Annotated in this window: 90 protein-coding genes and 4 tRNA genes (1 of these 94 running past the window's edge); 47 read left to right on the top strand and 47 right to left on the bottom strand. The window is 40.1% G+C overall.

Annotated elements, in window-relative coordinates; translation table 11 throughout:
• The 9 genes from NK987_RS19485 to NK987_RS19445 form a co-directional block, all read right to left on the bottom strand.
• A protein-coding gene (locus NK987_RS19485; protein WP_259265213.1) for a hypothetical protein crosses the window boundary here: on the bottom strand, window positions 1-1,063 show its 5' portion. 131 nt of this gene lie to the left of the window's left edge; only the first 1,063 of its 1,194 coding nucleotides appear in the window; its start codon is at window positions 1,061-1,063; its stop codon lies off the left edge, out of view.
• Window positions 1,064-1,197: 134 nt separating this feature from the next.
• Window positions 1,198-4,299 carry an efflux RND transporter permease subunit gene (locus tag NK987_RS19480; protein WP_259265212.1) on the bottom strand — a complete coding sequence of 1,034 codons (3,102 nt, stop codon included), beginning with the start codon at window positions 4,297-4,299 and terminating at the stop codon, window positions 1,198-1,200.
• Window positions 4,300-4,548: 249 nt separating this feature from the next.
• Window positions 4,549-7,575: an efflux RND transporter permease subunit gene (locus NK987_RS19475; RefSeq protein WP_259265211.1), complete on the bottom strand. Its 3,027-nt coding sequence runs from the start codon at window positions 7,573-7,575 to the stop codon at window positions 4,549-4,551.
• Between the two features lie 5 nt (window positions 7,576-7,580).
• Window positions 7,581-8,648 (bottom strand): efflux RND transporter periplasmic adaptor subunit, encoded by a 1,068-nt coding sequence (locus tag NK987_RS19470; protein ID WP_259265210.1) that lies wholly within the window; start codon window positions 8,646-8,648, stop codon window positions 7,581-7,583.
• A gap of 132 nt (window positions 8,649-8,780) precedes the next feature.
• Window positions 8,781-9,149, bottom strand: a complete 369-nt coding sequence (locus NK987_RS19465; RefSeq protein ID WP_258424360.1) for a hypothetical protein — start codon at window positions 9,147-9,149, stop codon at window positions 8,781-8,783.
• 335 nt (window positions 9,150-9,484) lie between these two features.
• A complete protein-coding gene (locus NK987_RS19460; protein ID WP_258424361.1) occupies window positions 9,485-10,723 on the bottom strand; it encodes a hypothetical protein in 1,239 nt (412 codons plus the stop codon).
• 564 nt (window positions 10,724-11,287) lie between these two features.
• A complete protein-coding gene (locus tag NK987_RS19455; protein WP_259265209.1) occupies window positions 11,288-12,469 on the bottom strand; it encodes a 6-bladed beta-propeller in 1,182 nt (393 codons plus the stop codon).
• 74 nt (window positions 12,470-12,543) lie between these two features.
• Window positions 12,544-13,590 carry an NHL repeat-containing protein gene (locus NK987_RS19450; RefSeq protein ID WP_259265208.1) on the bottom strand — a complete coding sequence of 349 codons (1,047 nt, stop codon included), beginning with the start codon at window positions 13,588-13,590 and terminating at the stop codon, window positions 12,544-12,546.
• Window positions 13,591-14,252: 662 nt separating this feature from the next.
• Entirely contained in the window at window positions 14,253-15,383 is a 1,131-nt protein-coding gene (locus NK987_RS19445; protein ID WP_259265207.1) for a 6-bladed beta-propeller, read from the bottom strand.
• Window positions 15,384-16,097: 714 nt separating this feature from the next.
• On the opposite strand from NK987_RS19445, the gene NK987_RS19440 reads away from it, so the two are divergent.
• A complete protein-coding gene (locus tag NK987_RS19440) occupies window positions 16,098-17,783 on the top strand; it encodes a BF3164 family lipoprotein (RefSeq protein WP_420841190.1) in 1,686 nt (561 codons plus the stop codon).
• A gap of 162 nt (window positions 17,784-17,945) precedes the next feature.
• Here NK987_RS19440 and NK987_RS19435 read toward each other — a convergent pair whose 3' ends face one another.
• A complete protein-coding gene (locus tag NK987_RS19435; RefSeq protein WP_259265205.1) occupies window positions 17,946-18,482 on the bottom strand; it encodes a septal ring lytic transglycosylase RlpA family protein in 537 nt (178 codons plus the stop codon).
• A 436-nt stretch (window positions 18,483-18,918) separates the two neighbouring features.
• Here NK987_RS19435 and NK987_RS19430 point away from each other — a divergent pair, with 436 nt between their 5' ends.
• From NK987_RS19430 to dinB, 6 genes are all read left to right on the top strand, one after another.
• A complete protein-coding gene (locus NK987_RS19430) occupies window positions 18,919-19,167 on the top strand; it encodes a DUF6364 family protein (RefSeq protein WP_259265204.1) in 249 nt (82 codons plus the stop codon).
• Window positions 19,164-19,586: a type II toxin-antitoxin system VapC family toxin gene (locus NK987_RS19425; RefSeq protein ID WP_259265203.1), complete on the top strand. Its 423-nt coding sequence runs from the start codon at window positions 19,164-19,166 to the stop codon at window positions 19,584-19,586. The genes NK987_RS19430 and NK987_RS19425 overlap by 4 nt, the downstream gene beginning before the upstream one ends.
• 33 nt (window positions 19,587-19,619) lie before the next feature.
• Window positions 19,620-20,837 carry a metallophosphoesterase family protein gene (locus NK987_RS19420; RefSeq protein WP_259265202.1) on the top strand — a complete coding sequence of 406 codons (1,218 nt, stop codon included), beginning with the start codon at window positions 19,620-19,622 and terminating at the stop codon, window positions 20,835-20,837.
• Between the two features lie 84 nt (window positions 20,838-20,921).
• Window positions 20,922-23,954 carry an SbcC/MukB-like Walker B domain-containing protein gene (locus NK987_RS19415; RefSeq protein WP_259265201.1) on the top strand — a complete coding sequence of 1,011 codons (3,033 nt, stop codon included), beginning with the start codon at window positions 20,922-20,924 and terminating at the stop codon, window positions 23,952-23,954.
• A 472-nt stretch (window positions 23,955-24,426) separates the two neighbouring features.
• Window positions 24,427-25,992 (top strand): calcineurin-like phosphoesterase C-terminal domain-containing protein, encoded by a 1,566-nt coding sequence (locus tag NK987_RS19410; protein WP_259265200.1) that lies wholly within the window; start codon window positions 24,427-24,429, stop codon window positions 25,990-25,992.
• A gap of 573 nt (window positions 25,993-26,565) precedes the next feature.
• On the top strand, window positions 26,566-27,756 hold the full coding sequence (gene dinB, locus NK987_RS19405) for a DNA polymerase IV (RefSeq protein ID WP_258424378.1): 1,191 nt from the start codon (window positions 26,566-26,568) through the stop codon (window positions 27,754-27,756).
• 229 nt (window positions 27,757-27,985) lie between these two features.
• On the opposite strand, the gene NK987_RS19400 is transcribed toward dinB, so the two are convergent.
• Window positions 27,986-28,786: a glycoside hydrolase family 16 protein gene (locus NK987_RS19400; RefSeq protein WP_259265199.1), complete on the bottom strand. Its 801-nt coding sequence runs from the start codon at window positions 28,784-28,786 to the stop codon at window positions 27,986-27,988.
• A gap of 83 nt (window positions 28,787-28,869) precedes the next feature.
• Between NK987_RS19400 and NK987_RS19395 the strand changes: the two genes are divergently transcribed.
• Together NK987_RS19395 and NK987_RS19390 are read left to right on the top strand one after the other, a co-directional pair.
• On the top strand, window positions 28,870-29,070 hold the full coding sequence (locus tag NK987_RS19395; protein WP_258424380.1) for a CsbD family protein: 201 nt from the start codon (window positions 28,870-28,872) through the stop codon (window positions 29,068-29,070).
• A gap of 117 nt (window positions 29,071-29,187) precedes the next feature.
• Window positions 29,188-30,351, top strand: a complete 1,164-nt coding sequence (locus tag NK987_RS19390) for a homogentisate 1,2-dioxygenase (protein ID WP_259265198.1) — start codon at window positions 29,188-29,190, stop codon at window positions 30,349-30,351.
• A 254-nt stretch (window positions 30,352-30,605) separates the two neighbouring features.
• On the opposite strand, the gene pafA is transcribed toward NK987_RS19390, so the two are convergent.
• On the bottom strand, window positions 30,606-32,249 hold the full coding sequence (gene pafA, locus NK987_RS19385) for an alkaline phosphatase PafA (protein ID WP_259265197.1): 1,644 nt from the start codon (window positions 32,247-32,249) through the stop codon (window positions 30,606-30,608).
• Window positions 32,250-32,422: 173 nt separating this feature from the next.
• Between pafA and NK987_RS19380 the strand changes: the two genes are divergently transcribed.
• The 10 genes from NK987_RS19380 (at window position 32,423) to galK (ending at window position 44,085) form a co-directional block, all read left to right on the top strand.
• Complete coding sequence (locus tag NK987_RS19380) at window positions 32,423-33,844, top strand: aminopeptidase P N-terminal domain-containing protein (RefSeq protein WP_259265196.1); 1,422 nt, start codon at window positions 32,423-32,425, stop codon at window positions 33,842-33,844.
• A gap of 93 nt (window positions 33,845-33,937) precedes the next feature.
• The gene (locus NK987_RS19375) at window positions 33,938-34,810 is read left to right on the top strand and encodes a geranylgeranylglycerol-phosphate geranylgeranyltransferase (protein WP_258424384.1); all 873 of its coding nucleotides are present in this window, start codon (window positions 33,938-33,940) and stop codon (window positions 34,808-34,810) included.
• 204 nt (window positions 34,811-35,014) lie between these two features.
• On the top strand, window positions 35,015-35,572 hold the full coding sequence (purN, locus tag NK987_RS19370) for a phosphoribosylglycinamide formyltransferase (RefSeq protein ID WP_258424385.1): 558 nt from the start codon (window positions 35,015-35,017) through the stop codon (window positions 35,570-35,572).
• A 108-nt stretch (window positions 35,573-35,680) separates the two neighbouring features.
• The gene (purH, locus tag NK987_RS19365) at window positions 35,681-37,207 is read left to right on the top strand and encodes a bifunctional phosphoribosylaminoimidazolecarboxamide formyltransferase/IMP cyclohydrolase (protein ID WP_259265195.1); all 1,527 of its coding nucleotides are present in this window, start codon (window positions 35,681-35,683) and stop codon (window positions 37,205-37,207) included.
• A 204-nt stretch (window positions 37,208-37,411) separates the two neighbouring features.
• Entirely contained in the window at window positions 37,412-38,170 is a 759-nt protein-coding gene (locus NK987_RS19360) for a hypothetical protein (RefSeq protein WP_259265194.1), read from the top strand.
• 142 nt (window positions 38,171-38,312) lie between these two features.
• Entirely contained in the window at window positions 38,313-39,803 is a 1,491-nt protein-coding gene (gene cysS, locus NK987_RS19355) for a cysteine--tRNA ligase (RefSeq protein ID WP_275982576.1), read from the top strand.
• Window positions 39,793-40,773, top strand: coding sequence for a M28 family peptidase (locus NK987_RS19350; protein ID WP_259265193.1), 981 nt, complete (start codon window positions 39,793-39,795; stop codon window positions 40,771-40,773). Before cysS ends, NK987_RS19350 begins: the two co-directional genes overlap by 11 nt.
• Window positions 40,774-40,798: 25 nt before the next feature.
• Window positions 40,799-41,824, top strand: coding sequence for a LacI family DNA-binding transcriptional regulator (locus NK987_RS19345; protein WP_259265192.1), 1,026 nt, complete (start codon window positions 40,799-40,801; stop codon window positions 41,822-41,824).
• A 36-nt stretch (window positions 41,825-41,860) separates the two neighbouring features.
• The gene (locus tag NK987_RS19340) at window positions 41,861-42,928 is read left to right on the top strand and encodes an aldose epimerase family protein (RefSeq protein WP_259265191.1); all 1,068 of its coding nucleotides are present in this window, start codon (window positions 41,861-41,863) and stop codon (window positions 42,926-42,928) included.
• An 11-nt stretch (window positions 42,929-42,939) separates the two neighbouring features.
• On the top strand, window positions 42,940-44,085 hold the full coding sequence (gene galK, locus NK987_RS19335; RefSeq protein ID WP_259265190.1) for a galactokinase: 1,146 nt from the start codon (window positions 42,940-42,942) through the stop codon (window positions 44,083-44,085).
• A 27-nt stretch (window positions 44,086-44,112) separates the two neighbouring features.
• On the opposite strand, the gene NK987_RS19330 is transcribed toward galK, so the two are convergent.
• The 6 genes from NK987_RS19330 to NK987_RS19305 all read right to left on the bottom strand — a co-directional run bounded on the left by NK987_RS19330 (window position 44,113) and on the right by NK987_RS19305 (window position 59,796).
• Entirely contained in the window at window positions 44,113-45,471 is a 1,359-nt protein-coding gene (locus NK987_RS19330) for a glycoside hydrolase family 140 protein (RefSeq protein WP_259265189.1), read from the bottom strand.
• Between the two features lie 61 nt (window positions 45,472-45,532).
• Window positions 45,533-46,738 (bottom strand): MFS transporter, encoded by a 1,206-nt coding sequence (locus NK987_RS19325; RefSeq protein ID WP_259265188.1) that lies wholly within the window; start codon window positions 46,736-46,738, stop codon window positions 45,533-45,535.
• A gap of 148 nt (window positions 46,739-46,886) precedes the next feature.
• Complete coding sequence (locus tag NK987_RS19320; protein ID WP_259265187.1) at window positions 46,887-49,601, bottom strand: hypothetical protein; 2,715 nt, start codon at window positions 49,599-49,601, stop codon at window positions 46,887-46,889.
• Window positions 49,602-49,861: 260 nt separating this feature from the next.
• Window positions 49,862-53,344: a gliding motility-associated C-terminal domain-containing protein gene (locus NK987_RS19315; protein ID WP_259265186.1), complete on the bottom strand. Its 3,483-nt coding sequence runs from the start codon at window positions 53,342-53,344 to the stop codon at window positions 49,862-49,864.
• A 191-nt stretch (window positions 53,345-53,535) separates the two neighbouring features.
• Window positions 53,536-54,285, bottom strand: a complete 750-nt coding sequence (yaaA, locus tag NK987_RS19310; RefSeq protein WP_258424395.1) for a peroxide stress protein YaaA — start codon at window positions 54,283-54,285, stop codon at window positions 53,536-53,538.
• 15 nt (window positions 54,286-54,300) lie between these two features.
• The gene (locus NK987_RS19305; protein ID WP_259265185.1) at window positions 54,301-59,796 is read right to left on the bottom strand and encodes a gliding motility-associated C-terminal domain-containing protein; all 5,496 of its coding nucleotides are present in this window, start codon (window positions 59,794-59,796) and stop codon (window positions 54,301-54,303) included.
• 130 nt (window positions 59,797-59,926) lie between these two features.
• Between NK987_RS19305 and NK987_RS19300 the strand changes: the two genes are divergently transcribed.
• From NK987_RS19300 to NK987_RS19285, 4 genes are all read left to right on the top strand, one after another.
• On the top strand, window positions 59,927-60,925 hold the full coding sequence (locus NK987_RS19300) for a PorP/SprF family type IX secretion system membrane protein (RefSeq protein ID WP_258424397.1): 999 nt from the start codon (window positions 59,927-59,929) through the stop codon (window positions 60,923-60,925).
• Window positions 60,926-60,929: 4 nt separating this feature from the next.
• Window positions 60,930-62,162: a M48 family metallopeptidase gene (locus NK987_RS19295; protein WP_259265251.1), complete on the top strand. Its 1,233-nt coding sequence runs from the start codon at window positions 60,930-60,932 to the stop codon at window positions 62,160-62,162.
• 187 nt (window positions 62,163-62,349) lie between these two features.
• Entirely contained in the window at window positions 62,350-63,213 is an 864-nt protein-coding gene (locus tag NK987_RS19290; protein ID WP_258424398.1) for a phytanoyl-CoA dioxygenase family protein, read from the top strand.
• Between the two features lie 207 nt (window positions 63,214-63,420).
• Window positions 63,421-63,759 carry a hypothetical protein gene (locus tag NK987_RS19285; RefSeq protein ID WP_258424399.1) on the top strand — a complete coding sequence of 113 codons (339 nt, stop codon included), beginning with the start codon at window positions 63,421-63,423 and terminating at the stop codon, window positions 63,757-63,759.
• A 440-nt stretch (window positions 63,760-64,199) separates the two neighbouring features.
• Here NK987_RS19285 and NK987_RS19280 read toward each other — a convergent pair whose 3' ends face one another.
• Entirely contained in the window at window positions 64,200-65,894 is a 1,695-nt protein-coding gene (locus NK987_RS19280; protein WP_259265184.1) for a GMC oxidoreductase, read from the bottom strand.
• A gap of 12 nt (window positions 65,895-65,906) precedes the next feature.
• Window positions 65,907-66,506 (bottom strand): gluconate 2-dehydrogenase subunit 3 family protein, encoded by a 600-nt coding sequence (locus tag NK987_RS19275; RefSeq protein ID WP_259265183.1) that lies wholly within the window; start codon window positions 66,504-66,506, stop codon window positions 65,907-65,909.
• 218 nt (window positions 66,507-66,724) lie between these two features.
• Here NK987_RS19275 and NK987_RS19270 point away from each other — a divergent pair, with 218 nt between their 5' ends.
• The 10 genes from NK987_RS19270 to NK987_RS19225 all read left to right on the top strand — a co-directional run bounded on the left by NK987_RS19270 (window position 66,725) and on the right by NK987_RS19225 (window position 75,767).
• Window positions 66,725-67,462 (top strand): hypothetical protein, encoded by a 738-nt coding sequence (locus NK987_RS19270; RefSeq protein ID WP_258424402.1) that lies wholly within the window; start codon window positions 66,725-66,727, stop codon window positions 67,460-67,462.
• Between the two features lie 69 nt (window positions 67,463-67,531).
• Window positions 67,532-68,053 (top strand): GNAT family N-acetyltransferase, encoded by a 522-nt coding sequence (locus NK987_RS19265; protein WP_258424403.1) that lies wholly within the window; start codon window positions 67,532-67,534, stop codon window positions 68,051-68,053.
• 128 nt (window positions 68,054-68,181) lie between these two features.
• Complete coding sequence (locus tag NK987_RS19260) at window positions 68,182-68,607, top strand: SRPBCC domain-containing protein (protein WP_258424404.1); 426 nt, start codon at window positions 68,182-68,184, stop codon at window positions 68,605-68,607.
• Between the two features lie 140 nt (window positions 68,608-68,747).
• On the top strand, window positions 68,748-69,584 hold the full coding sequence (locus NK987_RS19255; protein ID WP_259265182.1) for a LytR/AlgR family response regulator transcription factor: 837 nt from the start codon (window positions 68,748-68,750) through the stop codon (window positions 69,582-69,584).
• Between the two features lie 70 nt (window positions 69,585-69,654).
• Window positions 69,655-70,866 carry a dioxygenase family protein gene (locus NK987_RS19250; RefSeq protein ID WP_259265181.1) on the top strand — a complete coding sequence of 404 codons (1,212 nt, stop codon included), beginning with the start codon at window positions 69,655-69,657 and terminating at the stop codon, window positions 70,864-70,866.
• Between the two features lie 115 nt (window positions 70,867-70,981).
• Window positions 70,982-71,656: an inorganic diphosphatase gene (locus tag NK987_RS19245; RefSeq protein WP_259265180.1), complete on the top strand. Its 675-nt coding sequence runs from the start codon at window positions 70,982-70,984 to the stop codon at window positions 71,654-71,656.
• A 275-nt stretch (window positions 71,657-71,931) separates the two neighbouring features.
• Window positions 71,932-73,059, top strand: coding sequence for an acyltransferase (locus NK987_RS19240; RefSeq protein ID WP_259265179.1), 1,128 nt, complete (start codon window positions 71,932-71,934; stop codon window positions 73,057-73,059).
• Window positions 73,060-73,188: 129 nt separating this feature from the next.
• Window positions 73,189-74,514, top strand: a complete 1,326-nt coding sequence (locus NK987_RS19235) for an MFS transporter (RefSeq protein ID WP_259265178.1) — start codon at window positions 73,189-73,191, stop codon at window positions 74,512-74,514.
• Between the two features lie 187 nt (window positions 74,515-74,701).
• Window positions 74,702-75,064 carry a hypothetical protein gene (locus NK987_RS19230; RefSeq protein ID WP_258424410.1) on the top strand — a complete coding sequence of 121 codons (363 nt, stop codon included), beginning with the start codon at window positions 74,702-74,704 and terminating at the stop codon, window positions 75,062-75,064.
• 46 nt (window positions 75,065-75,110) lie between these two features.
• Window positions 75,111-75,767, top strand: a complete 657-nt coding sequence (locus NK987_RS19225; protein WP_259265177.1) for a porin family protein — start codon at window positions 75,111-75,113, stop codon at window positions 75,765-75,767.
• 75 nt (window positions 75,768-75,842) lie between these two features.
• On the opposite strand, the gene NK987_RS19220 is transcribed toward NK987_RS19225, so the two are convergent.
• The 4 genes from NK987_RS19220 to NK987_RS19205 form a co-directional block, all read right to left on the bottom strand.
• Window positions 75,843-76,589: a 3-keto-disaccharide hydrolase gene (locus NK987_RS19220; protein WP_259265176.1), complete on the bottom strand. Its 747-nt coding sequence runs from the start codon at window positions 76,587-76,589 to the stop codon at window positions 75,843-75,845.
• Between the two features lie 2 nt (window positions 76,590-76,591).
• The gene (locus tag NK987_RS19215) at window positions 76,592-77,017 is read right to left on the bottom strand and encodes a c-type cytochrome (RefSeq protein WP_258424413.1); all 426 of its coding nucleotides are present in this window, start codon (window positions 77,015-77,017) and stop codon (window positions 76,592-76,594) included.
• A 21-nt stretch (window positions 77,018-77,038) separates the two neighbouring features.
• Window positions 77,039-78,091, bottom strand: coding sequence for a sugar phosphate isomerase/epimerase family protein (locus tag NK987_RS19210; protein ID WP_259265175.1), 1,053 nt, complete (start codon window positions 78,089-78,091; stop codon window positions 77,039-77,041).
• A gap of 151 nt (window positions 78,092-78,242) precedes the next feature.
• The gene (locus NK987_RS19205) at window positions 78,243-79,409 is read right to left on the bottom strand and encodes a Gfo/Idh/MocA family protein (RefSeq protein ID WP_259265174.1); all 1,167 of its coding nucleotides are present in this window, start codon (window positions 79,407-79,409) and stop codon (window positions 78,243-78,245) included.
• Window positions 79,410-79,681: 272 nt separating this feature from the next.
• Here NK987_RS19205 and NK987_RS19200 point away from each other — a divergent pair, with 272 nt between their 5' ends.
• The 5 genes from NK987_RS19200 (at window position 79,682) to NK987_RS19180 (ending at window position 85,046) form a co-directional block, all read left to right on the top strand.
• Window positions 79,682-80,932 (top strand): nucleoside permease, encoded by a 1,251-nt coding sequence (locus NK987_RS19200; protein ID WP_259265173.1) that lies wholly within the window; start codon window positions 79,682-79,684, stop codon window positions 80,930-80,932.
• Complete coding sequence (locus NK987_RS19195) at window positions 80,929-81,801, top strand: hydroxypyruvate isomerase family protein (protein WP_259265172.1); 873 nt, start codon at window positions 80,929-80,931, stop codon at window positions 81,799-81,801. Before NK987_RS19200 ends, NK987_RS19195 begins: the two co-directional genes overlap by 4 nt.
• Before the next feature lie 23 nt (window positions 81,802-81,824).
• A complete protein-coding gene (locus NK987_RS19190; RefSeq protein WP_259265171.1) occupies window positions 81,825-83,504 on the top strand; it encodes a GMC oxidoreductase in 1,680 nt (559 codons plus the stop codon).
• Between the two features lie 20 nt (window positions 83,505-83,524).
• On the top strand, window positions 83,525-84,085 hold the full coding sequence (locus tag NK987_RS19185; RefSeq protein ID WP_259265170.1) for a gluconate 2-dehydrogenase subunit 3 family protein: 561 nt from the start codon (window positions 83,525-83,527) through the stop codon (window positions 84,083-84,085).
• Between the two features lie 61 nt (window positions 84,086-84,146).
• A complete protein-coding gene (locus NK987_RS19180) occupies window positions 84,147-85,046 on the top strand; it encodes a sugar phosphate isomerase/epimerase family protein (protein ID WP_259265169.1) in 900 nt (299 codons plus the stop codon).
• Window positions 85,047-85,085: 39 nt separating this feature from the next.
• Here NK987_RS19180 and NK987_RS19175 read toward each other — a convergent pair whose 3' ends face one another.
• The 5 genes from NK987_RS19175 to NK987_RS19155 all read right to left on the bottom strand — a co-directional run bounded on the left by NK987_RS19175 (window position 85,086) and on the right by NK987_RS19155 (window position 86,388).
• Entirely contained in the window at window positions 85,086-85,739 is a 654-nt protein-coding gene (locus NK987_RS19175; protein WP_258424421.1) for an MCP four helix bundle domain-containing protein, read from the bottom strand.
• A gap of 202 nt (window positions 85,740-85,941) precedes the next feature.
• A tRNA-Lys gene (locus NK987_RS19170) sits at window positions 85,942-86,014 on the bottom strand.
• A gap of 102 nt (window positions 86,015-86,116) precedes the next feature.
• Window positions 86,117-86,190 (bottom strand) — tRNA-Arg (locus NK987_RS19165).
• 10 nt (window positions 86,191-86,200) lie between these two features.
• Window positions 86,201-86,274: transfer RNA gene (locus NK987_RS19160), tRNA-Pro, on the bottom strand.
• A gap of 41 nt (window positions 86,275-86,315) precedes the next feature.
• Window positions 86,316-86,388 (bottom strand) — tRNA-Lys (locus tag NK987_RS19155).
• A gap of 228 nt (window positions 86,389-86,616) precedes the next feature.
• Between NK987_RS19155 and NK987_RS19150 the strand changes: the two genes are divergently transcribed.
• On the top strand, window positions 86,617-87,234 hold the full coding sequence (locus NK987_RS19150) for a hypothetical protein (RefSeq protein ID WP_338021207.1): 618 nt from the start codon (window positions 86,617-86,619) through the stop codon (window positions 87,232-87,234).
• Between the two features lie 3 nt (window positions 87,235-87,237).
• Here the strand turns inward: NK987_RS19150 and NK987_RS19145 are convergent, their stop codons facing one another.
• The 7 genes from NK987_RS19145 to NK987_RS19115 form a co-directional block, all read right to left on the bottom strand.
• A complete protein-coding gene (locus NK987_RS19145; protein WP_258424425.1) occupies window positions 87,238-87,864 on the bottom strand; it encodes an LON peptidase substrate-binding domain-containing protein in 627 nt (208 codons plus the stop codon).
• Between the two features lie 150 nt (window positions 87,865-88,014).
• Window positions 88,015-89,022 carry a type I glyceraldehyde-3-phosphate dehydrogenase gene (gene gap, locus NK987_RS19140; RefSeq protein WP_258424426.1) on the bottom strand — a complete coding sequence of 336 codons (1,008 nt, stop codon included), beginning with the start codon at window positions 89,020-89,022 and terminating at the stop codon, window positions 88,015-88,017.
• A gap of 333 nt (window positions 89,023-89,355) precedes the next feature.
• Complete coding sequence (locus NK987_RS19135; RefSeq protein ID WP_259265167.1) at window positions 89,356-91,584, bottom strand: NADP-dependent isocitrate dehydrogenase; 2,229 nt, start codon at window positions 91,582-91,584, stop codon at window positions 89,356-89,358.
• Between the two features lie 235 nt (window positions 91,585-91,819).
• Entirely contained in the window at window positions 91,820-92,614 is a 795-nt protein-coding gene (locus NK987_RS19130) for an amidohydrolase (RefSeq protein WP_259265166.1), read from the bottom strand.
• 22 nt (window positions 92,615-92,636) lie between these two features.
• Window positions 92,637-93,191, bottom strand: coding sequence for a peptide deformylase (gene def / locus NK987_RS19125; protein WP_258424429.1), 555 nt, complete (start codon window positions 93,189-93,191; stop codon window positions 92,637-92,639).
• On the bottom strand, window positions 93,188-93,601 hold the full coding sequence (ruvX, locus tag NK987_RS19120; protein WP_259265165.1) for a Holliday junction resolvase RuvX: 414 nt from the start codon (window positions 93,599-93,601) through the stop codon (window positions 93,188-93,190). The genes def and ruvX overlap by 4 nt, the downstream gene beginning before the upstream one ends.
• Entirely contained in the window at window positions 93,601-94,359 is a 759-nt protein-coding gene (locus tag NK987_RS19115) for a hemerythrin HHE cation-binding protein (RefSeq protein ID WP_259265164.1), read from the bottom strand. Before NK987_RS19115 ends, ruvX begins: the two co-directional genes overlap by 1 nt.
• Window positions 94,360-94,522: 163 nt before the next feature.
• Here NK987_RS19115 and NK987_RS19110 point away from each other — a divergent pair, with 163 nt between their 5' ends.
• Window positions 94,523-96,172, top strand: a complete 1,650-nt coding sequence (locus NK987_RS19110) for a S41 family peptidase (RefSeq protein ID WP_259265163.1) — start codon at window positions 94,523-94,525, stop codon at window positions 96,170-96,172.
• Window positions 96,173-96,292: 120 nt separating this feature from the next.
• A complete protein-coding gene (locus NK987_RS19105) occupies window positions 96,293-96,739 on the top strand; it encodes a VOC family protein (RefSeq protein ID WP_259265162.1) in 447 nt (148 codons plus the stop codon).
• Window positions 96,740-96,801: 62 nt separating this feature from the next.
• On the opposite strand, the gene NK987_RS19100 is transcribed toward NK987_RS19105, so the two are convergent.
• From NK987_RS19100 to NK987_RS19070, 7 genes are all read right to left on the bottom strand, one after another.
• Window positions 96,802-97,395 carry a porin family protein gene (locus NK987_RS19100; RefSeq protein ID WP_259265161.1) on the bottom strand — a complete coding sequence of 198 codons (594 nt, stop codon included), beginning with the start codon at window positions 97,393-97,395 and terminating at the stop codon, window positions 96,802-96,804.
• A gap of 87 nt (window positions 97,396-97,482) precedes the next feature.
• Window positions 97,483-98,556 (bottom strand): alanine/ornithine racemase family PLP-dependent enzyme, encoded by a 1,074-nt coding sequence (locus NK987_RS19095; RefSeq protein WP_259265160.1) that lies wholly within the window; start codon window positions 98,554-98,556, stop codon window positions 97,483-97,485.
• A gap of 1 nt (window position 98,557) precedes the next feature.
• Window positions 98,558-98,998: a GNAT family N-acetyltransferase gene (locus NK987_RS19090; RefSeq protein ID WP_259265159.1), complete on the bottom strand. Its 441-nt coding sequence runs from the start codon at window positions 98,996-98,998 to the stop codon at window positions 98,558-98,560.
• Window positions 98,991-100,433, bottom strand: coding sequence for a sodium:solute symporter family protein (locus tag NK987_RS19085; RefSeq protein ID WP_258424437.1), 1,443 nt, complete (start codon window positions 100,431-100,433; stop codon window positions 98,991-98,993). The genes NK987_RS19090 and NK987_RS19085 overlap by 8 nt, the downstream gene beginning before the upstream one ends.
• Before the next feature lie 174 nt (window positions 100,434-100,607).
• Window positions 100,608-101,357, bottom strand: a complete 750-nt coding sequence (locus NK987_RS19080; protein WP_258424438.1) for a succinate dehydrogenase/fumarate reductase iron-sulfur subunit — start codon at window positions 101,355-101,357, stop codon at window positions 100,608-100,610.
• A gap of 27 nt (window positions 101,358-101,384) precedes the next feature.
• Window positions 101,385-103,319, bottom strand: a complete 1,935-nt coding sequence (locus tag NK987_RS19075) for a fumarate reductase/succinate dehydrogenase flavoprotein subunit (protein WP_259265158.1) — start codon at window positions 103,317-103,319, stop codon at window positions 101,385-101,387.
• A gap of 45 nt (window positions 103,320-103,364) precedes the next feature.
• Window positions 103,365-104,048 carry a succinate dehydrogenase cytochrome b subunit gene (locus tag NK987_RS19070; RefSeq protein WP_259265157.1) on the bottom strand — a complete coding sequence of 228 codons (684 nt, stop codon included), beginning with the start codon at window positions 104,046-104,048 and terminating at the stop codon, window positions 103,365-103,367.
• A 261-nt stretch (window positions 104,049-104,309) separates the two neighbouring features.
• Between NK987_RS19070 and NK987_RS19065 the strand changes: the two genes are divergently transcribed.
• The 4 genes from NK987_RS19065 to fabD all read left to right on the top strand — a co-directional run bounded on the left by NK987_RS19065 (window position 104,310) and on the right by fabD (window position 109,217).
• The gene (locus tag NK987_RS19065; RefSeq protein ID WP_259265156.1) at window positions 104,310-107,087 is read left to right on the top strand and encodes a T9SS type B sorting domain-containing protein; all 2,778 of its coding nucleotides are present in this window, start codon (window positions 104,310-104,312) and stop codon (window positions 107,085-107,087) included.
• A complete protein-coding gene (locus tag NK987_RS19060) occupies window positions 107,084-107,491 on the top strand; it encodes a thiol-disulfide oxidoreductase DCC family protein (protein ID WP_259265155.1) in 408 nt (135 codons plus the stop codon). Before NK987_RS19065 ends, NK987_RS19060 begins: the two co-directional genes overlap by 4 nt.
• Window positions 107,492-107,592: 101 nt before the next feature.
• Window positions 107,593-108,246, top strand: coding sequence for a carbonic anhydrase (locus NK987_RS19055; protein WP_258424443.1), 654 nt, complete (start codon window positions 107,593-107,595; stop codon window positions 108,244-108,246).
• A 95-nt stretch (window positions 108,247-108,341) separates the two neighbouring features.
• Window positions 108,342-109,217 (top strand): ACP S-malonyltransferase, encoded by an 876-nt coding sequence (gene fabD, locus NK987_RS19050; RefSeq protein ID WP_259265154.1) that lies wholly within the window; start codon window positions 108,342-108,344, stop codon window positions 109,215-109,217.
• 109 nt (window positions 109,218-109,326) lie between these two features.
• On the opposite strand, the gene folK is transcribed toward fabD, so the two are convergent.
• Window positions 109,327-109,809, bottom strand: coding sequence for a 2-amino-4-hydroxy-6-hydroxymethyldihydropteridine diphosphokinase (gene folK / locus NK987_RS19045; RefSeq protein WP_259265153.1), 483 nt, complete (start codon window positions 109,807-109,809; stop codon window positions 109,327-109,329).
• A gap of 72 nt (window positions 109,810-109,881) precedes the next feature.
• Here folK and sppA point away from each other — a divergent pair, with 72 nt between their 5' ends.
• Complete coding sequence (gene sppA, locus NK987_RS19040) at window positions 109,882-111,645, top strand: signal peptide peptidase SppA (RefSeq protein ID WP_259265152.1); 1,764 nt, start codon at window positions 109,882-109,884, stop codon at window positions 111,643-111,645.
• A 28-nt stretch (window positions 111,646-111,673) separates the two neighbouring features.
• Here sppA and NK987_RS19035 read toward each other — a convergent pair whose 3' ends face one another.
• Window positions 111,674-112,570 carry a flavin reductase family protein gene (locus tag NK987_RS19035; protein ID WP_259265151.1) on the bottom strand — a complete coding sequence of 299 codons (897 nt, stop codon included), beginning with the start codon at window positions 112,568-112,570 and terminating at the stop codon, window positions 111,674-111,676.
• A 95-nt stretch (window positions 112,571-112,665) separates the two neighbouring features.
• Here NK987_RS19035 and NK987_RS19030 point away from each other — a divergent pair, with 95 nt between their 5' ends.
• The gene (locus tag NK987_RS19030; RefSeq protein WP_259265150.1) at window positions 112,666-113,523 is read left to right on the top strand and encodes an endonuclease/exonuclease/phosphatase family protein; all 858 of its coding nucleotides are present in this window, start codon (window positions 112,666-112,668) and stop codon (window positions 113,521-113,523) included.
• Window positions 113,524-113,610: 87 nt separating this feature from the next.
• Here NK987_RS19030 and NK987_RS19025 read toward each other — a convergent pair whose 3' ends face one another.
• The gene (locus tag NK987_RS19025; RefSeq protein WP_259265149.1) at window positions 113,611-114,240 is read right to left on the bottom strand and encodes a hypothetical protein; all 630 of its coding nucleotides are present in this window, start codon (window positions 114,238-114,240) and stop codon (window positions 113,611-113,613) included.
• 224 nt (window positions 114,241-114,464) lie between these two features.
• Window positions 114,465-114,917 (bottom strand): hypothetical protein, encoded by a 453-nt coding sequence (locus tag NK987_RS19020; protein WP_258424451.1) that lies wholly within the window; start codon window positions 114,915-114,917, stop codon window positions 114,465-114,467.
• Between the last annotated feature and the right edge of the window lie 426 nt (window positions 114,918-115,343).

The following is a 115,343-nucleotide window of genomic DNA, read 5'->3' as shown; positions in this document are numbered from 1 at the left end:
TGATCCCGATCTGCTTTCCGTCTTTGACTACAATATGGTAGTATTTCATATACTTTTTCATCGCTTCTTTGAACTCCGGCAATTGGTAATATTCTTCCGACTTGGCACGGAGTTCGGTCATCACTGAAACAGGAACTTTGGTACTGAAGGAAGCAATAAGGTAATCGCCAGCAAATAGGACATTGGTAAATTTGGGATATTCAGAGTCGGGATTTTCTGCCTCTAAATCAAAGAGAGGAGCTGATTCAGGTCTGAGAGGGTGGGAAAGTTTGATATCCTGAGTCATTACTGGTTTGCCTTCCTGAAATTCATAAATGAACGCCTGATTGCCTACTAAAGGCAGCAAGGCATATTTCTTTTTGGAATCATGAAGTGCGACAAAAGGCAGATCAGGTCCTACAAAACGTTTGTTCAGTCTTGGTTCCCAGGACTCAGGGAAAGATTCCAGGATTTCATTTTCTTCAGTTCCAAGGTTATAGCGATAGATGTTGCTGATTTTAGCATAATAATCCGTACCCAAAGTCTTAAAATCAGAATCTTCATTGGAGAAAAAATTCTGTTCCTCCCCAATCATCATGTCCTGACCGTTTTCGACATAAGGATGGAAAGTCGTCCGGTTGGAATAGATGCTGATACGCCAAAGTTCAGTCGCATTGTTAGCGACTTTTTGGATCTGATTCCCTTGTAGGTCATAGATAAAATAACCCGTAAATGCCCCTTGCGCCACAAACCTGTCTTTGTCAAGGAATTTATAGCCAAAAGCACCGTTACCACCGGTACCGTTTGGGCCTTTTCCTTTCAGGTCAAACTTATTCAGAATTTCACCCTTTTCATTTACCAAAAACGGGTTTTGGGACTTGGAATCAAACAGGATATACATCCCCGCCTCCGGTGAATAATCCTGCAAACGCAAAGGAACCAATTCACCCACCGTCAGAGAGTCCACCAATTCCAATTCCAGCTGCTCGAGAGGATTATCTGCCACAGTTTCATCCTTTGAGGAGCAATAAGAAAAGACGAGAAGTGAAAAAATGAATAAAATAGAATTGGGTTTGAGATTCATAAAAAGGAAGGGATTATGGATTTGTACAAAATGAGTATCAATATTTCTTAGTGCCGGAAGGGTACATTTATATGACAGAACCTATTCAAAGTTTACAAAAAACTCTTTGCGACTCTGCGTCTTTGCGAGAAATGTTAACCTTTCTTCCTCCACAAAAACACCGGCAAAGCCACAAATACCCCTATTATACTGAACACCAATCCTCCGATGGTACCGATGGCGAGGGAGAACCAGAATACCTCATTTTGACCTTCCATGATAAATGGAATCAAGCCAAAGCAGGTGGAAAGAATGGTCAGCATGATGGGAACTGCTTTACCGGCAACAGCCTTAAGCACATTCCGGTTGTAAAGCCCTGTATTCCGGTTATTGAGGTCATTGACAATAAATATTGCCGCATTGACTGCCAAGCCACCGAGCATGACAAAAGCCGCATACCCACCCTGATCGAAGTAAAAATCAAAGAGCGAGAATATCAGAAAGAGTCCTATAAACGAAAATGGGATGATGACAATGATGTAAAAGGGTTGTCTGAGGTTCTCAAAAAGCACCGAACAGATAAAGAAAATTCCCACCACCAACACCAAAATCAGGCTATACTGCCGCTTTGCTTTGTTCCAATCCCAACTCCAGGTTTCTTTTTCTGCGGTATAGCCGATGGGCATATTGGCTTTCATTTCTGTCAATACTTCATCGAGATATTCATTCCCAAACTTGTGAGAACCCATGTATTCAAAAGCCAACAAACGGATATATTGCCGGTCTTCTTTGTGCAGGGCATTGGTAGTGGTTTCTTTTGTCAAGGTTCCGAAGTTGCTGACTTTGAAAACCTGATCTTCCCCACCGATCAGGCTATTTTCTTCCAAGTCAAACTTGGAATAATTCGAGGATTCCTTTTCTCTGACCACAACACCATAGTTTTTGTCTTCCAAAGCGAGGTAGGCAGAAGGGCCGGATGGACGGGAGACGTTATTGAGCGCATTGATAACCTGGTATTGGTTTGCATTGCCAAGGACCATTTTGCTTTGGTCGAGTCGAAGCACATATTCTTCTGTTTTCTGTTCATCCCAACCCAAGCGTTCGTTGGTATTCACAGTTTGAATCCTTTTGTGTCGGAGGAGTTTTTCTGCTAACAACTCCGATTGCCTTTCAAGTTCGTCGTAGTTATAGCCTTTCAAAGTCACCCTGAAAGAAGGAATTCCATCTCCACTCGAGCCTGTATAAAACCCCTGCCCTACCCCTGAAATTAACCAACTCGCCCCTGACCAATCGGTGGACTTGACCGACAGCCGGCCTTTGAGTTGGTATGGTAAAGCCGATTTCTCATAAGCTTCTTTGAAAGTGATGGTAATTTGGGCGTATTGGCCGGATTGAACCCAGGTTACAAACTGATCTATGCCCTCCACACCTTGGAGAAATTTCTCAAATTCCCGCATGATAAAATCCATTTGCTCCAAGGTATTGCCAAAGGGCAGCCGGGCCGTAATGTTTAGCCGTGTCTTTTCCGCTTCTCGGTAGGATGATTTTTCAAAAACCCCACGGACAAACATTCGCAGCGAACCCCCAAGCGCCTTATCCACATAAGGCCGGATTTCCTCTTGATACAATGTCGAGCCTACGGTTTTGTTATACCATTCCTGACCCTCCCATTTGGCAGGAAGGAAAAAAACCGGTAAACCAAAAAGCAGCAGAAGTAAGAAAATAAAAGTCTTTCTGTAATGGGCTATAAATGCGATACTCCTGTTGAAAACACCGAAAGCCTTAACTCTTTTTCGAAGTTGGGCGACAGTGAGTACCCTTCCTTTTTGTGCCTGATGGCCAAATAAAAGGTCATACATCGCAGGGGTGAAAAGCAACGCAACCAAAAGGGAAACTGCTAGCATCACAGTAACTACCACGGAGAATTCGGTCAGGTTTTTCCTGTCGTCTTCCGGGAGGAAAAACACAATCAACAAAGCCACAATCGTCGTCAGCGAAGCTGCTAGCAGGGCAACAAACACTTTTCTGTTTTTATGTTTGTGCAAGTGGTCGATCATGATGATCGCATTGTCCACTATCAACCCAAAAGAAATCGTCAGCCCTGCCAAGGAATACAAATGGATATCCACTTTCAGGAGGTACAGGATAATACCGGTAATACTCAGGTTGACGATGATGCCCAAAAATAAAATGCTGAGGTACCTTAAATTCCTGTTGATCAGGAAAATAAACACAATCAAAATCAAAATCGATAGTCCTGAGCGCTTGTAGATCTTGTTCAGTTCCTTCTCAAGGAATTCCGTGTCGTCATTTTCAAGCCTTACTTCAAATCCTGCCGGAAGCAAAGGTTTGGTACTTTCAATGGCGGCTTTGATATTTTTGGCCAAAAGGACCTTGTTGACCCCGTCGCGGTTGATGATGGAAAGCGTGACCGAATTGTTTCCGTTGATGCGGTAAAAGGAATTGGGTTCGGCTTCCTCCAAAGTCAAACTCGCTACGTCTTTCAGGTAAATCTCTTTGCCTTCTCTCGTGGTGACAAGAAGGTTTTCAAGTTGGCTGATGTCCTGCAAGGAGCGGTCCACCTGAATAAAAAGCGTCTCTCCCCTGTTATTGACGAGTGAACCCGGGAAGGACCTACCAAAAGAGCCTGCAATGACAGACTCAATATCTGATTTGGAAAGTTTGAAAGCCTGCAACTTTTTGATGTCATAAGTAACAAAAAGCTGCAGGTCGTTTGCTCCACGGACGGTAATTTCCTCAATCTCGGCAAATCGGTTGAGGGAGGTTTTGATGACATCTTCAGCGATTTTTTTGATCTCAAAAGAAGCAAAAGGACCGTTGACAGAATAGGTCAAAATCGGGGTTTTGAGGTCCGACATCCGCTCTGCCGTTTGGGTGACTAAGGGATAAGAAACCTTCTGATCCAATCCCGGATAAACCTGCCGAATGATGGAGGAGACTTCAAATTTTTTGAATTCCATATCCGTCTGCTTGTCAAAGCGCAGGGTGATCGATCCCCTGTCGTAATTGGAAACAGAATTGATCTTTTTGAGATCTGCCAATTGGGAAAGCGCTCCTTCCAAAGGCGACGTCGCTAGCTTTTCGACCAGATCCGGAGAGGACCTCGGCACCCCAAAACTCACCGTCAGTACCGGTTCACGCTCCCGTGGATTCAAATCCACAGAAAGCCTCGGCACCAGGGCAAAACCGATGATGGCGAGAACGATGAACGATATGATGATGCGAAAGGGAGTCAATTTTTAGATTTTAGATGTGAGATTTGAGACAATAGAAGCGAGAAGCAAGAGCCGAGAAGCGAGACTTTCGGGGTTTTTAACCTTTCCAAGAAAGGTTTTTTTTCTTTGTTTGTTAGAGGATTAGAAAATCTCATGAATTTTGTTTCAATAGTTTTCATTGATTCAAGCTTTTTAAATTCTAAGTTTCCTATTGTAATTCTTCATTCATAATTTTCAATTCACCAAGTCTCACATCTCAAATCTCATGTCTTATGTCTCACGTCTACTTATAAACCAATAAGCCAAAGGCACGAAATACAGCGCCGTAAACGTCCCGATGGTCAGACCGCCGATGACGGAATACACCAAAGGCCGCTGCAGGTCCGCACCCAAACCTGAAGAGAAAACCACCGGCAACAAAGCCAAGATGGTCGTGATCGAAGTCATCAGGATAGGTTTTAACCTGATCTGCCCAGCTTCATATAAAGCCTTATCCAAAGCTTCCCTCACGGGGAGATTGCTGGACTGTTCTTTCAATCTATTGATGGTGTCGATTTTCAGGATGGCATCATTGACCATAATTCCCAGCATGACCACCAAGCCTATCGCTGACATGACATTAAGGGAAGTTCCGGTAAGAAAGAGGATTATAAACGCCCCCCCGATCCCTAAAGGCAAAGTGGCAATGATGATCAATGGTTGAATAAAACTTTCAAATTGGGCAGCAAGAATGAAGTAAAGGAGCAAAACAGAGATCAAAAGGATACTAACCAATTCTTTGATCCGCTGCTGATCTTTGAAGTACTGCCCAAAAAACGACACGCCAAGATTCTTATCGGCCGCCCAATTGATAATCTCGGCATTGTAGGAGGTAGGGTTTTTTGAATCCAAAATCACCGATTGGAACAGACCACCCTTGTCCGCAGTGACAAATTTGTAATGGTTTTCATAATCAAAACTGATGAAATTGCTCAGTGCGTATTCGTTTCCGTCTTTTCCCTGAAGGAAATTATTGTTGAGAATCTGCTCAAAATTAGTTTTGTCTGCCTTGAGTTTGATCGGCGTGATCTCCCCAAACCGCTTGATGTCGGTAATCGGATACACGCCAAACAACTGCTTCACCTGCTCTTGCAAGTCGCGGGGACTGATGCCATAGAGCGCGAGTTTACCACCATCCAACCTGAAAATCACCGAGGCTTCCTTTTGTAACCCGGGTCCTCGGCTGAATCCCTTCACCGGAAATGCCGACAGCCATTCGTCCATTTTGCCTTCCTCGATCGGCTTTTTGGTCGCCAGGTCTTTCCACCTTACTTCATAAAAGGGAATGTTGGAAGCAAACAACTGATCGAAAGCATTGGGAGCATCCAAAACTGAGATTTGGGCATTTGGATAATTGCCTAAAATCAATTCCTCTAATCTTTGCATCTGAGCAGATTTGGAATCCTGTGATTCAAAAAGGAAATAGAGGTTGGCTTCCTGCAGGGAACTTTCCCCATCAAAAAGCAAAAACTGCCTTACCCCAAGGTCTGTCTCCGACTTCAGGTATGCGCCTTTCATGGACTCCAAGATAGACAATACCCGGTCTTTATTTTGCTCCACCCCGATCGGCTCGTTCCAGTCGATCTCCACCACCGCATCAAATTTCTCTATCGGCGGCAGGCCCTCGACCTGGAGCAGGTAACCCAAAGCCAAACCTGCAGGTATCAGCAAAATGAAGATTCCAAAACTGAGTTTTTTATAACTGAAAACCTTTTTGAACAGGCTTTTATAGCCTTTCAAAATTATCTTAAAAAACCTGCTATCATCTCCTTTTTCTTCCAGCAAGGCCTTTTTTCTATAGAAAAAATGATACAGCATCGGAAGGAAAATAAACGCTACCAATAGGGAAACCCCCAAAATCGCAGCCACTGAAACGGCCTGATCAAAAAACAGAGCGCCTGATATCCCACTCAAAAACACCAAAGGAATAAATACCGCCAAGGTTGTCAGCACCGAACTGACCAAAGCCGACATGACTTCATTGACTCCCTGTACACAGGCTTCAAATATCGGCAATCCCTCAAGCCGCTTTCGGGTGATATTGTCCAATACGATAATGGCATTGTCTATCAACATCCCCAAACCCAAGGCAAGACCTGACAGAGATATGACATTGATCGAAATCTCAAAAAAGTAAAAAACCAGAAAACTGATCAGCAAAGAAGTCGGCAAGGAAATCCCGATAATGATCGGCATGCGGTAATTGCCCATAAAGAGGAACAATACCCCAAAAGCAAACAAACCCCCAAATAGCAAGCTCGTCTGCAGGTTGCTGATGCCGGCATTAAGCAGGACAGATTGGTCTTGCGTCAGCTCAAAATCCACTTGGTTGTAATCTGCTTTGAACAACTCTATGGCTTCATAAACCTTGGGAAGGAGTTCGTTCATCTTGGCGGAAGCCTGCTTGTGCACGGTGATGACCAATCCTTCCTTTTCGCCAAAAAGGTGGTGTCCCAAAACCTCGTTCGTCTCGTATTGCACCGTGGCCACTCTTGCCAAATCTACGGTGATGCCCTTTTCGGAAGTGACGGGCAGCTTCATGATGTCTTCGGGTGAATCCACCCTAGTCGCCAACCGCAGGTAATACCTGAACTGACCATCCTCCACACTGATGCCGGGAAGTTCTTCATTGCCAAATTGGATGGCATTGATCACATTGTCTTCCGTCATGCCAAGGGCACGGAGGGCAGCTTTATCCGGCGTGACGGTGATGATGCGCTCCTTTTTGCCATTGATGTCGACAAGGGAAACACCTTCCAACTGTTCGATCCTCTTCTTCAGGACATTTTCGGTCAACTGACTGATTTCTGTAAAGTCAAATCCAGGTTTGGGAATGACCTGCACCCGGACGACAGGAATGTCGTTGGTATTGATCCGGATCACTTGGGGACGGGCAAGGTCCGAAGGGAGACTGTTGGTAAGCCGGTCGATCTTTTCATTGACATCAATATATGCCAGTTCCATCTTGGTACCATAGTCAAAAGTCAGTCGGATCGTGCCTGTTTCGCTTCCGGCTTTGCTTTCGACATCTTCCAGACCATTGAGTGTCATCAGGCCTTCCCGGATCGGGGAAAGCACATTCTGCTCTATGGCCTCAGGAGAAGCGTTGGGATAATTGACCTTGATGACAATCTGTGGGACATCGATCGGAGGCAAAAGTGAAATCGGAAGCGTCCTGAACGCGATGACCGAAAAGACCATCAGGGCCAAAAAAACCATCAACACAGCTATGGGTCTTGCCAATAAAAACCTTACCATAGCGATTAGTCTTTGAGGATTTGTACCGGTGCCTGATGTGCAAGCTGCAGGTTATTGGAAGTGATGACGGTCATGCCGGATTCAATGCCGCTGAGGATTTCGACTTCCTGACCGTTGTCCTTGCCGACTTCGACATAGTTCCATTTGGATTCTTCTTTCTCTATGGTGAAGACTACAGGCCTGCCGGAGCGGTAGACCAAAGCCTGCTTGGGTACGACGATGCTGTTGTTTTGTGGGGCGCGGATGATGGCCCGGGCGTTCATCCCGGGAAGCAATCCTTTGCCTCCGTTGATCAGGATATTGACTTGGACGAGTCCGTTTTCATCCACTTTGGGATTGATACTCCTGACCGAACCGCTGATTCCTTCACCGCCGCCGACAGGAAGGATTTCGGCTTTTTGGCCTAGGGAAATAAGGTTGATGTCGGATTCCAGGACTTTCACTTTGAGTTCGAGCGCAGCCGTATTGATGACTTCGAGCATTTCGTCGCCTGACTTGACGAGGCTTCCCCGCTTGGTCTTGAGGTCGGCTACCCTACCCGAAATCGGGGATTTGATCACCGTCTTGTCAAGGTCCATCTGTGCTTCCTTGACGGCGATTTCAGCCGAAAAAAGCCCGCTCTTGGCCTTAAGCTGCTCCTGCACCTGCGTGATTCTGTCAGTGTCACCGCTGTTCATGATGCTTTCGAAGCTCAGGATCTCGGACTTATAATTCACTTCAGCATTTTTAAGTTCTATTTTGGCTTTTTCAAGGTTCAGCAGGCTTTCAGTCTGATCGAGGCGGGTCAGGATTTTTCCTTTTTCGACAAAGTCACCTTCCTTCACGGTAAGTTCTATGAGGTATCCCGGCCGTTCGGCGATGATTTTGACTTGCTCTGCGGCTTCGATTTTGCCGGAGGCATTGATCAGGTAATCAAAAGTTCGCTTCTCAGCTTTGGCAATCCGGACGGGAGTAGCAGCCACTTCACCCCGGAAGGCTTCCAATGGCTGATCCTGACTTTCGGCTTTTTCTTCCTTGCAGGAAATGGAAACAAACAATAAAAAAACAAATAAAAACAGATGGACAAACCGCATATTTTTTGAGATTATTGAACAGGATTACAATAAACTAAGTTATTAAACAAAATCCAAAAGGGTGGATGTTAAAAAGTTTGAAAAAGTGAGTTCGAAATCAATTAGGAGTTATTCCAAAGGAAAATTAATCTTCTAAATTAACTTAGATAAATCAACAACCATTTTCGTTTGCTTATTGCTATATTCTATCAAAAATGGACCATTTGTTTTCATTATTCCCTTCAGCAATGAAACAATATCTTTATCATGAACTAAATAGGAATTGTTCATTTTATTATTTTTTTTGCCCTCATGAAGAAAAATAATTTTCCTAGAAGAAAAAACTGAAGGGAGATTTTTATTAAAATCAAATTGAGGGGAATCAGAAGCGACTACTATAATGACTTCGCCAGAACAATTACAGTTTCTTAGTTCAGTCTCTAAAAATAAATCCAACTCATTTGTGACTTTAGAAAATAGAAGGAGATTCGTCCAAAGAAATAATATCAGTAATTTTTCCATAGTTTAATTTGATTAGATAGGGTTCTTTATAGTTTTTTGTAATATTTGCTACCTCATGTATCACAGAATAATCATTCAAATAAATGAAATTATCGAAATTTTGGATGCTTTTTTGACCACTTTTATTGTCAGTAAAATATAGGATTAATACCTCACTTTTCTTGTCTATTGAATTAATCTGATCGTAACAAAATTTACATGATCTATCAGAAACCAGCACAACAAAATTAAAGTCTAGACATTCTTTGGGAAGCAATATTTGAATTGATGAAAATTCCAAATTTGATTTTCCACAACCCACAATTCCAAAACTTAAAAACACAATTACAAATAGCCTAATCGACAATAATTTCAAGAATTTCATACCCATCTGACTTATTAAAGTTTTTATTAATTAAAATTGATTTATTCTCTAAAAAAATTGGTCCATAGGGAGAAAAGTCATCTGCTAAAGGAATATAAAGTTGATTTGATTTCCCATCGGTATTATTAATTACTTGAAGAAAAGAATGATACAAATAGTTGTTTTCTTCAAAAATATTGGAAGGGATCTTATTTTTTTCAACTACCTCATTATAGAGTAAAGCGATTCGATTAGAATCAACTTTTATGTCAACAATTTGTGGCTTGGAATGCCTTAACAAAAATTCAATTTTTACACTTTCGTTTGGATCACTTCTCTCACCATTGTTCAGCCCAACAGAAAACGGCGTAAAAGACTGATTATAAAACTGAATTGGAATAATTTTCTCAAGGTTGAAGTTCAAATCATAAATAAAAATTTGATCAGAAAATTCATATACAACATAAACTTTATCATTGTAAACATCAAATTTTGGAATGGAACTTGACCAATATCTCTTATTGGTTTTTATGGATTTTTTTATTTCATCGTATTCATTTAACCTTAAATGAAAAGAATGCGACAAATAATTATCTGAGGAATCTAAAACCACTTTAAGGAAAACATAGCTCGAAGAGAAAAAATCTTTAGTGTTTTTCATGAAATCCATGCTTTCCGAAGTCATTAATAGAGTTTTTTTTGAATCATTTTTTAAAATTTTTGCCCTTGAAGCAATGGATGGCAAATAGAAGTTTTCATCTATATATTCGTTTAATTTTAATTTTTTAACAAATTGAAAATTTGAATCAAAAAAGGTAAGCATTGGAATATTACCTTGTTCTACAATAATTATATTATTGTCTAGATCCCAAAGTGGTTCTATAAAAGAACCTTGAAACCCTCCTTTAGAATCGGAAACCAGACTAATTAAGGCTAAATCTTCAAATCCAATATTACTGAAATGCAAATCAAGGTCAGGGTAATTAAAAAGCAATAGAGAATCACTCCTGAATTTCTCGATATTTGAAAATCTAAAATTAACTGAATCGGAATTCAGTTTAAGAGTATCAATAATTGAATAAGCCCCCAAATCAACGGTGATGTCTTTAATTTGAGGTATATTTTCCTGACTTTTTGTTTGGCAAGAATAGCCTATAGAGATGAGAAACAAACTAAGGAAATTAGAATAAATACGGTGTTGAATGATATCAATGCAATTTTTAACAATCATAAATATTTTTTGTGGGCTTTTGCTGTACCTAATTTAGCTTAAGAATTAAAAAAATAAAGTCTGCCCTAAATATAGGGCAGACTTTGATTAAAATTAGGTTTGTGGTTTCGGTCTTACCGGTTTAGTACAATTATCCGAAGGTCCGTCACAGACTGCAATACCTTGAACTGAACTTAAAGTAGCCCATTCCCAATCAGTATTTGCATTAACGTTTTTATTTGAACCTACCAATATTGGTAAGCTTAAAATAAACAGACTTAACAAAACTTTACTAGTCTTTCTCATAATCATTTCATATTAAATTAAAGCTTCCACACACAGATAGGCAGTGCGGTTCTCCTAAAAAAGTATGCTTTACCGGTAGATTTACTTTCTGTGAACTAAATTACCCCCCCCATCTGCATTTCCTAATTCTTCCAGAAAATTAGTCGACTAATTTAAAATTGAAACGGATAAGTTTTCAGATAGAAAATTTTATTATCACCAATAAGGGTGGATGTTAAAAAGTTTGAAAAAGTAAGTTCAAAATTGAATCCTAAAGGAAAAACCTTACTTAAACTCCCTTTACTCTAATTCCTTCAATTTCATTTTCAATATTACAGGAGAATCTGTGTCTCCTTTTTCTTTTTTGAGTTTTTGGATCTGAACCATGTGCTTCTTCAAAATCGGTTCCTCAGCAATTTCCAGCAATTGATACAGTGAAATGGAAAACAAAACTGAGTTGCCCTCCACAGCCATTGGGCCTGCCATCTTTTCCGAAAGACTATTTTCTTTAGTGATATAAGTTTGCTTGGTTGATTTGTCATATACCCCGGTTCTATAATCAACAACCTTTTCGGCTATAGCTCTTTTCTTTTTGTTCCATGTAAAAAAAAGATGGCTTTCCGATTCCTCAAAAAAGCGCGTTAGAAATGAAATTTGTCCGGAAGCCAAAGACTCGAAATACTTAATCACTTGATGTTTTTTATCTGTTGGCCACATTGGTTCATTACTTTCAAACTGGTATTTGGGAAAGGTTTCCGCTCCGTTTATTTCAAAAATCACCGAGTTTGCAGGCTCATGGTACAAAAACCCTCCCTTTTCAGAACCTGAAATATGGCCTGAGATCCATCTAAGCAGCATCGCATCCATTCCCTTAGGGAAAGGGAAAAATTTATTGACACTAGTCCCGGAACTATCTAGCGTCTCAAAATTGTAAAAGTCTTCATTAAAATAGGTAATTGACATTCCAATGTTTCTGTCTTTATCGACACCAATCATTTCGGATTGGCTTTTTAACCTAATTTTTCTTTTGAAGTTTCCTTCCAAATCAAAAAAGGAAAGGGACATTCCTGACATACTTACCACAAGAAGTTCTTTTCCTGATTTACTCAAAGCAAAATCAGAATAATCAAGCAATTCACTAGGTCCCTCTCCCAACTTGCCGATTTTGGCCAATGCCTTTCCTTCAGGTGAAAATTTGAGAAGTGTCCCAAAATCCAGGTCGAGTAGGTAATAATTACCTTCAAAAGTTTGAAGCCTATAAATACTTACCAAAGTCTCCCCATCCGGAACATCCAAAGGAATGATTTCTTCGATTTCAAATAGATTCTCAATTTCGATCTCTGTTTTGACAAAAACAGTATGCATTGCTTTGAAATCAGTTTGATCTACTTCTTCTATCACTTTCGCTTCCTTTTTTCCCTCCTTGCAAGAAACAGTCAATATCATTACCAAAGCAAACAATAACAAAGGGAGTAGACGCATATTTCTTTTGAATATCGAAAACTTTAAGAAATAACTACAGACCAAATCAAAAGTTAATTTGAGGAACTGGCTTACTATTTTGTATCCATCGGAAAAACATAAAGTTTATTGGTAATTAACCCTTGAGCATATATTTTCCTTTCATATTTATCATAATGAAATGACATAAAATTATAATCATCATCCTCTGATCCCGTTACAAACCGATAAATATTCCTTAAATAAATTTCATTATTTTTTAATTGAAGTTCAAGTAAATGCCTTGTTCCTGAACGATCCAGACCTATCCGATCTGTAAATGTTATAAAAATCATTTCACCAATTACTTGTGAGTCTAGAATAAGTTGAGGAATGGATCTTTTATCTTCTTCCTTTTCCAAAGCAGCTAAGTCTACCTTTAACGAATCAAATCCCCTTTTTATAGGTTCATATTCTTTTAAATCAATACTGCTCAAAATTTTTCCTTTTGAATTATAAATCTCAAGAACACCAAACGTAACTGATGTAACTATGTATTCGTTATTTTCATTTACTTGTACAAGTTTGGATTGATTGTTTTTTCTACTGAATGGATCAGGTATTTTTGATCCAAAATCAAATAATTTCTCCCCTTTTTTATTTGTCTTTGTAATTGCATTTCCTGACTCATCAGGAAGTCTAGAAAATAGAAAATTCCCTTCTAAATCGATACTAAACCTCTTCCCTGTTGTGGCAAATGGAATTTTGAATGAATTCAAAAATCTACCTGAATTAGATTGAAAAAAATTCATTCTTCTATTTTGAATATCCTCAATAAAAAGTGTGTCGTTTTGATAAACAACGTTTATAGGTTGTTGTAACTCACCTGGACCGTCACCTTTGTTATTTATCAAATATTGGGGATCAAAATTTTTATCAGTTGCAATTAGAACTCCCTGACTACGATCAACTATGAAAATTTGGTCTTCATTTGAAACTAAGTTAATATTGGCTATATAGTATAAATCTTTAATGGATTCTATTTCTCTTTCTGGTTTTAATAATTTAACCTTTATTTCATTATTTTTTGTTTTGCAAGAATTGAACATCAAAATAAAAAAAAACATAATTATAATTGACTTAACCTTCATACTTGTTTTCATGTTTTTTATAATTATATAGAGATTTTATAGCACTAAAAACTCTGATGATTGCAAGGTTAAAAATTCTTGTAATCATCAGAGTAATTAAATAATTTAAGGTATGTCATCGCAGTACGATGAGGAAACTGATCCATTTGCACCATAACAGGTTACATAACTAGATCCGGCTTCGCACCGGGTTCCAGTACAAGAAATCCGTTCTGCGTTTGCACACATAGTAACAGATTGGCAAGCAAATACCTCATTCAATGTCGTTAATAATAAGGCACAGGATAAAGAAAGAATTAATTTTTTCATAATCATTTCATTTTAAATATACGATTCCACACACAGACAGGCAGTGTGGTTCTCCTAAAAAAGTTTGCTCAACCGGTAGATTTACTTTCTGTGACCTAAATTACCCCCCCCAACTGCATTTCCTAATTCTTCCGGAAAATTAGTCGACTAATTTAAAATTGAAACGGGTAAGTCGTCAATTAGGAAAAACAATTATTCTTAATATTTAAAAATTACCAAAACGCATATCACTCGTGGTTATTGAATAGGATTACAATAAACTAAGTTATTAAACAAATTCAAAAGGGTTGATGTTAAAAAGTTTGAAAAAGTAAGTTCAAAATGAAATCCTAATCCTTTCCAGTCTTTTCCTAAGTGTGAAAGAATTACTTTTCAACCAAAAAAAGCAGAAAGTTATTTTCTGGTGAAGGATTAAACCTCATGATGATATCTTCACTCAAACTCCCCGAATTAGACAAGATTTCAGATGAAACCTCAAAAATGAAATGTTTTTCATTTGAAAAAATTGGAGAATGAAATGGCAATCCAGTGATATAATCGTCTTTGAAATTATCAAACAGAAATGCTTCATTTTTCTTGGTGTCTATCAAAATGTTTTGTCCCGAATTTCCTTTTTGTACTTGGGCTAGAATATCTCCTCTTCGTGTAAAATGTAGATTCCCGTAGAGAAAAGTATATTTTGCTTCCTTAAAATCCCGCATCAAATCCATGGCATCTCCAATTTTAGAAAGATAATCAGGCGGGGTTTTTGAACTGCCAAAATCTAAATAATACACAGGCGAGAAATTAAAATCCTGATCAATGGAATAAATGGTATCATTAAAAGCCCTCGAAAAATAGACTTTCCCATCTTTATTTAAACTAAAAGTAGAGCGATCTTCATAGATATACACATAATCATCTTGCCGGATGGGAAGAAAATTATTCGTTATTTCCTCTTTTTCCGGGCTGTAAACTAGTACATCATGTTTGTATTCAGGCTGTATATAATTCAAAAACACCAACCAACTGCTGTTAAATGGAAATATGGCATTTGCTTGGAAAGGTAATTTCTCAGTTTTCAACACTTCCAGATTTTCGTTTAAATGGAAGTTTGTTTTTCTCGGTACGTCATGAACAACCAAGTTTCCCTCAACCATGAACATTTCGGTAATACCGTCAAATTGAAATTTGCTGTCAACTTTCAAATCCAGCTTTTTGATTAATTTTCCTGTAGCGTCAAATGAGCATAGACATCCACATTGATCAATATCCAGTGCAAAATATTTATTATCTGAATAAACCAATTTGTTGATTTGTCCCATCAAACAGTCATTGTCAAGCTGAATGATGTCAATATTTTTTCCTATTTCTGAAAACAGCATTTCTTTGCTTTCCTTGATATCCTCTATCACAATGAGCGGAGTGGATTGAAATTGTTGCGTTTCGGTTTTTGGGCTACAATTGGAAAAAAGGTTTGAAAAGATAAAAATTAAAAGGAAGTGATACTTTTTCATAATTTCAGAAGTTTTAAAATTAAAAAGGGCATTCTGACTAGTTGTCCATAGAAATGCAAATAAACAATTTTCACCATACAGAACTAACATTTTTCGCATTAAGTTAGATCCTCTAAGTCCATTTTATAAAAGACATTTGATTTTGACAAGCACAAGTGATAATCCAATCTTAATCAAGTTTCATTTGAAGTAACCGGCAACATTTACTTCAATGTCTTTGTCCATTGGGTTACCAAAAAAGGTTTTAACTTCCTCGTTTGTGTCTAATGAAATGGTTTATTAGTAAAATTTTACAGTTAACCTTTTCATGAAAAACTGAATGTTTTTATAAAATCTGAAATCATCATAGTTTGAGGGGAAATTTAAATTATTAACTTAGGCAAAGAAAAGGTGGCTTAAATATGAGAAAACTGATATTCCTTATTTTTATGATTTCGATTTATGGATGTGATTCCAATAAATCCACTTGACAATTTCTGGATGTTCTACTTTTCGCAGTATTGAATTTTGGCACTCAATCTGAAGAGGAGCCATACGGAAAAGAATTCGCTTTAGAGAAGAGAATTGCTAAATGAAAATAGTTGGTATTTTGGTCACGCTCTTGTTGAAACGAATTATAATGGAAAATGCATAACGAGTCTTCATACATTTAATATTACTACACAAACTTCATTTTATATAAAATTTAGTTTCACATTGTAAAAAACTTTACATATGATTTTATTCCAGAGAAATTTTTATAAAGGACGATCATTACTTTTTCCTGTTCTTGCCATGTATTTTTTTTCCTGTCAATCCGGCGAGTCATCAAAGAAGTTGATCAGGGAAATTCCTGATTCAGGAAATCTAATTTCGAAGGAAATAACATTGGCTGACGGTGCCCTGTTACCTTCCAAAATCATGTTGTTTGAAGACAAGGCTGTTATTTTTGACAATAAGAAAGAAGACTTGTTTAAAGTATATCGTTTACCTGATTTCTCCTTCCTGTACAGTTTTGGTAAAATAGGGGAAGGTCCAGATGAATTTCGTTTTGTGGATGCAAATTCCTTGCAGACCCAAGAGGATAACTTGATAGTGGTCTCTGGTATAAATATAACTAAAGTTAAATTGGGGGAGGAGAGTGCAGTAATGGGCGAAACTTTTGACCTAATCTCCACCAATTCCTCACCTGTCAATAGACTGCTTCTAATCAATGACTCCATTTATGTATCAGATATCTTCGACGCTATGCCTGGGGCACCTGAACACCAAATGACTCGGCTGGGATTGAATAAAGAAGTAACCAAATTTGGGAAATACCATCAAGAAATACCCTCAGACAAACAACTGACTGAAGGTAGCTTATACAGAGAATATCTTAAAACGATGGTAGTCAATCCCAAAGACGGGAGGATGGCGGCATTTTACTCCCACCAAAATCTAATCAAATATTACAGTACAAAAGGTGATCTGTTGAAAGAAATAGAAGTAGAAAGCGATTTAGAAAATGGTTCTGGGGAAGAAACAAAAACATACAGGGTAGAACCTTTTGCTACCGAAGAGTATATATACGTGATGTACATAGGTAAGACCAAAAAAGAAGTGGAAGAGCAATTTGAGACCTTTCAACCCAATCTTGAAATGTGGGATTGGGAAGGCAATTTATTGCATCACTTCTCCCTAGACCAACCCCTTACAACCATTGCTTTTTCACAAAAATTCCAAAAATTATATGGTCTTTCTTTTTTCAAAGAAGATGTTCTTTTCGAGTATGATTTAAAAGAAGTTGCAAATTCTGGTAAAGTTTTAGGGAAAAAAGGGAAGGGCATTTCCAGTGGCAGTGACACAAAGAATCAAGGTCAGGCCTTCAATGCTAATGAAAAAATTATTGCAGAAAATGATTTTTTCTCGATTGAGTTGCCGGCAGGATGGAACCACCCTTCTAGAGTAACTGAGGAAGAAAAAAATATATTGATGACCAAAGATGGCATCTATCGCACTGGTGGTTTGTATGTAAATCATAAGCCAGAGGACAAATCCTTTTGCGGTGCAACGATGCAGGTAAGAATCGATTATCCAATCGAGGAGTCATTTGATGTTGATGCATATATCAAATCTCAGGTAGATAGATTTAAGTCATACACTAACATAAATGGACTAAGCATAAATGAAATAGAAATGGTTAAAGGTCAGAAAGGATTCAGAATAAAATATTCGGACGTTGCAATAGATCCAAAAGGAAAAGAACACATTGGATTCACTGAGATTGATATATTTGAAAAAGAAGGTAGGATTGTGGAAACCAGCTTTACTGGCTGTGAATTATTTGAGAAGTATAATGAGGAAGCTAAATTAGTTTTTGCCACTATTGTCTTGAAAGACGGCTTTCCAAATCAAGGAGCCAAAAAAGTAGGAAAATGATAACCGTGATCGCTTTTAAAGAAGAAGACTTTTATGATTTTTGATTAGAAAAGAAATAAACACAAAGAATAATCCATAGAGGACAATCCAATTTTAATCAAGTTTTATTGGGAGTGAACGCTGAGTAAGAAAAAGACTTTGCTCTTGATTTCACCCAAAAAATCAAATCGAAACTTCCACCTTCTCAGCAAGATCGATCTCAAATCCTATCATACACAGGTCCATTTTATCAAATAGGATCGGTTCTTCATAGATCCTCAGCCTGATATCTTCGGGCTTATTGTCCTGATAATGACTCATCAAAAAGATTATTGTTCCTTGATCCGGAACTTCAATTTTTACTTTTGCAAGACCATCATTGATCATGCCTATTTCTGTGGCAGCAGCGCGGGATAAGTCGATGATTCTTTTGGAATTTTGTGGAAGGCGGTCATTGACACGAACCCACACCACTTTGTCATTTTTTAGGTTGGTTACCTTCAGCATGGTTCCGAAAGGAAGGTTTTTGTGGGCAGCAGTCATTCGCTCCATGTCAAAAATCTCACCATTTGCAGTCTTTCTTAAGTGGAATTTGCGGCCGTAATAACTTGCGACGCCTTCCTGAATCTTCAGCGAATCGCCTACGTCAGCCTTAGGCCCCCCCGCCAAAAGAGGCATCGGACCCATCAGCATCAGCAAAACGAATAGGATGTTTTTCATTTTCATTAGCTCGCATTTTACAATTAATGTGCCAATTGTCGTTTCGTTGTATCTAAAGGACACGGTAGATCCAAAACCGACACAAAACAGCAACCCAAAATAGGGAATAATTGGCATAAAAAATAAATGGGCTAAAATTAACTCTATTGATATTCTTAGTGCCTCAGCAAATCGGTTATTTATTTTACAGCTACTTTTTTTCTTGACAAAAAAAGTAGCCAAAAAAGTCAAGACGGCAGAATCCTATCCGCGCACAAGGCCTGGGCCGGCCCGGTCCGCCGTCATTCCTCCCCACGTCGAATGTATGGAGATCAGTTTTTAAAAAGAAAATTTTGTGGTGTGTTTTGTACGTACAACAATGCTGAAACACATTAATTCCTAAAAGAAACCTGAATGATTTTAAAATTTTACGTATATTTAAAAAAACCTTACGTACATGGCCAAAAAACTCACACTCAATGTAGACGAAAACATCATCGAAAAGGCAAAGGTCTATGCCTTAGAGACGGGGAGAAGTCTGTCTGGTTTGGTGGAAAATTACCTGAAAAATCTTGTAGAAGAGCATCATCCTGAGAATACCCAAAAGGAAAAAATAACAAAGCTCGCAGGTAAAATCCAGATCCCAGGCGATTTTGTTGAAGAAAAAATCCTTAGAGAATACTTTGAAGAAAAACATCTCAAATGAAAATATTTTTAGACACCAATATCCTTGTTGATTTTTTGACAGACAGAGGCGCATTTACAAAGCATGCCACAGAAATTTTCTTGTTGGGGACAGGTAATGTTTTGCTATACAGTTCCACCCATGCATTTGCTACCACCTACTATATTCTCAAAAAATATTCAGATGAAAAGGAGCTGAGGGCAAAACTCTTGGAATTGACAGAGTTGGTAGATGTGCTTGATGTCACAAAGGCACAGTTAAAAAAAGCGCTTATATCTGATTTCAATGATTTTGAGGATGCGCTTCAAATTTTTAATGCTGAGTCCACAGGTGGGATGGATTATATTGTCACCCGAAATCTCAGGGACTTCAGAAAATCCCCTATTCCCGCCATTGCTCCGGACGAAATGGTGGAAATGATCAAGAGACTAAAAAAATAAGCCCGATTAAAAAAGTCTTCTTATTTTTAAACTATGAAAATACTCCATACAGCGGATTGGCATTTGGGAAAAAGACTTCAGGAATTTTCCAGGTTGGAGGAGCAAAAGCTCGTCTTGGAAGAAATCATCCAGATCGCCGATCGTGAAGAAGTGGATTTGGTCCTGCTTGCAGGAGATATTTTTGACACGTTCAATCCCAACCATGAGGCTGTTGAGCTCCTGTACAAAACCCTCAAAAAACTCTCCAAAGACGGCAAAAGACCTGTTATCGCCATTTCCGGCAACCATGACAGTACGCAGTTTGTCGAAGCCCCTGATCCATTGGCGAGAGAAATGGGCATCTTTTTCTACAGCAGGTATGACAGCGTTATCCCTCCGGGAAAATTGGATAACGGCATCGAAGTTACCATCAGCGAACCGGGATTTGTAGAAATCTGCCTCCCAAAATACAGTTTCCCAATAAGGATAATCCTTGCACCTTATGCCAATGAAGTCCTTCTCAAAACCTACTTAGGAGAAGGTGACAGAGAAGCGGAGTTTAGGGAAGTTTTGGCCAATAAATGGGGAAAAATTGCAGACACTTACTGCGATGACAAAGGAGTGAATCTCTTTATGGGACATTTCTTTTTTATGAAAGAAGGTGGTCCTGTCGAACCGGAACCGGAATCAGAGCGGCCCATCCTCCATGTCGGTGGCACGCAGGCGCTTTTTACCCACAATATCCCAAACCAGATCCAATATGCCGCTTTGGGCCATCTGCACCGCTACCATGCCGTGGGCAAAAATCCCTTTCCGGTGGTGTATTCAAGTTCTCCCCTCGCCTACTCTTTCAGCGAAGCCGACCAACAAAAACAGGTCATTATCATTGAAGCTGAACCGGGAAAAGCCGTCGATTTCCGGGCCGTGGGTTTGGAAAAAGGAAGGCCGCTGTATAGAAAAACCTTTGATGATCTTTCTGCAACGCTGCTATGGTTAGAGCAAAACCCCTATTGCTTTGTCGAAATCACATTTGTCACGGAGCATTCCATTGATGCCGCTACGCGAAAAGCTATCATGAAAGCCCACGACGGGATTGTCAGCCTGATTCCCCAAATCAAAAATCCCCAAGGTCAGGAAAGTCTCAGCCTGAAAGTCGAAGACCTCGGAAAGGACATGGTCACGCTTTTCAACATGTATTACAAAAGTGAAAAAGGTCAGGAACCCAATACGGAACTGATCGGGATTTTTAAAGAAGTCATCAGCCAAGAATAGTCCAACCCTCCAAGGGTTTTAAACCTTAAATCCTCCAAGGGTTCAGAACCCTTGGAGGATTCTCAACACAAACCAAAACAACCCATGATCCCGGTAAAACTCGAAATAGAAGGCCTTTATTCCTACAAAGAAAAACAGACAGTAGAGTTTGAACAGCTCACCGGAGCGGGTCTTTTTGGGATCTTTGGCGCAGTGGGAAGCGGCAAATCCTCCATTTTGGAAGCCATCCTTTTGGCGCTGTATGGCAGTACCGAGCGGCTTTCCGACCGGGGAGAAAAGAACAGCATGCTCAACCTACAGAGCGAATCGCTACTGATCAATTTTGAGTTTCGATCAGGGAAAAACAATTCCAAAAACTACCTCGCCCGCTATGCTGCCAAAAGAAATCCCAAAAACTTTGAAGAGGTCCGGCCGGCCGAGCATACTTTTTATGAGAAAGACGGTGAAAACCTGATTCCGATTACCCAAGGCGGGGAAGAAATCGTCGGGATGAAAAAAGAGCATTTCAAGCAGACTGTCATCATTCCGCAGGGAAAATTCAGGGAATTTATCGACCTGACTCCCGGACCGAGGGCGGAGATGATGAAGGAGCTTTTTGGTTTGGAAAGATTTGACCTTTCCCAAAAAACCGGAAGCCTGCTCAAAGTCGTCAGAGAAGAGAAAATCCGGTTGGAAACCCAACTTTTGGCTTTGGTAGAATATTCTCCCGAGGCATTGAAGGACAAAGAAAATCTGCGTTCTGAAAAAACCATTTTCCTCGAAAAGGAAGAAAAAACCTTCCAAACCTTAGAAGCCGAATCTAAAAAACGGGAAGCACTCCAAGCTAAAAACCTGCAATTGATAGAACGACAAAAGGAATGGAATAATCTGGAAATCCAAAGACCTGAAATAGAGACCAAAAAAGCCATTTGGAAGGATTTTCTCAAAGCCAAAACTTACCTGAAGCCTGTTTGGGACCAAATTCAAGAAGCCAAAATCGAATTGGAAAAATACCGGGTCAGTGTCAAAAACTGCACTGATTTCAAAATAACATATGAAACGGAAGTTGCTGAACTGGTAAAACAAGAAGCAGAACTCAAAATAAAAGCGGACGACCGTCCAAATAGAGAAGCAAAAATCCGTGACCTCAAAAAGGTGATCGAAATCCAAGGACTATTGGCAGGATTAAGGGAAGCTGAAAAACAGGTTGAAACACTCAGCCCACATATCGAAACCTTGAAAAATTCTCAAAAGGATCTCGAAAATGCGATCAAAGAAAAAGAATCCAAAATCGAAGGCATAAAACTTCCGGATACAGACGAAATCTCAAACCTGAAAAGCGCAGCAAAAGATTGGTCCAACCTGGAAATCCAATTGGCTAAATTGACAGAAGACTTCCATTCGCTGAGGCAGACCTCAACAAGTTTGGATACAGCCATTTTAGAGATCAAAAAACAGATTCCATCAGGGTTTGACAGCTTTGGAAGTTGGATTGAAAACCAAAAAAATCAAATCCAAAACCTTGAAACCGATAAAGAGAAACTACTCAGCAAAAGAGGTCTTGCTGCCCATGTCCATCTTTTGCAGGACGGGGAAGCGTGTCCGCTTTGCGGTGCAATTGAGCACCCTGACCCGATCACAGCAAGTCAGGAAGAAAGTGAATGGAATGGGATTTCCAGTCAAATAGAGGAGGCAAAAGTTCTTTTGGAAAAAACCTCCAAGTTATCCCAACAGCTCTCCGAGCAACAAATCCGCCAGGAAAATCATCTTCAAAACCTGGCCGCAAAAGAAAAAGAACTTGCCGACTCCAAGCAACAATTGACATCCCTGATGGACAGTCTGAAGTCAAAAAACATCCTTTCTAAAGATAGCCTGTCCAAGTTGATCGGAGATACCGATTTGGCTTTGAAGCACAAAGACCAACTCGCACAGGAAGTCAAAGATTTGAGAAAAAGCCAAGAGGAAGGGAAACTCCTTTTGGAAAAAGAAGAACAGCAACTCCGGACCGCCGAACAAAAGCAGGTGGCCTTGCACAGTACCGTTGCCGCCAAAAAAGACGAAATCAAAGACCCGGTATTCACCAAACCGTTTTTTGAAAAATCCACTGATTTCATCGAAAACACCATTTCTAATGTACAGAAGGACATCGAAAAAACCATCCAAGACCTGGACGGCAAGCGGAAAGTCCTTCAGGAAACCCGGGCGAAGCAATCCACCAACCTGGCAAATCTCAAGAATTTTGAAGATTTGGTAGAGAAGACCATTGTCAAGATCAGCGAATTGGAAAGCCAATATGAAGCCCTGAAAAACACACATGGATTTGAAAGTGAGTCCGATCTTCAGGCCTTGTATCACCATTCCTTGGATGCCGACAAAACCGATGCGGAGATCCGCCAATATGAGGACCGAAGATTGCTAGTCCAAAATAATCTGGACAAACTTAAAGCGGAAGACGGTGTCTTGGACTTCAGCCAAGAAGCGTTTGAGCGCCTTTTGGGGGCTTTGCAGGAGAAAAAATCAGGCTTGGAAGGATTCAGAAAAGAACTCACATTATTGATTCAGGACATCGAAGACAGCAAAACCAAGCTGAACAAAAAACAAGAATTGGCTAAAGAATTCAGCATTTTGGAAAACAGGGAATCCAACCTGCGGGAACTGGACAACCTGTTTCGGGGCAGCGGATTTGTCAAGTATGTGAGCACAATTTACCTCAAAGAACTCTGCAATACTGCCAACCTCCGGTTTATGAAGCTTACCAAAAACAGCCTCAGCTTGGAGATCGACGACAACAACACATTTTGGGTGGTCGATTACCTCAACGGAGGCAAGAAGCGATTACTCAAGACCCTTTCCGGAGGGCAGACTTTTCAGGCTTCATTATGTCTTGCTTTGGCTTTGGCAGAAAAAGTCAAATCACTCAATCAAGCCGATCAGAGTTTCTTTTTCTTGGATGAAGGTTTTGGGGCTTTGGATAGAAATGCCCTGCGTGTGGTCTTCGAAACCCTCAAGTCACTCCGTCACGAAAACCGGATCGTCGGCATCATTTCCCATGTGGAAGAACTCCAGCAGGAAATCGGGGTCTATGCCAAAATTGAACTCGATCCCGAAAAAGGAAGTCAGGTGGGGTATTCTTTTTAAGACGGGAGATTTGAGACGTGAGACGTGAGACAAGATTCCCCGTGGGTTTCAGTCTTTTCTGACCTATTGGTTCAAGTTTTCCATTGGTTCAAGTCTCCTGACTTAGACCGCTGAACGCCGATGGTTCAAGTCTCCAGACTGCTAAGGCTGATGTTTGTACTTACTTAAATTCTTTATTCAGCCGATGTTTGTGTCTTTACAAAGATCTTAAAAAGACATTTTACTCAATTCATTGAGTATTTTTACTCAGTACCTTGAGTAAATTCAAAATTTCATCATATTTTATTTATTATCAACACATTACAAAAATATAATAAGAAAAAATTCAGCTTATTCATGAAAGAATATGAGACTAAAAGGACAAAAAAATCCTTCCTTTACCATTCATAATAAAACCATAACCTCCAAATAATATACTCCTCGCATGATTGGCTTAATTTCATAACTTCATAAATAAACATCCAATCCACCCATGAAAAAATACATACTACTCATCGGACTCTCTTTGTTGAGTTTGTCTGGATATGGCCAAAATACAGTCACCGGCTATGTGTATGAGGATCTCAATGCAAACGGAAAAAAAGAAAGACGTGAAAAAGGACTCCCAAATGTATCTGTATCCAATGGGATAGAAGTAGTCAAAACAGATGACAAGGGTCAATATGTACTTCCGATCAAGGAAGATCAGACCATATTTGTGATCAAGCCATCGGATTACGCCCTGCCAAAAAACGAAAACAACCTTCCCAAGTTCTTTTACAGCCATAAGCCAAAAGGTTCTCCCACCAACCTGAAATATGCAGGCCTCAGTCCGACAGGAGTATTGCCCAAATCGGTGGATTTTGGACTTTTGCCCTCCACGTCCGAAAGCAAATTTACTGCTTTGGTATTCGGTGACCCACAGCCGTACAATATGACGGAGTTGGGATATTTTGAAAAAGGAGTGGTCAATGAAGTCGCTGGCATTCAGGGAATCCGCTTTGGGATATCGGTGGGCGACATCGCAGGAGATGACCTGTCCTTGTACCCAGCCTATGCAAAAACCATCGGAAAGGTAGGCGTGCCTTGGTTTTCAGTTATGGGAAATCACGACATGAACCTTGACGCACCGACAGACGAGCTGACAGATGAGACTTTTGAGTCCGTTTTTGGCCCATCCACCTATGCATTTAATGAAGGTGATGTCCACTTTGTGGTGTTGGAAAACATCCTCTATCCAGATCCAAGAGACGGACAGGGATATTGGGGAGGATTGAGAGCCGATCAGTTACAGTTTGTCGAAAACAACCTCAAATTAGTCCCAAAAGACAAATTGGTCGTGGTATTTATGCATATCCCGTTGTTTGAAGAGGGAGAAAGCTACAGGGACGAAGACAGAGAAAAACTGCTGGAACTGCTCTCGGATTTCCCAAATACCGTGTCGCTCTCCGCACATACGCACTATCAGAAGCAGACTTTTTTCGGAAAAGCGGAAGGGTATAACCAAAGCAAAGCCCATCACCATTATAACATCGGCACTCCTTCGGGAGATTGGTACAGCGGAAGGATGAGAGAAAGCGGCGTGCCCGAATCCACCATGCGTGACGGTTCGCCAAACGGTTATGTATTCATGGATTTTGAAGGCAACCAATACAAAGCGAGGTACAAAGCAGCCGGGAAACCCGACACCTATCAGATGGAAATCTTTGCTCCAAAAGTATTGGAGAAAGGAAAAAGAACCTCCGCGGGTATTATTGTCAACTTCTTTATGGGCACTGCCAATGATGAAATCCGCTACAGGATCGACAATGGAGAATGGAGAAAAATGACCAACCTCACAGATTACGACCCTTCTTATTTACTCAAAATCTTCGAATGGGACACCACCGAAACACTCCTTGACGGAAGAAGGCCTTCAAATGCGTCGCGGACTGACCACCTGTGGAGAGCCGGCATTCCTGTCAATCTTGAAGTCGGCGTCCATACCATCGAGGTCGAGGCCACGGACATGTTTGGCCAAAAACATACAGGAATCAAAACGTTTAGGATTGAGCAGTAATTGATCTCTAATCCATAAATCAATCTGATATTAATTGAAATTGGATATTGATGGATATTATGAGGTGAATTCTAAGTTTGATACTGGAATACATTGTCAATAATGATCTCAGATAGCTGAAAATCACCAAAAACACCCCAATCCTATTTGGGGTGTTTTTTTATTCCTTGCTTCCAATGACGTGTTTGCGCCCGTCACACTGAACGTAGTGAAATGTCTCGATTAAGAGAGATTCTTCACCTTCGCAGGCTACGGTTACCAATTACGAATTCGTCGGAGCCGTCACTCTGAGTGTAGCGAAGAGTCTCTTTTTTTGAGATCCTTCATCCTCGTACCTCGGATTCAGGATGACGGGAATTCCATCGCCATTACCCTTTCTTAACATTTCAAAATTGTTAAAAACTTAGAATGACAGAGTTCAACCCTTATTCGTTTTCTAAAAGTCATAAGAAAGCTACAGGCAATTGTCACAGTATTTTTGGATTTCCGGTAAACCTTCATTTTTCTTACTTTTCGGTATTGAAAAATATGTCTAAATTATAAACATTAAAATGTTTATTAAATTGACATATTATGGAAAGGAAGAGGAGCATTGTCCACATGGATCTGGATTCGTTTTTTGTATCGGTGGAGCGGCTGTATGACAGCAGGCTGAATGGAAAACCCATTCTCATCGGCGGATCGGGAGACCGGGGAGTCGTGGCTTCCTGCAGCTATGAGGCGAGGAAGTTTGGTGTGCACTCCGCCATGCCCATGCGCACGGCGCGGCAGCTTTGTCCGGAGGCACTGATCATCCGGGGGGATTTTGAGAAGTACAGCCAAAAGTCCCACGAGATCACCGAGATCATCCGGGAGGATGTGCCGTTGTTTGAAAAGTCCTCCATCGATGAATTTTATATCGACTATACCGGTATGGACAGGTTTTTTGGTTGCTTCAAGATGGCGCATGAACTCCGCAAAAGGATCATCAAAGAAAGCGGTCTGCCGATTTCTTTGGGGCTTTCGGAAAACAAAACTGTCTCCAAAGTAGCCACCGGAGAAGCCAAACCCAACAACGAAAAGGAAATCCCCTATGGGATGGAAAAACCCTTTCTCGCTCCCCTATCCGTCCGCAAGATTCCCATGATCGGAGAAAAAACTTCGCACACCTTATACAATATGGGCGTCAAAAAGGTACAGACGCTGCAGGTCATGCCCGCCGAACTGCTGGAAGCTACTTTTGGGAAAAACGGCACCATGATCTGGGAAAAAGCCAACGGCATAGACCGCTCCCTTGTGACACCCTATTCCGAAGCAAAATCCATTTCGACCGAAAACACCTTCGAGCAGGACACTATCGATGTCAAGATGCTCGAAGCAAACCTCATCGCCATGACGGAGCAGATCTCCACCAAACTGCGCCAAAAGCAACAGCTTACAGCCTGCGTGAGTGTGAAGATCCGTTATTCGGATTTTGATACACATACCGTGCAGCAGCGCGTGCCTTACACTTCTGCGGACCATACGCTGATCCCGATCGTGAAGGAATTGTTCAAAAAACTGTACAACCGCCGTATGCTGATCCGTCTGATCGGGGTGCGCTTCAGCCACCTTGTCCATGGCAATTACCAGATCAACCTCTTCGAAGATACGCAGGAGCAGATCCGGCTTTACCAGGCCCTCGACCGGCTCAATACCAGATATGGCGACAAAACCGTCTGCCGCGCCATCGGCATGTCAGTCGGCAGGCGACGGTTCAATCCTTTTAATGGAGTGGCGATGTGAGTATTGGTTCTACTTCTGGGTAATTGAATGTTATCTTAAAAAGTAATTTCTTATGGATGAGGAATGCTTTGAAACTTTGATTCCTTGTGAAGCTTTTCCAACCTAACCGAAAATAAACATGTAATTCTTCGATCGTAACCGAAAAATTACATGTTTAAAAGTGGATAGGGCCAAATTGGATGAATTGACCCTGCTCAATTCCATTGAAAAGTCAGGCTTTCAATTTTCCTTATTTAACTTCCTCCGGCTTTTCTTTATAAACTCTCACATAATCCACTTCCATCCTTTGGGGCCAAATATCAGCAGCAACACCTTTGCTGCCTCCCCAATCTCCGCCAACTGCAATGTTCATGATCAAGTGAAACGGCATATCAAATGGCCATTCTGCGGTATTTTTTTCAGTATTTACAAAAGTATGGTACAGTTCCCCGTCGATATAAAAATCAATTTTCTTTTCCTGCCAATCGATGGCATAAATATGGAATTCCTCTGAACAGGTAGGAACTGATTTGGTAGCTCCCTTTTGCGTCCCGATCCTGTGATTGAAAGCCTCAGTATGAACCGTCCCGTGAACAGTTCCTTGGTCATAGCCTACATGCTCCATGATGTCGATTTCGCCGCTTTTGGGCCATCCCCCGTATTTGTTTTCTTCGGGAAGCATCCATATCGCCGGCCAAGTCCCCAAGCCAGAGGGCAATTTGGCTTTAATCTCAATATATCCGTATTGCCACGAAGCATTACCTTTGGTAACTAATCGTGCCGAAGTGTAAGCCTTAGCATAACTGCTGTCCTGATGTGCTTCAATGATCAGGTTCCCATTTTCAACCCTTGCATTGGCAAGGGTTTCTTTGGTGTAATATTGCAATTCATTGTTGCCCCAACCGTGATCACCGACATCATAAGTCCATTTGGTTGAGTCCGGAAGGCCATTTGTTTCAAATTCATCTGACCAGACTAGATTCTGATCCTTTTCATTACATCCAAAAGCCATCAAAAGAAAGAAATAAATTGGTTTTACAATATTTTTCATAATAAATATCTAATATTTTTACTTTGGAATGGTATTTGTTTCATTTAAAATGTATTTTATTTTAAACTTAAACCAAAGCTATTATGTCACTTGACTTAAAGATCAAAGGAAACTGGAACGAACTGAAAGGTAAATTAAAAGAAAAATACGGGGAACTCACAGATGATGACCTTGTTTATGCAGAAGGTCAAGAAGACCAGTTGCTCGGTAGGCTCCAAAAGAAAACAGGCGCAGCAAAAGAGGAACTCAGCAAATTCCTATTTGGAAAAGAAAACCAAAACTAAAATAAGTAAAAGAGCGGCCTCTGCCGCTCTTTTTTTTGCTGTCTATTTTAATTTCCATCCCGGAAGAATGATATTTCATTTTTTATAAATTTGTCAGATATATAAACCCAAATACAAATGGCTTATTACCACAGATTGGGGAATATTCCCCCAAAAAGACATACCCAATTCAGACAGCCTGATGGGAGCCTTTACAAAGAAGAACTCGTCAGCTCCAAGGGATTTTCCGGCATCTATTCCAATCTTTACCATATTTACAATCCCAACGATGTCAAATCCATAGGGAAAGCTACCCCTTATTCTTGGGAACCTGCCAAAGCACATGGGTTGCAACAGACACATCTCAAAACTTCCGGTGTCGGTATTACTGGTAAGAATTATCTTTCTGCCCGCAAAATGCTCATGATGAATAATGATGTGATGATGGGGATTTGCACACCCGAGCAGCGAAAAATGGACTTTTTCTTCAAAAATGCAGATGGTGATGAACTGATCTATGTTCATGATGGTGAAGGTGTGATGTATTCCCAATTTGGAAAACTGGAAGTACGCCAAGGTGATTACATTGTGATTCCGAGGACTACGATCTATAGGTTTGAATGGAAAGAAGAAGGCCCTTTGCGGCTATTGGTGATCGAATCTCACGGCCCGATTGAAACTGTCAAAAGATACCGAAATGAAGTGGGACAATTATTGGAACATTCTCCCTACTGCGAAAGGGACATCCGCACTCCAAGTGAATTGGTCATCGAATCAGAAACGGGGGATTATCTCGTACAGATCAAAAAAGGAGGAATGCTCCATCCCTATACGTACGGGCACAGTCCATTGGACATCGTCGGATGGGATGGTTATTTGTATCCTTATGCACTCTCGATCCATGATTTTGAGCCGATCACCGGCCGAATCCACCAACCGCCTCCGGTACACCAGACTTTTCAGGCTTGGGGATTTGTGATATGTTCTTTTGTGCCAAGGCTGTTTGATTACCATCCTTTGGCCATTCCTGCCCCATACAACCACAGCAATATCGATTCTGATGAGGTTCTCTATTATGCCGAAGGCGAATTTATGAGCAGAAAAGGCATTGACCGAGGCTCATTTACCATACACATGGGCGGACTTCCGCATGGTCCGCATCCGGGAACAGTAGAAAAATCCATAGGGGCAAAATCTACAGAAGAGATTGCCGTGATGCTTGACACATTCAAGCCATTACAGGTCACTACCCAAGGTCTTGAATTTGTTGACCCAAACTATCCGATGTCCTGGAAGGAGTAGGTTAATGGTTAATTGGTTAATGGTTAATGGTTATTTGAGCAGGTTTTGAAAGCAAAACAGCTTCCCATTAAAAATGGGAAGCTGTTCTTTTTTTTTGAAAATGATTAACTCTAACATATACTAGTTATGTATTTACACTTTCTTTCCTTAACCATTTAAAACTCGGAGTGAGGTTCAATTGAAGTGGCAATGGACCGTCGACTGTGGTCTATGGACAGATATTAACCAAATGTCCAGTATCTATTTGGTCCGAATCATTTTTTATCCACTATTTCCAATATTGGTTGACCCGTGGCGCCGTTGGGAAGACGGATATTCAGCATCATGGAGAGAGTCGGTGCTATGTCTGTAACGGTCGCGTATCTTGAACTTTCTCCTTGCGGGACTTTCCATCCCATAAACACAATCGGCACATGGGTATCATAGGTATAGCCAGTTCCGTGTGTTGTTCCTTTAAAAGAGCTACTTAACCATGCAGGTTCCAGCACAAGCAACAAGTCACCTGAGGCTTTGTGGTTATATCCCATTTGAAGCAATGATTTTTTTCCTGTCAGATAATCCATTCTTCTCATATCTGTTCCGGTATACACTTCTTTGATCCCTGGAAATTTCAATAAAAATTCTGCCAGTGAACGCTGCATTTCTTCTATATCAACCCCCTTTTCTTTTGCCAGATCATAGTTCAAAAAAACCTGCTCGTTGGTAAAACTTGAAATCCAGTTTCCTTCACCATATTTCAAAATTGAAAATCCTCTCATTTGGGTTAGGATATAACGGGTATTGAAGTTTCCGGCAGGGACATTTTCGCTCAACATATAATCCACAATATCAGCCACTGCATGATCGGCCGTCAGGAAAACCAAATACTCATCTTTGCCATATTCTTTGTCGAGGAAATTGAAAAATTGCTCCAATTCCCTGTCCAGCCTTAAGTAGTTATCTTCCAACTCTACGGACGTCGGCCCAAACCGGTGTCCGATATAATCGGGTGAAGAAAAGCTGATTGCAAGTAGATCGGTCTCTCCTCTTTTGCCCAACTTCTCCCCTTCAATAGCTGCATATGCCATATCCAAGGTGAGGGTATTTCCAAATGGCGTCCCGGCGATTATGCCAAGACCCCCATTGTTTTCCATCAGACTTGGCAAGTCATATGGGAAAACTGTCTTCTCTTGACCTATAAAAGGACCCTCGAATGTATTGTCATCCGCAATACTTTGTTTGTAAGTTTCGATGGGGAAAAGTGTTTCCCATTTTTTGGAACTGTATTTCTCTGCCAGTTTCCTTTCATTGAACTTTTGTACCCAAGTGGGCAAAGAATCATAATAGTATGTTGAAGTCATGAAATTGCCTGTAATGTTGTCAAACCAATAGGCATCTCCTAAATGACCTGCGGGAAGGGAGGCTCCTCTGTCTTTGATGGCAATTCCAATGACTTTCGACCTTTTGTTTGATGCAAATCTCATTTCATCAGAGATCGTGGTCGAATACATATTCCGCGGAGAGATTTTCCCGTTTTCAGCATCCCCTCCTACTGCATTGACTGTGCTGTCTTCCGCACAATACATCGTCCTGCCAAGACTTCGCACATACCAGTCATTGGCAATAATGCCATGGGTAGCCGGTGTCGTTCCGGTGTAGACCGATGCATGACCTGGGCCTGTATAGGTTGGAATATAATTGTAGTGGGCATTCTTCATCATGAAGCCGTCTTTCATCAGTCTTTTAAAACCGCCCTCGGTATACCTTTCTTGGAATTTATAAAAATATTCCTGCCTCATCTGATCCACTACGATTCCTACCACAATCTTTGGTTTTGGTGAAGAGGTGTTTTTTTGGTTTTGGGAAAATGCTGAAAGGCTAAAAAGTACAAACATGAAAACAGTCATCAATTTTTTCATTCTCAATAGGTGTTTAAATTTCGGCAAATATAGGGATTTCAATTTTGGTAGCATTTTACCAATTTGTTAATCGGCGGGTTATTGTAAGGAATGGGATTCAATTTTCCATTATCGGTTTACTTATTTTATTAAAGGGGCACTATATTTCCCACCTAATCAAAAAATAAAACTAAATGAAATTCAAATTCTCCGGCATTTTCCTTTTTGCTTTAATTACCCTCCTGTTAGTTGAAAACAACCTACTTGCTCAATCTTTTTTCGCTGATGGTTTGAGTCCCGAATTCCACAAAGGCCGGAGGGAAGCACTGAGGGCTTTGCTACCTGAAAACTCAGCTGCGGTTTTTTTCAACAATCCAGTCAAAAACCGCTCCAACGACACTGATTTTACCTATAGACCAAACTCCGATTTTTATTATTTCACAGGTTTTAGGGAGCCGAATTCTGCTCTGATCATTTTTAAAAGCCCTCAGACAATAGAAGGAAAAACAGTCAGTGAAATCATCTATATCCAACCCAAAGACCCTACCAAAGAACAATGGGACGGTGAAAGATTGGGTGTGCAAGGAGTCAAAGAAAAGCTCGGATTTGAGCATGTTTATCTTTATTCTGATTTTCTAAAAAATCCGGTAATTGACCTGAAGCAATTGAAAAGTGTGTTTTCTTTTGATATGGGGGAAATTGAAAGAAACGATTACAACAATCCGCTAAAGGCAATGGTAGCTGCATTAAAATCTGCCCATTCCACTCCGACAAAACCAGCCGATATGGCTTTGAATAACCTCATGGAAAAATTGAGGGTAGTCAAAACCCCAGAAGAAATTGATCTTTTGAGAAAAGCCGTAGCAATCTCTGGATATGGCCATATAGAAGCGTTCAGATCTATCGAACCTGGCACAACAGAGAGAGGAATCCAAGGAGCACATGAATTTGTCCATAAAGCCATGGGAGCAGAATATGTCGGTTATGGTTCGATTGTCGGTTCGGGTAACAACTCCACTATTCTGCACTATGTGGAGAACCATGTGATAAACCTTCAAGAGGGTGTTGTCCTGATGGATATCGGGGCAGAATACAGAGGCTATTCCGGTGACATCACAAGAACGGCCCCTGTCAAAGGTGTTTTTTCTCCTGAGGAAAAAGCCATTTATGAAATCGTTTTGAAAGCATTAGAGACAGGGACAAAAGCTTGTGTGGTTGGCGCTGATTACAGAGAAGTAGATGCCGTTGCACGTAAAGTCATAAACGATGGGTTGGTAGCTTTGGGAATCGTCAAGCCGGGAGAAAGGCATCCGTATTTTCCGCATGGTATCGGGCATCATTTAGGTCTGGATGTTCATGACCGGGGTGCTTATGGCATTTTGGAACCCGGAATGATCCTGACGGTAGAACCGGGCATTTATATTCCAGAAGGCAGTCCGGTAGATCCAAAGTGGTGGAAAATCGGCATCCGGATCGAGGATAATATTTTGATCACCAAAGAAGGAAATGAAAACCTGAGTGAATTTGTGCCTAGAACCATTGCCGAAATTGAAAAATTGATGAAAGAGGAAGGTCTTCTGCAAAAAACCAGGCTTCCAAATTTGAATAAGAAATAAGCAGAATCCCCAAAACCTAATTGCTTAAAATAAAGTTGATAGTGGTCAGGAATATATCCAAGTTCCTGACCATTTTTGTTTTAATTTTGAATCATGAGCGCTACGGTCAAAGCCAAAAAATTTTCTTTTTGGAGTCTTTTCAAAATCAGCAGACCCTTAAATCTGGTGATTGTGGCATTTGCGCAGCTCATGACTGCTTATTTTTTGGTAGAGACTACACGAAAAGGTCTTCCGATATTACAGGATATCAATCTTTACCTGATCATTCTTTCCACAGTAATTTTGACTGCTGCAGGATATATGATCAATGATTATTATGATGTCAAAATAGACTATATCAACAAACCCGATGAAGTCATCATTGGCAAGGGAATGAAAAGAAGGGTTGTTATATTCTTTCACTCATTCCTAAACCTCACCGGAGTTGGAATCGGACTTATCGTTAGTCCAAGAATAGCTTTGATCAATTTCATTGCTTCTTTTTTGCTTTGGTTGTATAGCAATTCTTTGAAAAGGCTTCCATTTATCGGGAACTTCACTGTGGCCTTATTGACAGGAACTGCCATTTGGATGATTGGGTATTACTACCAAAAGTCTGAACTGCTAGTGCTCACTTATGCCATTTTTGCTTTCTTCATTAACTTGATCCGGGAAATCCTAAAAGACATTGAGGACAGACAGGGCGACAGAAAACACGGTTGTCGCACGCTTCCCATTGTGTTTGGCTTCCGCAATACCAAAAGGATCATCTTTCTGATTGCCTTTTGCTTTATCTGTGCGATTTTGGTAGTGACTTTTAAGATCAATAATACCCAGCTGTACTTTTACTTTGGAGGTCTGAGTATTCTCTTTTTCATCTTTATGTATAAAATCTATATGGCTGACCGCAAAGCCCATTTCACCCAACTGAGTATTCTTTCCAAGATGCTGATGATTACGGGGATTTTGAGCATGGCTTTTTTGTGAAAGAGACTTGAGATGTGAGATTTGAGATTAAAAAAATTCATAATTAGAATATTGTTTTGAGTTCAATACAATTTTTGGTTAAAATTGTATTGGGTCCAGAACAATAATTGTCAGAAAAAACCTTGGATGATTTATTCTAGGATTAAAAAGGAATTTTAAATACCAATCCTCTATTTTTACAGCTTCAAAAAAAGCCAAGAAACCTTGAAAAAAATAGCCATCCTAGCTTCAGGTAGCGGTACCAATGCGGAGAAAATCATGGAGTATTTCCAAAATTCCCAAAAAGGTGAAGTTGTCTTAGTAGCCTCTAACAAAAAAGACGCTTTCGTACTAGAAAGGGCTAAGAAATTTCAGGTACCAACCTTCATTTTTTCAAAATCAGAACTTGAGTCCGGAATCCTAACCGACAAACTTCAGACTTTAGGGATCGATTTGGTAGTCTTGGCGGGCTTCCTACTCAAAATTCCTGATAATCTAATTCAAAAATTGCCAAATCAAATTGTCAACATCCACCCTGCTCTGTTACCAAGTTATGGCGGAAAAGGAATGTATGGTGCCCATGTCCACCAAGCTGTGAAAGATGCAGGGGATGCTGAAACAGGAATCACCATACACATGGTCAATGAACATTATGACGAAGGAAAAATCATCTTTCAGGCAGCTGTACCTGTACTTCCCTCCGATACTCCTGACGATATTGCTGATAAAGTCCATCAACTTGAGCACAAATACTTCCCAAATGTGATTGAAAGCCTGCTATAATCCCTTGGTTTTCCTACCTTTGCGACTTGAAAAATTTCCAATAAATAAATCACCCCAATAGCACACTATTCCTGATCTGAAAAGTGTCTTTGTGGGATTCATTCAAACATGGCTACCAAAAAAATACAATCCGCCCTCATTTCGGTCTATTACAAAGACAATCTCGAACCTATCATTGCCCAACTGAAAGCCCAAGGAGTGAAAATCTACTCTACCGGCGGTACTCAGGCATTTATCGAACAACAAGGTGCTGAAGTCATCCCTGTTGAAGAATTGACAGGATATCCGTCAATTTTCGGAGGACGTGTAAAAACCCTTCATCCAAAGATTTTTGGAGGAATTCTACACCGAAGAGACCATTCCGGAGATATTTCCCAAGCCACTGAATTTGATATTCCTGCTATTGATCTTGTGATTGTGGACTTGTATCCATTTGAAGAAACTGTCGCCTCGGGAGCTTCCGAAGCAGATATCATCGAAAAAATAGACATCGGCGGGATTTCATTGATCCGTGCTGCTGCCAAAAACTTCAAGGATGTCGTCATCATCGCCTCCAAAGGACAATACGCTGAACTTGAAGAAAGACTAAGCCGACAAGATGGTGCAACGACTTTGGAAGACAGACGGTATTTTGCGGCGCAGGCATTTCAGGTTTCTTCGAATTATGATACCCATATTTTCAACTTTTTTAACAAAACTGAAAATATCCCTGCCCTCAAAATCTCCGAAACAAAAGCCAAGGCATTACGCTACGGAGAAAACCCACATCAGGCCGCCCATTTCTACGGAGACATGGAGGCTTTGTTTGACCAATTGAACGGTAAGGAATTATCCTACAACAACTTGGTGGATGTGGATGCGGCAGTGGCCTTGATTGCTGAATTTGAAGGAGAAACGGCGTTTGCCATCCTAAAACATACCAATGCTTGCGGAGTAGCAACCGCCAAAACCGTTCAGGAAGCTTACAAGAAAGCTTTCGAGGCGGATACCACCTCCGCATTTGGGGGAGTTTTGATAACCAACCAAAACGTAGACCTTGCGGCAGCCGAAGAAATGCACAGCCTTTTCTTTGAAGTGCTGATTGCTCCTTCTTTTGACGAGGATGCTTTGGCATTGCTCAAAGGAAAGAAAAACAGAATCCTGCTCAGGCAGAAAATCCAGATCGAGGGCACGAAGCAAATCAAAACTTTGCTCAATGGCATCATCGAACAGGACAAAGATTTGAAGACCGAAACCAAAGCCGACTTCAAAGTAGTGACCAAAATCACCCCAACGAACGAAGAACAGGACGCTTTGGTATTTGCTGCCAAAGTCTGCAAGCATACCAAATCCAATACGATCATCCTGAGCAATAGCAACCAATTGTTTGCTTCGGGAGTGGGACAGACATCAAGAGTTGATGCATTGAGACAAGCGATCGAAAAGGCGAAATCTTTTGGTTTTGAACTGAAAGGTGCCGTGATGGCTTCAGACGCATTTTTCCCTTTTCCTGACTGCGTGGAAATTGCCCATGAAGCAGGAATCACTGCTGTCGTCCAACCCGGCGGATCTATCAAGGACCAAGACAGCGTCGACTTCTGCGATGCACATGGCATGAGTATGGTGATGACAGGTGTGAGACATTTCAAGCATTGATTTGCAAGAAGCGAGAAATTAGAAGCGAGAGGCGATAGTCAAAACAATATAAAACCCTTCAAACTTTATAAGTTTGAAGGGTTTCTAATTTTTGGAGCTATTCACGATATAATCCTTTTTTTTTAATGACATAATACTTTCTCCGTGAACCATGAAAATTTATTTTGTTAGTATATTGAAATAAATTTCATAAATGAAAGTTGTATGCAAACTTTAGGTATCAAATCAATTGCGAAAGGCTGTGCAAATTTGAGATCGCTCTTGTTTGTATTTTTTTTCGCCGCTTCCTTCATTTTTCTTTCCTGTGGTGAGAAAAAGCCTAAAGATTTAGAAGCAATTAGTGATATGTTGTTAGAATTGGAAAACCTTAACTATTTTCCAGAGGACATTTATTTTAGGCTACCTCCTCCATTTTATTTTGATGATTCTATTTCTACTCATAAGTTTGATTCAATTAACTTAAATGAGCTATTGACAAATGAATTGATGGATAGCTACAATAAACAATTAAGAGAAATTGAAAACAGAAAAGTTGACAGTACTTTCATATTTTTGATGTCTGAAGATTATCTTTTTAATTCTTGTGATATATGCAGTATTAGGCCTGATTCATTACTACAAAATTTAGCTTATCTGAAATTTCTTCCGCTCGTTGACAGATTAGTTAAGGGAAATTTGGAACCATTGCTGATAGATTATTATTCATTCCCACAAAAAGGAAAATATAAACTCAAGTCCAATTCCAAATTCCCAGACCGAACCCAATTATATAACAATCAATTAGACTTTTTATGCGGTGGCGAAATTTCAATTTCAAGGTTTTATCATGAAAAAGATATTGGAGTTATTTATTTTGACACAACCATATGTCCAAGTGACTGTGGTGTAGGCTACTTGGTTTTAATGGAGTACAGAACTAATAAATGGAAAATTTTCGATATTTTGATACAGCATATATCCTAGTATGTTAAGAAAGACCATTCCGCATGTCACTTCAATTTAAAAATTGATCTCCAGACATTTCTTTTCATTCCCGATTTCTATTTTCTATTTTGCGTCTTCATTTTAAATACCTTTATTCTTTGGTATTCCGTACCCTTATATTATGACCCATAATCTAAAAATCTACAACACTCTTTCCCGCAAGAAAGAAGATTTTGAACCGATCAACCCTCCTTTTGTTGGCATGTATGTCTGCGGTCCTACCGTATACGGAGATGCGCATCTAGGCCATGCTAGACCGGCAATCACTTTTGATACTGTCAATAGATACCTTACGCATCTTGGCTATCGTGTACGCTACGTCCGCAACATCACAGATGTAGGACATTTGCAGGGTGATGCGGATGAGGGCGAGGACAAGATTGCAAAAAAAGCAAAATTGGAGCAATTGGAACCGATGGAAGTGGCGCAGCAATATACTGACACTTACCACCGTGAAATGGAGGCGCTCAATACTTGGAAACCGAGCATTGAACCAAGGGCAACAGGACATATTCCTGAGCAGATCGCCTTGGTGGAGGATATTTTGAAAGAAGGATTGGCGTATGAGGTCAATGGTTCGGTGTATTTTGATGTATTGAAATACAATGAAACTTATGAATATGGAAAGCTTTCAGGCCGGGTTTTAGAGGAGCTGATCAGCGGAAGCCGTGACCTTGACGGACAGGGTGAGAAAAGAAATGCTGTTGATTTTGCCTTGTGGAAAAATGCTTCTCCCGAACACCTGATGAAATGGGAATCACCATGGGGTACGGGCTTCCCTGGTTGGCACCTCGAGTGTACCGCGATGAGTTCCAAGTACCTTGGAAAGCAGTTCGACATCCACGGAGGCGGGATGGATTTGATGTTTCCGCACCATGAATGTGAAATAGCACAGGGCAATGCCTGCAACCATCAGGACCCTGCTAAGTATTGGATGCACAACAACATGATCACCATCAACGGGCAAAAGATGGGCAAATCATTGGGTAATTTCATTACCCTTCAGGAGCTTTTCACCGGAGACCACAAACTCCTGGAGCAAGCCTATAGCCCGATGACGATCCGTTATTTCATATTGACGGCCCATTATCGGTCCACTTTGGATTTCTCCAATGAAGCCCTAAAAGCCGCCCAAAAAGGATATAAGAAAATCATCAATGGCTTACGGATCGCAAAAAAATTGGAATTTGCTGCCGATGAAACAATAGCTTTGGATGCGGAGCAGATCAAGCAGGTCCAAAGCAGCATCAGCAATGCTTACCGTGCGATGGATGATGACTTCAATACAGCGCAGGCGATTGGTCAAATTTTCAATTTGTTGAAAAAAATCAATTCTGTCTATACAGGTCAGTTGAATGTAGGGGTATTTGGAAAGGATGTCTTTTACCAAATGATCCAGACCTATGTGATTTTTGTAGAGAAAATTTTGGGTCTAAAAGAAGAAGTAGCCAATAACCAACAAGGCCTTTTGGATGTTCTGTTGAAACTTTATTCTGAATCAAAAACAGCCCGCAACTACGATAAAGTGGATGAGATCCGGAATGGGTTGAAAGACTTGGGAATAGTGGTTAAGGATATGAAAGACAAAATCGATTGGGCATATGAAGAGTAATTGGGGAATATATATTCTTGTATTCATTTTCCTTTGGTCCTGTAACGGAGACAAAACAACAGATTCCGGTCAGGTTCAGGTCTCATACAAACCTGTTCCCGATTTTGTGGCTGACTCAGCCTACGCTTATATCCAAAAACAGGTGGATTTTGGTCCAAGGGTGCCCAACACGGAACCGCATAAAAAAACAAAAGAATGGTTTGTTCAAAAATTTGAAAGCTTTGGATTGGACGTTCAAACACAAGATTTTCAGGCCAAAACCTATGACAACCAACTTTGGAATCTGACCAATGTCATTGCTTCTTATAATCCTTCGGCGAAAAAAAGAGTGCTTCTAGCTGCCCATTGGGACACAAGAAGGATTGCTGACAAAGATACCGAAAGGATTGATGAACCTATAGATGGTGCCAATGACGGCGGATCGGGTGTGGGTGTGCTATTGGAGATTGCCAGGATTATCAGCATTTCGGAGCAAAAACCTGAAATAGGGATTGATTTTATCCTTTTTGATGGGGAAGATGATGGAGAACCTGAACATACCTCCTTTTCCAATAATTCACAGGTTTGGTGGTGTCTCGGTTCTCAGCATTGGTCGAAAAATCCTCACCAAGCAGGCTATTCAGCCTACTACGGCATATTGGTAGATCTTGTCGGGGCAAAAGGTGCGAGGTTCTTCAAAGAGGGCAATTCCATGCGCTATGCTAAAAACATTGTCAATAAAGTGTGGAATTTTGCCTCAGAATTGGGATATTCAGACTTCTTTATCATGGAAAATGCTCCTGAAATCATTGACGACCATGTTTTTGTAAATAGAGATGCGGGGATTCCGATGGTAGATATCATTGAATTTTCTCCTAGGGCAGGATTTGGTCACTACCATCATACCCATATGGACAATATGGAAATAATAGATAAAAGAACACTTAAGGCTGTAGGTCAAACAGTTTTATTCACTGTTTACCAAGAATAAAATCCTATAAAACCACCAACAAATCATGAAAAAAGGCCATCAGGTTACAATGAAAGAGATAGCCAAAAAACTTGGCGTGTCGGTCTCTACTGTTTCCCGGGCGATGAAAGACTCGCCTGAGCTCCATCCCGATACCAAAAAACGGATCGTGGATATGGCCAAAAGCATGAATTACCAATATAACCTTTTGGCACAAAGTCTCAGGATCAGCCGAAGCAAGGTTTTAGGAGTGATAGTACCTGAATTGACTTCCCATTTTTTCTCAAGTAATATCAGCGGAATTCAAGATACTGCTTACAAGCGTGGCTACAACATCATGATCTGCCAATCCAATGAGTCATTTGATCAGGAAAAAGCCAATATCAGGACACTAGTTTCGTCACAGGTTGATGGATTGTTGATTTCATTAAGTAGAGAAACCAAAACCTACGAACACCTTCAGGATATTTATGACAGGGGAATTCCTTTCATCATGTTTGACAGGGTGACTGAAGAAATCCCAGTCTCCAAAATTACGGTTGATGATGCACATGGTGCCTATTTGGTAGTGAAGCACCTTCTGGACCAGGGATGCAGAAAAATAGCCTACTTCTCGGGGCCAGAGGACCTTTATATCAGTAAAAAACGGAAAGAAGGATATTTGGAAGCTTTGGCCGAATATGGTCTGTCAGAAAAAGAAAGTAAAGTCTATTTCACTGACCTGACGCCTGAAATGAACCGCCAAGTGACAATTGAAATGCTTGAAAGTGGGGATTTGCCAGATGCTATTTTTGCAATGATAGATCCTGTCGCGGTGGATGTCATGATAGTATTAAAGGAAAAGGGCATCAAAATACCTGAACAGATAGCACTCGCAGGATTTACCAACAATCCAACTTCAGCCGTAGTGGAACCTTCCCTCACGACGGTTTCACAGCCTGGATATGAAATGGGACAACTTGCGGCCAACCATTTACTTGATCAGTTGGAGGAAATCGTGCCTGACGATCCACAGTCATTTGTATTGCTGACCACATTAGTACCACGTAATTCCTCGAAGAAAAAATCTTAAAGCCTTAAATGGCTTTTTTTATACCCAAACCAGCCTATGCAACCTGTATTAACTTCCAAGAAATTTGGGAATACTCCAAAAGGAGATGAAATCCAACTTTTTACATTTAGTATTCCTCGTCAAATTGAGGTCTCTGTCATGAATTATGGGGCAACTTGGACGCACCTTTTAATACCTGATCGAAATGGAAAATTGGAAGACGTGGTATTGGGTTTTGATAATTTAGACGGGTATTTGCAAAAAGATTATTTGGAACATTATTGCTATATCGGATCGACGATTGGAAGGATTGCGGGCAGGATTACTGACAATCGGTTCCATTTGGAAGGAAAAACATATGAACTTCCAGCCAACTTAAACGGGATTCATCTGCATGGAGGAATGGAAGGCTGGAATAAGAAAGTATGGGAATCAGAACCATTTGAAACCAATAACTCTGTGGGAGTCACTTTTTATTACCAAAGCAAAGCTGGTGAAGAAAATTATCCGGGCACCATTGACATTTGGGTGACTTATACATTGGATGAAACAGGCAGATTGGAGATCAGTTATAAAGCGTGCTCCGATGAGAAAACAATCATCAATCCCACCAACCATGCATATTTTAACCTCACGGGCGATTTCTCCAAAACAATCGAGGGGCACGGATTCTTTGTAGACGCAGGGAAATACCTTCCAATGAACCAAAACAGCTTACCAACAGGGGAAATCGCAAGTGTCGGCGGAACTCCATTTGACTTTAGAAACCTGAAAACAATCAGCGAACCTATTCACCGGGAACACTCCCAATTAGAAATTGCGGGAGGAATCGACCATTGCTTTGTCCTCAACCAACCTGAGGATTGCGCTGTACTTTATGACCCAGAATCAGGAAGAAAATTGACACTTTCTACCACCGAACCTGGGATTCAGGTCTACACAGGTAATTATTTGGGAAATGATTTCAAAGGAAAAAATGGCATTACTTATGGCAAGAGAACAGCCATCTGTCTGGAAACCCAGCATTTCCCGGATTCCTGCAACCAACCTGAATTCCCTTCAGTCTTGCTGATGCCGGGAGAAGTATTCCAATCAAGAACGCAGTTTGTTTTTTCGGCAGAGTGAAGATTTTATAAATGAAAAAACCTATCGAGACCATCTTCAAGGAATTGTTCCAAAAAGAACCACTTATGGTGTATTCACCCGGGAGGATTAACCTGATCGGGGAGCATACGGATTACAACGAAGGGTTTGTGATGCCGGCGGCCATTGATAAAAAAATGATTGTCGCCATCGCTGCCAACCGTACCCGACAAGCGAAGGTTTATTCAGTAGATTTTGAAGAGGAATTCGCTTTCAACCTTGATTCTTTTGGTCCAAAAAAAGGTCATTGGGCGACTTACATCTTGGGAGTCACTGCCCAATTGCAACAAGCCGGATATGCTGTTCAGGGATTCGATATGGTTTTTGGCGGGGATATTCCAGTCGGTGCAGGACTTTCTTCTTCTGCCGCCTTTGAAGCCGCTGTCGGATTTGCATTGACCACTTTGTTTGGTTTTCATATTCCAAAGCGCTCATTGATCCATTATGCACAAAAAGCAGAACATGTTTTTGCAGGTGTTCAATGCGGCATTATGGACCAGTTTGCCTCTGTGATGGGCAAAAAAGGCCATGTCATCCGATTGGACTGCAGGTCAATGGATTTCCAACATTTCCCTCTGAACTTGCCAAATCATAGTATCCTGCTGATTGATACCTGTGTGAAGCATTCTTTGGCAGATTCTGCCTACAATAAAAGAAGACAGGAATGCCAGGAAGGTGTCCAAGCTGCCAAAAAAAATAACCCAGACATAAAATCTCTACGGGATATGGATTTGGCACTATTGGATACTATTCAATCTGACATCAGCCTAACAGTTTTCAACAGGTGTAAATACATCATTGAAGAAAACAACAGGGTGGTGGCAGCATCAGCATTATTAGACCAGAATAACTTAAAAGGTTTTGGAGAAAAAATGTATGCTTCCCACGAAGGTCTTTCTAAACTGTACGAGGTGTCATGTCCTGAACTTGATTTTTTAGTTGATTTCACCAAGGAACAGGATTACGTCCTTGGCAGTCGCATGATGGGTGGAGGATTCGGTGGCTGTACCATCAATATTGTCGAAAAAGCAAAACTCAAAGCCCTTAAAGAAAGTATCCAACCCGCTTTTGAATCCAGATTTGGAGTTACCCCAAAGTTTTATGAGGTAAGTTTGGAGGATGGTACAGGTTTAATTTGAGGCTTTTAGGAATTGAACCTACCATTCTTATTCCACCACCAATACCCAATCCTGACCTTTTCCACTCGATGGGGGGGTAATGTTATTTTTTCCTTTGACCAATTCAGTTCCTGAATAAGGAAAACTAACACCTGTCCTCGGGTCGTACCAATTGGCTTTCAGAGTTCTATTTTTCATTTTTGAAAAATCTACTTCCACGCTTTTTCCGGTAGGAAAATAAACCATCGCATAAGATCCTTCTGTATCCCTGGTGGCAATGACAAAATGCTCATCATCTTCTTGCTTGCTAATCACCATGTCATTATCAGGAATTCTGGTGAAATACGGTTTTGAAAGCATAAGATTTTTGAGGTGCTTGACCTGATTAGCCATAGGGAGATCCAGAGAAACTTTCCAGGGTCTTAAGGGTGCATTGATAGGCTGTCGGTCCAAAGTAAACATCTGCCAGACCGCATGGCAGCCATAAGTCTGTCCAGCCCCACCTGCAAAAACATTCCAATACATGATTCTTCGAATATCGTCAGGATTACTGTAGCCAAGCTCTTTGGCATTGAAGCAATTGGGATGTTCTTCATAGAGCGGTTCTCCATCGATAGTCGGTTTGGTTGGATTCAGTCCGTAATCGTGACTGATGATTCGGTATGTGGGTTGATTGGGGCAATGTCCCGTTTGTTGCATGTTGAAATCCAGCCAATCCTCTTGGTGGAACCAAGTCGAAGAACCTGCCGGCCGGTTTGGCTGTGGATGAAAAGTCATCAAAATCGGATTATCCGTTTTGGCTGAAGCTTGGATTCCTTTTGCCATCTGATTCCAGACTTCTACATCTTCAGCGTCTTTTCGGGGATTGCGGTCGCCTCCCAAAACCCAAATCAGGTTTTTCTTTCCGGCGTACCTTGCTCCGATCCATTTTCCATAAGTGTAGGCATTCTCTTCATTGAATATTTCCGGACCCATTCCCCAACTGTCTTTATACAGCTTGTCACCCCAAGTAGGTAGAAGGGCTATATGGATTCCCATTTGCGCAGCTAGATCAATGATATAATCCACATGCTCCCAATATTTTTCATTGAAGGCCAAAGGTGTAATCGAGCTAAAGGGCATTTCCCCATAGGAATTTGGTGAATTTAACCCATCCAATTCTGCCAAGGCTACGGCCTGAACAACATTGAATCCCTGAGATACCCTTGTATCAAGATAGTATTCTGCTTCTGCCCTATCAGTTCTGTGAAATAATTCCCAGGCGGTGTCCGCCATCCAAAAAAAAGGTGTTCCGTCAGATTGAGCCAGGAACCTCTTGTTTTCTGACAATTTGATTGGACCATTGACCTGAGCAAAACCGGTAACCAGAGAACCCAAAAAGAAGAAAATAAATACCAACTTTTTCATGATGGAATTTACAAAACAAAAGACAAAAAAAAAGCAGCCCTTTCGGACTGCTTTGAAGTTTTTAGTGTGCCGCAGCTCCTGCGGCGACTTTTGAGTTTTTCTGCCAAATAAAGAATATCGTAAACAAGACGATCAATATTGCCGGGAACATGACCATTTTGAGCAAAGTTGCCTGACCAGCAAGTAGGTCTGTATCATGGATGGCCCTTGCTGTGTCAATCCATTTTCCAATAATTGGTTGGAAAATCGCTGTTGAGAACATTCCTACTCCACCAATGATAGACATACCCAATGCACCACTTAAAGGCACTCTTTGTGCAACAGCACCCACCATCACCGGCCAGAAATAACAAACTCCAATTGCAAAAACCACAGCAGCTAAATAAGCCATTGGACCTGTTACGGTACTAAACATATAGATCCCAATTGTGGCAAAAATAGCTCCGCCTAAAAGCACACCTGTTTGACCTAATGTCTTAACAACAGGTCCGGCAAAGAATCTTCCAACTGCCATGATACCCGTGGTCAAAGCCAAGATCAACATACCGCTTGCTCCACTTTCACTCATCACGACGTTTACCCACTGCTGTGGTCCAAATTCGGAAATTGCAGTCAATGCCATACAGAAAAATAAGAAAATGAAGACAGGTGAGAACATTGCCTTCAAATTACTTGAAATGGAGGTAACACCCTCAACAGTAGGCTTTGGAAATGCCTTTCCAAAAAACAAGAATGCATAAATCAAAGTAGGAATCATTAATACCCACATTTGCATTTGCCAACCCATTCCAAAATCTGTCATGAATTTGGAAATCAAACTTCCAATAACAATTCCACCTGGAAACCACATGTGGAATCTGTTAAGCATTTTATTCATTTTAAGACCTGAATACATGTCTGCAATCATAGGATTACAGGCAGCTTCTGTACATCCATTACCGAATCCAATAAATAGGGTAGAAATTAAAAGTCCTGTATATCCTCCTGCATAAATGGTCAAAACAATTCCAAGTGTATGTGCAATAAAGGCGATTTGCATGATGATTTTAGGACCGATGGTGTGATAGAAAAGCCCACCCAAGATCATAGAAATCGGAAATCCGAGAAACCACATGGAGTTGATAAATCCAAGCTGTTCGGCAGAAAGACCAAACTGATCTCCAAGCTGAGGTAAAATACCCGCACGGATGGCGAAGGTAAATGCAGTAGTAATTAGGGCAAAGCAACTGGCATTAAATAATGCCGATTTGTTTAAATTTTCGTTCATATTGGTTGGGTTTAAAAGGTTGCAATTGACTTTTAAATGGGGTTGATTTTATTTGAGACGGAAAATATAAAAAATATCAGGTATAGTGATGCCCTTTCATAAAAAATTATGAATCCAAGGATTTGATAAAAGAAAAAATCCGGAATTATCAATCAAACACAACAAGATTTTGGATGAATTTCTGTTCTAATCCAAACCTTGTACTGATGATCCTCAAGGTGACAGTATACGAACCTACCGGTATTTCTTTGCCTCTCACCAATCCATCCCATTGACAAAAAGCTACACGTGATTGAATAGCACTGTTTTCACAGAAATGGATCAACTCCCCGTTTCTGTTATGGATCCAGATTTGAGCCTTTTCTACTGCATCATTCACATACACTTCAAAAAGTTTGTTAACATCGCTCAAGCTCATTCCTGTAGTAAGAATGGCTTGAAAGGTACAATCTTCAAAAGTGGAGAAAGAAGATTCAAATATGCATCCATCGGCATTGGTCACCAATAAGGTATAATTTCCTTCTCTTCTAAGATTCAATGTAGGTTCATCAGAAATAAACTCTCCATTGAGAAACCATTCGTATGATTCAAAAGATCCAGGATTTACGATTTCACCATAATTAGACTCAGTGCATATAGAATAAAATGGTTTTATATCCGGTCTTGCATCATCATAACTTTTCAATACAAGGATCAAATCCCTTCCAATCTCACAACCGATCCGATTGAAAACCACAGCTTCATATGTTCCTTCTTCTCCGGCTTCAATTTCTCTTTCGTTGGCAAACTGGGTCAAATTAGTCTGTGTCCCATCCGCAGCGATAAAGATCCATTCGATCCTGTCTACTTCTTCAAAATCCGAATCCATTTTTACTGTTGTAAATTGTCCATCACCACAGATCAAACCCGCAGTCAAAGTCACATCAACCTCAAAAACCGGTTGCTTCACTTCAAAAGGTTTTGGAATGAAACCGCATAGACTTGAGCCTCTAGGCTGTACATCCAAAGAAAAATTACCATAGGCAGTCGGATACCACATTTCTCCCCTTCCTACTATTTTCAGGTTTTCATCATACCACCTGATTGACACTGTTGAAGGATCAACCCCAAACAATTCTGCTTTGTAAAGTTTATTCCCAAAGCAATCTTCACTTTCCAAAACCGGTTCGAAATTAGGAACTGCTATGTTTACAACTGAGAATGGTATTGTACGTGGGCAGAATTCAGGACTTGGATCCAAACTTGTTCCTGTCAAGGTATAGTTTCCAGATTGGGTTAACACAAAAGCTTCACCGGCATTTTTTGTTTCTACAGTTCCTGAAGAACTGATCAAAGTAAAGGTCAAGTTCTCTTCTGTAACAGGTACAAAATCGAAATCACCACAGATTGTGACTTCTTCAGGAATAGAAAATGGCACAAATTCCTTCACAGGAATATCCAAAATCCTGTTTTCAGGAAGTTTACATCCTGAGGGTGAAATTATTTCTATAGCATAATTATTTCCTGGAACAGATACATCAAAGGAACTGACATTGGAAATGGCTCCGGTGAAGAACACAGCTCCCGAAGCTTCCACAACCCTATATTCCCCTGTGTATGGTCCGTTCAATAAATTTACCCTGATAATTCCGTTTACTTTTCCTGTTTCTGAACATGACTCTCCTATTTCAACCACCTCAAACAGCATTTCAGGGTCAGGATTGTTATTTGGAATAATTACCACCTCTGTTCTGTTACAACCATCCAATTGTGTCTCTACGACATAAATTCCCGGGTAAAAATTGGAGAAAGACCTTGTTTCACCTGCTGAAAGATCGGCTTCCAACAAAGAAAGTTCATTGATTCTAAGAAAATCCAAATCAGATTGGGCAGTAAACAAAAATCCTCCATCCTGCATATTGCAACCGGAAGCGGCCACGACATTTGAATATATAAATTCAGCTTGGTTCTTTACAGAAAACCTGATTTCTCTTTCCGAAACACAATCAGGGTATTGGCTGTCCTGAGCTCTAAAAACAGCCCTGTAATTTCCTGACCCAAAAAGATCCTCCTCAGAATCCAAACTGAGAGAAAATGCATTTCCAAAATCTATCAGTTCTGTTCCGCCGATTTTTTGAATTAACCATTGGCCCGGAATGGGAGTATCTAACCCGATTTCGACAATTTCTCCCATACAGACCTCAGTACTGTTGATCAACAAACGGAAATCCCGAGGCTGTCCTACGTATGTTCCGCCGTTTATTTGGCAATCCGTCCCTCCTGAGGAATTTGTCAAAAACAGTGAAATAAAATAATACCCTTCATCTTGTACGCTCAATTCATTTTGGCTTCCTACAATATCTCCGGCAGAATTGGTCCACTCAAAAGTGTATTGGCTGATGTTTGGAGTAGTTGGATTAATGGCAGTGAGGACAGCAGGAGTACTGCCGCACAATAAATAATCCGGCTGAAGAACTATTTGAGGGCCTTGGATTACAGAAAGGTTTTTTGAAGCCGTATATATGATATCATTTCCCCGTCTCACACTCAATGTGACAGTATAATTCCCCAATTGGGAAAATTGCACACTGATATTCTGAAAAGTTGCTCCTCCGTTTCTGGTAAAATGTTCTCCTCCCGAGGGATTTATGATTACCCAATCATAGACATCCGTTGTCGGTTCACCACCTCCTGAAAAATCAGCTATGGCACTTCCAAATATGATACATAAGTTGTCCGGACCGGATAATACAGGGTCAACAAATAGGTTTTCTGAATTAATTGGAAGTTCGATTTCATTTGCAAAAATCCGGTCACATTCTACAAACAAAATGAAAAGAACCAAGGTAATTCTAAGCCTTAAAAAGTCAGGGGCATTTTTCATAAAATAATTGTTCGGTGGGTGATATATCAGCGAGATAGTGTGATTCAAGACCAAAAATCCTAAACCAACATCCCAATGTACAACACAAAAACAATACCATATATATCCCTCTGCAAAAAATTACAACTCAAAAATATCAGTATAACCTTCTAATTATCAATGGAAAATATGTAATACCTAGATCTTTAAATTTAAAATTGTTTGTATGACAAAAAAATCCATCCAACCTTCAAAATCAAACACCCAAAATCCTGAATGGGTCAATCAACAACCGTAACTGAGCTAATTATGGATTTAGAAATATTTTCAAAATTATTTTTATAAATAATCTTGACGGAATAATTCCCGGGCTGAATTGACTGTCCATTGAATTCTCCATTCCATTCGCAAGAGTCCATTCCAGCATCAAAATTTTGCTTGGTACAATGGAAAACCATCTGACCCCAATTATTAAAGATATAAACCTCAATTTGATCAACCAAAGAATTGGAATAAACCTTAAATGGCCTTGAAACATCCTTTGTGCTCATTCCGGTGGTATGTCTGACTTGAAAAACACATTCTTCCTTTACTTCAAAGGAAGTTGTAAATAAACAGCCTTCAAAACTCGTCACGGTCAATTTGTAACTTCCTTTCTCTGAAGGTGAAAATGTAGGTTGGTCATTCACCAAAACTCCGTTCAAAAACCATTCATACTTTAAGAAAGAACCCGGATTGATAGAAACGACATTTCCCAATGACGGACAGATGATATAATTTTCCTCGACCTGAGGTCTATTTTCATCCATACTTTTCATGAGGAGGATTAAGTCACTTCCCAAAAGACAACCCAGATGGTTTCTCATCTCCACCTCATATGTACCTTCTTGAGAAACCACGATTTCATTCTGGTTTAAAAAATTTACCAATGAGATTCTATTCCCATTGAAATCTGTAAAAAACCAATTTATAATGATTGAAGGAGAAAGATTAGCTTCTAATGTAATGGAAACACTTTCTGTGTCCGGACAGTAAGGCGAGGATACAAGCTTGCCTTCCAATGCAAGTATTGGCTTACTTATTTCAAATTCCTTTTTGTTGGGTTCAGGACATGCAAAACTTCCCTTTGGTCTTACCTCCAACTCAAAAATACCGAAACTCTGTGGACTCAAGAATTCTTCGGTTCCGACCAACTCACCAACTTCATTGTACCAAAAAATATCAACCTCAGCAGTTGGTTTGCCAAACAAGTTGGCTGAATAAACAAGTTTTCCTTCACAGTTTTGTTCAAAAATCTCGGGCTCAAAATCCACTGAAGCATTCTTTACTACCTGTATTTTTTTTGTGACAGTACACAAGGCAATATTGCTGTCAGCACTTTCTCCTGTAATGGAATACTCTCCATTTTCTGATATCAAGAAATTCTCGCCTTTCCCAAAAGTATTTGAAGTTCCATCTGGATTGATAACTGTGAATTTTAAATCCAAATCCGTAATCGGAATAAGTTCAAAAGTTTCACAGACAACCAGCTGTTCAGGTACTTCAAAGAATGCCAAATTCTCACTTTCTTTTATGCTGACAAGAGCTCTGCCGATTTCACAGGACAAATCATTGAATACGACTGCCTCATAGTTTCCAGGACTGCTGACAGAAATCCGGGTTTCATTTTCGAATTGTTCCAAAACCGATAGGTTCCCCAATAAATCTATGTACAACCAAGAAATGGTTTCAACTGACTCTTGATCTGTTGAAAGAGTAATCTCGGAAATTCCCCCCGGGCAAAGTGCTGTAGATTGAAGAGATAACTCCACTTCTAAAATTTCACGATCGATTATGAAGGATTTTGGAGGTGTTGGGCATGCCTCTGAGTTTTTAGGCTGCACTTCAAGTTTAAATTCTCCAAAAGAAGTTGGGAATAAAAACTCTTCTGTTCCGACTATTTCATTTTTTTCATTGAACCAAGTAATATTAAACCTGCTTGGATCAGCGCCAAAAAGATTGGCAACATACTGCTTGTTACCAAAACAATCTCTTGAAATCAATTCAGGTTGATATTCGATAGGATTGGAAACAGTCACAAACAGCGTTGTTTCTTTGGGACACAATCCTCCCTGAGAATCGCTTTCAAATCCCAATAAAATGTATTCTCCTGATTGGTCAATTCTAAAAGCCTCGTCTTTGGTTTTTGTCACCTTAGAATTGTCAGGGTAAGTCAAAGTAAATGACAGATTTTGATTTGTAGTCGGGGTTAAATCAAAATACCCGCAAACATTCAGTCTATCAGGTATAGAATAGCTAACCTGAGGTTTGCTACCGATTACAATTCTCTCAGTTTTTGGATTAACGCATCCTGTGGCTTCACTGATTTCGACAAAATAATTCCCTGCAGGGGCTAAAATGGAAAATTCTTCCACATCAATTAAATCTCCCTTTTTCACTACCCCACCTGTTGTTGTCAAAAGTCTGTAGGTCCCCGAGAAATTTGCCTCAAGCATTTTGATGTAGATTTGACCATCAATTTTTCCTGAAATATCACAGGTTTCTCCAACCACTTCTTTTACAGTGTATTCAAGGTTGGATGGGGGATTGGTTAGCGGCAAAATAGCACCTTTTGATCTTGAACATCCATTCAAGGCACCTGAAGCTGCATATAAACCTGGTGACAATCCTGGGATTTTAATTACTTCTCCTTCGGTAAGGTTTCGGAATGTGGCAAAAACAATTCCATCTCTTCTTACCCTCAAGATATCCAAGTCAGTCAAAGCAACTATTTCCAAAATCCCGTCGTTGGAGCCACAATTTTCTGAACCCTTTTCAAAGCTAATATTGAAATTGCTATGTTGGTTTACAGTGAAATTTACAAAATCTTCAGTTTTACAATATTCGGAAGCGCTGTTATCTACTTCAAAAATTATCTTATATAACCCGGGTCCCTGCAAATCTCTACCTCCAACAATCTGCCATTTGTTACCATTTCCAAGAAACACTTTTTCATCAGTACCTTCTTTTTGAAAAAACCAAGATCCGAAAACCGAATTTCCTGCAGACACAATTGTAGATTGGGATCCTTCGCAGACCTGATCCGTACTAATGGACAATTGGTACTCCTTGGGTTTATAGACGTAGGTAGTAATTGAAAATGGACAAACTTGCCCTCCTATTTCATTCAGGGTAAAAAATTCAACACTATACTTATCCTCTTTATTGACTTGGATACTGTTACCTGTTCCGACAATTTGTCCTTTGCCATCATACCATTTTATTTGGTAAGAACTGAGTTTAGGAGTATTTGGATCCAATAATGTCAGAGTGGCTGTACCATCATTACATAGCAGATATGAATTTTGTATGACTAAATCCGCTCCTTTGTTGATGATAATATTTTTTGTTCCGGAATATACTTCTTCTACCCCTCTTCTTATGGTTAATTGGATTTCAAATTCTCCTTGTTCTGAAAAGGTATAACTGAAAGATTGAAACCCACCTTCTCTTTCAATTAAAACACTTCCGTCAGTTCTGACTATTTTCCATCGAAATACATCTGAGGCCAAACCTCCACCAAAAAATTCCCCAATTATACTTCCATAATAAAGACACAATTCTTCAGGTCCTGTTATTCCAAAATCGCTGATCGTACCCGGTAAAATAGCAGAAACTTCTGCCGGATTTTTATGATCCAAATCTGATTCTAAAGAGGCAATTCCCGATTGCACCGACAAAAAAAGCAATAGAATTGCTATGAGGTGATTTTTTAAACTTTTCATTTGCGAGATAGAGTAAAGATTCAAAAGAAACCTTGACCCAAATCTACAGTATTTTAATTATAGAAAAAAATATTTTTGTATTTAAAATACATTTATTTAAATATAAAAAACATTTATTCGTATGGTTTATAATTTGAAAGTGTTTTTTAAAATCAAGTTTGAATAAAAATATTTGTATGATTTCAAAGTAATTATCTTACAAATCTCCAATTTCCCTCAGCATCCTCTCCTGCCCATTCGTAATTTGATTCATTGAACGTTTTGAGCAATTCGGGGTCATTAATTCTATTTTTTATGATATGATTAACCATCATTCCACGCGCTTTTTTTGCAAACAATCCAATGACCTCATATTTCCCGTTCCGATATTCTTGAAAAATAGGAGTGATTACTTTCATTTTCAAGAATTTTTGGTCCACCGCTTTGAAATATTCCTGTGATGCAAGATTCACCAATGCTTCTCCTTTTGCTGTTTCATTGATAGCCTTTGCAATCCGGGTCCCCCAAAACTCATATAGGTTTTTACCTTTCTTATTCTCAAGCCTGACCCCCATCTCCAAACGATATGGCTGAATCAAATCCAATGGTTTTAGCAATCCATACAAACCTGAAAGAATTCGCAAATTTTCTTGGGTAAACTGAAAATCCTCTTCCGAAAAATTATCCACATCAATTTGCATATAGACATCGCCTTTGAATGCCAATAGCGCTTGTTTCGAGTTATGCATTTCAAATTCATTTTGAAAATCAACAAATCGCTGCTTATTCAAAACTGCGAGGTTTTCGCTTATCCCCATCAAATTCTGAAGGTCTGAAAGGGATTTTCTTTTCATTAATCTAACCAATTCAAAAGTTTCCTTTTGGAAATCAGGCAATGAAAATAAAGGTAATTCTGAGGTACTTAAATCAAGTGTTTTTGCGGGTGAAATAAGGGTAATCATGCTTGTTTTTAATATTTATTCAATTACTAAAATGGACTTTGTGATTTTGTTGGTAACGTTTTGGTTGTTGCTTTTAAAATTGACTACAACAGGATAAACGCCAATTGGGACATAGGTTCCGTTCACTGTCCCATCCCAACTGCAAACAAATGTATCTGCACTTATGTTTTTCTGTTCGCAATAGAAAATCAATTCCCCCCATCTGTTGAAGATGAAAACTTCCAATTCATCTACAAAATCATTGGTATAAACCAAAAAGTTCCTATCGGGATTGCTTGGCACCATGGCGTCAGGAAATATTACCCTCAAGGCACAATCTTCTAGAACTTCAAAGCTTACTGTATACTCGCAACCCAAGTTATCAGAAACGGTTAGCAGATAATTTCCCGGTAAAGTAGGTACAAAAACAGGATCAGTAGAAACTTCATTTCCTTCAAGTTTCCATGAATAAAAATCATAAACCCCGGGGTTAAGCTGAACTGTCACATTTTCTATTGCACAGATCGTATAGCTTGGGGCCAATACGGGAGGAACTATTACCGACCTGGAAATCTGCACTTGTTCCCTAGCCAACTCACAACCTAAATCGCTAATTAAAGCAACTTCAAAAACCCCGACATCAAAAACAGTAACAGTTTGCTGTCCTGTCAAGTCAGGGAGTGGCGTCCTCACAGAACCCACGACACTAAACCAAAGTGTTTCGGAGACATTGGTAAAATCAGCCTCAACCGTAATGTTGGCAAAGGTGTCTCCAGCACAAAACTGTTGAGCTACCAAGTTGATTTCCAAATCCTCTAAAAATTCATCTACTTCAAATTCTATGGCTCTCTCCGGACATAAACCTCCACTTCTTGGTTGAACCTCTAAAGTATATGTTCCTGGACTTGGCGGGAAAAACACCTGATTTCGACCTACAATATCCCCGGCTACATTTCTCCAATAGAAATTCGCATTATTGGGATTAAACCCAAAAAGTACAGCTTCATAGGATACTCCCAAATCGCAGTCTACTATAGGGTCGCTCAAAGAGAAATCTATAGGACTGTTAATGACCACTTCTATTAAACTCAACTCACTTGGACACAAAACCCCATTGGGGTCAAATCCTCTGACGGTGTACACACCGGTAAATTCAAACAAATATCCTCCATCTTGATCAGGATTGATCAATTGCCCGTTTGGTCCCCTTACTTCATAATTAAGTGCTATCTGAGATTGAGGTTCTAAAATATACAAACCACAGGCAGTCACATTGGTAGGGACTGAGAATACAACCTGTTCGGCATTGTCAATTATATAAGAAACAGGATCGGGAAAAGCACAATCTACAATATCAATCAGAGTCAAATTATACGTTCCATCAGGGAGTGGGACATTGATGGAATCAGTAGCAGTAAATGTGCCCGTAAACTCCTGGCCATCTTCTTGTCTGATCAATTGATAAGATCCTGACTGAGGGCCAAGATTAAACACTATATCCATTGATCCAAAGTCAACCCCTGTTGCGGTACAGGTTTCAGGATTAGCAGTGATTTCAAAATCAGAAATACCAACCGGAGGATTCAAATTTTGAACCACTACGGGTAGTAAAAATTCACAACCCGAATCACTTGTCGCCACTATTGTATACACCCCCGGTTCCAGTCCTGTCACAACAGGCAACACATCTCCGGAAACTACATTGGTAAATGTTTGACCTGTTTCGACAATCCTTACTTCATCGGCATCCGCTAACATGGTAATTTCAAAACTACCATTGGCAGCTGCACAGTCATCTGCTTGTGTCAAAACCACCACCTCAAAAACCGGTATCGGAAATACTATCAGCTCCAATTGCTTTTCAATAATACAACCTGCCAGGATAGGGTCTTCCGTAACAAATATTATATCATAAACACCTGGAGAAGGTAGGGTATTTGGCACCAAATTCAATTCAAAAAACTCTCCTAAAGGTACTCTGTTTACGGTTCCCTGAACCTGATAAAACCATTCTCCGGAAATAGGGGTATTAGGTGCGAATACAACAAGATTTTCATCATAACAAACCTGATCAGCTGATTGCGTCAGGTCAAATTCAAAAGCGGGGCCTACAAAAACAGAAGCTTCCGAAGGACATGGGTCAAAAAAGGCCGGATCTACACCCGCACCCGGTCTATGGGATACCGTTACTGTGAAAATACTTTCTTCATTGACAATGATAGTATTGGAGTTTTGGTCACCAAACAATTGTCCCGCTGCATTTCTCCATTCGAAATCATAAAGCCCTTCAGAAGGGTCATAACCATCAATGGCAGTAAGACTTATAGGAGTTCCCAAACACAAAGTAACAGCCTCGGGCAATGTAAGTGCAGGAGGAGCAATCACCAAAACTTCAAGCCTTCCTTCATAAAAATCAGGATCTCCACAGCGGTCTACCCTTAGGTCAACTGTATACAGACCCGGTCGTGAAAATTGATGCTCATAAATCTGAAACTGCTCACCAGGTCCCCCAAAGTTATTGAGTTCAACGGTACCGTCCTCGTGTGTGATTGTCCAGAAATAACTGTCAATATCAGGTTCGCCAGCACCTTGGAACTGTCCAATCACTCCATTTTGAGGATCAAGACATAATTGCGGGGTTCCGGAGAGTAAAGGATCTGGAATGCTGCTTCCAGACTGCTGCACAAAAGAAGGCAAACCAAGGTTACTCGTGCCTGTCAATGGAGGTGAACCCATTTCATTGTAAATACTCACATTACAATCCGTGCCTGAATTGATGGATCCAAGCATATTCTGACCAGGTCGGGCCACATAGATTTGTCCATCCGGGCCGATTTGCAAGGCTCCAAATGGCCCCGATGTGCTTAATACTCCCCTTACTGAAGAATTCAAAATACATGCTTCTCTTTGAGGCCTTGTTGTGGCATTTTCAAAACAGGTTGCGCAGGCTAAAGGCGTAGTACCGGTTTGCTCCGGAGCCTGGATCAAAAACTCCTCAACTTTTCCTCCTCCCCCAGTATATGAGACATAAGCACGGCTGCCATCTGGAGAAAATTCCATTCCATATATATCCTCTCCGTTACATCCCAAATCCAACAAAGCATACTCCGTCATCTCTCCGGTTTCAGGATCAAAATCAAAAATTTCCAATCTGCTACAAGCCCCATCCTGAATAGTAACAGCAACTTTCGTCCCATCAGGGCTGAATTTCATCGTACCTACACCTGTATTAAATCCATGATTGGATCCAACAGATGAAAATACCGGGCTACCTATCCCAAATATTGAAACAGGATATGCCCTGAATGTATTATTGCCAAGTTCGTGGAACAACACCCATGTGGTATCTCCCGCTGCCAATGCAGCTGAATGCTCTGTGCTTGGACTGAAAAGGAAATTGTCCTTACTGACTACATTTCCGACCCCGTTCGGATTTTCGACTTTGATATCTACAACTGAAAATTTAACCTGATTACTTCCATCTGCTGCAGTTTGGGTGGTAAAGAGATAAAATATTGTTTCATCTTGTGGAACAGGAACAGCCAACACACTTTGGGAAGAAAGGTTACTTCCACCGATGCTGTCTCCGTTTTCCATGACATTCCCATTCAGGTCCCAAACTGTTTCCCCATCAGTAAAGAACAAGACCTGACCAGTTTCATCTGATATCGTAGTGGTACCGGCAGGAATGTTTTGATTGTGGCTGACCGCTCTCGGTGTGGGTCCATTGGGATTGTTGGGATCAGGATTAAAATCCAATCCGGCACCATCTCCAAAATACCAAATGTTATTGCTTTGGTCATTTAAATCCCAGATCCTAACTCTAACACTGCCATAGGCATAGCATTCAGAACCCGGTTCCCTCACTAAAACCCAATACAATCCTGGCAAATCAACACAATTGTCTTTGGTTGGTCTCCATTCCCGGATATTGGACCAAAAATATTCATAAGTTCCACCGCCGCCTCCACCGCCGCCTTGGTCGTCACCCGCCTGGACTTCTAGCATTGAGCCAATATCTACGCAGGCCCCCTCACAAACCGTGGTGTCTTGCGCGCTGAATTGAACCTGCAATTCATTAGGCAACAATGTGATGGTTTTGTTTACTGTTTGTGTGGTTCCGTCAGCAAAAGTTACTGTCAAGGTAACATCAATGCTCTCGTTGGAAGTAGCTTCCTCAGGAATCAACAAATGCTCTTGGGTAAAATCGATATCAACCGGAGCACCATCTTCATCTGTTAATGGCGGATTAAAAGTCCATTCAAAGCTTACAGGGCGAAAATTTTCGGGTGTAATCAAACTTGTCAACTGTACCGGATTGTTAGAGCAGGGTTCTTCAGGATTCCATTCAAAATCTACTGTTGCATTGATGTTTTGATTTGGAGCAAACTGTGGAAAAATCCTTCCACAAAAATCTGTTCCATTAAATGGATCTTCTTCCAATTCGATTTCAGTAAGGTCAACCACATCAGGATTTTCAACACGACCGATCAATTGAGGACCACCAGCTACTTCTTCATATATGTAATAAAGTCTGCCATCAGGTCCTGTTTTTACATCATAGATCTGAAAAACGTCATTTTCAAAGGGAATTACCTCAGGAGTTGCAGTCAGATCACTCAATGGAACCCGAAGCAACTCATCACCTCGGGAAAAATAAATAAAATCACCATCAGGGGAAAAGGCAGCTCCTCCAAAATCAGCGCCACTACTTGATTGGGAAATCGGCTCCAAAACTCCAAAAGAGCCCGTTGCCACATCAAAGTCTAAAACGACAATATTCGCACTTGGGTCTTCAGGAATCAAAATGATTTTTTGGGAAGCTTCATCGAAAACCATAAACTTTGGAGTGAATGGAATCGCAGCATTTGTATTGAGGATAAATTCACCGGGGTTTGCACCTATTCTTCTTGAAACTATCGTACCACCTTCGATACTTAGCAGGTATGAGGGAGATTGAGGTGTTTTCACCACCATGATTGGTCCGGAAACTGCACCTACAATTACTTGGTCCTTCTCTATGATTTCTCCCAAAGGAGGCTCATTGCCTACCGCTTGCCCAGGAGCATTCATATCAATAAGGGAGTACTGTAAATCCCCTGAAGAATTTTTATAAAAAATGTAATACAGTTTATCTCCAGCAGGATCATAATTCAACACTCCAATGGCCAAATCCTGCAGTCCATTGATGTTTCCGTCTATACCTGGAGCTACACCTTCAAGTATTTGATTGTTGGCGTCATAGACCAAAACACCGTTGCTGTAAAAAATAATGTTGCCAGAAATTGGATCGATGGCTACTGCGTTGTTATTTTGTCCTATAATCACCCCGCTTGGAAGATTCCTTACTATTGGATCTTCTCCTTTTCCAAATGAAAGAATGTTGTTTTGGCCTGTCCCGCAGTCACCAAAGATCCATTCGTTATTGTTAAAACCTTGGGCATGAAGGGGTGCAGTATTTAATGCATTGTTTAAAAATATTAACGCACTAAAAAAAAGGAAAATTTTTATGGAATTACTTAGGCTTTTCATAATTTACACGTTGCGTTTAAAACAACAAAACGTTTTCGACGTTGCAAAGGTGAATCTAATTGCTAACATAACGAATTACTACTTGCAAAGGTCTTTAATACTCCGTCTTTTTTTTGTTTCCTCGATTTTTATGGGAACTATGACTTTGCAGGCGCAGGACCCGCAATTTAGTCAGTACTATGCTGCGCCTCTTTATCTCAATCCTGCCTTTACAGGGTCTGAAATGTTGCCACGTATCGGTGCAAACTATAGAAATCAATGGCCAGGGTTACAGGCACAGTTTACCACCTTCTCTGCTTACTATGACACCTACCTGGATGATTACAACAGTGGAATTGGATTTATGGTTATGAATGATGTTGAAGGTGGCGCAAAATTACGGTCAACAACTGTTTCGGGTTTATATTCATATGAGCTCAGGGTCGGTGAAAATGCCTATTTCCGTCCTGGAGTACAAGCTTCCTACATCAGAAGGGATATCGGTTTTTTTGAAAACCTTATTTTTGCCAATCAGATCAATCCTGCTGACCCCTTAGGTCCTACTCTACCAAGTACAGACCTTCCCGGGTCCGGTGAACCTGTAAATCTTTTATCCCTCTCTTTTGGTGGACTTTTCTTTACTGACAAATTCTGGTTTGGTCTTTCTGCCCATCACGTCAATGAACCTAATCAGTCTTTCCTTGACGGAGTTAGCCCATTGCCTGCTAAATTTTCCATCCATACAGGGTATAGAATTTCATTAGGTTCAGGAAGTTACCGTTCTGATTTTACACACCAAAGAAAACAAAGGTACCTGCTTCCTACCTTGAATTATAAGCGTCAAGGTCCTTTTGAACAACTTGATATTGGTGCTTACCTCCACATGGAACCCCTAAATCTTGGAATCTGGTATAGGGGACTTCCTTACAAACCAGTGGAAAACCAAAACAACCGTGATGCCATCGTGATGATGATCGGGTTTAATTTACCCACAGGGATGAGCATGGGTTATAGTTTTGATTACACAGTTTCCCAACTTGGGATCCAATCCGGAGGTGCCCATGAAGTCAGCATTTCGTTCCTTTTGGCTGACAAAAACCAAGCAAGAACACGAAAAAGAGATACCCTTCTTCCTTGTCCAAAGTTCTAGGCTGATGGAGAGTGAGGATATCAAGTACCTTCTTTTGTTGATTCTTATTTTGGGGTTTTTTGCAGAAAAATCTCTCAGCTACCTAAATATCAAAAGACCGGTACCCACGATCCCAAAAACGCTAGACCAATACATCAGTCAACAAAAACTTCTGGAATCCAAATCCTATCAATGGGCAAATTTTAGATTTGGCCTTTTGACAAGTACCACAGTATTTATCCTGACAATTGCCTTCATTTATTTCGGGGTTTTTGGTTGGCTGGATATTTTCCTAAAAGGACACATCACCCACCCGATCCTACTTTCTCTGGTTTATTTTGCAGTAGTGTTTATCGGTTCCGATATTATTTCCATTCCTTTCGATTATTACCAGACTTTTGTCATTGAAGAAAAATTCGGATTCAACAAATCCACCAAAAAGACCTATTTCTCTGACAAAATAAAGGGATACATCATTTCTATCGTAATTGGGGGACTATTGCTTGGGACACTTTTATGGCTGATCCATCAGATGGGAAAGGACTTTTGGTGGCAATTCTGGCTCGTCTCGGGAATTTTTATGGTAGTAGTCAATATGTTTTATACCGCATGGTTTCTTCCACTTTTTAATAAACTTACCCCTTTGGAAGAAGGTGAACTTAAAAACAGTATTGTCAGGTATGCAAGGTCAGTAGACTTCCCTCTGGACAATATCCTTGTTATGGATGGCAGCAAACGCTCAGCCAAAGCCAACGCTTTTTTTTCAGGCTTTGGAAAGAGAAAAAAGGTAGTCCTTTTTGATACCCTGATCGAACAACATACTCCTGATGAATTGGTGGCAGTCCTCGCTCATGAAATCGGCCATTATAAGAAGAAACACATTTTATGGAGTATGGTCACTTCTGTCCTACAGGTTGGCATCCTACTTTTTATTTTGGCCCAGTTTATCCATAGCGAACAGATGAGTCTTGCTCTGGGGGGAACTGAAATGGCAATTCACCTGAATATAATTGGATTTACGATCCTATTTTCTCCCATATCCGCCATCCTTGGAATCGGTATGAACCTACTAAGCCGCAAAAATGAATTCGAGGCCGACGCATTTGCGAAGAAAACCTATGATGGAAAGCCTTTGGCCGAAGCACTGAAAACCCTTTCTGTAAATTCTCTTAGCAATATCAACCCGCATCCTTGGTATGTATTTTTTAATTACAGCCATCCCCCGCTTTTGGAAAGACTTGAAAGACTGGAGAAGTAGGTAGTAAAGTCAGATGACGGATGTTTCTTTTTTCAGGAGTGCAAATATTCCTTTTGAATTAACATCTCTTATCTTTTCATTATTACAATATTCCAATCTTTCAACTTTCTGATTTTTCAATTTTGGAATATTCCAATTTTCCCATCTTTCTCTTAACTTCAAGGCTAATACCCAAAAGAACCATCACATGCAAGACTTATCTCTCATTCACAAACCTATCACCGGACTATTCCCCTATCCAAAAACCCAGGAAGAGTGGGAACCGTACAGGTTGAGCCAAGAACAAGTTGATTTTTTTCATGAGCAAGGATACCTAAGTGGCATCAAGCTCCTTGATGAAAACCAGATCAACATCCTCAAAAAGGAACTTGAAGAAGTCGCAGATCCAAAACATCCTTTCCACCACCTTTTCCATGAATTCCACAGCAATGAATCGGACGATCCGAATACTGTCTTGTTCCATTCCCTAGGTCATTGGAGGATTTCTAAAGCTTTTCATGATGTGATCTGGAATCCGGCTTTTGTCATGGCAGCTAGTCAGCTTCTTGACAATCAAAAAGTCCGGTTTTGGCATGATCAATTATTCTGTAAGCCTGCCCATCATGGAGGCGTAGTGGCTTGGCATCAAGATTATTCCTATTGGACACGAACGATCAAGATGCAGCACCTCACCTGTTGGTGTGGACTCGACGATGCGACCACCGAAAACGGCTGTCTCCACTATATACCCGGCAGCCACAAATGGGGTCTGTTGGAAAAACCAGCTCTTGCAGGCAAAATGGATGGGCTAATGGAGTTTATGACTGAAGAACAAAAAGCTGCATTCAAACCGGTGGCCATCGAACTCAAAGCCGGATATGGGACTTTCCACCATCCACTGATGGTGCATGGAAGCTACGAAAACCGCTCCCCAAGAAGCCGGAGGGCTTTTGTTTTGAATGTTTTTGCCGATGGTACTATCTCCAATACAGACGATGAATTACTCAAAGGTGTGCCTGTGATAGCAAAAGGACGAAAAATGGAAGGTCAGTTTTTCCCCTTGCTGAATTGAATGGGTATAAATTGTTTCCAAAAAAATAAATGGTCTAAGATTCCTTTCTAGACCATTTTTTTTTAATCTCCTATCTTACCGAATTTTTCATTGAGATTCCTATTGCCGTGAATTTTGCATCTATTTTAATAATTCATGTAATGCATTGATTTTTTGGGTGATGTAAATTTGATCATCAATTATTTATCAACATAAACCCATGAATTCATGAACCAACAGAAAAATGAAAACCGCAATCCTCAGGATGGAAAAAATTCAAATCCGAGAACAAACCAAGAAAGAGGTAGAAATGACCTTAATCCTACTGACCGAGGTGAAAGAAAAACTGATCGGGAATTTGATCTTGATGAGGAAAAGGAAAGTAAATTGAAAGTTACTTCCAAAACGATTGATCCCTCAAAAAATAAAGATTTGGAAAAACAAAACGAAAACAAGTCGCTTCCAAGGCATGAGGATCCAAATGTGAATGCTCAAAATGAAAACCACAGGGAAAAAACCGGAACGATGAGGAATCTACCAAAAAATCAGGTTCCTGCTGAAGAATAGAATTTTAATCTGCAATTCGCCTCTCCTGATAAATCAGGAGAGGTGTTTTCCACAAAAAACCTCAGAAATATCGATATTCCCTCCGCAACTAATACAATCTGATAAAAAAGGTTAGAAATCTGTATCCAAAAACCCCTAAAAAAGCATGAACAACCTGTTGAAAAGCTTGATCACAGGATATTGAACAAAAAATTAGGTGGCAGCTGTATCAGCGCCATATTTCTATTTGGTATTATTTACTTTTTGTTAAGTTAGTGCAGCTAGCTCAATCAATAGAATGATAGACGAAAAGGACATATACTGATTGTCGAATCTTTCTAGCCCAAAAACCGTCAGCCTCATCACTGACGGTTTTTTTCTTATTAAATCAATAAAATAAAGAGACAATTCTCTACCAATTTTATGCTTTTCTTTAATATGAAAGTTTTATCCCCACCTATTTACAAATTCCCCTTATTCAATTCCTCCACAGCATGGTTTGCTGCTCGGGCAGTGAAAGCCATAAACATCAGCGTAGGATTTTGAGTACTTGTACTCGTAAAGCTCGCTCCGTCAGAGACAAAAACATTTTTGCAGGTATGTAGTTGATTCCATTCATTCAGAAGAGAAGTTTTTGGATCTTTTCCCATTCGGACACCGCCCATTTCATGGATATCCGATCCCGGAGGTGCTTTGCTGTCTTCGACTTTGATATCTGTAAAACCCGCTTTTTCGAACATCTCCTGTTGCTGCTGCAGGAAATCTGCTGTCATCTTATCGTCATTCTCAGTCCATTCGACCGAAAGGATAATCTTTGGAATACCGTATTTATCCTTCTCTTCTGTGCTGAGTCGGATATGATTGGTTTCGATCGGAATTGTTTCTCCCTGCATCCAAGCAGACATGCGCCAGGTACCATATTTTTGGTTGAGCAAGTTGTCACGGAGATCGTGACCAATGCCACTTGTGTCTGAACCAAGACCTCTTCCTCCTGCCATCCCGATAGAATAGCCACGGAGAAAGTCCGTATCCTGACGGAATACATTCCTGAATCTCGGCACATAAGCGTGTCCTGCATGCCTGCCATCAGTGGCCTTGTCGGCAAATCCCTCATAACTCGCATTTCCTTTTCCTCGATAATTATGACAGGCAAGAAACTTGCCCATCAGACCGTTGTCATTGCCGATACCATTGGGAAATCTTGAAGATTTTGAGTTGAGCAATATCGCATTGGTCGCAATGGTCGAGGCATTCACAAAGATAATCTTCGCATAAAATTCCATTGCCTCCCCTGTATTCCTGTCAATGATTCTCACGCCTGAAGCTTTTCCTTTTGCTTCGTCATAGATGATGGATTCCACTACCGAATCAGGACGAATGGTCAGGTTTCCGGTCTTTTCTGCCCAAGGTAAAGTAGAAGCATTGGCAGAAAAATATCCTCCGTACACACAGCCTCGGTTACACATGCCTTGGTTTTGGCATTTATTCCGTCCTTGTTCTTTATGGATTTGCTGAGGATCTGTAAGATGTGCACACCTTCCCTGGATGAGGTGTCGGTCGCCATAATTCTGCTTGAGCTGTTCTTTATAATATTGCTCGATGCAACTCAACTCAAATCCCGGCTGCACGATGGAATCCGGCAACTCAGGCAATCCATCCCTGCCTCCTGCGATTCCTGCAAATGTCTCTACATAATCCAGCCAAGGCTCTAGGTCTTTATATCTCACCGGCCAATCCACCGCAAAGCCATCCCGCGCAGGACCTTCAAAATCGTAATCAGACCAACGTTGTGTTGCCCTGGCCCAAAGCAATGACTTGCCTCCGACATGGTATCCACGAAACCACCGGAATGGTTTTTCTTCAATGATCGGCTGCTCATCTTCGGCCAAAGCCCAATGCATGGTCTCTTCTCTCCCCCACCTGGCCGCACCGATTCCGGATCGCTTATCTACAGGAACCGCACCGCGGAACTCAAACTCCCAAGGTGCTTTGGAAGCGGTGGGGTAATCTTCTATGTGCCGGACCATCCTGCCTCTTTCGAGAACAAGGGTCTTCAATCCTTTTTCTGTGAGTTCTTTGGCTGCCCATCCTCCGCTGGCGCCTGAACCTATCACGATCGCATCATAGGTGCGCTTATCTTTTGAATCCTGTAACATGTCGTATTGGGTTTAAGCTTGGGAAGGTACATCGATGCATCCATGGAAATAGCCCGGAGCCATCTTGTAGCCACGGTAATCTACCATCACCTCCTTGACTGTGGTGAATCCTGTAATGGTCTGTGATTTTATAAGGTCAAAAAACTTCTTCTCTTTCTCATTTTCGGATGAGGCAAAAGAGAGTAGAAGTCCTTCACGTTCTTCTTGGGTTGCTTTGTCAAAGGATTTTCCGATTTCGGATTTTGACTTTTCCGCAAGTGAAGCCAACTGCGCTTTGATCAAATCCTGATCGTTCTTTTCATAGCAATGCTCAAAAAGTCTAATCAGGTACTTGTCCGTACCTGTGCTCAGGGCACCTATGGGCTGGGCATCCGGGGTAGGGACTTTGGGTGGTAAACCTGCAGGAATTATCGTGTCGGCAATGGCTGTGATCAATTCCTCTTCCTTGAAAGAGAAAAAACCTTTGTGTGTCAATTGGTCAACGAGCTGCCATTTCCAGTCCACAAGAACCAACCCTGCGATACCCACAGCGGTACCTCCAAGTATTTTAAGCGATTTTCTTCTGTCCATAAATGTTATTTCGGGATGCAATACTGCTGTAATATAGGGCATTGACTTTTAAAATAACAGTCCAAAAACTCCAAAATCTACCAATGGAAAATGAAAGGGATCGGTGGAGGATGGGGGAAAGGAAATGAAACATTACTAAAATAAAGGAGGAAGGGTTAGTTTATAAAGTGATTAAAAAAATTAAATTTGACGAAAAATTTATTTTAAAAAAATCGCAGGAAACTAAAGGCAAGTCACATAAATTCCCATTGAAACTAAATATGAAGAAAATAGAAAAAAAAGAAATTAGAAGTAAAGTGACTTTATCAAAGTTGACATTCCATAAACTCGATTGGTTAGAAAAATTCACCCTAGGGATTGGAATTTGGTTTTTAGTCTACCCAAAACCTTATGAAATCCTATTTTCAATTTTACTAATAATTCCTATAGTTGGTCTAATTCTTAATGGATTTACAGGAAGGCCAAGCATTTCCAGTTTGGTTGAAATCTCTAAAAATAGTGATGGCTCAGATAAATATGATGTCGCTGATTTCATAGACTTCGCTGCATTAATCATTCTTATTCGCGTTTTGATTGACTTTACATTTGAAAGTTTGTATAGCCTGATAATACCCGGGACAATCACATTTATAATTATGCTAATCTTGTTGTTTGCTACTCATAAAATAATTGAAAAGACAACAAAAAGCAGAGCCTGGATATATACTTCCCTCATATTTAATATTTTTTTATACAGTTATTCTGCAGCATATGGATTGAATTGCGTTTTCGACAACTCAGAACCTCAGGTTTTCGAAGCAAAAGTGATTGATAAAACAATTTCGAAAGGAAGACGGCATACCACTTACTATATTAAAGTTACACCTTGGGGACATCATTATGATCCAGAAGAAATTTCAGTCAGTTCATCTCATTGGGAGAATATAGAAATTGGGCAAACAGTAAAAATTGATTTAAAAAAAGGATTATTAAATATCCCTTGGTACTATGTTGAATGAAAATAAAGTAAAACAGTGTTAGTTCAATAAAATTACCATTTACTTTTGTCAAACCCATGTCCCAAAAAAATGAGGATTGAACTAGAAACTGATAGGACTTACTTGCGAAATCTGACAGTCGCAGATGCGGAAGATTTTTATACTCTCAATCTAGATCCTGAAGTCATGAGATACACAGGTGACAACCCATTCAAGTCCTTCGAAGAAGCAAAAAGATTTCTTGCTGAATATGATCAATACCAAAAATATGGTGTAGGACGGCTTGCAGTAATTGAAAAGAAGACCGGTGATTTTTTGGGTTGGTGCGGACTTAAGTATACACCGGAACAGGATTATTATGATTTGGGCTACAGATTTTTTCGATCCCATTGGAACAAAGGCTATGCGACTGAGACCGCCTTGGCCAACCTACATTTCGGCTTCAGACAAAAAGGTCTCGATGAAATCGTCGGAAGGGCATTGTCTGGAAATACGGCTTCCATCAAAGTTCTGGAAAAAATAGGAATGACTTACAGAAAGGAATTGGATTTTGAAGGAATGGAAGGTGTTTGGTATTCGATTACAAGAGGGGAATATGAAAGCATGATTTGAATCTATACCTGTTGAGTTTTTTTCTGTGCCGAGAAATATTAAAATTGGTTAGCTGAATTTTTATTGAGAATATTCAGGAAATCAATAACTCACATTTTCGGAAACAAAAAGTCAACCTTTCAATAACCATGGAAGATTTCAAAAGCGTATTAAAAGGAGAAGTTGTCATCAATGCCCCGATCGAAAAAGTTTGGGAGCTTTGGATCGATCCTGTGCATATTAAGAACTGGAACATTATCTCCAATGAATGGCATACACCGATTGCCAAAAATGACTTTCGGGTTGGCGGGAAATTGTACCTGAAGATGGAAGCCCTAGACAAGAGTGATGGTTTTGATTACGAATGTATTTATGACAACATCATCCCCTTCAACGAAATCAGCCATGTAGGTGCTGACGGCCGCAAAACAAAATTGGACTTCGAAGAGACTCCGCAAGGCGTCAAAGTCACAGAGTCATTTGAACCTGAAAACCATACTCCGCTCGATGTTCAAGAGGCTTTTTGTCAGTCTATTCTTGATAATTTCAAAAGGTATGTGGAAGAGGGAAGTTGAAATCCCATTGTTAAAATAGCTTGTCGAAACTATATTTAGGATCATTTGAATTTAAGTCTAACCAGATATTTTTTGATACTGGATATTTTTTGATATTGAATTAGAATCAATCATTTCCTTCATAATCTTTTGAAAATAGAATGGACCAAACCCTCACAAATAAGCAATTTGGATTTTCCCAAAGGAAACTATTTGTCTTGTTTGGGTTTTTGTTCACCTGTATTTTCCTTACTGTACTTATTGATTTTCTGGAATCCAAATTCCAAAACTCTGGTTTTTACATTTCGGAATCTTTGTTGTTCAGTTCGTATTGGTGGATTTTCTTACCGCTTTGGTATGGACAGCTGAGTTTCCTGGAAACCCACAAAACCAAAGTAAGATTTGCACTTATTGTTCTCATTCCGATCATCATTCACCTTTTTGCTTTTCCGGGATTGGTATGGCTTATTTCGTCCGTGTTTTATACTCATACCTTTGAGTTTGGGCAGACTTTTGAATTTGGCATATCCCAACATTTCTTTAAAGTTTTTCTTTTATACACCATACCGATCGGCCTATATGCCTTTTTTATGGAAAGGATAAAGGATTTTCAAAGTCAAAACAACTCAATTAGTCAAGAAGCAAATGATTTTTTGACCAGTCTTAATGTCAGGGAAGGAAACAAGCAACTCCACATCCCAACCAATGAAGTGCTTTATTTTTCTGCGAATACTCCTTATGTCAATGTCTATTACAAAGACAAAAAACACCTTTACAACATCACACTCAAATCCCTTTCTGAAAAACTGGATCGCAGATTTTTTGTCCGGATTCACAAATCTGAAATTGTAAACCTAACTCATGTCCAATCCTATAAATCCCGACAGAACGGGGATTATGATGTGACAATGGATGATGGAACGATGCTCAGACTCAGTAGGAATTTTGCAAAGGATTTCAAAAGCAAACTTGAAATCCATACTCAGGATAAGCTATAATTCCCTCCTGTTGGCGTTTTTGATTTGCAAACCAGGTTTTTAATGACTGATTTTTACAGAAAAAAATCAAATGAAAAAAGGAACCCTAACCTGGTTGTTACTCGTGTTTTTTGCTTTTGGCTGCAAAGGCCAAACAGAAAATACTGAAAACATTTCCAATCCATCTCAAAGAAAAGGTCCGGTCGGAGGAGGTTGTGATGGCTGTGAATTGATGTATTTCGGCATACCAAAAGAAATAAACGCAACAGACACCAGCGCCGGTTGGTACGAAGAAAAAGTACAAAAGCTTCTATTGACAGGAACTGTTTTCGAACCTGATGGAAAGACTCCGGCTCCAAATATCATTCTCTATTATTGGCATACCGACACCGAAGGATATTATGCCACGGACACCGAAACTGATCCAAAAGCAAAAAGTCATGGAAGGCTTAAAGGTTGGGTAAAATCCGATGAAAACGGAAAATACAGCATCTACACGATCCGACCTGCCCCTTATCCCAATGAGGATTTGCCTGCACATATTCACCTTTCAATCAAAGAATCTGATATCAAAAATGAGTACTATACCGATGATGTCGTTTTTGATGATGATCCGCTTTTGATTCCCTATATGAAAAAATATCCACCCGAAAACCGGGCAGGAAGCGGAATCGTAAGGGCACTTTTGAAAGGCAATTTGCAGATCGCCGAACATGACATCATCCTTGGATTGAATATCCCCAATTATCCCCAAAAGGATGTTTCGAACAAAAAGTCAGGATTAAACATTGGCGAAGACCAACCCTCTTTTATCCCATTCCATGCCTATGGGCCGGATAAGGGAAGCCAGGCTTGTCCAGTCTGCAAGTATGGAAGGTACCATGGGATCGTTTTTTTCGTGGGAAATAATCCTGATTGGGACGACATCAAAAAATGGCTTGGGTTTTTAGAATTACAGAGCATGTCGAGACAAAAATACTTAAAAGCTTATTTCGTCTATGGAAATGAAAACGCATATAGCAAATCCAAAAGGGAAAAGGAACTTGAAACCATTGGCAGAGAACTGAATCTTCAAAGGACTGCTTTGACTTTCGTTCCCTCCTTCAGTGATTCCAAAACAGAGGCTAACCTAAACAAGATCAATCCTGAAACAGCGAACACATTCATCATTTATAAAAACCGGAGGATTGTCGATAAGTACATTGACCTTAAAGCGAATTCAGAAAATTTTGATTTGATATCAAATTCCTTGGATAGAACCCGGGGAGATTTTTTTGATTTGGATGGAATGCCTCATAATTGAAAATCACAATGAATCAAGATCAAATTGATCACCAACAATTGTCTTAACGATTAATTAATCATGACTAATTTATTTAAAAACTACTTTTACACCTTCAATATTATTGGAAGGAATTATGAATAAGAGTATTGTTGGCTTCATTGTACTATTTGCATCATTCTCCTGCCAAGAAAGGGGAATAAGGTCTGTTCCAATTATTCAACCTTCGCATCAAAAGGAGGAATATTCAATCAAGGATTCAGTTCATTTTCTTCACGGTTTTCCTGCGATGGTTGGAGATTCCCTAATCAATGTGGTGGTCGAAATCCCGACAGGAACTTTGGAAAAGTGGGAAGTCAATAAGGAGAACGGTTACCTTGAGTTGCCCGAAATAGATGGAATCAGACGGGTAGTGGACTACTTAGGGTATCCAGGAAACTATGGGATGGTCCCCCAATCACTGCAGGATCCGGCAAAAGGCGGAGATGGAGATCCCCTTGATATTCTGATTTTGGGACCGCCCTTAACCCGGGGAAGCCTCGTAGAATGTCGTGTCATTGGAATTATCAGAATGCTAGATAATGGCGAATTGGATGACAAATTGGTCGCTTTGCCGGCAAAAGGATACCTAGAAAATGTTCGCACCATGGAAAACCTAGAGGCTGATTATCCGGGGATGATTGAAATTTTGACTATCTGGTTTAAAAATTACAAAGGAAAAGGTCAAGTAGAAATCAAATCAATAGGTGAAAAAGTAGAGGCATTCCAAGTCCTACAGGAAGCTATTGCAGCGTATCAAAACCAACGCTAGGGTTAGGAGAGCTTGATGCAATCAGAATGGGATAATCCAAAACCCAATAAGCATTCTAAGGAGGTCATATATTTTTTTCAACTTACCTGGCCTATACATGTCCGGGCCATTTCCAAATTCCAATTTTGGAAGTGGCATTATAATGGTTTAGTTTTGATTTCAGAAAGTCCCTTTTCAACAAACCGATCTAAGCGGCGTTTTTTGCTTATTGTTGAATTATCCTTAATGAAAAGTTTCCCTTTCTCAGAAATAAACCACCTAATTAAATTTTTGTAATGCAACAAAACCCTCCTGTTGTAAAAAAACACCAAACCTATGACGGATTGGATTTGATGAAGGCAATTGCCATTTATTTTGTCCTGATTTACCATTTCCCAATTATGGAAGTTGACTTTATTGGGACAGGAAAAACAGGGGCTTATTCCAATTTCTTTATTTTCTCCATTTTCAGCACCTGCGTGCCGATTTTCTTTTTTATCAATGGCGCTTTGCTATTCAACAAACCAGGATTAAGTCTTAAAGCCCATTTGTCCAAGATTTTAAAAACTGTCATCCTGGTTATTATTTGGGGATTCATTACTATGATTTCACTTTCGTTGATAAATGGTGAAAGTATTTCTGTATCTGGAATCATAAAGGATATCTATACTTTGAAAACCGGATGGGCAAACCACCTTTGGTTTTTGGAAGCACTTGTGGTGATCTACATATTTTTCCCTTTGTTATTTCTGGCCTTCAAAACAAAGAAGAGTTACTTTTTTTTCTTTTTTGCCTGTGTGATGATTTTGTCATTTGGCAACACCTTCATCGGGCTTCTGCTGAATGTGGCAAGCACCGTTTCGGGAAAATTTTTGAACACTTATTTTTTCCTCAATTACTTTGGCGGGTTCAATGCTTTCAGCGGAATCTATGGTTTTTCTATCGGCTATTTCATGCTGGGTGGAATTGTTTTCTCTATGAAAGACTCCATCCTTACCAACAGAAACCGGATACTGTCCTTTATAGCAATCCCGGTGTCTATGGTCTTGCTATTTTCCTATGGTGTCCTTATATCATTCAGACAAGGGGAAACCTGGGACATTGGCTTCGAAGCGTTTGATTCTGTCTTTGCATTAGTCATTGTCGTATCCATTTTTATCCTTTCGATGCAATACAATAACCGTGGCATTTCAGGTAAAATAATCCGACATGTCAGTAAAAATACCTTGGGCATCTATCTTCTACATAGAATCGTCGGCGCATTGATCAAACCATTTTTCATGGAATTTAGCTTTTTCAGCACATTTATAGGGGGAATGGTTTTTACAGGGGCAGTTCTGTTTCTTTGTTTGCTCATCATTTATATCATGAAGAAAATCCCTTATTTCAATTACCTGTTTTCTTTGAAACTGAAACTTGCCTAAAAAATCTAATTCCTGATCGTAAAAAATCAGGTAATGGGTTTGATATGATTGTTATGATTTATCCTTCTGTTTTTTGGACAAAATTCTTTTTATCTTCATTGGATACCACTAGCCCAATAACCAAATCAGATGAAAGAAGACAGTCAGGTCATCGCAAAGAATGACCGAAAAACGATTCGTGCTTGGGCCATGTATGATTGGTCCAATTCAGTCTATTCGCTCGTGATCGCTTCGGCGATTTTCCCGGCATATTACAATTCGATTACTACCACCGACGCCGGCAGCAAAATCACGGTTTTTAGATTTGAGATCGAAAATACAGCGGCTTACTCCATCAACCTGGGACTTGCTTTTGGAATCATTGCCCTAGTTTCTCCCCTCCTGTCTTCGATATCGGATTATTACAGCAATCAAAAAAAGTTTATGCAGTTTTTTTGCTACCAGGGAGCGATCGGATGTTCATCTCTTTTCTTTTTTGATGGACCCAAAATGGTCCACTTCGGATTGGCCTTTATGATGCTGGCGACGATCGGCTATTCGGGCAGCATTGTTTTTTATAATTCATATCTTCCCGCTATCGCCACCGAAGACCAACAGGACAAAGTCAGTGCGCGGGGTTACGCATTTGGCTATATCGGTTCTACGACCCTACTACTCCTCAATCTTGCTGCCATCCTCAATCAGGAAGCCCTTGGCATAGAAGATGGTTCGCTGCTTCCCAGAATTTCATTTCTCCTCACAGGCATATGGTGGTTTGGATTTGCGCAGGTTACTTTTCGAAAGCTTCCCAAGGGAATCTATTCCAAAACCACGACAGAGAGGCAATTTCTCCTCAACGGATACCGGGAATTGGCCAAGATTTGGGGGAGGTTAAAGAACGAACCAAAATTAAAGATGTACCTGATGAGCTTTTTCTTTTACATCATGGGAGTTCAGACAGTAATGTTTATGGCTGCTTCTTTTGGTGAAAAAGAAGTAGGGATGGGAATGACTGAGTTGATCATTACAATCCTTTTATTGGAATATGTAGGTATTATCGGTGCGTTCCTGTTTGCATGGATTTCCAAAAAGATGGGAAACCTTCAGGCACTGACTATTGCAGTGACTATTTGGATTTTCGTTTGCATCGGCAGCTATTTTATTCAAACCGCCTTCCACTTTTACATCGCAGGTTTCTTTATTGGGATGGTGATGGGAGGAATTCAATCCTTGTCCCGGTCGACATATGCGAAGTTTATTCCTAAAACAGAAAACAACGCAGGTTACTTCAGCTTCTTTGATGTTTGCGAAAAGTTGGCCATGATGTGCGGACTCGTAATGTGGGGATTAATGGACAACCTCACCGGCAGCATGCGCAATTCGATCATTGCTTTGGCCATTTGGTTTTCCATCGGCCTGATTCTATTGATGGTAGTCAGTAAATTAGAAAAGCAGCAAAAGGCTGCTTTTGCCTAAATCCTTCAATCCCATCTCTTCGGTTAATTCCTCAAAACACTACTAATGGGATATTGCCATTGTAGGTATGCCAAACATCAAATTTAAATCAAAAAGCAGTAATCAAAAACTTTCCCATAGAGCATAAAAAGTGAAATAAATAATATCAGAATTTTCTTAAATTAGACTTTCACTTAATTCAATTGAAATGAAAAAATTAGCCTTTATTCTCATCTTATTGTTTCTAGTAAAAACTGATTTTCTGCAGGCACAAACCGCCCCAAATGTAAAAGGAACGTGGATAATGAATGTTGAGACAAATATGGGCAGCGGTTCGCCGACATTTGTACTTGACCACGTGGACGCCACCAATCTCAAAGGAACTTATTCCGGTCAGTTGGGAGATTCAGAGGTAAAAGGAACACTCAAAGTCAATATCATTCACCTTGAATTCAGCATTAGTGGCGAAATTATCGAATATGACGGTACAGTAACCGGAAATGAAATGAAGGGAAAAGTAAAATTAGGAACGATGGCAGAGGGAACTTTCACAGGAAAAAAGAAGGAGTAAATTGATTAATTTAATCAAAAAAAACAACAATATAAACCCTATTAAAATGAAAAAATCAATAATTCTTATAGTATTTGTATTTGTAAGTGGAATTAGTTTTTCACAGGGACTGCGTGTAAATACTTATGCTGGATATGTATTCCCGGACAGTTTTGACAATTTCTATTCGGCAAATTCTTACGTTGAAGGACAAATCCAAGACGGGTTCAGATGGGGTGTGGGATTGGAGTATGCCATTCCCGGTAATCGCGCCATCGAAATCCAATATAAAAGACAGGATACCTTTGCCCCTACGACATTCCGGGACCCGAGCATCGGAGGGGGTGGGCTGAATAGGGCAAATTTTGATTTGGGAATTAATTGGATCATGTTGAATTTCACCAATTATATTCCGATCAATGAAACCGTAGAACCTTTTGTTGGAGGGGGCTTGGGTATGGGTATTTTTAACGTGAGAAATCCAGACAACGGAAATACCAACAACGGGACAAAATTTGCATGGAATATCCGGGGTGGATCAAACTTTTGGGTTGCTGACAATATAGCGATCAGGATTCAGGCATCATTATTCTCAGCTGTTCAATCAGTAGGGGGTGGATTATTTTTTGGTACAGGAGGTGCAGGAGCAGGGATTTCAACTTATTCAACTATGTACCAATTTGGGTTTGATGGAGGCCTGGTTTTTAGGCTTCCGGGAAAATAAATTGCTTTCCCAAATAAACAATAAAACCCGAGCCAAGGCTCGGGTTTCTTTTTTTTCAATGAATTTTGTAGAAATCTACAGCTTCTTGATTCTGATGTTTTTAAACCAAACTTCATCACCATGGTCTTGAAGGGCGATCTTGCCTTTCTTGAAAGTACCGAATCCAGGCATGTCCTTGAATTTGCTTTTGGCAATCAACGCTTCCCATTCAGGAGTCCAAAGAGTGGTAGAAACGATCATGACACCGTTAAGATGAAGTTCAAGGTTACCGTCTTTGGCGATGATCTCAGCAAGATTCCATTCTCCGACAGGCTTCACCGTCTCTTCGCTGCTGACGATCAGGTCATACAAATCACCTGCACGGTGGCTGACAATCTTGGCATCAGGATGTCCATCATTGTCAAGAACCTGCATTTCCATACCGGTGTTCCAAGGATAGGTGTATTCCGGCGCTTCGTGCACAAAGAAAATAATACCGCTGTTTCCGTTTGGAGCTATTTTCCATTCCACCTGTAAGTGATAATTATCAAACTCCTCATTGGTCACGATGTCACCACCATCTCCTGTTTGCCAGCCGGCTTTGTTGGTGGCATCAAGGTAAATGGCACCATCCTGAACTTTCCAGGCTTTGCCGACTTCACCTCCTCCATATTTGGACCAACCGTTTAATGAAGTTCCATCAAATAGGCTTACCCATTCAGATTCAGGAGCAACTGTTTCAGCTGCCTCTACCACTTCAATTTCCTCCGATGTTTCTTGGTTTCCTCCGCAGGCAAATGCCATGGAAGCAGAAACCAGGAATATAAATGCTTGTTTTTTCATTATTATTTTTTCAAAAGGAGAACATACTTCACCATTTCTTCCACATCTGCGGGAGCAAGTTGCGGATGAGAAGGCATCATGATTTCACCCCAAGTTCCTACGTGTCCTTCGATCACGTGCTTGGTAAGTAAGGCGATGTTTTCAGGAGTACTTTCATATTTGGCGGCTACATCCGCGTAAGATGGTCCTACGATTTTTCTTTCCACCATGTGGCAAGCTGTACAGCCTGCTTCTTTGGTCTTTGCTTGACCTGCGATAAAGAGTGGGTTGTCTTTGTATTTATCCTCCAGACTAACGGGAGCCGCAGCAGGCGGAGGAGTAGTGACCGCAGTCTCTGTAGAGGTTTCGGAAGTAGAACCTCCACCACAGGAGTAGGTTAAAGCAGATACGGCTATCAAGCCAAGAGTCAATGATTTAATCAGTTTCATAAAATATAGGTTAATGGTAATTTAAATTCCTAGGATTTTTTTGTTAAACGCCTCGTCAGCTCCTGCCGAAGCAAAATCATCAAAAGCTTTTTCAGTGACCCTGATGATGTGGTCTGCAATAAATGGAGCTCCTTCAAGTGCTCCCTGCTCTGGATGTTTGATGGCACATTCCCATTCGAGTACTGCCCAACCGGAGTAGTCGTACTGCGAAAGTTTGCTAAAGATACCACTAAAATCTACTTGACCATCTCCCAAGGAGCGGAATCTTCCGGCACGCTGCACCCATCCTTGGTATCCTCCATAGACGCCCTGCTTGCCAGTTGGATTAAATTCTGCGTCTTTGACATGGAACATCTTGATCCTTTCGTGATAGAAATCAATGAATTGTAAATAGTCGAGGCACTGCAATACAAAGTGGCTTGGGTCATAAAGAATATTTGCTCGTTTATGGTTATTTACTTTTTCCAAAAACATTTCAAATGTGATGCCATCGTGAAGGTCTTCTCCGGGATGGAGTTCATAGCAGACATCGACGCCGTATTCTTCAAAAGTATCCAAGATGGGCATCCATCTTTTTGCCAATTCTGTGAATCCTGTATCGACCAAACCTGCCGGACGCTGTGGCCAAGGATATACTGTCTGCCACATCAGCGCTCCGGAGAAAGTGGCATGTGCATTCAGTCCAAGATTGGAGGAGGCTTTGGCAGCGAATTTCAGCTGTTGGGTTGCCCATTCGGATTTTGCTTTTAAATTGCCTGCTAGGTTTGCTGGAGCAAAGCCATCGAAAAGCTCGTTGTAAGCAGGATGAGTTGCCACCAACTGACCTTGAAGGTGGCTGGAAAGTTCGGTGATTTGCATGCCTGTGGCATTAACGATGCCTTTGATTTCATCGGCGTAGGTTTTGCTTTCAGCAGCTTTTTGAAGGTCTATCAATCTTCCATCCCAAGATGGAATCTGCACACCTTTGTATCCGGCTGCCGACATCCACTCACAAATACTTTTTAGGCTGTTGAACGGTGCTTTGTCATCGGCAAACTGTGCCAAAAATACTGCAGGTCCTTTTATGGTTTTCATAGGTTTATTTTTTTGATTTTAAGATTGGAAAATTTCAAAATTGCAAAATTAAAATGATTGGAAAGTTTCAAGGTTGGATTAGCGATTCATCAAGAGAACAGAGGATTTGGTAATTAGTACTTCGTACTTTTTTCTACTCTCGCTTCTACTTTTAATATTCCACCTTAAACGGTGTCCATTTCTGATCGGAAGCCGAACTTGCCAAGACATTTTCGATAAAGGCCATACCGCGGATTCCATCTTCTGCACCGGGGAAATCAAGCCATTCGGCTTTGGGCTCCTCCCCTTTTCTCAAAGCATATATCGTCCTGGCGAAGTTTCTGTAAATATTGGCAAAAGCTTCAATATAACCTTCAGGATGGCCTGCAGGTGTCCTCGTGTTTTCATTGGCCATTGAGCCTAGATAGCCATTTCCGGCCCTGTAGATCTCGTCCGGTCTGTCAGACCACCTCAATCTCAAAGTGTTGTTGTCCTCCTGCATCCATTCGAGACCTCCTTTTTCTCCGTAAATTCGGATTTTGAGGTTATTTTCACATCCAGCGTCTATTTGGGATGCTGTAAGGATTCCTGAGGCGTTGTTTTCAAATCGCATCAAAACCGCTCCATCATCATCTATCGGACGTCCAGCTACTTTGATGTCAAGGTCTGCACAGATTTTTGCAACTTTGATCCCGGAGACATATTCAGCAAGGTTGAATGCGTGGGTTCCGATATCGCCAAAGCAACCGGCTTTCCCATTTCTTGTAGGGTCGGTTCTCCATTCAGCCTGTTTGTTTTCATATTCCAAGAGTTTGTGAAGCCATCCCTGCGGATATTCCACATAGACTTTCCTGACTTCACCTATGACACCCTCAGCGACCATCTGCTTCATCTGCTTGATCATCGGATATCCTGTGTAGGTATGGGTCAGACAAAAAAGCTTGTCACTCTTTTTGATAATTTTATATAATTCTTTGGCTTGGTCATAGGTCAATGTCATCGGCTTGTCCAGCACAACATGAAATCCTGCTTCCAACGCTTTTTTGGTCGGATCAAAGTGAACATTGTTTGGAGTTACAATACTGATGATGTCTATTCGCTCAGATTCCGGTAAGGCGAGTTCCTTTTGGATCATTTCTTCATAAGAGGAATAAACTCTCGATGGGTCAAGCATGAGTTCTTTACCTGCCTGTCGGGATTTTTCAGGGTTGCTGCTAAAAGATCCTGCGGTGATTTCTATCAAACCGTCCATCAGCGCCGCACTCCGGTGGATCGCACCGATAAATGCACCTGGACCGCCGCCGACCATTCCCATTTTGAGTTTTTTCTGTGCTGCCATATTTATTCTGGATTTTAGGTTTTCAGGGTTTACGATATTGTATTAAATTTCTTGTAAGATAAATTATGATTTGGTTTGACTTAAACACGAAATGAAATAAATGACCAGTTGCAGTAAGATGTTATGAGTGGTAAAGTTTTGAACCGCTTATTGCCTTATTTAATTCTGTATTTTGGAAAAACTAAAATTAAGGCAAAATCCCTGAATTTTAAACATAAAATTGATACTTTACTGCTTAATTTCATCTGATTTTAACCAATCAACCACTACATATGCATTCCGGAACCAGAGCCCAACTTTCTTTCATGATGTTCTTGGAATTCTTCGTTTGGGGTTCCTGGTATGTGACCATGGGTACCTTTTTGGTTGCAAACTTAGGCGCAAGCTATACACAGATCGGTGCCGCATTTTCTACCCAGTCATTTGGTGCTATCATTGCACCATTTATCATCGGACTGATAGCTGACCGGTATTTCAATGCAGAAAAAATTCTTGGCTTCCTCCACCTGATCGGAGCAGTTCTACTTTACCTATGCTATCAGGCCACGAGTTTCGATTTGTTTTATCCTTTCATATTTGGATACATGGTTTTATATATGCCGACCTTAGCCTTGGTCAATTCAGTTTCTTTTAGGCAAATGAAAGACCCTGAAAAGGAATTTTCTCCCATCAGAGTTTGGGGGACAATTGGTTGGATCGCTGCGGGTCTTTCGATCAGCTATGTTTTTATGTGGGATGAAGTGGGAAATATGTCCAATGGTTTCTTGAAAAACACTTTTCTGATGGCTTCGATTTCTTCATTGATTCTGGGATTGTTTTCCTTTACACTCCCAAAGACACCACCAAGAGCCAATAAAAATGAAAAAGTTAAAATAGGCGATCTGATAGGACTTGACGCTCTAAAGTTATTGAAGGACAAAAACTACGCGATCTTCTTTTTATCTTCAATCCTGATCTGTATTCCTTTGGCCTTTTATTATCAAAATGCCAACCCATTCCTGGCTGAAATCGGCGTTTCTGACCCTACCGGCAAAATGACAATCGGACAGGTTTCAGAAGCGTTCTTCCTGCTTTTGCTTCCTTTTTTCTTCAAAAAGTTCGGCTTTAAAATGACCATGTTGGTAGGAATGCTGGCTTGGGTAGTACGGTATGCGCTGTTTTCGATTGGAGATGCTGGAGGCGGACTTTATTTGTTAATCATCGGCATTGCGCTTCATGGTATCTGCTACGATTTCTTTTTTGTTTCCGGCCAAATCTACACCGATTCCAAGGCAGGGGAGAAATTTCAATCATCTGCTCAAGGACTTATTACCTTGGCTACCTATGGCTTTGGAATGCTGATAGGATTTGCTGTCGCCGGACAAGTCACTGATTTATATTTGAATGCCGATGGTACACATGATTGGAAGTCCATCTGGATGATTCCATCAGGTATTGCTATATTAGTGGTACTGATTTTCCTGATTTTCTTTAAAAATGAAACAATGAACAAAAAACCCGAAATAAAACCTTTTGAATCATGACCCAAACCAGCAGAAGAAACAGCCTAAAAAAAATATTGATGGGGACGGCAGCGGCCACCGGATTGCCATTAATCAATACCAATGCAAAGGATATGGATTATCAGCTTAAAGGAAATGTTAACCACGCCGTCTGTCATTGGCCTTTTAATCCGATGACCATAGAGGAACTTTGTATTGAAATCAAAAAAATCGGATTCAATGCCATTGATTTGATCGGTCCAAACAACTGGCACATTCTTCAAAAACACGGTGTGGTATGCTCGCTGTGCAATGGCGCTGACATGGGGATCGTTAAAGGTTGGAATGATCCTAAAAACCATGAACAGTTGATCAAAGGTTATGAGGAAGTTATTCCTTTGGTGGCAAAAGCAGGATACAAAAATCTGATCGCCTTCAGCGGCAACAGAAACGGAATGGACGACGAGACGGGGCTGAAGAATTCTGCTGAAGGTCTCAAAAAAATCATGGCCACTGCAGAAAAACACAATGTCATGATTATCATGGAGCTTCTCAACAGCAAGGTCGACCATGCAGATTATATGTGTGACAAAAGCGCTTGGGGCATAGAACTTTGCAAAATGGTCGGTTCACCAAATCTGAAATTGCTTTACGATATCTACCATATGCAGATCATGGAAGGGGATATCATCCGCACGATCAAAAGAGACCACCAATATTTTGGACATTACCATACAGCCGGAAATCCCGGAAGGAATGAAATAGATGAGACCCAAGAAATCTATTATCCACCGATTGTAAAAGCTATCTTGGATACAGGGTACAAAGGATATTTCTGCCAAGAATTTGTTCCAAAAAAGGCAGACAAAATGGCTTCACTTGCCGAGGCCGTCAGAATATGTGATCTATAAATAAATTCAACCAATAACTAATTATGGCAGACAATACCTATGACGCTATCGTAGTCGGCTCCGGAATCAGCGGAGGCTGGGCCGCGAAAGAGTTGACAGAAAAAGGACTTAAGGTCCTCATGCTCGAAAGAGGACCAAATGTAGTACACAAAACCGATTACAAATCAGCCACCCTTGCCCCTTGGGAAGTTCCTCACAGAGGCAGAAGGACTACAGAAATGATCGAGGCACATCCAAATCTCAAAAGAGATTATGTGCTCAATGAACTCAACCTGGATTGGTGGGCTCACGAATCCGAATCACCTTATATCGAAACCAAACCATTCACATGGTTCAGGGGATATCAGGTCGGAGGAAGGTCTTTGCTTTGGGGAAGACAAAGCTATAGGTTAGGTGATTTGGATTTTGAAGCCAACTTGAAAGAAGGTATTGCTGTGGATTGGCCCATCAGGTACAAAGATCTTGCACCTTGGTACAGCCATGTTGAAAAATTTGCGGGTATTTCCGGAAATAAGGACGGGCTTGCCCAATTGCCTGACGGGGATTTTCAGCCACCTATGCCACTCAACTGTGTAGAAAAAGATGTAGCAGAAAGAGTGAAAAAAGCATTTGACGGAAAAAGATTAGTGACAATCGGCAGAGTTGCCAACCTTACCCAGCCTTTGGAAGGAAGGTCCCAATGTCAGTTTAGAAATAAATGTTCACTAGGTTGCCCGTTTGGAGGATATTTCAGTACCCAAGCTTCCACTATGCCTGCTGCTGTGAAAACTGGGAACTTAACTTTGAGACCTTGGTCGATTGTCACCAAATTGATATATGACAAGGACAGCAAAAAAGCTACCGGGGTAGAAATCATCGATGGCGAAACCAATCAGACTTATGAATTCAATGCCAAAATTATTTTCCTTTGCGCATCTGCCTTCAATTCTACCTCTATCCTGATGAGATCTGCGACCGATATTTGGCCGGAAGGATTGGGAAGCAGCTCGGGTGAATTGGGCCATAATGTGATGGACCACCATTTCAGATTAGGTGCAAATGGGGTTGCGGAAGGATATGAGGACAAGTATTACTTTGGTAGAAGACCAAACGGGGTTTATATCCCTAGGTTCAGGAATATTGATGGAGACAAGAGAGATTATTTGAGAGGTTTTGGCTATCAGGGCGGTGCTTCCCGTTCAGGTTGGAGTAGAAATGTCGCTGAGATGAATTTTGGTGCACCTATGAAGGAGGCCTTGAGCGAACCAGGACCATGGAGTATGGGAATCACCGCTTTTGGAGAAATACTTCCTTACCATGAAAATACCATCAAACTGAGCAAAGACAAGGTAGACAAATGGGGTATTTCAATTCTGGAGATGGATGCTGAAATAAAAGAAAACGAGAAAAAAATGAGGATTGACATGATGAACGACGCTGCTGAAATGCTTGAAGCAGCAGGTTTGAAAAATGTCAATACATTTGACGCAGGTTACACTTTTGGACAAGGAATCCACGAAATGGGAACTGCAAGGATGGGACGAGATCCAAAAACCTCTGTTCTGAACGGTAACAACCAAGTATGGGATGCAAAGAATGTATTTGTCACCGATGGAGCCTGTATGACCTCTGCAGCAGCCCAAAACCCTTCATTGACTTACATGGCTTTGACAGCAAGGGCAGCGGATTTTGCCGTCAGCGAACTTAAAAAAGGAAATTTATAATTTTAAAAAAGAACTCAATCATGGCAATGAATAGAAGAGATGCTTTGAAAAGTGTCGTTTTAATGATGGGGGGAACAATGGTCGGCGCCAATGTCATCCTCACAGGATGCGCTCCTGACGACCAAATTGTAGGCTTGGAGTTTTCTCCAAAAGATATCGCATTCTTAGATGAAATCGGCGAGGCCATCATCCCTACCACAGATACTCCGGGAGCCAAAGCAGTTGGCATTGGTGGATTTATGGTAATGATGGTAAAAGACACCTATAATGCCGAACAGCAGACAGCCTTTGTCGATGGACTGAATTTTATCAAAAAGGACTTCAAATCAAGCAAAGGAAGCGATTTTATGGATGCTACTTTGGAAGAACGTACAGCCTATCTCAATGAATTGAAAGCCAAGGCAACAGCCGATACTGAAGACAAAAATGCAGGTGTGGTTAAAATGCTTCAGGATTTGACAGTGCTCGGATATTTCACCTCTGAGATTGGTGCAACACAGCAATTGAGGTATTACGAAGTTCCCGGTAAATATGACCCCTGCATTGAATATAAGCCAGGAGAAAAAGCTTATGCCATTTAATTTATATCCAAATCAAGAGACTGTACCTTTGCAGTCTCTTGTCAATTTAACAAACCCCAGCATGAAAAACAGAAGAAAATTTATCAAGTTAAGTGCAGCTATGGGAGCAGGTGCTTTCCTTCCCCTACAATTTTGTTCACCAAAAAAAGAAAGTGACACCCTTTCAGAAGCAGTTTTGAGTGCTTCTACAGGGATATTGGACAATTTCGGACTCCAACTTTATTCAGTAAAAGAAAATATGGCAGAGGACCCTGTTGCAACGATTAAGGCTGTAGCCGGCTATGGCTATACACAGATCGAAGGATTTGATGGGGGAAAAGGGATATTTTGGGGAATGAAAAATACTGAATTCAAGAGTCTGACTGATGATCTCGGGCTTTCTTTTATCGCTTCCCATGCCAATACCTATGAAAATCTTGAAAAGCAAGCAGAGGAGGCTGCTGCAATCGGGATGAAATACCTTATCAACCCTTGGGTAGGACCTCAAAAATCCATGGATGACTTCAAGAGAATCAATGATGATTTTAACAAGCAGGGAGAAATTTGCAAACAATACGGGATCAAATTTGCCTACCATAATCATGGATATACATTTGTAGACTTGGATGGCCAAATCCCCCATGAATATCTACTTGAAAATACAGATCCGGAATTAGTAGAATTTGAGATGGATACCTATTGGGTTTATACTGCAGGCAAAGATCCAGTTGAATATATCAAAAAATACCCAAACAGGTTTACACTTGGCCACGTGAAGGACAAATCCGGTGATTTGGAGTTTTCGGAACCAAACGGTTCTACTATTATTGGTACCGGAATTATGGATTTCCCCACCATCCTAAGAGCAGGAATGGACAACGGTATGAAATATTTTATTGTAGAGCAAGAGAGATTTGAAGGGACTACCCCTATGGAAGCTGCTGAAAAAAATGCGGCATTTATGAAATCACTTGTTTTTTAAAATAATGAAGGCCTGCAAAAACTGCAGGCCTTCCATTTTTTATTCTACAAAATCAGATTTGATCGACCTTGAAGTATATATCAATAAATAAATAATCACAATCAGAATCACCAACGCGGCCACTTCAAACTGTGCCCAAATTTTGGATCTATTGACCACTTTTTCTGAATTAGTCGCCAATTTTTTCCCCTCCTCAATTTGGATCAAAGAGAGCTTCTCCAAATCCAAAATCGCCTTTTCAATATAAGAATTGTATTCTTTTACTTTATCTGCATTTATTCCAGATTCCTCAGAATAAAGGGATTGATAATCAGCAATCCTAAGATTTTCCTGAATAATCTTTTTGAAATCCGTCAAGAAGCCAGCCTCGGCAATGGTCAATTTGGTGTCTTCAAACTCCTTGACAAGGTTCAAGATATCGGATTCAAAAGTACTGATTTCATCCACTACGTGGCTGTAATCACTTTCGAACTGACAATGGTTCACCAATAGCTTGATTCTAAACAGCTTTTCGGAAATTGAAAAAATATAGCTTTCAACTACCAACCTGTCTTCATAAAACGATACGAAAGAATTTCCAAGCTCATTAAAATTTCTTCTTTCAAGTATATTTTTTCCAAAAATCATAACAATCAAAACTGTCAGGATAATGGCAACTTTTAATTTTGTTTTTTGGATAGTAGTTCTGGACATAATTTGCGCTTGTTAGGAGTAGGTTCAAACCTCACTAAAAGAGTTTACTCAAGAAGGTAGATATGGTTACAGAAATTTAAACCGAATTAAATTTTTTAGATCCAAATAACCTAAAAATCCTGACATTATTTAGCTTTTTAAATCTATTGAAAAATGGGTTGAGGTTAAAAAAACAAAAAACCTCCCTTTTAAGGAGGTTTTGTGATCCCGCTGGGATTCGAACCCAGGACCCATACATTAAAAGTGTATTGCTCTACCAGCTGAGCTACGGAATCATTTCTTTTTTTATAATCGCCATTGACTTAAGCTGAGACGAACAGAGACAGTCAATAATAAGTCGAGCATCCCTTTGGAGAGATGCTCTTCAAGTCTTTGTGTGATCCTGTCAGGAATCGAACCTGAAACCTACTGCTTAGAAGGCAGTTGCTCTATCCAATTGAGCTACAGGACCGGCAATATTGTCGGGGTGGCAGGATTCGAACCTACGACCTCCACATCCCAAATGTGGCGCGATACCGGGCTACGCTACACCCCGAACTTATTCAATCTGTTTTGAAAAACCCTTTGATTTCTCAGTGATCCCGCTGGGATTCGAACCCAGGACCCATACATTAAAAGTGTATTGCTCTACCAGCTGAGCTACGGAATCATTTGCTTTTTTTATCTTTCTGATAGTTATCAGGCGAGATAATCAGTTACGAATTGATTTGTTTTTTTTTAAATCATTCCCGTAATTGGAGTGCAAATTTAAGCCTCTGAATTTAAAATGCCAAACCTAAACCGAATCTTTCTTACAAAATTTATAATATTTTTATCCGCTTTTTTACAAAGCTTTAATTGTCAGGCCAATATATCAAAGCTCCAAAAAGCAGATTCTTTGTTTTCGACCAAGAATTACCAAGAAGCAATGTTAGTTTACGAAGACTTGCTGAATAATGAAGAAACTTTCTCCCCGGCGATGCTTTTGAAAATGGCTTTTATATCCGAGGGAAAGGGAGATTATTCAAGTTCAAGTTACTTTTTAGCCAAATATTATGATCAAAACCCCAACCAAAGGGTAATTACGAAAATCAAATCCCTAACCGAACAAGTAAACCTAATAGGATACGAACTCGATGACAGTGACAGATTATTTAAATTTGTATCTGATTTTCAAACAGAACTAACCAGTACATTTTCATTCTTGCTCTTCCTTTCTCTCATTCTTTTATTTGTATTTAGGACCAAAGCTGATAAACCAAGGTATTACCTTCCCACGGTTTTTTTGATCGTCATCGTATTTGTCATAAATAATTTTCTTTCTGAACCCAAAACAGGAATAGTAACAGGCAGCCCAACCCTGGTTATGGATCAGCCTACAGCCGGAAGCAAATTGATTCAAGTCGTAGAGCCCGGTCACCGGGTAATCATCAAATCAACAAAAGATGTATGGTATGAGGTTACTTGGGGAGGAAAGGTAGCTTTCGTCAAAAAAGACAACATCACAAGGCTTTGACAGTCAAAAATCCAAAGGATCTAGATTTTTAAAATGTCCGTTCATCTGGATTTTCTTTTTGGCGCTTTCAATATCCTTTAAAATTGGGATTATTTTCATCATGTGTCTGACAAGAAATCTTATCCTCTCAGATTCATTTGTCATCAGCAGAAGTTCATATTCTTCGGGTAGACTTAATCCCAATTTGTGGGCAAAAGAAAAGGAATTAAGATGGAGTGGGACAATTTCAGTTTGAAATTCCATCAGCCTGAATAGTTCTTTTAGATAAAAAATGAATTCGCTATACTGGTTTTTTCCCACCCTGGGATCATTGTCATAAAAGACCACTTTACCGCCAGCATACAGCTTATCAATCATGGGATTTTCAAAAGAAAGCATCTCAAACACCCTTTTCCCCCTGGTCTTGATGTCCATTCTGCCGTCATCATAAACTTTTGATACCTCCTCCAACTCTACCTCTGTCCCAAAGGGCATCAGTTTATCCAAATAAACCGCAATGCCAAAAGTTCCTTTGGAAGTTTCAATATCTTTGATTAGCTGTTTATACCTTGGTTCAAAAATATGAAGATTCAATTGTTCACCGGGAAAGGCAACAAGTTTCAAAGGAAATAAAGGTAATTTTTGACCCATACTTAATTTAACTGTCTTGGTGGGTTTTGGTTATCCAGAACCCTGCAAACTTATCTGTAACAAAATGAAAATAAAGGTACATATCCCTATTTTCAAAAAAAAAGGCTGCCTCAAATTGAGACAGCCAGTTCTTTGCAAATTAATTACTGATTAAGATTTGCTTGCTATATAGGTCAAGAGGTCAACGACTTTGTTGGAATATCCCCACTCATTGTCATACCAAGAAATCACTTTTACAAAAGTATCACTTAATTGGATACCTGCTTCAGCATCAAAAATTGATGTCCTAGGATCACCATTGAAATCAGTAGAAACAACAGCATCTTCAGTATAACCTAGGATACCTTTCATTGAAGTCTCTGATACCTCTTTCATTTTTGCACAAATTTCTTTGTAAGTAGCAGGCTTCTTCAATCTAACTGTCAAATCAACAACAGAAACGTTTGGAGTTGGAACCCTGAAAGCCATTCCTGTCAATTTACCGTTCAACTCAGGAATCACTTTTCCAACTGCTTTGGCTGCACCAGTTGAAGATGGGATGATGTTTTGAGCTGCACCTCTACCGCCTCTCCAGTCTTTTGCAGACGGACCGTCAACGGTTTTTTGGGTAGCAGTAGTGGCGTGAACTGTGGTCATCAAACCTTCTTCGATACCCCAATTGTCATTCAAAACCTTCGCAATAGGTGCAAGACAGTTGGTGGTACATGAAGCATTGGAAACAAATACCATATCTGAAGTATAGGAACCTTCATTTACGCCCATCACAAACATAGGAGTATCATCTTTGGAAGGTGCAGACATGATTACTTTTTTGGCACCTGCATCTATATGACCTTGTGCTGTTTCCTTTGTAAGAAAAATACCGGTAGATTCTACTACATAATCAGCACCAACTTCTCCCCACTTCAAATTAGAAGGGCTTTTTTCTGCAGTCACTCGGATTTCATTGCCATTAACTACCAATTTACCATCTTTTACCTCCACACTTCCTTCAAACCTACCATGGGTAGAATCATATTTCAACATGTAAGCCATGTAATCTACATCGATAAGGTCATTGATAGCCACGACCTGAACATCACTTCTATTTTGTGCTGCCCTAAAAACCAATCTACCGATCCTTCCGAAACCGTTGATTCCTACTTTAATTTTGCTCATAGTTATTTTATTTATTGTTGTACTGGTTAGTATGCAAAAACGAATTTTTGAAGCTTATATCCTCAAGAATTGAAATAATCAACCATTTTTAATGGGCTAAATTTACCAAATATATCTTGCTCCCCAAAATATTTAAAGGTTTGAAAATGAACATTTTAAAATACAAACAAAATACAATCGATTGCGAAAAAAACGTCCAAAATCAAATCTCTGATAATCAGAAGCATACTTTTGAGTCCATTTTTTAATAAAGTCTATATTAGCTGAAGTTATTTTGTCAAGTGATCAAAAAAAAAGCGGCATGAGCCGCTTTTCGGTGATTATTGATCAGATTTAAATTTTCGCTAAGATATCATTGAATGTTTTACTTGGTCTCATGACTGCTGATATTTTAGCTTCATCAAGTTTATAATATCCTCCGATATCAACTTTCACTCCTTGGGCATCATTAAGTTCTGAGACGATTTTAGCTTCATTTTCAGTCAATTCTTTGGCAATGGGTCCAAACTTGGTTTTAAGATCTAAATCCTTGTCTTGTGCTGCCAAAGCTTCTGCCCAATACATAGCCAAATAAAAATGACTTCCTCTGTTATCTAATTCTTTGGCATCTCTTGACGGTGACTTGTCATTTTCCAGAAACTTGCCTGTAGCCTGATCTAGAGTCTCGGCCAACACCTTCGCCCTGTCATTGGAGAAAGTATCTCCTAAATGTTCAAGAGAAACGGCCAAAGCCAAGAATTCACCCAAAGAATCCCACCTGAGGTGATTTTCTTCGATTAGCTGCTCGACATGTTTTGGAGCTGAACCTCCTGCTCCTGTTTCAAAAAGTCCTCCCCCATTCATCAGAGGAACTATTGACAGCATTTTGGCACTGGTACCTAATTCCAATATCGGGAATAAGTCAGTCAGGTAATCTCTCAACACATTGCCCGTAACAGAAATCACATCTTTTCCTGCCTTAATTTGTTCTAAAGAAAATCGTGTCGCTGCAGCAGGAGTCATAATCCGGATATCCAAACCCTTTGTATCATAATTTGGTAGATACTGATTCACTTTTTTGATGATTTCTGCATCATGGGCTCTTTTTTCATCGAGCCAGAAAATAGTGGGAACACCGGTGGCTTTAGCACGGTTGACTGCCAACTTTACCCAATCCTGCACCGGTGCGTCCTTGGTTTGGCACATTCTCCATATGTCACCTTTCTCTACTTTGTGTTCGATCAAAGTCACTCCTGACTCAGAAACAACCTTTACCACTCCGTCAGATTCTATCTCAAAAGTCTTGTTATGCGAACCGTATTCTTCTGCAGCCTGTGCCATCAAACCTACATTGGGAACACTCCCCATTGTAGAAGGATCGAAGGCCCCATGTTCTTTACAGAAATCGATTGTCTCCTGATAAATACCGGCATAGCAACGGTCAGGGATCACGGCTTTGGTATCTTTTAATTTACCCTGCTTGTCCCACATCTTACCTGATGTCCTGATCATAGCAGGCATAGACGCATCGATGATGACATCACTTGGCACATGCAGGTTTGTGATTCCCTTGTCTGAGTTGACCATAGCCAACTCCGGACCATTCGCAAGACAAGCTTCTATATCAGCTTCAATTTCTTTTTTCTTTTCGGCAGGCAAGGAAGAAAGCTTGGACACCAAATCCCCAAAGCCATTATTTACATCTACCCCGATTTCTTTAAGAGTAGCTGCATGCTTTTCAAAAACCGGAGCAAAGAACACTTTTACCGCATGACCAAAAATAATCGGGTCAGAGACCTTCATCATAGTGGCTTTCATATGGAGCGAAAACAAAACCCCTGCTGCTTTGGCATCTTCGATTTGTTCCTTCAAAAATTGTCTCAACGCTTTAACGCTCAACACAGAGGCATCAATGATTTCCCCTTTTTGCAAGGCGAGCTTTTCTTTCAATTTGACTACATTACCCGCAGCTGTATGCAATTCGATATTTACAGAACCGGCATTTTCCAATGTGACTGATTTTTCGCTTCCGTAAAAATCACCGTGACTCATGCTTGCAACATGGGTCTTGGAATCTGAAGACCACTTGCCCATACTGTGTGGATTGTTTTTGGCATATTGCTTTACAGCCAATGGAGCTCTCCTGTCTGAATTCCCTTCTCTCAGCACCGGATTGACAGCACTTCCTTTTACTTTATCGTATTTAGCTTTGACCGATTTTTCCTCTTCACTTTTTGGATCATCTGGATAATCAGGCAATCCATATCCCAACCCCTGTAATTCTTTGATCGCTGCTTTCAACTGCGGCATGGAAGCGGATATGTTCGGTAACTTGACAATATTGGCCTCCGGCAAAGTGGCTATATTGCCTAATTCAGACAAATCATCATTGATTTGCTGCTCCGGTTTTAAATGCTCAGGAAATAAAGCTATAATCCTTCCTGACAAAGAGATATCCCTTGTCTCCACCGCAATTCCGGCAGAATCAGTAAAGGCTTTGACAATAGGTAACAAAGAATAAGTAGCCAAAGCAGGCGCTTCGTCTGTCAGCGTATATAGAATTTTAGCTGTTTTTGTAGTCATTTTCAATAGATTCAGATAGGTATAACAATTTTTAATCGAAAAGGTCCAAAGAAACAAAATGGCATCCGAAACAAACGGATTATACCCAAAATATCTTGGCCAATTTTCAAAATTTCGGCTAAATTAAGCAATTTATTGCGGTTTCAAACAGGGATTATACCAAGGGAAAATCGGCGAGTAGAAAAGGGAAATTCGGTTAACTGCGGTCAAAATCCTATGCCGGAAAATTAAAAAATCATTGCAAATCAAATATATCCACATCAAGCCAAGCTGGGAATTTCTCCCTGTATTCCTGCAGGGAATCAAGGTCAAGCTCAATAAATAAAATTTCCTCTTTACTTTCAGAGAAACCCAAAGTTTCACCTTTGAAATTATACACTGCAGAATGGCCTGAATAAGGGATCCCATTACCATCCTGACCGATTCGGTTTACACCTATGGAATAGGAAAGATTTTCTACAGCCCTAGCCTTTAATAAAATATCCCATGCACTGATTCTTGGACTTGGCCAGCTTGCTATATAAAAAAGAAGGTCGTATTCCAGCTTGTCATCCTCAACCCTGTTTCTTGTCCAAACAGGAAACCTGAGGTCATAGCAAATTTGTGGCATTATTTTCCATCCCTTCAATTCAAATAATTTCCTCTCAGTTCCCATATCGTAATGGGCATCTTCTCCTGCCATCCTAAACAAGTGCCTCTTGTCATAAAAATCAACTTTCCCGTCTGGTCTGACCCAAAGGAGTCGGTTGTAAAAATTTCCCTTTTCCTCAATGACTATGCTGCCTGTGACCAAAGCTTGTGTCTGGGCTGCCATTTGCTTTATCCATTTTGTTGTGGTGAAGTTCATGGGTTCAGCCACTTCTTTGGCATCCATTGTAAAACCTGTCGAAAACATTTCAGGCAATATGATCAGGTCAACATTAGAAGACAAGTTCATGAGTTTTTCTTCCAACATAGCCATGTTTGCAGTTTTGTCTTTCCAATAAAGGTCAGTTTGAACCAAAGCTATTTTCAAAGAAGTGGGATTCATGAGCGGTTTTAGAAAAAAGGAATTATTTTAGTGGGTAAACCATTCTGTAATCAGTGGGCACTTTCCCTTTGCTGATGTCTACTAGCTTGCTTTGGACCATTCTTTTTTTGAGGCCTTTGAGGTAATCGATAAAAAGAATTCCCTCAAGATGGTCGTATTCATGTTGGATTACCCTTGCTGTCATACCTGAAAATTCTTCTTCCTTTAGGTTCCAATTCTCATCAAAATATTCCAAAGTGAGTTTTTCAGGCCGTATAATTTCCGCCCTGATATCAGGGATGCTAAGGCAACCTTCTTCAAAGCTATAATTATCTCCATATTCGTCCAAAATGATGGGATTGATAAAAACCCTTCTGATACCTTTTTCCTCGTCTTTTTCATCAAGCATCAAGGTGCTGTCAATCACAAAAAGTCTGATTCCTTTATTGATTTGGGGAGCAGCCAATCCTACTCCGCTGGCATTGTCCATTGTGTTGAACATATCCTGGATCAATTCATTGATGTTTTCACCTTCATGAATTTCTTCCGCCTCTTTTTTAAGGATTGGGTTTCCAAAGGCAACTATTGGGTAAATCATATTTGTTCTAAGTAAGATTGGAGGATAATAGCAGCGCTAACTTTATCGAGATTGCCTGTTTTTTCTATTCTGTCTTTTTTCTTGCTTCCCATTGCAATCATGCTCTGCATGGCCATTTTGGAGGTGAAACGCTCATCCACAAGAACAAGTTTCTTGTCGGGAAACAGTTTTGAAAGTCTTTCTTTCAAACTGATGACTTTGGGTGTCATTTCATTTGGATTGCCATCAAGATGCTTAGGAAAACCCAAGACAATGGTTTCTACTTCTTCTTTTTTAAAATAGGAGGTCAGAAAATCAATGAGTTTTTGCGTTTCAACCATCTCAAGAGGATTGGCGAGCATCTTGAGTGGATCTGTAACTGCGATACCTGTTCTTTTGGTTCCAAAATCAATGGCTAAAATTCTGCCCATCAGTTGTTACGGATTTTCTTTTTGATTTTTCTTAGCACTTCTTTTTCCAACTCAATGGCCTTTGGAAAAAGCAAGTGGTCCTCAATTTGCGCATGAACACTCAATTCTTTTTCAAAAACCTGGAGCTCGTTGTACAATACTTTCATGCTAATGGGCGCATCTTCAGGCAAAAAATATCCTTTTGTGAGTTTTCTTATGCCTTCCATTTCATCGTCATGAGCATCATGGGCTTCAGAGAACAATGAAACGGGACTTTTCTCCAAAATCAATAAGGCATCATTGAGCCGGTATTCATCGGCTTCAATTTGGTGCAATAATTTAATTCTATTGAACAACTTGCTTTCTTCCTCATGGATGTGATGAATAAAATCATCCACAAAAAGAGGAAACATGATCCTCAAGTCTCCCAAAATCCCATTGTAGGCTTCTTCTACCTTAATCCCCGAAATCATATTGGATAAAAAAGGCAATTCCTGCCTCACAAAGAAATAGTGCTTCCTTTTAAGGTAAGAAACCAGAACTTCAATCGGATGTAGGTAGAGTTCCTCAGAAGTAGGCTCTTTAATCTTTGCCCAAGATTCGAGCTCATCAATCAGTTGTTGGGAATTGATCTTAAATTTTTTGCAGACCTCAAAAAGAGAATTGTGCTCATACTGAAAAAAACTGATCCCAAAATAATGAAGTACCGCAGCAAAGACATAATTCTCGGAAACGAGTTCTTTGATAGGGCTTTTTTCGATATCTTTGGAATCAAACATGTTTACAAAATTAAGGTATTTTAACCAATTACGCTTAGACTATTCACCAAAATTGAATTTATTGCATTTATCTAAACGAAATGCTCCAAATTTCAGTTTAAAGATTTATTTGGCTAAATTTCAATACCCAATAACAACAAGAATTTATTAACAGGAGGATATCGTGAGCGAAATCAAAAACACAAAACAACAGATTAGATTGCCCTTGATATTGGCTTTAGCCATTTCTGCAGGCATCTGGATAGGAGCCACATTTGCAGAACCAAAGAGTGATACAAATGACCTCAAAGCAGCCATTTATAAGCTGCAGGAGATAATCACTTATATCAACAGGGATTATGTTGACAGTGTCAACACCAATGAACTTGTTGAATTTGGGATTGAAAAGATGCTGGAAAAGCTTGATCCCCACTCTACCTACATACCTGCTAGGGATGCTACCTTGGCCAAATCCGAGTTAGATGGGGAATTTGATGGCATCGGTGTGGAGTTCGGAATTATCAGGGACACTATTTATGTGGTAGCGCCACTGACAGGAGGTCCTTCCGAAAAACTTGGCATCCAATCAGGTGACCAAATCATCAATGTAGATGGCAAAACTGTAGCAGGTACGGGCATTACCAACCGTGATGTTTTTGATTTATTGAGAGGTCCTAGGGGCAGCACAGTAAAAGTGGAAATCAAAAGAAAAAATCAGAAGGACCTGATCCCATATGATATCATCAGGGATAAAATCCCACAATATAGCATCAACGCAACCTATATGGTAAATGATGAGGTTGGCTATATCAAGGTAACGAGGTTTGGGGCAACCACCCATGAGGAATTCAAAAAATCCGTCAGTGAACTGAAAGAAAGGGGAATGAAAAAACTCATCCTTGATCTTCAAAACAACCCTGGAGGATATATGGGGGCCGCTATCAATATTGCAGACGAAATCCTAAATTCCAACTCACTGATAGTTTCACAAAAAGGAAAGTTAAACAGGTACAACCAAAAGGCATACGCTGTCAAACCTGGCTTGTTTGAGGATGGATCTGTGATCGTTTTGATCAATGAAGGAAGTGCTTCTGCATCAGAAATTGTCGCAGGTGCGCTGCAGGACAATGACAGAGGATTGATTGTAGGAAGAAGATCTTTTGGAAAAGGATTGGTACAAATGCCGATTGACCTTTCTGATGGAGCAGAATTAAGACTTACCATCGCAAGGTATTATACCCCTTCAGGACGTTCAATCCAAAAACCCTATGGAACTGATGAAGATTACAGTAGGGATTTTTCAAACAGATTTGAGCATGGAGAATTTTTCTCAGCTGACAGTATCAAATTCAATGACAGTTTGAGGTATGAGACCGTTTCAGGCAGGTCTGTATATGGTGGAGGTGGCATTATGCCTGACTTCTTTGTTCCACTTGATACTACAATGGCAAGTGCTTATGTCAACAGGTTATTTAATTCAGATTCCGCGAGAGAATTCATTTTAGACTACCTAGATAAAAACAAGAAAAAGTTTGATGGCATGAGTTTCGAAGACTACTACAAAAAATACCAAGTATCAGAAGAGATGTTGCAGACATTGGTTAAGGTCGGTGAAAGAAATAAAGTCAAATTTGATGAAAAGGATTTTAACAAGTCAAAAAATTATCTCAAAATCCTTCTAAAGGCCCACATGGGAAGGCAAATATATGATGACAATGCCTTTTATATGGTAATCAATGACATCAATGAGGTCTATCTCCAAGCTTTGGGACTATTTGAAGAAGCAGAAAAACTTGCCTTCACATCCAAAGAAAAAACCAATGAATTGGAATAACGAAAATTAACTTTAAAATGGGGCTTTTAAGCCCCATTTTTTTTGAATTCCATTCTGCTTTACCCGAGCGAGGATAATTTTCAAAAAAAGTAAATTCAAATCAATAAAACCCAAACTCCTATGAAAAAGCCGGCTATTGCAATGTTGTTTTTCCTAATGACCATTATCTCACCAAATCTTATGGCCCAACAAACAAAAATCACGCACATCGCAATCTATGTAAAAGAATTAAAGAGAAGTACTGATTTTTATAAAAACATATTTCAATTTCCTGAAATCGAAGAACCGTTTAAAGACGGATTACATACATGGTTAAATATTGGAAACAACCTTTCCCTCCACCTCATTGAAGCGCCTTGGGAGCCTGTCACGATCAATAAAATCAACCACATCTGCTTTAGCGTTGCTGATATGGATTTGATCATATCAAATCTTAAAAAACAAAAGGTAGAATTTGAAGATTGGCCCGGAAACAAAAACAAAATAAATATCAGACCGGATGGCATCAAGCAGATTTATGTTCAAGACCCGGATGGCTATTGGATAGAAATCAATGATGAATATTAAAAAAGAAAAACACCCCTTCTAAATAAAGAGGGGGTGCGGAAATATTGATTGAAATAACTTCTTTAGAAGGTTACACCCAAGGAAACTTGGAAACCTCTGTTATACACATCTACATTGCTGTTTTTGAAGACTGGACTCAGTCCGTAATTGTAAGAAGCTTGTAGATTCAGACCTTTTGGAAGGTTATAACCCAATCCCACCAAAACACCGAAATCAGAATTGCTTACCGATTCGGTATCAAAACTGACAGTAGATCCGAATAAATCCCCTTCAAATTTTGAGGATGTAAGGAATGATAATTGCGGTCCTGCAAATATATTGAGGCCCTCACTGAGGTAAAATCTAAATAGAACAGGAACATCGACATATTTGAGAATAGCCCTGGAATTTGCGAAATCATCATTTTGAGTCCCTTTGACAGAATAAAATAAGCCGGGTTCTATTGCAAAAGAGTTTCCAATAAATAAAGAATGGTATAATCCAAAATGGTAACCTATTCTGTTTGAATAATCATTACCTGATGCATCATCTCCTCCAAAATTGAAGAAACTTGCGCCGCCTCTCAATCCAAAACCTCCATTTTTGTCGGTATCTTGGGCTTGACTTTGAAGGGAAATCAATGCTGCAAAAGCGAAAATTAAAGTGATTTTTTTCATAGGTCTAAATATTAGTTGGTTTAGAGAAATTTGCCAATACCATGCCAAAGAAACCCCAAAACCATTAAAAAGTAATTAGTACTTATGTTAGGCTATGATCACCTTATCCACATAACTTGAGTTCATTATCCCTAAAGCTCCCATATATTTAAGGTTGAATTTGATCAGGTCGCCAACTTTATATCCCTTTGGATTCTTACCTAGATTGAGGATAAGCATATCTGAACTTGCCCCTAAAATTTCAAATTCGTTATCTTTGGCAATGAGGTATTTAGGATCTATATCCAGCAATCCTATGTCTAAAATTGCTCTGAAAGAAGTCTTTCCATATAGTCTTTCGTCTATTTCCACGATTTCACCCTGTGGATTCGCTGCCAATGTTCCGGTTGGCAACAAGGATTTTTCTTGCATTTCGATAATTTCCGCATTGAGTTCAAATACATCGCCGTGCATGCCTGGGATTATTTTCTCTTCAAAAAGATCCACGCCAAAATAAAGTGTCTCCCCAATTCTAAAATGATTGATGCCTTTAGGTAACTGATGTGTTTTGATCATGGGTATGGTAACCGAGGTTCCGGCTGAGACCCAAGGAATCCTTTTATTAAATTTCAATTCAATAATCTGTTTATAAAGGGAAAGTTGAATCAGTTTATCAGAAGAGGGCATTACACCATTGAGGCAGTTCAGGTTAGTCCCAAGTCCAATGATTTCAATATTGGGTAACTCAAAAATCTGTTCGTAGAAATCAACAATATGATCGCCGATAACTCCTTCACGCAAGTCACCTGTCTCGACCATAATGATGATTTTATGGTTTTTTGATTGGCTTTTTGCTTCCGCTGAAATCCACCTGATGGTATTCAGTTCACTGTTCAAGCTCACATCCGCATATTTGACCATTTTAGGAATATTCCTTTTTGAAACAGGTTTGATGTAAACAGTCTGAATATCTGAGGAAATTTCTTTGACTTTCGCAAGATTACTGATCCGAGAATCATGTACTTCATTTACCCCAAGATCAATAAGTTCCTTTAGAAAACTCCGGTTACCGCAAAGCAATTTGGATACAACTCCCCAAGAGATGTTGTTCTCTTCAAAGGTTTCATTGAGGTAAGTGAAATTTTCTTGAAGTTTGGTTCTGTTTAATGTCAAAAATGCCATCTTATTTTTTTAACCTCATTTCTAAATACTTATTTGAAAACCCAAGTTTTTCATAGAGTTTTTTGGCTGGATTATCTGGTTCTACATGCAGTGCAATATCTCCATGTGCTAAATCGATAACGGTTTTCATCAAAGTCTTCCCAACCCCTTTTCCTCGCTGTGAGGCATCTACCGCAATATAGACGAGGATATTTTCGGGGATGTAACCTGACATGCCGGTTTTGTTTACCACAACCGCACCCACAATTTGACCTGAATCTCTTGCCATAACCACAAATCCGCCTTTATCCCCGGCTTGATCCAAAGCGTAATCCAAACATTTTAAAATCTGATCAATAGGATCACCGTATTGCTCCAATTGGACAAAAAGAAAATCAGCAATTTCTTTTTTCTGCAAATAAGTGGCTTGGTCAAATGTGGAAAGGATTTCGATTTTAAGCATAAGTTTTTGATTTGATTTGGTTAGTTGGTTTTCTTAATTGAGAGACAATCAAATAGGTCACCAAAGCCGTGATAATTCCATAGAAGTTGGCATCAAGATCCAAAGGAAGTTGAATTTTGAATATACCTAAGATTAGTGTTACGATACCGCCTGAGATCATTGAGGCTAATGCTGCATTGGGGTTTCTATTTTTGGTAAACAAACCAAAAATAATGGGAACAAATAGCCCTGATACCATAAAAGCATAACTATGTAACATCAATTCCAAAACATTGGTCATCTGAAGGGAAATAATCAATGCCAAAATCCCAAGAATTAAAGTAAACAGCTGACTGTATCTCATCTGAATTTTTTCATTTTTAAACTTCATCCATTTACCAAAAATATCGGTCGTAAGGTTACCTGAAGCTGCCATCAGACAGGAATCTGCGGTAGACAGCACCGCTGAAAAATAAGCAGCCATCATCAATCCCAATATTCCGGGTGGAAGAATGGTACGGAGTAAAATCGGAATTCCCATTTCAGGATCCATCATTTCCGTACTCACAAATAACAAGCCCTGTTCAAAGGCAACTCTTGATAGCAATCCTAAAGCAACTCCCATGAAAGCCATTATTGGCCATTCGAAAAGTCCTGCGATGAACCAAGCTTTTCGGGCAGATTTGACATCCCGACTCGCAAAAATCCGTTGATAAAGTGTCATTCCAATAAACCAAATAGGCAGAATTGTGATTCCCCAATTTGCAAAGTCCTGCCAACTCAGATTATCCAACCTAAAAAATTCAGGTGGCAAAGTTGCTTGGATAACTTCCCATCCGCCGACATGAAAATAAGCAGTCGGTAATCCGATGAAAATAAACCCCAACATAAGGATAATCCATTGGATAGTGTCTGTGTAAATTACAGCCTTAAGGCCTCCCAAGACAGTGTAAATGACTGCGATAGCTCCCATGAAAATAAGTGATTGGGTGAGAGAAAGGTCTACAAATGTACCTGAGGCTAGTTTTGCCCCGGCAAGCAGCTGTGATGAGGTAAAACCCAAATACCCAATCAGGGAAATGAATGCAGCTACTAGTCCGACTTTCTTGGAAAATAAATGCTCAAAAATCTGAGGAAAGGTATAAAAACCTGAAAAAGCCTTGTCCTGTTTGATTCGTGGAATTAAAAATACACCTGCAAGCCAAGCTCCTAATAAACCGGTAAACAACATCCAGCTTCCAGATATTCCCATGACAAACCCAAGTCCGCCCAGTCCAACCGAAAATCCTCCACCCACATCAGTAGCCACTACCGAAAGGCCGATATGCCAGCTTCCGATGTTTCTTCCTCCTACAAAATAATCGTCTTGATTTTTGTTTTGATGCATGAAATAATACCCTACTCCAAGCATCAGTAACATGTACCCGACAAAAATGCCGAGGTCAATGTAATGCATTCTTTCCTTTCCTTAATATCTAATAAAAAATCTATTTAAATTCATTTTTCAAAGATACGAATAATTAATTTAGTCCAAAAGAAAGAATTCATATAATTTCACCGATGTTAGGAAAGAAAAATGCAAAAAAAAAAGCCGGACAAGCCGGCTTTTTTTGTTCTATTATTTTTGGAATTAAACGTTTTGACTGCTTACTACAGCAGAGAAATATTCTCTGTTCATTCGGGCGATATTGGTAATACTGATTCCTTTTGGGCATTCAGCTTCACAGGCACCGGTATTGGTACAAGCACCAAATCCCTCGGCATCCATCTGTGCAACCATTTTTTCCGCTCTTGTTTTTCTTTCTACCTGTCCTTGTGGCAACAAAGCCAACTGAGAAACTTTGGCAGAAGTAAACAACATGGCAGAGGCATTTTTGCAGGCAGCTACGCAAGCACCACAACCTATACATTGAGCGGCATCCATTGCCATATCAGCAATAGTTTTAGGAATCGGGATTTCGTTGGCATCAGGAACACCACCGGTATTCACCGAAACATACCCACCTGCCTGTATGATCCTATCAAAGGCAGACCTGTCAGTAACCAAATCCTTCAAAACAGGAAAAGCCTTTGCTCTCCATGGTTCGATGGTGATGGTCTCCCCGTCACTGAAAGAACGCATGTGAAGTTGGCAAGTGGTGGTTTGCTGAGGGCCATGTGGCTTGCCATTGATATACAGCGAGCACATGCCACAGATACCTTCTCTACAATCATGGTCAAAATGTACCGGATCTTCTCCTTTTGCGGATAGTTCTTCATTGAGTACATCAAGCATTTCCAAAAAGGACATATCCTTAGATATTCCTCCCAATTTGTAGTCTTTAAATCCCCCCTTGTCGGAGTTGTTTTTCTGTCTCCAGATTTTCAAAGTTAAATTCATATCTCTAACGAGTTTAATGCGTCTGGTTTACTTATAACTTCTTTGGGTCAGTTTTACATTTTCGAAGATCAATGGTTCTTTGACCAATTCTTCTTCCTGACCTTCTCCCAAATATTTCCAAGCTGCCACATAAGCGAAGTTTTCATCATCTCTAAGGGCTTCTCCTTCGGGCGTCTGGTACTCTTCCCTAAAGTGTCCACCACAAGATTCATTTCTGTTCAAGGCATCATCTACCATCAGTTCCCCCAATTCAATGAAGTCAGCAACTCTATGTGCTTTTTCAAGCGATTGGTTGAGTTCTTCATTGTCACCAAGTACATTGACGTTTGACCAAAATTCTGCTTTCAGTTCTTTTATCATTGCTTTGGCCTTTTTCAGACCTTCCTCAGTTCTAGCCATTCCGCAATAATCCCACATGATCTTTCCCAATCTCTTATGGAAATGGTCAATGGTCTTTTCACCTTTTATACTGAGGAGTTTTTTGATCCTTTCTTTCACATCCTTTTCAGCCTTTTGGAATTCAGGATGGTCTGTTCCGATTTTTCCGGCAGGATTTTGTGCCAAATAATCCCCAATGGTATAAGGAATCACAAAATATCCATCTGCAAGCCCCTGCATCAAGGCAGATGCTCCCAATCTGTTTGCTCCGTGGTCAGAGAAGTTGGCTTCACCCAAAGCATACAAGCCAGGAACATTGGTCATGAGATTATAATCTACCCAAAGTCCGCCCATTGTATAGTGGACGGCAGGATAAATCATCATCGGCATTTCATAGGGATTTTCTCCGGTAATCTGCTGATACATGTCGAATAGGTTGCCATACTTGGCACTGATAATATCCTTTCCATCTCTTTTGATGGCATCTCTGAAATCCAAGAAAACAGCCTCGCCGGTTTCATTTACTCCCCTACCTTCATCACAGACATATTTCGCATTTCTTGAGGCTACATCTCTAGGCACAAGGTTACCGAAAGAAGGATATTTTCTTTCCAAGAAATAATCTCTGTCTTCCTCTTTGATGTCAGCGGCTTTGATTTGGCCTTTTCTGAGTTTTTCAGCTGTTTCTTGAGTAGCAGGCACCCATACTCTTCCATCGTTTCTCAAGGATTCAGACATCAAGGTCAATTTGGACTGGTGATCTCCTGAAACCGGAATACATGTCGGGTGAATCTGCGTGAAACATGGGTTTGCCATCAAGGCACCTTTCTTATGTGCTCTCCATGCCGCAGTGACGTTTGACCCCATTGCATTGGTAGATAGGAAGAAAACGTTTCCATATCCACCTGTACAAAGCAAAACCGCATGTGCTGAGTGAGATTCGATGGCACCTGTGATCAGATTACGGGTGATGATTCCCCTTGCTTTCCCATCGACAGTCACCACATCCATCATTTCAGTTCGTGGATATAATTTCACTTTGCCATTGGCAACCTGACGGCTCAATGCCGAATAAGCACCCAAAAGCAACTGCTGACCAGTTTGGCCTCTTGCATAAAAAGTCCTGGAAACCTGTGCCCCACCAAATGAACGGTTAGCTAGCAATCCTCCATATTCACGTGCAAATGGAACACCTTGAGCCACACATTGATCAATAATCTTTACAGAAACCTCAGCCAACCTGTAAACATTGGCTTCTCTTGCCCTGTAATCACCGCCTTTGACAGTATCGTAGAACAATCTGTACACTGAGTCCCCATCATTTTGATAGTTTTTGGCAGCATTGATTCCACCCTGAGCGGCAATTGAATGCGCTCTTCTAGGACTGTCCTGGAAACAAAACGCTTTGACATTGTATCCCAACTCCGCCAAAGAAGCAGCCGCCGAGGCACCTGCCAAACCTGTCCCCACAACAATGACATCATATTTCCTTTTGTTGGCCGGGTTGACCAACTTCACGTTAAATTTATGTTTGGTCCATTTTTCTGCCAATGGGCCTTCAGGTATTTTAGAATCCAGTATCATCTAGGTCAGATTTAATTTTCTACATTCATTTCAATTCACATCCGATCAAAGCGATTGGATGTACATCATAATAGGAATCAAGGCGAATAGGGCCGGAACTACAATTGCAAAGCCAAAACCTACTTTTTGGATCAAGGGAGAATATTTCACGTGGTTTAGACCAAGAGTCTGAAAGGCACTTGAAAAACCATGAGAAAGGTGAAAGCCTAGAAAACCCATAGCGATCACATAAAAGACAACATACAGAACATTTGAATATGCCGCTGCAACTATCGCAAAGACATTTTTGTAAGTCACTCCTTCATAATCCACCATTGGCATTTCACCGAATTTGATTTCGTAATAAAACCCTTTGAGGTGAACCAATAAGAAAATCAGGATCACAGTCCCAAGAATCCCCATATTCCTCGAAGACCAAGTACTGCTTGTTGATGCTTTACTTACTGCATAGTCAACAGGTCTTGAATTTTTGTTGTGTCTGGAAAGTATTATTGAATAGATCACATGCAAAAGAATAAATGCGAAGTTGCCTATAGAAACCACCCTGATAAGTGGATTATGCGCCATGCTGTCAGCATAAAGATTAAAGGATTCGCCGTTATCCGGCAATAATAGCTGCAGGTTACCAATCAGATGGACAACCAAAAATAATATTAGAAACAAACCAGTTAGGGCCATTAGTAATTTTCTGCCCAAGGTGCTGCTTAAGGTTTTTGATACCCAACTCATATGATTTTTCTTAAGTGTTCGATTGAAAATAGGTTTTTAAACTTCGGTGCCAAATTTACATTTGGAAAGGTTAGCAAACAATCCAATAGCAATCGATTGAACTTATTTTAAATTATTCTAAATAGACTTTTTTAAGCTGTTATTTTTGGTCTTTTAGGACATTACTTTAACCATATGTTTATTTTTATTGTTTGATTTAAGTGAAAAATTTCGTCCTGATTTATTTATTTTCGTATAACTTGATGATCAAATTCTACCTGCATGAGATTTAAATATTCATTTTTATTTTCCCTTTGTATTTTAATCCTTTCTGTCACCCAGGCATATGCCACTCACATCCGAGCAGGTGAGATCACCGCAGAGCGGGTATCGGTACAGACATTGACCTATAAAATCACTGTTGTAGGTTATACTGATACCAGATCAAGCGTGGAATTTGGACCTGGCTTTATCAATTTTGGAGATGGAAGAGAAGTAAGTCTTAATACTGAAAGTGACTTTCAATTGGTAGAAGCTTTAGGAAATCAAATCGAAAAAAACACCTTTGTTATTGAGCACACATTTCAGGGGCCTGGAAAATATACCATTTGGTTTAGGGAATTCAACAGAAACGACCTTACACTGAATATGGATAATTCGGTGGAGACTCCCTTTTATGTAGAAACCCAGATTACCATTGATCCTTTTATTGGAGTGAACAATTCGCCTGTTTTGACTATTCCCCCAGTAGATAATGGAGCTGTCAATAGGCGTTTTATTCATAATCCCGGTGCTTTTGATCCTGATGGGGATAGCCTGTCATACAGCCTTGACATTCCAAAACAGAATTTCCAGAGACCTGTCAATAATTACAGAAGTCCTGCTACCTCAGAATTCAGCTTTAATAGAGAAGATGGTTCACCAAATCCATTTTTGACCGTGGACCCCATCACCGGGGACTTGGTCTGGGATTCACCGGGCCTTGCAGGACAATATAATGTGGCATTCCGGATCAATGAATGGCGTAGAATCGCAGGCGAATGGCAAATCATAGGCTATGTGGTGAGGGATATGCAAATCATTATCGAAAACTCCAATAACAACAGGCCGGTATTGATTCTTCCCGATGACATATGTGTGGTCGCAGGTACCAAAATAGAAGAAATTATCCAAGGTTCTGACCCCGATGGGGACCCAATCAAAATTGAGGTTTTTGGAGATCCTGTAGAAATTTTGAGTTCGCCGGCCACCTATACTCCGGAATCTGTTTTCCAGGTTACTCCGGGAGTGATCAATTTTGAATGGCAGACTATCTGTAGTCATATCAGAGAAAGAGATTATCAGGTAAGGATTAGAATCACTGATCAGCCTAGATCAGGCCCTGCCTTGGTGGATATCAAAACATGGAATATCAAAGTAATTGGCCCACCTCCTGTTCTTGAAAATATCGAACAACAACAAGGCAGGGCTGTCAACGTGGAATGGGCACCATACTCTTGTAGCAGCTCAGCCCAAACCATGCAGGTGTGGAGAAGAATCAATTCAGATCCATATGAACCGGACTCCTGTGAGACAGGAATAAGATCCGGATATGAGTTGGTAGGGACAACAGACATGGCTACTTTCGATTTTCTGGACACCAATATGGGAGATGGTCTTGCTCCGGGTAATACCTATTGCTACAGGTTGGTCGCGGCATTCCCAAGTCCAAGATCCGGTGAAAGTATTGTATCAGAAGAAATCTGTTTAACCATTGATGTCGATGTCCCTCTGATCACCAATGTCAGTGTGGAAGCTACTGATACAGAATCAGGTCAGATTTTCGTAAAATGGACTCCTCCTTATGACATAGACAGAACCCAATTCCCGGGTCCTTTCACCTATGAGTTGATGAGGAACAATGGCTTTACAGGAAGCCAAAATAGGGTTTCGGTAATCAGTACCTCAGATACCTCATTCACAGATACAGGTTTGAACACTGAAAATCTGGTATATAACTATAAGGTCATCCTAAAAGAAAATAATACCACTATAGACAGTTCAAGTTCTGCTTCTTCGGTAAGATTGGATTTGGTAATTATCAATGAAGCCATTGAGTTGAAGTGGCAATTCAATACTCCATGGAACAATTCTATTTCCCAATACAAACATGAAGTATACCGAAACAGGAATGATCCTGATGCTTTGGATGAAAATACCTTTGAGTTGATAGCGGAAGTTGATCCTACCGTTGCCGGTTTTACTTATTTCGATGATGGAAGACATAATGGCGTGACTTTGAAAAAAGATACAGAATATTGCTATTACGTGATCACAAAAGGCGCCTATAATGTGGATCTGATAGAATATCCTTTGGAAAACAAATCCCAAGTAATCTGTGCCAGACCTGATGATGATCGGTTGCCTTGTCCTCCTGTGTTGGTCTTTGAAGGTCCGGAATGTACAGAGTACTTGGCGGACAAAGGCTGTGGCAATAATACTTTTGAGCATGAACTCAGTTGGGAACCTGATTTTAGCGGAGTCTGTGATGATGAACTGAGCGCATTTAGGTTATACTTTACTTCAGAAGGGGAAAATGGACAATTCGATTTGGTCGGAACCTACTCAGCCTTTGAAAGAGATGCCCTTATTCAGGATCTTCCCAATTACAGAGGGTGCTATTATATTACTGCGGTGGATAGATCGGGAAATGAAAGCGAACCAAGCAACATTGTCTGTGTAGACAATTGCCCAAGTTATTTTCTCCCAAATGCCTTTACGCCAAACGGAGATGGAATCAACGAGACTTTCATGGCCTTCGACAATCCATTTTCCAAATGTCCTAGATTCGTATTGGGAGTCGAAATATTTATCGTCAACAGATGGGGTGTTGAGGTCTTCAACTACAACAGCCTCTCTTCCAATGAAAATGACATCTACATCAGATGGGACGGTACTGATAAAAACAACAACGAATTGCCATCAGGCACCTATTTCTACACTGCAACTGTCAAATATGATGTTTTGGATCCTGCCAGGAAAGAGGAAAAATTCAAAGGGACAGTTCAGATCATCCGATGAGAATCCAAGATAGGTTCGACATTATTCTTTTCGACGGCGTTTGCAATTTGTGCAATAGCGCCGTCGATTTTGTTATCCGCAGGGACAAAAATGACCGCTTTAAGTTTGGGGCATTACAGGATAATGCGACCAAATCAATATTAAAAGATTATAAAATAAATGAGGGTTATATTGATTCTATCATTTTGCTCAGAGGGAATGAAGTATTTTATAAAAGCAAAGCAGCACTGGAAATTACCAAAAACCTAGGGGGATTTTGGCCAATTTTGTATGTTTTTAACATTGTTCCATCGGTTATTCGGGATCCGATATATGATTGGATTGCAAAAAACAGGTATAAATGGTTTGGTAAAAAACAAACCTGTAGAATCCCAAATTCAATGGAAAGGGAGAAATTTTTGTGATTTTCAAATTGAAATTTTACCGAAACGTTAAAAAATAACCGACGCTATAAAGTTTTCTTTTTATCTTGAAAAAGATCATTCATTGTAATTATTTAAAAAAAATGGATATAAGCAGAGTTTTTGAAAACAACCAAAACTGGATCACCTCAAAACTTGAGATTGACCCGAACTATTTTGAAGATTTGTCCAAAGGACAAAACCCGGATATTTTATACATAGGCTGCTCTGACAGCAGGGTTACCGCTGAGGATTTGATGGGAGTTCAACCTGGGGAGGTTTTTGTCCATAGGAACATCGCAAATATGGTGATCAGCATTGACCTCAATGTGATGTCTGTTTTGAACTATGCTGTCAATAACCTTGGAGTAAACCACGTGGTAGTCTGCGGCCATTATTTCTGTGGTGGGGTCAAAGCGGCAATGAATGCGGCAGATCTCGGGATTCTTAATCCTTGGCTAAGAAATATCAGGGATGTGTACCGCATTCATAAAAAGGAATTGACTGCCATTGAAGATGAAAATGAGAAATACAACAGGCTGGTAGAACTGAACGTGCAGGAACAATGTGTCAATCTCATAAAAACTGCTGCTGTTCAAAAAGCAATCAAAGAAAGAGACTTGAAGGTTCATGGATGGGTTTTTGATATTAAAACGGGTAAGTTGATAGACCTAAACATTGATTTTCAAGCGATATTAAAAGACATCATGGAAATTTATAATTTGGGAGATTTCCATCATTCGGAAGTAAATTCTTAACCGGATATAACAGATACTTTCAAGAAATGGCCTAAACCTCAGGCCATTTTTTTTTGATATATTTGCCCTTTGTTAACCTAAATAAACCGCAAATTATGAAAGCATACGTTTTTCCTGGACAGGGCGCACAGTTTTCAGGTATGGGAAAAGACCTGTATGAAAGCAATGAAGATGCTAAAAAGCTTTTCGAAAAAGCCAATGAAATCTTGGGTTTCCGGATTTCTGACATCATGTTTGAAGGTTCGGATGAGGAACTGAAACAGACCAAAGTAACCCAGCCGGCCATCTTTTTGCATTCAGTAATTCTCGCCAAAACATCTCCTAATTTCAGTCCGGATATGGTGGCAGGTCACTCTTTGGGTGAATTTTCCGCTTTGGTGGCGAATGGAATTCTAGCCTTTGAGGATGGTTTAAAATTGGTTTACCAAAGGGCACTTGCCATGCAGGAAGCCTGTGAAATCAACCCATCCGGAATGGCCGCTATCTTGGGACTTGAAGATGAAAAAGTTGAAGAAATCTGCGCTTCGATCAAAGAGGAAATTGTCGTTCCTGCCAATTACAATTGTCCCGGGCAATTGGTTATCTCCGGGACGAACAAAGGAATAGAAATAGCCTGTGAAAAAATGAAAGAAGCCGGAGCTAAAAGAGCACTGCCTTTGCCTGTCGGAGGGGCATTTCATTCCCCATTGATGGAACCTGCCGGCGAGAAACTTCGAAAAGCCATAGAGTCTACGACTTTTCATCAACCAAGCTGCCCTGTTTATCAAAACGTAAGTACATCAGGTGTAAGCAATGTAGAAGAAATCAAGAAAAACCTGATTGCCCAACTGACCGCACCGGTCAAATGGACTCAATCTGTTCAAAACATGGTGGCAGACGGTGCCACTTTATTTGTAGAATGCGGTCCTGGAAAAGTACTCCAAGGACTTGTCAAAAAAATTCACAAAGAAGCCGAAGTCAGCAGTATTTAAAGTTGGGGATTGGTTAATTGGTTAATTGAATTCTCAAGATACTGAATTGAACTAATTGAAATAGAAAGAAAAAATGGGAAGCCATTCCAAATTAGGGATGGCTTCTTCATTATGTGTAAATCTTCACACTTGATTTATCCAAACAATTCTCTAAAAGTTCTCGGTTGGACTTGTTTAATATGGGATGAATGAAATCAGGGAGAATCTCTGCCAATGGTTCCAAAACAAATCTTCTTTCCTGTAGAAATGGATGTGGAATAGTAAGTCTTTCGGACTGGAATTTTTCATTGCCAAAGTAAAGGATATCAATATCCATTGTCCGGTCACCCCACTTCTCTCCTCTTGTTCTACCCATTTTTAATTCTATCTCCAAAATAACATCCAAAATCTCTTCAGGGAAAAATGAAGTGTTGAACACAAGAACTTGATTGAGGTAATTCCCGTTAGATTTTCCACCCCAGGCAGCGGTTTCAAAAATGGAGGATTGGCGGGTAATGGGACCAAAATGAGAGACCATTAATTCAACACTCCCCTCTATTAATCTTAACCTGTCACCGAGATTCCCCCCTAATATAAAAACCACTTGATTCATTCCGCTGTTAAGGTTTGTATTGGGATAAACATAAAGAAAAAAGAAGTAATTTAGCCATCAAAATTAAATATTATGAGATTTCTTGGTAACGTTTTGGCAGTCATTGTTGGCTTGCTAATATTTTCGGTAATGAGTTTTTTTATTCTTGCCGGCATCATTGCGGTCATTTCATCCTCCTCGGAAAGTGATGTAGATGTGAAAGAAAACACCGTACTTTTATTGAACCTCGAAGGACGTCAACTAGTCGAAAGAAGCAGTGAGGACGATCCTGATTTTTCATCTTTCAATGTGTTTGGAGGAGTATCTACAGTCGGACTTACTTCATTAAAAAGGGCAATTGAAACAGCAAAAGAAAATGAAAATGTAAAAGGGATTTTTATCAAAGCCGGAACATTTTCAGCCGGACAGGCCGGAATCAAAGAACTGAGAGATGCACTTAAGGATTTTAAGTCATCGGGAAAATTTATAGTGAGTTATGGGGAGTACTATACCGAAGGTGGGTATTTTCTCAGTTCAGTTTCAGATGAAATTTACATCAATCCCTCAGGTTTGATGGAGTTCAATGGCTTTGCCTCAGAAGTTGTTTTCTTCAAAGGAATGTTTGAAAAGCTTGAAATCGAACCGCAGGTATTCCGTGTAGGAGATTTCAAAAGCGCGGTAGAACCATTTATTCTAGATAAAATGAGTGATTCGAGCAGAATGCAGACGGCTTCTTTTCTGAATGACCTCAATAATTTTGCTTTGAATGAAATAAGCGAAAGTAGGGGTATTTCCTTGGATTCACTTTCGGAGATCAACAATAAGATGTTGGTCAGAAAGCTCAGCGATGCTTTGGAATACAAACTTGTGGACGGATTATGGTATGAGGATCAGGTGATTGACCTGATGAAAGAAAAGCTTGGACTGGGTGAGGAAGATAAAATCAATACCATCAACATGACCGGAATCAACAGGGCTTCCAAGACAAAAAACCTGACTTCCAAAAACAGAATTGCCATAATCGTAGCAGAAGGAGATATCGTCAGCGGCAAAGCTGAAGGAGTCATTGCTTCCGATAGATTCAAAGAAGAAATCAAAAACGCAAGAAAGAATAAAGACGTCAAGGCAATTGTTTTGAGGGTAAATTCACCCGGAGGTTCTGCTTTGGCTTCTGAAGTGATTTGGAGGGAGCTTGATTTGGCTAGCAAAGAAAAACCGGTCATCGCTTCTATGGGTGAAGTGGCCGCATCAGGTGGATATTATATTGCCGCCGCCGCTGACACCATCGTGGCACAGCCAAATACCATAACAGGTTCCATCGGGATTTTTGCGATGTGGTTCAACGCCCAAGGTCTCTTGAACAACAAGCTCGGAATCACTACAGACGTGGTCAAGACAGGTGAACTTTCAGACTTTTTGACCCCAACAAGAAAGATTTCCGAAATGGAAAAAAACATTTTCCAAGCACAGGTCGAGGAAGGATATGATATCTTTTTGACTAGAGTGGCGGACGGGAGAAACAGAAGTAAAGAAGAAATCATGAAAGTTGCATCAGGAAGAGTTTGGTCAGGTAATCAGGCCTTGGCGAATGGTTTGGTGGATGTGTTGGGTGGACTGGATGATGCGGTGAAAATTGCTGCTGAAAAAGCCGGAGTTGCTGATGATTACCGCGTAGTTTATTATCCTCAGACAAGACCTTGGTTTGAAAGATTCCTAAGCGAGTTTACCAATGATGTGCAGGTATTCTATCAAAAACAACAGCTTGGAACTTTTTATCCGATTTACAAACAGATAGAAAGTGTCAAAAAATACGAAGGCTTGATGGTCAGGATGCCGTATGACATCGTTATCAGATAATAAAAAAAGGAGCTAAACGCTCCTTTTTTTATTCTTGCTCTTGAAGCAAAATCTTCCAGGCAGTTTGGACATCCCCTGATTCCAATACCTCTTTGGCATATTGGTGAAGGTGAAAATCAAAACTTTCAGGATCATTTTTAAATCTTAATTTCATTTCCTGTATCGTTTCATCCTGAGAATATTGTTGGATTTCGATGGGTTCGGGAAGTCGCTCACAATTCCCCAATCTTCCAAGGTTATTTCCGGTCAACACGGAACTATTCCTGATGTGCGGAGGAATATTGTCAACGCCAATACCTTTATTCCTGATTGGTTTGGCGATTTCAAATAAAGCTTCCCCATTTGCCCTACAATACCAATCCCCTCCCATTCTGGCCACGGCATCCAATTTCTGTGGGGAAATCTGCCCGTTTTCATCCAAAACCTCTTCGGAAATATGTGCCAACAATACTTCGCATATCACCAGATTGGCAGATCCTCCTCCTTCACCTATTGGTAATACTTGTAGCACTTTACATTCGAAAGCCACAGGAGCTTCCTTCACTCTTGGGGGTTTTACCAAGAGGGATGATTCTTCCGAAAACCCGGATTTCACAAATTCATTGACACCTTTTTCGTATTCAGTACTTGCCAAAGACATTTGTTCGACCATAGAGAAGTTGACCATATTGATGACTACCTCAGGCACTTCCAAGACATTATCCAAGCTATGCTTAGTCGTATTGTCCCTGACTCTTCGGGAAGGTGAAAAAACCAGCACGGGAGGATTGGTGCCAAAAACATTGAAAAAACTGAATGGGCTTAAATTGACATTGCCTTCCTTATCCACCGTACTGGCAAATGCAATCGGACGCGGGGCTATAGCACCTAGCAGGTAACTGTGGAATTGTGCAATCGAAACATCCTTGGGATTGATGGTCTTCATTTTTTAATTTTAAGATAATAACAATGGTTTCTATTAACGGTTCGGTAAGGCCTATATTTAATTGCTAAATTTAGAAATCAAAAATCACAAAGGCCATGATACCTTCTTCAATTCGCGTTTATTCTCTTGTTATATTGTTTTTCATTGCAGTTTCTTATCCGGTTTCCTTTTCCTTAGCCCAAAACATGAACATTGCGACGTATAATATCCGGTTTGACAATCCCAATGATATCGGTAACCTTTGGAAGGACCGTGCGCCTCATTTGATTAACCAAATTAAATTTCACAAAATGGACATCATCGGAACCCAAGAAGGGATGTACCATCAACTTGAAGAAATCAAAAATGGGTTGGGCTATCCATATGTAGGTGTCGGCAGGGACAAAGGTGGGAAAGAAGGGGAATTCAGTGCGGTTTTCTACCATCCAGAAAAGCTAAAAATTTTGGATCAAAGCACTTTTTGGCTTTCCGAGACACCGGACAAGCCCTCAAAAGGATGGGACGCTGCATTGAATAGGGTTTGCACTTGGGTGAAATTTGAAAATAAAGAAGGCAAAAAGTTCTATGTATTTAATATCCATTATGACCATATCGGTCAAAAAGCGAGAGAAGAGAGCAGTAAATTGGTAATTAGAAAAATAAAGGAAATCAATACAGAAAACCTTCCTGTGGTGTTTATGGGAGATTTCAATGTCATGCCCGACAATCCGGCGTATCAGACTGTTCTTAATAATTCTGATATGAAAGACAGTAGGCTGATTTCAAAAACACCTTCCATCGGAAATCAGGGAACATTCAACGGTTTCAATTGGGAAAAACTTCCCGAAGGTATCATCGACCATATTTTTGTTAGCCCAAATATCACCGTTCTCAGACATGGAATCCTGACCGATAATTATGGTATGAAATATCCTTCAGACCATTTTCCTGTGATGGTGGAGGTGAGTTGGTGATTGCATAGCTGAGGAAAATCTCAGATGGATATAGTTTAATTTTTTATAGTTGAAGGGTATAAAAAGATATTTCTAAAATAAATCTCTTTACCAAATATCAGCCCAATAGATGACAGCACCTGTTTCATTATTTATTGCAACTCCCTTACTATAGCCATGTTCCCAACCCTTGGGAGTATATACTCCATTTGGCAATTTCTCAGGAATCATAAAAATTCCTTTTTCGGATTCTAACACATACATTTTATACCCTTCCAGTTTTGTCAAAGTCAAATTGGTTTCAAAAATCCATTCTTTGAAAAAATTGGGGACAGGATATTTTCCTTCTTGGCAATTTAGTTCTCCAATTTCTACTTTTCTCGGTTTTCTGATTTTTTTATCATATTTAATCCAATTTTGAGCTGTTAAATGTTTATCAATAACCACGAGGCAACTATCTTCTGAATTGTAAACTGCTACAGATAATGCCTTTGCGGAATTTTCAATACTATCTAGTTCTGTCTGATCAGGATAGTATTTAAGCCAAACATAAGGGTGAGAAATTGAAATATTTTGAGAAATTGCTTGATATAAGTTGTGATATCTTATTTTTTTTGGAAAATGTTCAATAAAACCATCATCAAAGTAATTTATATCTTCCCCAAAATTTAAACTCCTCTTATTATTACAACTTGAAATGATTATAAAAATCAAAATAGACATTAATCTCTTCATCATTATCCCAGCTAAGTATTGTATTGCGATGACGGACTATTTAAACCAAACGCTCAAACGAAAGGTAATTCTTGGTTATTTGAATTACAAATTCTACTAAACAAAAAGGTGTAGGTTGAATCTACACCTATCGCCTGCTCCATTTAAAAAAAAATAGATAGCGATCGTAAGTGGAGGTGACTACATTGAGGTATTTGAAGTCTTTCATCCTCCTGCGGTGGGGAAGTCTACTTCACAGAGATATAAACTTTAACAAAGCTAAATTCTTGGCTGTCATCTATATCTATTAACAATACATCTTTTTTCTTTAGTTTAATTAATTTCTTAACGGTTTTAAAATTATCCACCACTTCTTTGTTTAGAAAGTACTCCACCTTGCGTGTATCTGTACTATCCATAGTAGTTTCAACAGTCTGGTTGATGTACAAGTAACCAGTACCACTTTCTTTATATATCATCAGCACATCACTAGCTCCATCGCTATAAATTTGAGGATGGTCTTTGAATACTTTTATGTCAAAATTTCCATCCGCCACCTTATCGAAATAATCAATGATTATCTCTGGTGTTCGTTCTTGAGAAAGAAAATTTATTTTTGTTATATCAGTCTTTTGCGAAAATGAAATCTGAACAATTAATAAATGGATTGATAGGAATATAAACTTAATGTGACAATTCATAATTTATTTTCCCTCCTCCGGGTCTAGTATAGCAATTAATGTTGGACTGGGTGGTCTTTATAACTATATCCTTTTTTCCTTCTATCAAAGATGATATCAAGATGAAATTGGACTATTTAGTTAAACGAAAGGTAATTCTTGGTTATTTGAATTGCAAATCCTACTAAAAAAAAGTTATAGATTGAATCTATACCTAGGGTAAGCTCCATTTCAAACATAGATAGCGATCGTAAGTGGAGGCGACTATACTGCGGTCTTTGAAGTCTTTGTCCCCTTTGTTTCTTTGTTGTTCAGAAAAATACAGTGGTAAGTTGAGCGGCTATAAAACACAAAAAGCCTTTGGAATTCTCCAAAGGCTTTGAATAATGTGGCGGCGGCCTACTCTCCCGGGTGTAACCCCAGTACCATCGGCGCTGCAGGGCTTAA

It is taken from the genome of Aquiflexum gelatinilyticum (assembly GCF_024813435.1).
GTDB classification, from domain to species: Bacteria; Bacteroidota; Bacteroidia; order Cytophagales; family Cyclobacteriaceae; genus Cognataquiflexum; species Cognataquiflexum gelatinilyticum.
Note: the sequence above shows the minus strand (reverse complement) of the source record. Positions and strands in the feature narration are given on the sequence as shown.

Bases quoted from the DNA above. Each gene is read 5' to 3' on its own strand.
- NK987_RS19035 (WP_259265151.1), bottom strand. From the start codon at position 112,570: ATGAAGACCATCAATCCCAAGGATGTTTCGATTGCACAATTCCACAGT.
- sppA (WP_259265152.1), top strand. From the start codon at position 109,882: ATGAGATTTCTTGGTAACGTTTTGGCAGTCATTGTTGGCTTGCTAATA.
- NK987_RS19315 (WP_259265186.1), bottom strand. From the start codon at position 53,344: ATGAAAAGTTTAAAAAATCACCTCATAGCAATTCTATTGCTTTTTTTG.
- ruvX (WP_259265165.1), bottom strand. From the start codon at position 93,601: ATGGGCAGAATTTTAGCCATTGATTTTGGAACCAAAAGAACAGGTATC.
- fabD (WP_259265154.1), top strand. From the start codon at position 108,342: ATGAAAGCATACGTTTTTCCTGGACAGGGCGCACAGTTTTCAGGTATG.
- NK987_RS19240 (WP_259265179.1), top strand. From the start codon at position 71,932: ATGCAACAAAACCCTCCTGTTGTAAAAAAACACCAAACCTATGACGGA.
- NK987_RS19075 (WP_259265158.1), bottom strand. From the start codon at position 103,319: ATGATACTGGATTCTAAAATACCTGAAGGCCCATTGGCAGAAAAATGG.
- NK987_RS19090 (WP_259265159.1), bottom strand. From the start codon at position 98,998: ATGCTTAAAATCGAAATCCTTTCCACATTTGACCAAGCCACTTATTTG.
- NK987_RS19280 (WP_259265184.1), bottom strand. From the start codon at position 65,894: ATGTTACAGGATTCAAAAGATAAGCGCACCTATGATGCGATCGTGATA.
- NK987_RS19285 (WP_258424399.1), top strand. From the start codon at position 63,421: ATGAACCAACAGAAAAATGAAAACCGCAATCCTCAGGATGGAAAAAAT.
- NK987_RS19085 (WP_258424437.1), bottom strand. From the start codon at position 100,433: ATGCATTACATTGACCTCGGCATTTTTGTCGGGTACATGTTACTGATG.
- NK987_RS19340 (WP_259265191.1), top strand. From the start codon at position 41,861: ATGCAACCTGTATTAACTTCCAAGAAATTTGGGAATACTCCAAAAGGA.
- NK987_RS19020 (WP_258424451.1), bottom strand. From the start codon at position 114,917: ATGAATTGTCACATTAAGTTTATATTCCTATCAATCCATTTATTAATT.
- NK987_RS19325 (WP_259265188.1), bottom strand. From the start codon at position 46,738: ATGAACGAAAATTTAAACAAATCGGCATTATTTAATGCCAGTTGCTTT.
- NK987_RS19105 (WP_259265162.1), top strand. From the start codon at position 96,293: ATGAAAAAGCCGGCTATTGCAATGTTGTTTTTCCTAATGACCATTATC.
- NK987_RS19145 (WP_258424425.1), bottom strand. From the start codon at position 87,864: ATGGGTCAAAAATTACCTTTATTTCCTTTGAAACTTGTTGCCTTTCCC.
- NK987_RS19350 (WP_259265193.1), top strand. From the start codon at position 39,793: ATGAAGAGTAATTGGGGAATATATATTCTTGTATTCATTTTCCTTTGG.
- NK987_RS19265 (WP_258424403.1), top strand. From the start codon at position 67,532: ATGAGGATTGAACTAGAAACTGATAGGACTTACTTGCGAAATCTGACA.
- pafA (WP_259265197.1), bottom strand. From the start codon at position 32,249: ATGAAAAAATTGATGACTGTTTTCATGTTTGTACTTTTTAGCCTTTCA.
- NK987_RS19290 (WP_258424398.1), top strand. From the start codon at position 62,350: ATGCAAGACTTATCTCTCATTCACAAACCTATCACCGGACTATTCCCC.
- NK987_RS19275 (WP_259265183.1), bottom strand. From the start codon at position 66,506: ATGCCCTATATTACAGCAGTATTGCATCCCGAAATAACATTTATGGAC.
- cysS (WP_275982576.1), top strand. From the start codon at position 38,313: ATGACCCATAATCTAAAAATCTACAACACTCTTTCCCGCAAGAAAGAA.
- NK987_RS19185 (WP_259265170.1), top strand. From the start codon at position 83,525: ATGGCAATGAATAGAAGAGATGCTTTGAAAAGTGTCGTTTTAATGATG.
- NK987_RS19180 (WP_259265169.1), top strand. From the start codon at position 84,147: ATGAAAAACAGAAGAAAATTTATCAAGTTAAGTGCAGCTATGGGAGCA.
- NK987_RS19245 (WP_259265180.1), top strand. From the start codon at position 70,982: ATGAATAAGAGTATTGTTGGCTTCATTGTACTATTTGCATCATTCTCC.
- NK987_RS19175 (WP_258424421.1), bottom strand. From the start codon at position 85,739: ATGTCCAGAACTACTATCCAAAAAACAAAATTAAAAGTTGCCATTATC.
- NK987_RS19305 (WP_259265185.1), bottom strand. From the start codon at position 59,796: ATGAAAAGCCTAAGTAATTCCATAAAAATTTTCCTTTTTTTTAGTGCG.
- NK987_RS19435 (WP_259265205.1), bottom strand. From the start codon at position 18,482: ATGAAAAACATCCTATTCGTTTTGCTGATGCTGATGGGTCCGATGCCT.
- NK987_RS19375 (WP_258424384.1), top strand. From the start codon at position 33,938: ATGAGCGCTACGGTCAAAGCCAAAAAATTTTCTTTTTGGAGTCTTTTC.
- NK987_RS19100 (WP_259265161.1), bottom strand. From the start codon at position 97,395: ATGAAAAAAATCACTTTAATTTTCGCTTTTGCAGCATTGATTTCCCTT.
- NK987_RS19330 (WP_259265189.1), bottom strand. From the start codon at position 45,471: ATGAAAAAGTTGGTATTTATTTTCTTCTTTTTGGGTTCTCTGGTTACC.
- yaaA (WP_258424395.1), bottom strand. From the start codon at position 54,285: ATGATTACCCTTATTTCACCCGCAAAAACACTTGATTTAAGTACCTCA.
- NK987_RS19115 (WP_259265164.1), bottom strand. From the start codon at position 94,359: ATGTTTGATTCCAAAGATATCGAAAAAAGCCCTATCAAAGAACTCGTT.
- NK987_RS19295 (WP_259265251.1), top strand. From the start codon at position 60,930: ATGGAGAGTGAGGATATCAAGTACCTTCTTTTGTTGATTCTTATTTTG.
- NK987_RS19460 (WP_258424361.1), bottom strand. From the start codon at position 10,723: ATGATTGTTAAAAATTGCATTGATATCATTCAACACCGTATTTATTCT.
- NK987_RS19130 (WP_259265166.1), bottom strand. From the start codon at position 92,614: ATGAATCCCACTTCTTTGAAAATAGCTTTGGTTCAAACTGACCTTTAT.
- NK987_RS19320 (WP_259265187.1), bottom strand. From the start codon at position 49,601: ATGAAAAATGCCCCTGACTTTTTAAGGCTTAGAATTACCTTGGTTCTT.
- NK987_RS19215 (WP_258424413.1), bottom strand. From the start codon at position 77,017: ATGAAACTGATTAAATCATTGACTCTTGGCTTGATAGCCGTATCTGCT.
- NK987_RS19475 (WP_259265211.1), bottom strand. From the start codon at position 7,575: ATGGTAAGGTTTTTATTGGCAAGACCCATAGCTGTGTTGATGGTTTTT.
- NK987_RS19380 (WP_259265196.1), top strand. From the start codon at position 32,423: ATGAAATTCAAATTCTCCGGCATTTTCCTTTTTGCTTTAATTACCCTC.
- NK987_RS19425 (WP_259265203.1), top strand. From the start codon at position 19,164: ATGAAAATATTTTTAGACACCAATATCCTTGTTGATTTTTTGACAGAC.
- NK987_RS19095 (WP_259265160.1), bottom strand. From the start codon at position 98,556: ATGGCATTTTTGACATTAAACAGAACCAAACTTCAAGAAAATTTCACT.
- galK (WP_259265190.1), top strand. From the start codon at position 42,940: ATGAAAAAACCTATCGAGACCATCTTCAAGGAATTGTTCCAAAAAGAA.
- gap (WP_258424426.1), bottom strand. From the start codon at position 89,022: ATGAGCAAAATTAAAGTAGGAATCAACGGTTTCGGAAGGATCGGTAGA.
- NK987_RS19420 (WP_259265202.1), top strand. From the start codon at position 19,620: ATGAAAATACTCCATACAGCGGATTGGCATTTGGGAAAAAGACTTCAG.
- NK987_RS19470 (WP_259265210.1), bottom strand. From the start codon at position 8,648: ATGCGGTTTGTCCATCTGTTTTTATTTGTTTTTTTATTGTTTGTTTCC.
- NK987_RS19230 (WP_258424410.1), top strand. From the start codon at position 74,702: ATGAAAAAATTAGCCTTTATTCTCATCTTATTGTTTCTAGTAAAAACT.
- NK987_RS19260 (WP_258424404.1), top strand. From the start codon at position 68,182: ATGGAAGATTTCAAAAGCGTATTAAAAGGAGAAGTTGTCATCAATGCC.
- NK987_RS19440 (WP_420841190.1), top strand. From the start codon at position 16,098: ATGATTTTATTCCAGAGAAATTTTTATAAAGGACGATCATTACTTTTT.
- NK987_RS19430 (WP_259265204.1), top strand. From the start codon at position 18,919: ATGGCCAAAAAACTCACACTCAATGTAGACGAAAACATCATCGAAAAG.
- NK987_RS19025 (WP_259265149.1), bottom strand. From the start codon at position 114,240: ATGATGAAGAGATTAATGTCTATTTTGATTTTTATAATCATTTCAAGT.
- NK987_RS19250 (WP_259265181.1), top strand. From the start codon at position 69,655: ATGAAAAAAGGAACCCTAACCTGGTTGTTACTCGTGTTTTTTGCTTTT.
- NK987_RS19360 (WP_259265194.1), top strand. From the start codon at position 37,412: ATGCAAACTTTAGGTATCAAATCAATTGCGAAAGGCTGTGCAAATTTG.
- NK987_RS19205 (WP_259265174.1), bottom strand. From the start codon at position 79,409: ATGGCAGCACAGAAAAAACTCAAAATGGGAATGGTCGGCGGCGGTCCA.
- NK987_RS19135 (WP_259265167.1), bottom strand. From the start codon at position 91,584: ATGACTACAAAAACAGCTAAAATTCTATATACGCTGACAGACGAAGCG.
- NK987_RS19445 (WP_259265207.1), bottom strand. From the start codon at position 15,383: ATGAAAAAGTATCACTTCCTTTTAATTTTTATCTTTTCAAACCTTTTT.
- NK987_RS19270 (WP_258424402.1), top strand. From the start codon at position 66,725: ATGAAGAAAATAGAAAAAAAAGAAATTAGAAGTAAAGTGACTTTATCA.
- NK987_RS19065 (WP_259265156.1), top strand. From the start codon at position 104,310: ATGAGATTTAAATATTCATTTTTATTTTCCCTTTGTATTTTAATCCTT.
- NK987_RS19225 (WP_259265177.1), top strand. From the start codon at position 75,111: ATGAAAAAATCAATAATTCTTATAGTATTTGTATTTGTAAGTGGAATT.
- folK (WP_259265153.1), bottom strand. From the start codon at position 109,809: ATGAATCAAGTGGTTTTTATATTAGGGGGGAATCTCGGTGACAGGTTA.
- purH (WP_259265195.1), top strand. From the start codon at position 35,681: ATGGCTACCAAAAAAATACAATCCGCCCTCATTTCGGTCTATTACAAA.
- NK987_RS19410 (WP_259265200.1), top strand. From the start codon at position 24,427: ATGAAAAAATACATACTACTCATCGGACTCTCTTTGTTGAGTTTGTCT.
- NK987_RS19345 (WP_259265192.1), top strand. From the start codon at position 40,799: ATGAAAAAAGGCCATCAGGTTACAATGAAAGAGATAGCCAAAAAACTT.
- NK987_RS19220 (WP_259265176.1), bottom strand. From the start codon at position 76,589: ATGAAAAAACAAGCATTTATATTCCTGGTTTCTGCTTCCATGGCATTT.
- NK987_RS19080 (WP_258424438.1), bottom strand. From the start codon at position 101,357: ATGAATTTAACTTTGAAAATCTGGAGACAGAAAAACAACTCCGACAAG.
- dinB (WP_258424378.1), top strand. From the start codon at position 26,566: ATGGAAAGGAAGAGGAGCATTGTCCACATGGATCTGGATTCGTTTTTT.
- NK987_RS19195 (WP_259265172.1), top strand. From the start codon at position 80,929: ATGACCCAAACCAGCAGAAGAAACAGCCTAAAAAAAATATTGATGGGG.
- NK987_RS19200 (WP_259265173.1), top strand. From the start codon at position 79,682: ATGCATTCCGGAACCAGAGCCCAACTTTCTTTCATGATGTTCTTGGAA.
- NK987_RS19060 (WP_259265155.1), top strand. From the start codon at position 107,084: ATGAGAATCCAAGATAGGTTCGACATTATTCTTTTCGACGGCGTTTGC.
- NK987_RS19395 (WP_258424380.1), top strand. From the start codon at position 28,870: ATGTCACTTGACTTAAAGATCAAAGGAAACTGGAACGAACTGAAAGGT.
- NK987_RS19465 (WP_258424360.1), bottom strand. From the start codon at position 9,149: ATGGAAAAATTACTGATATTATTTCTTTGGACGAATCTCCTTCTATTT.
- NK987_RS19415 (WP_259265201.1), top strand. From the start codon at position 20,922: ATGATCCCGGTAAAACTCGAAATAGAAGGCCTTTATTCCTACAAAGAA.
- NK987_RS19055 (WP_258424443.1), top strand. From the start codon at position 107,593: ATGGATATAAGCAGAGTTTTTGAAAACAACCAAAACTGGATCACCTCA.
- NK987_RS19300 (WP_258424397.1), top strand. From the start codon at position 59,927: ATGGGAACTATGACTTTGCAGGCGCAGGACCCGCAATTTAGTCAGTAC.
- NK987_RS19235 (WP_259265178.1), top strand. From the start codon at position 73,189: ATGAAAGAAGACAGTCAGGTCATCGCAAAGAATGACCGAAAAACGATT.
- NK987_RS19190 (WP_259265171.1), top strand. From the start codon at position 81,825: ATGGCAGACAATACCTATGACGCTATCGTAGTCGGCTCCGGAATCAGC.
- NK987_RS19030 (WP_259265150.1), top strand. From the start codon at position 112,666: ATGATACCTTCTTCAATTCGCGTTTATTCTCTTGTTATATTGTTTTTC.
- NK987_RS19455 (WP_259265209.1), bottom strand. From the start codon at position 12,469: ATGCGTCTACTCCCTTTGTTATTGTTTGCTTTGGTAATGATATTGACT.
- NK987_RS19210 (WP_259265175.1), bottom strand. From the start codon at position 78,091: ATGAAAACCATAAAAGGACCTGCAGTATTTTTGGCACAGTTTGCCGAT.
- def (WP_258424429.1), bottom strand. From the start codon at position 93,191: ATGATTTACCCAATAGTTGCCTTTGGAAACCCAATCCTTAAAAAAGAG.
- NK987_RS19255 (WP_259265182.1), top strand. From the start codon at position 68,748: ATGGACCAAACCCTCACAAATAAGCAATTTGGATTTTCCCAAAGGAAA.
- NK987_RS19390 (WP_259265198.1), top strand. From the start codon at position 29,188: ATGGCTTATTACCACAGATTGGGGAATATTCCCCCAAAAAGACATACC.
- NK987_RS19070 (WP_259265157.1), bottom strand. From the start codon at position 104,048: ATGAGTTGGGTATCAAAAACCTTAAGCAGCACCTTGGGCAGAAAATTA.
- NK987_RS19400 (WP_259265199.1), bottom strand. From the start codon at position 28,786: ATGAAAAATATTGTAAAACCAATTTATTTCTTTCTTTTGATGGCTTTT.
- NK987_RS19450 (WP_259265208.1), bottom strand. From the start codon at position 13,590: ATGAAAACAAGTATGAAGGTTAAGTCAATTATAATTATGTTTTTTTTT.